Origin of the sequence: Bradyrhizobium sp. BTAi1, from assembly GCF_000015165.1 — a bacterium.
GTDB lineage: Bacteria > Pseudomonadota > Alphaproteobacteria > Rhizobiales > Xanthobacteraceae > Bradyrhizobium > Bradyrhizobium denitrificans.
The window spans coordinates 967,753-1,082,306 of record NC_009485.1 but is presented as its reverse complement, the minus strand read 5'-3'; the positions used below and the strand labels follow the sequence as shown (position 1 = coordinate 1,082,306).

Annotated in this window: 105 protein-coding genes (1 of these 105 running past the window's edge); 48 read left to right on the top strand and 57 right to left on the bottom strand. The window is 63.9% G+C overall.

What is annotated here, in order from left to right; genetic code table 11:
• Positions 1-30: 30 nt before the first annotated feature.
• Complete coding sequence (locus tag BBTA_RS04915) at positions 31-1,452, bottom strand: hypothetical protein (RefSeq protein WP_012041341.1); 1,422 nt, start codon at positions 1,450-1,452, stop codon at positions 31-33.
• Positions 1,453-1,558: 106 nt separating this feature from the next.
• Positions 1,559-2,422 carry a glycosyltransferase gene (locus BBTA_RS04910; protein ID WP_371260201.1) on the bottom strand — a complete coding sequence of 288 codons (864 nt, stop codon included), beginning with the start codon at positions 2,420-2,422 and terminating at the stop codon, positions 1,559-1,561.
• 486 nt (positions 2,423-2,908) lie between these two features.
• Here BBTA_RS04910 and BBTA_RS04905 point away from each other — a divergent pair, with 486 nt between their 5' ends.
• Positions 2,909-4,051: a glycosyltransferase gene (locus BBTA_RS04905; RefSeq protein WP_012041339.1), complete on the top strand. Its 1,143-nt coding sequence runs from the start codon at positions 2,909-2,911 to the stop codon at positions 4,049-4,051.
• Positions 4,052-4,066: 15 nt separating this feature from the next.
• Here BBTA_RS04905 and BBTA_RS04900 read toward each other — a convergent pair whose 3' ends face one another.
• On the bottom strand, positions 4,067-4,777 hold the full coding sequence (locus tag BBTA_RS04900) for a metallophosphoesterase family protein (protein WP_012041338.1): 711 nt from the start codon (positions 4,775-4,777) through the stop codon (positions 4,067-4,069).
• Between the two features lie 377 nt (positions 4,778-5,154).
• On the opposite strand from BBTA_RS04900, the gene BBTA_RS04895 reads away from it, so the two are divergent.
• The 6 genes from BBTA_RS04895 to BBTA_RS04870 all read left to right on the top strand — a co-directional run bounded on the left by BBTA_RS04895 (position 5,155) and on the right by BBTA_RS04870 (position 11,879).
• Positions 5,155-5,781: a hypothetical protein gene (locus tag BBTA_RS04895; protein WP_049795303.1), complete on the top strand. Its 627-nt coding sequence runs from the start codon at positions 5,155-5,157 to the stop codon at positions 5,779-5,781.
• 38 nt (positions 5,782-5,819) lie between these two features.
• Entirely contained in the window at positions 5,820-8,090 is a 2,271-nt protein-coding gene (locus BBTA_RS04890; RefSeq protein ID WP_012041336.1) for a polysaccharide biosynthesis tyrosine autokinase, read from the top strand.
• An 8-nt stretch (positions 8,091-8,098) separates the two neighbouring features.
• The gene (locus BBTA_RS04885; protein WP_049795302.1) at positions 8,099-8,818 is read left to right on the top strand and encodes a hypothetical protein; all 720 of its coding nucleotides are present in this window, start codon (positions 8,099-8,101) and stop codon (positions 8,816-8,818) included.
• Positions 8,819-9,627: 809 nt separating this feature from the next.
• Positions 9,628-10,305 carry a sugar transferase gene (locus BBTA_RS04880; protein WP_041750338.1) on the top strand — a complete coding sequence of 226 codons (678 nt, stop codon included), beginning with the start codon at positions 9,628-9,630 and terminating at the stop codon, positions 10,303-10,305.
• A 280-nt stretch (positions 10,306-10,585) separates the two neighbouring features.
• A complete protein-coding gene (locus tag BBTA_RS04875; protein ID WP_041750337.1) occupies positions 10,586-10,798 on the top strand; it encodes a hypothetical protein in 213 nt (70 codons plus the stop codon).
• 412 nt (positions 10,799-11,210) lie between these two features.
• On the top strand, positions 11,211-11,879 hold the full coding sequence (locus BBTA_RS04870) for a transglutaminase-like cysteine peptidase (protein ID WP_244424346.1): 669 nt from the start codon (positions 11,211-11,213) through the stop codon (positions 11,877-11,879).
• A gap of 67 nt (positions 11,880-11,946) precedes the next feature.
• Here the strand turns inward: BBTA_RS04870 and BBTA_RS04865 are convergent, their stop codons facing one another.
• On the bottom strand, positions 11,947-13,248 hold the full coding sequence (locus BBTA_RS04865) for an O-antigen ligase (RefSeq protein WP_049795301.1): 1,302 nt from the start codon (positions 13,246-13,248) through the stop codon (positions 11,947-11,949).
• A gap of 115 nt (positions 13,249-13,363) precedes the next feature.
• Positions 13,364-14,608 carry a polysaccharide biosynthesis/export family protein gene (locus BBTA_RS04860; RefSeq protein ID WP_244424344.1) on the bottom strand — a complete coding sequence of 415 codons (1,245 nt, stop codon included), beginning with the start codon at positions 14,606-14,608 and terminating at the stop codon, positions 13,364-13,366.
• A 549-nt stretch (positions 14,609-15,157) separates the two neighbouring features.
• Here BBTA_RS04860 and BBTA_RS04855 point away from each other — a divergent pair.
• Together BBTA_RS04855 and BBTA_RS38040 are read left to right on the top strand one after the other, a co-directional pair.
• The gene (locus BBTA_RS04855) at positions 15,158-15,478 is read left to right on the top strand and encodes a hypothetical protein (protein WP_012041329.1); all 321 of its coding nucleotides are present in this window, start codon (positions 15,158-15,160) and stop codon (positions 15,476-15,478) included.
• 334 nt (positions 15,479-15,812) lie between these two features.
• Positions 15,813-16,832 (top strand): glycosyltransferase family 2 protein, encoded by a 1,020-nt coding sequence (locus BBTA_RS38040; protein ID WP_012041328.1) that lies wholly within the window; start codon positions 15,813-15,815, stop codon positions 16,830-16,832.
• A 92-nt stretch (positions 16,833-16,924) separates the two neighbouring features.
• Here the strand turns inward: BBTA_RS38040 and BBTA_RS04845 are convergent, their stop codons facing one another.
• Positions 16,925-17,644 (bottom strand): PEP-CTERM domain protein, encoded by a 720-nt coding sequence (locus tag BBTA_RS04845; protein WP_012041327.1) that lies wholly within the window; start codon positions 17,642-17,644, stop codon positions 16,925-16,927.
• A gap of 510 nt (positions 17,645-18,154) precedes the next feature.
• Between BBTA_RS04845 and BBTA_RS04840 the strand changes: the two genes are divergently transcribed.
• Positions 18,155-19,984: a hypothetical protein gene (locus tag BBTA_RS04840; protein ID WP_244424343.1), complete on the top strand. Its 1,830-nt coding sequence runs from the start codon at positions 18,155-18,157 to the stop codon at positions 19,982-19,984.
• Positions 19,985-20,141: 157 nt separating this feature from the next.
• A complete protein-coding gene (locus tag BBTA_RS04835) occupies positions 20,142-21,395 on the top strand; it encodes a glycosyltransferase family 4 protein (protein ID WP_012041325.1) in 1,254 nt (417 codons plus the stop codon).
• A 79-nt stretch (positions 21,396-21,474) separates the two neighbouring features.
• On the opposite strand, the gene xrt is transcribed toward BBTA_RS04835, so the two are convergent.
• The 3 genes from xrt to BBTA_RS04820 all read right to left on the bottom strand — a co-directional run bounded on the left by xrt (position 21,475) and on the right by BBTA_RS04820 (position 23,650).
• Positions 21,475-22,308, bottom strand: a complete 834-nt coding sequence (gene xrt, locus BBTA_RS04830) for an exosortase (protein WP_168167866.1) — start codon at positions 22,306-22,308, stop codon at positions 21,475-21,477.
• Between the two features lie 175 nt (positions 22,309-22,483).
• The gene (locus BBTA_RS04825) at positions 22,484-22,708 is read right to left on the bottom strand and encodes an XrtV sorting system accessory protein (RefSeq protein WP_012041323.1); all 225 of its coding nucleotides are present in this window, start codon (positions 22,706-22,708) and stop codon (positions 22,484-22,486) included.
• A 63-nt stretch (positions 22,709-22,771) separates the two neighbouring features.
• The gene (locus BBTA_RS04820; RefSeq protein WP_168167865.1) at positions 22,772-23,650 is read right to left on the bottom strand and encodes a hypothetical protein; all 879 of its coding nucleotides are present in this window, start codon (positions 23,648-23,650) and stop codon (positions 22,772-22,774) included.
• A gap of 236 nt (positions 23,651-23,886) precedes the next feature.
• On the opposite strand from BBTA_RS04820, the gene epsI reads away from it, so the two are divergent.
• Entirely contained in the window at positions 23,887-24,579 is a 693-nt protein-coding gene (epsI, locus tag BBTA_RS04815) for an exosortase-associated protein EpsI, V-type (RefSeq protein ID WP_041750336.1), read from the top strand.
• Between the two features lie 9 nt (positions 24,580-24,588).
• Positions 24,589-25,290 carry a serine protease gene (locus BBTA_RS04810; RefSeq protein ID WP_063719751.1) on the top strand — a complete coding sequence of 234 codons (702 nt, stop codon included), beginning with the start codon at positions 24,589-24,591 and terminating at the stop codon, positions 25,288-25,290.
• A gap of 12 nt (positions 25,291-25,302) precedes the next feature.
• On the opposite strand, the gene BBTA_RS04805 is transcribed toward BBTA_RS04810, so the two are convergent.
• Both BBTA_RS04805 and BBTA_RS04800 read right to left on the bottom strand, forming a co-directional pair.
• Positions 25,303-26,193 (bottom strand): CpsD/CapB family tyrosine-protein kinase, encoded by an 891-nt coding sequence (locus BBTA_RS04805; protein ID WP_244424341.1) that lies wholly within the window; start codon positions 26,191-26,193, stop codon positions 25,303-25,305.
• The gene (locus BBTA_RS04800; RefSeq protein WP_244424339.1) at positions 26,148-27,293 is read right to left on the bottom strand and encodes a sugar transporter; all 1,146 of its coding nucleotides are present in this window, start codon (positions 27,291-27,293) and stop codon (positions 26,148-26,150) included. The genes BBTA_RS04805 and BBTA_RS04800 overlap by 46 nt, the downstream gene beginning before the upstream one ends.
• A gap of 360 nt (positions 27,294-27,653) precedes the next feature.
• Here BBTA_RS04800 and BBTA_RS04795 point away from each other — a divergent pair, with 360 nt between their 5' ends.
• The 3 genes from BBTA_RS04795 (at position 27,654) to BBTA_RS04785 (ending at position 30,518) form a co-directional block, all read left to right on the top strand.
• A complete protein-coding gene (locus tag BBTA_RS04795; protein WP_012041317.1) occupies positions 27,654-28,499 on the top strand; it encodes an ExeA family protein in 846 nt (281 codons plus the stop codon).
• Positions 28,500-28,614: 115 nt separating this feature from the next.
• Entirely contained in the window at positions 28,615-29,256 is a 642-nt protein-coding gene (locus BBTA_RS04790; protein ID WP_244424335.1) for a polysaccharide biosynthesis/export family protein, read from the top strand.
• Between the two features lie 2 nt (positions 29,257-29,258).
• Entirely contained in the window at positions 29,259-30,518 is a 1,260-nt protein-coding gene (locus tag BBTA_RS04785; RefSeq protein WP_244424333.1) for a hypothetical protein, read from the top strand.
• A 21-nt stretch (positions 30,519-30,539) separates the two neighbouring features.
• Here BBTA_RS04785 and BBTA_RS04780 read toward each other — a convergent pair whose 3' ends face one another.
• The 3 genes from BBTA_RS04780 to BBTA_RS04770 form a co-directional block, all read right to left on the bottom strand.
• The gene (locus BBTA_RS04780) at positions 30,540-32,918 is read right to left on the bottom strand and encodes a tetratricopeptide repeat protein (RefSeq protein WP_041750332.1); all 2,379 of its coding nucleotides are present in this window, start codon (positions 32,916-32,918) and stop codon (positions 30,540-30,542) included.
• 30 nt (positions 32,919-32,948) lie between these two features.
• Positions 32,949-33,950: a WecB/TagA/CpsF family glycosyltransferase gene (locus BBTA_RS04775; RefSeq protein ID WP_244424455.1), complete on the bottom strand. Its 1,002-nt coding sequence runs from the start codon at positions 33,948-33,950 to the stop codon at positions 32,949-32,951.
• 384 nt (positions 33,951-34,334) lie between these two features.
• Positions 34,335-35,522, bottom strand: coding sequence for a glycosyltransferase family 2 protein (locus tag BBTA_RS04770; RefSeq protein WP_041750331.1), 1,188 nt, complete (start codon positions 35,520-35,522; stop codon positions 34,335-34,337).
• Between the two features lie 267 nt (positions 35,523-35,789).
• On the opposite strand from BBTA_RS04770, the gene BBTA_RS41720 reads away from it, so the two are divergent.
• The 8 genes from BBTA_RS41720 (at position 35,790) to BBTA_RS04730 (ending at position 43,508) form a co-directional block, all read left to right on the top strand.
• Positions 35,790-36,308: a serine acetyltransferase gene (locus BBTA_RS41720; RefSeq protein ID WP_283817415.1), complete on the top strand. Its 519-nt coding sequence runs from the start codon at positions 35,790-35,792 to the stop codon at positions 36,306-36,308.
• Positions 36,305-37,315: a glycosyltransferase family 2 protein gene (locus BBTA_RS04760; protein WP_012041310.1), complete on the top strand. Its 1,011-nt coding sequence runs from the start codon at positions 36,305-36,307 to the stop codon at positions 37,313-37,315. The genes BBTA_RS41720 and BBTA_RS04760 overlap by 4 nt, the downstream gene beginning before the upstream one ends.
• A 21-nt stretch (positions 37,316-37,336) precedes the next feature.
• The gene (locus BBTA_RS04755) at positions 37,337-37,858 is read left to right on the top strand and encodes a serine O-acetyltransferase (RefSeq protein WP_012041309.1); all 522 of its coding nucleotides are present in this window, start codon (positions 37,337-37,339) and stop codon (positions 37,856-37,858) included.
• Positions 37,851-38,837: a glycosyltransferase family 2 protein gene (locus BBTA_RS04750; protein ID WP_012041308.1), complete on the top strand. Its 987-nt coding sequence runs from the start codon at positions 37,851-37,853 to the stop codon at positions 38,835-38,837. The genes BBTA_RS04755 and BBTA_RS04750 overlap by 8 nt, the downstream gene beginning before the upstream one ends.
• A gap of 1 nt (position 38,838) precedes the next feature.
• Positions 38,839-40,065 (top strand): glycosyltransferase, encoded by a 1,227-nt coding sequence (locus tag BBTA_RS04745; RefSeq protein WP_012041307.1) that lies wholly within the window; start codon positions 38,839-38,841, stop codon positions 40,063-40,065.
• A gap of 132 nt (positions 40,066-40,197) precedes the next feature.
• Positions 40,198-41,406, top strand: coding sequence for a glycosyltransferase family 4 protein (locus BBTA_RS04740; protein WP_041750330.1), 1,209 nt, complete (start codon positions 40,198-40,200; stop codon positions 41,404-41,406).
• Between the two features lie 80 nt (positions 41,407-41,486).
• A complete protein-coding gene (locus BBTA_RS04735; protein WP_012041305.1) occupies positions 41,487-42,554 on the top strand; it encodes a glycosyltransferase family 61 protein in 1,068 nt (355 codons plus the stop codon).
• 30 nt (positions 42,555-42,584) lie between these two features.
• Positions 42,585-43,508, top strand: a complete 924-nt coding sequence (locus BBTA_RS04730; RefSeq protein ID WP_012041304.1) for a beta-1,6-N-acetylglucosaminyltransferase — start codon at positions 42,585-42,587, stop codon at positions 43,506-43,508.
• On the opposite strand, the gene BBTA_RS04725 is transcribed toward BBTA_RS04730, so the two are convergent.
• Positions 43,498-44,493 carry a hypothetical protein gene (locus BBTA_RS04725; protein ID WP_012041303.1) on the bottom strand — a complete coding sequence of 332 codons (996 nt, stop codon included), beginning with the start codon at positions 44,491-44,493 and terminating at the stop codon, positions 43,498-43,500. The genes BBTA_RS04730 and BBTA_RS04725 overlap by 11 nt on opposite strands.
• Entirely contained in the window at positions 44,493-45,563 is a 1,071-nt protein-coding gene (locus BBTA_RS04720) for a glycosyltransferase (protein ID WP_168167864.1), read from the bottom strand. Before BBTA_RS04720 ends, BBTA_RS04725 begins: the two co-directional genes overlap by 1 nt.
• A 306-nt stretch (positions 45,564-45,869) precedes the next feature.
• Here BBTA_RS04720 and BBTA_RS04715 point away from each other — a divergent pair, with 306 nt between their 5' ends.
• A complete protein-coding gene (locus BBTA_RS04715) occupies positions 45,870-47,237 on the top strand; it encodes an oligosaccharide flippase family protein (protein WP_012041301.1) in 1,368 nt (455 codons plus the stop codon).
• Between the two features lie 102 nt (positions 47,238-47,339).
• On the opposite strand, the gene BBTA_RS04710 is transcribed toward BBTA_RS04715, so the two are convergent.
• Together BBTA_RS04710 and BBTA_RS04705 are read right to left on the bottom strand one after the other, a co-directional pair.
• Positions 47,340-48,359: a glycosyltransferase family 4 protein gene (locus BBTA_RS04710; protein WP_244424331.1), complete on the bottom strand. Its 1,020-nt coding sequence runs from the start codon at positions 48,357-48,359 to the stop codon at positions 47,340-47,342.
• 139 nt (positions 48,360-48,498) lie between these two features.
• Positions 48,499-49,422, bottom strand: coding sequence for an acyltransferase (locus tag BBTA_RS04705; protein WP_012041299.1), 924 nt, complete (start codon positions 49,420-49,422; stop codon positions 48,499-48,501).
• 147 nt (positions 49,423-49,569) lie between these two features.
• Between BBTA_RS04705 and BBTA_RS04700 the strand changes: the two genes are divergently transcribed.
• Positions 49,570-50,310 (top strand): trans-aconitate 2-methyltransferase, encoded by a 741-nt coding sequence (locus tag BBTA_RS04700; RefSeq protein ID WP_012041298.1) that lies wholly within the window; start codon positions 49,570-49,572, stop codon positions 50,308-50,310.
• A gap of 41 nt (positions 50,311-50,351) precedes the next feature.
• Here BBTA_RS04700 and BBTA_RS04695 read toward each other — a convergent pair whose 3' ends face one another.
• The 3 genes from BBTA_RS04695 to BBTA_RS04685 all read right to left on the bottom strand — a co-directional run bounded on the left by BBTA_RS04695 (position 50,352) and on the right by BBTA_RS04685 (position 55,333).
• Complete coding sequence (locus BBTA_RS04695; RefSeq protein ID WP_012041297.1) at positions 50,352-53,450, bottom strand: hypothetical protein; 3,099 nt, start codon at positions 53,448-53,450, stop codon at positions 50,352-50,354.
• Between the two features lie 56 nt (positions 53,451-53,506).
• Complete coding sequence (locus BBTA_RS04690; protein ID WP_012041296.1) at positions 53,507-55,015, bottom strand: hypothetical protein; 1,509 nt, start codon at positions 55,013-55,015, stop codon at positions 53,507-53,509.
• Positions 55,016-55,093: 78 nt separating this feature from the next.
• On the bottom strand, positions 55,094-55,333 hold the full coding sequence (locus BBTA_RS04685) for a hypothetical protein (RefSeq protein WP_049795298.1): 240 nt from the start codon (positions 55,331-55,333) through the stop codon (positions 55,094-55,096).
• A 215-nt stretch (positions 55,334-55,548) separates the two neighbouring features.
• Between BBTA_RS04685 and BBTA_RS04680 the strand changes: the two genes are divergently transcribed.
• Both BBTA_RS04680 and BBTA_RS04675 read left to right on the top strand, forming a co-directional pair.
• Positions 55,549-56,625, top strand: coding sequence for a glycosyltransferase 61 family protein (locus tag BBTA_RS04680; protein WP_244424329.1), 1,077 nt, complete (start codon positions 55,549-55,551; stop codon positions 56,623-56,625).
• A gap of 109 nt (positions 56,626-56,734) precedes the next feature.
• Positions 56,735-57,019, top strand: coding sequence for a hypothetical protein (locus BBTA_RS04675; protein ID WP_148221394.1), 285 nt, complete (start codon positions 56,735-56,737; stop codon positions 57,017-57,019).
• 41 nt (positions 57,020-57,060) lie between these two features.
• Here the strand turns inward: BBTA_RS04675 and BBTA_RS04670 are convergent, their stop codons facing one another.
• Positions 57,061-57,639, bottom strand: a complete 579-nt coding sequence (locus tag BBTA_RS04670; protein WP_012041292.1) for a hypothetical protein — start codon at positions 57,637-57,639, stop codon at positions 57,061-57,063.
• Positions 57,640-57,873: 234 nt separating this feature from the next.
• Positions 57,874-59,196, bottom strand: a complete 1,323-nt coding sequence (locus BBTA_RS04665) for an acyltransferase (protein ID WP_168167863.1) — start codon at positions 59,194-59,196, stop codon at positions 57,874-57,876.
• 819 nt (positions 59,197-60,015) lie between these two features.
• On the opposite strand from BBTA_RS04665, the gene BBTA_RS04660 reads away from it, so the two are divergent.
• Together BBTA_RS04660 and BBTA_RS04655 are read left to right on the top strand one after the other, a co-directional pair.
• Complete coding sequence (locus BBTA_RS04660; protein ID WP_049795297.1) at positions 60,016-60,726, top strand: alpha/beta hydrolase; 711 nt, start codon at positions 60,016-60,018, stop codon at positions 60,724-60,726.
• A gap of 219 nt (positions 60,727-60,945) precedes the next feature.
• Positions 60,946-61,188: a hypothetical protein gene (locus BBTA_RS04655; protein WP_012041288.1), complete on the top strand. Its 243-nt coding sequence runs from the start codon at positions 60,946-60,948 to the stop codon at positions 61,186-61,188.
• A gap of 201 nt (positions 61,189-61,389) precedes the next feature.
• On the opposite strand, the gene BBTA_RS04650 is transcribed toward BBTA_RS04655, so the two are convergent.
• The 3 genes from BBTA_RS04650 to BBTA_RS04640 form a co-directional block, all read right to left on the bottom strand.
• Positions 61,390-61,611: a hypothetical protein gene (locus BBTA_RS04650; protein ID WP_012041287.1), complete on the bottom strand. Its 222-nt coding sequence runs from the start codon at positions 61,609-61,611 to the stop codon at positions 61,390-61,392.
• A 112-nt stretch (positions 61,612-61,723) separates the two neighbouring features.
• Positions 61,724-62,956 (bottom strand): MFS transporter, encoded by a 1,233-nt coding sequence (locus tag BBTA_RS04645; RefSeq protein WP_012041286.1) that lies wholly within the window; start codon positions 62,954-62,956, stop codon positions 61,724-61,726.
• A gap of 167 nt (positions 62,957-63,123) precedes the next feature.
• Positions 63,124-63,489 (bottom strand): ATP-binding protein, encoded by a 366-nt coding sequence (locus BBTA_RS04640; RefSeq protein ID WP_049795296.1) that lies wholly within the window; start codon positions 63,487-63,489, stop codon positions 63,124-63,126.
• A 302-nt stretch (positions 63,490-63,791) separates the two neighbouring features.
• Here BBTA_RS04640 and BBTA_RS40630 point away from each other — a divergent pair, with 302 nt between their 5' ends.
• Together BBTA_RS40630 and BBTA_RS04635 are read left to right on the top strand one after the other, a co-directional pair.
• A complete protein-coding gene (locus BBTA_RS40630; protein ID WP_168167862.1) occupies positions 63,792-63,947 on the top strand; it encodes a hypothetical protein in 156 nt (51 codons plus the stop codon).
• A gap of 223 nt (positions 63,948-64,170) precedes the next feature.
• Positions 64,171-64,362: a hypothetical protein gene (locus tag BBTA_RS04635; protein ID WP_041750327.1), complete on the top strand. Its 192-nt coding sequence runs from the start codon at positions 64,171-64,173 to the stop codon at positions 64,360-64,362.
• A 109-nt stretch (positions 64,363-64,471) separates the two neighbouring features.
• On the opposite strand, the gene BBTA_RS04630 is transcribed toward BBTA_RS04635, so the two are convergent.
• Positions 64,472-65,161: a substrate-binding domain-containing protein gene (locus BBTA_RS04630; RefSeq protein WP_012041283.1), complete on the bottom strand. Its 690-nt coding sequence runs from the start codon at positions 65,159-65,161 to the stop codon at positions 64,472-64,474.
• A gap of 253 nt (positions 65,162-65,414) precedes the next feature.
• Complete coding sequence (locus BBTA_RS04625) at positions 65,415-67,451, bottom strand: NAD(+) synthase (protein WP_012041282.1); 2,037 nt, start codon at positions 67,449-67,451, stop codon at positions 65,415-65,417.
• A 199-nt stretch (positions 67,452-67,650) separates the two neighbouring features.
• Between BBTA_RS04625 and BBTA_RS04620 the strand changes: the two genes are divergently transcribed.
• Both BBTA_RS04620 and BBTA_RS04615 read left to right on the top strand, forming a co-directional pair.
• On the top strand, positions 67,651-68,502 hold the full coding sequence (locus tag BBTA_RS04620) for an NAD-dependent epimerase/dehydratase family protein (protein ID WP_012041281.1): 852 nt from the start codon (positions 67,651-67,653) through the stop codon (positions 68,500-68,502).
• 121 nt (positions 68,503-68,623) lie between these two features.
• Positions 68,624-69,103 carry a hypothetical protein gene (locus tag BBTA_RS04615; protein WP_012041280.1) on the top strand — a complete coding sequence of 160 codons (480 nt, stop codon included), beginning with the start codon at positions 68,624-68,626 and terminating at the stop codon, positions 69,101-69,103.
• Positions 69,104-69,241: 138 nt separating this feature from the next.
• Here BBTA_RS04615 and BBTA_RS04610 read toward each other — a convergent pair whose 3' ends face one another.
• The 4 genes from BBTA_RS04610 to BBTA_RS04595 form a co-directional block, all read right to left on the bottom strand.
• The gene (locus BBTA_RS04610) at positions 69,242-69,868 is read right to left on the bottom strand and encodes a hypothetical protein (protein WP_012041279.1); all 627 of its coding nucleotides are present in this window, start codon (positions 69,866-69,868) and stop codon (positions 69,242-69,244) included.
• Between the two features lie 181 nt (positions 69,869-70,049).
• Entirely contained in the window at positions 70,050-70,313 is a 264-nt protein-coding gene (locus tag BBTA_RS04605; RefSeq protein WP_012041278.1) for a hypothetical protein, read from the bottom strand.
• Positions 70,314-70,397: 84 nt separating this feature from the next.
• Positions 70,398-71,366: a nitronate monooxygenase family protein gene (locus BBTA_RS04600; protein ID WP_012041277.1), complete on the bottom strand. Its 969-nt coding sequence runs from the start codon at positions 71,364-71,366 to the stop codon at positions 70,398-70,400.
• Positions 71,367-71,425: 59 nt separating this feature from the next.
• The gene (locus tag BBTA_RS04595; RefSeq protein WP_012041276.1) at positions 71,426-72,001 is read right to left on the bottom strand and encodes a hypothetical protein; all 576 of its coding nucleotides are present in this window, start codon (positions 71,999-72,001) and stop codon (positions 71,426-71,428) included.
• A 155-nt stretch (positions 72,002-72,156) separates the two neighbouring features.
• Between BBTA_RS04595 and BBTA_RS04590 the strand changes: the two genes are divergently transcribed.
• Complete coding sequence (locus BBTA_RS04590) at positions 72,157-73,719, top strand: AMP-binding protein (protein ID WP_041751221.1); 1,563 nt, start codon at positions 72,157-72,159, stop codon at positions 73,717-73,719.
• Positions 73,720-73,909: 190 nt separating this feature from the next.
• Here BBTA_RS04590 and BBTA_RS04585 read toward each other — a convergent pair whose 3' ends face one another.
• Both BBTA_RS04585 and BBTA_RS04580 read right to left on the bottom strand, forming a co-directional pair.
• The gene (locus BBTA_RS04585; protein ID WP_049795468.1) at positions 73,910-75,040 is read right to left on the bottom strand and encodes a PcfJ domain-containing protein; all 1,131 of its coding nucleotides are present in this window, start codon (positions 75,038-75,040) and stop codon (positions 73,910-73,912) included.
• A 576-nt stretch (positions 75,041-75,616) separates the two neighbouring features.
• Entirely contained in the window at positions 75,617-76,027 is a 411-nt protein-coding gene (locus BBTA_RS04580) for a DUF1801 domain-containing protein (RefSeq protein ID WP_041750326.1), read from the bottom strand.
• A gap of 220 nt (positions 76,028-76,247) precedes the next feature.
• Here BBTA_RS04580 and BBTA_RS04575 point away from each other — a divergent pair, with 220 nt between their 5' ends.
• Positions 76,248-77,936: a methyl-accepting chemotaxis protein gene (locus BBTA_RS04575; protein WP_012041272.1), complete on the top strand. Its 1,689-nt coding sequence runs from the start codon at positions 76,248-76,250 to the stop codon at positions 77,934-77,936.
• Between the two features lie 187 nt (positions 77,937-78,123).
• Here BBTA_RS04575 and BBTA_RS04570 read toward each other — a convergent pair whose 3' ends face one another.
• Genes BBTA_RS04570 through minC form a run of 4 tightly spaced genes read right to left on the bottom strand, consistent with a single transcriptional unit; the run spans position 78,124 to position 80,715 of the window.
• Positions 78,124-78,915, bottom strand: coding sequence for a thioesterase family protein (locus tag BBTA_RS04570; protein ID WP_012041271.1), 792 nt, complete (start codon positions 78,913-78,915; stop codon positions 78,124-78,126).
• A 3-nt stretch (positions 78,916-78,918) separates the two neighbouring features.
• Complete coding sequence (gene minE, locus BBTA_RS04565) at positions 78,919-79,194, bottom strand: cell division topological specificity factor MinE (protein ID WP_009029981.1); 276 nt, start codon at positions 79,192-79,194, stop codon at positions 78,919-78,921.
• The gene (gene minD / locus BBTA_RS04560; RefSeq protein ID WP_012041270.1) at positions 79,191-80,006 is read right to left on the bottom strand and encodes a septum site-determining protein MinD; all 816 of its coding nucleotides are present in this window, start codon (positions 80,004-80,006) and stop codon (positions 79,191-79,193) included. Before minD ends, minE begins: the two co-directional genes overlap by 4 nt.
• Positions 80,007-80,025: 19 nt before the next feature.
• Positions 80,026-80,715 carry a septum site-determining protein MinC gene (minC, locus tag BBTA_RS04555; RefSeq protein ID WP_371260183.1) on the bottom strand — a complete coding sequence of 230 codons (690 nt, stop codon included), beginning with the start codon at positions 80,713-80,715 and terminating at the stop codon, positions 80,026-80,028.
• Between the two features lie 526 nt (positions 80,716-81,241).
• On the opposite strand from minC, the gene BBTA_RS41215 reads away from it, so the two are divergent.
• The 4 genes from BBTA_RS41215 to BBTA_RS04535 all read left to right on the top strand — a co-directional run bounded on the left by BBTA_RS41215 (position 81,242) and on the right by BBTA_RS04535 (position 87,014).
• Positions 81,242-81,883 (top strand): hypothetical protein, encoded by a 642-nt coding sequence (locus BBTA_RS41215; RefSeq protein ID WP_012041268.1) that lies wholly within the window; start codon positions 81,242-81,244, stop codon positions 81,881-81,883.
• Between the two features lie 49 nt (positions 81,884-81,932).
• Complete coding sequence (locus BBTA_RS04545) at positions 81,933-83,543, top strand: ABC transporter substrate-binding protein (RefSeq protein WP_041750325.1); 1,611 nt, start codon at positions 81,933-81,935, stop codon at positions 83,541-83,543.
• 139 nt (positions 83,544-83,682) lie between these two features.
• Complete coding sequence (locus BBTA_RS04540) at positions 83,683-85,221, top strand: ABC transporter substrate-binding protein (protein ID WP_012041266.1); 1,539 nt, start codon at positions 83,683-83,685, stop codon at positions 85,219-85,221.
• 221 nt (positions 85,222-85,442) lie between these two features.
• Positions 85,443-87,014 (top strand): ABC transporter substrate-binding protein, encoded by a 1,572-nt coding sequence (locus BBTA_RS04535; RefSeq protein ID WP_244424328.1) that lies wholly within the window; start codon positions 85,443-85,445, stop codon positions 87,012-87,014.
• Between the two features lie 72 nt (positions 87,015-87,086).
• On the opposite strand, the gene BBTA_RS04530 is transcribed toward BBTA_RS04535, so the two are convergent.
• The 5 genes from BBTA_RS04530 to BBTA_RS04510 form a co-directional block, all read right to left on the bottom strand.
• The gene (locus BBTA_RS04530) at positions 87,087-88,055 is read right to left on the bottom strand and encodes a nitronate monooxygenase family protein (RefSeq protein ID WP_012041264.1); all 969 of its coding nucleotides are present in this window, start codon (positions 88,053-88,055) and stop codon (positions 87,087-87,089) included.
• Between the two features lie 157 nt (positions 88,056-88,212).
• The gene (locus tag BBTA_RS04525) at positions 88,213-88,866 is read right to left on the bottom strand and encodes a hypothetical protein (protein ID WP_012041263.1); all 654 of its coding nucleotides are present in this window, start codon (positions 88,864-88,866) and stop codon (positions 88,213-88,215) included.
• On the bottom strand, positions 88,866-89,447 hold the full coding sequence (locus BBTA_RS04520) for a YqaA family protein (protein WP_012041262.1): 582 nt from the start codon (positions 89,445-89,447) through the stop codon (positions 88,866-88,868). The genes BBTA_RS04525 and BBTA_RS04520 overlap by 1 nt, the downstream gene beginning before the upstream one ends.
• 89 nt (positions 89,448-89,536) lie before the next feature.
• Positions 89,537-89,938, bottom strand: a complete 402-nt coding sequence (gene hisE, locus BBTA_RS04515) for a phosphoribosyl-ATP diphosphatase (protein ID WP_012041261.1) — start codon at positions 89,936-89,938, stop codon at positions 89,537-89,539.
• 103 nt (positions 89,939-90,041) lie between these two features.
• The gene (locus tag BBTA_RS04510; protein WP_012041260.1) at positions 90,042-90,452 is read right to left on the bottom strand and encodes a hypothetical protein; all 411 of its coding nucleotides are present in this window, start codon (positions 90,450-90,452) and stop codon (positions 90,042-90,044) included.
• A gap of 253 nt (positions 90,453-90,705) precedes the next feature.
• Here BBTA_RS04510 and BBTA_RS04505 point away from each other — a divergent pair, with 253 nt between their 5' ends.
• From BBTA_RS04505 to BBTA_RS04485, 5 genes are all read left to right on the top strand, one after another.
• Positions 90,706-91,755 (top strand): ABC transporter substrate-binding protein, encoded by a 1,050-nt coding sequence (locus BBTA_RS04505; protein WP_012041259.1) that lies wholly within the window; start codon positions 90,706-90,708, stop codon positions 91,753-91,755.
• An 87-nt stretch (positions 91,756-91,842) separates the two neighbouring features.
• On the top strand, positions 91,843-93,633 hold the full coding sequence (locus BBTA_RS04500; RefSeq protein WP_012041258.1) for a glucan ABC transporter ATP-binding protein/ permease: 1,791 nt from the start codon (positions 91,843-91,845) through the stop codon (positions 93,631-93,633).
• A 174-nt stretch (positions 93,634-93,807) separates the two neighbouring features.
• The gene (locus tag BBTA_RS04495) at positions 93,808-95,250 is read left to right on the top strand and encodes a D-alanyl-D-alanine carboxypeptidase family protein (RefSeq protein WP_012041257.1); all 1,443 of its coding nucleotides are present in this window, start codon (positions 93,808-93,810) and stop codon (positions 95,248-95,250) included.
• Between the two features lie 199 nt (positions 95,251-95,449).
• Positions 95,450-97,141, top strand: coding sequence for a long-chain fatty acid--CoA ligase (locus BBTA_RS04490; protein ID WP_012041256.1), 1,692 nt, complete (start codon positions 95,450-95,452; stop codon positions 97,139-97,141).
• A gap of 153 nt (positions 97,142-97,294) precedes the next feature.
• Positions 97,295-97,780, top strand: a complete 486-nt coding sequence (locus tag BBTA_RS04485; protein ID WP_041750324.1) for a peroxiredoxin — start codon at positions 97,295-97,297, stop codon at positions 97,778-97,780.
• A gap of 221 nt (positions 97,781-98,001) precedes the next feature.
• Here BBTA_RS04485 and rnhA read toward each other — a convergent pair whose 3' ends face one another.
• The 3 genes from rnhA to ispH all read right to left on the bottom strand — a co-directional run bounded on the left by rnhA (position 98,002) and on the right by ispH (position 100,571).
• A complete protein-coding gene (gene rnhA / locus BBTA_RS04480) occupies positions 98,002-98,466 on the bottom strand; it encodes a ribonuclease HI (RefSeq protein ID WP_012041254.1) in 465 nt (154 codons plus the stop codon).
• The gene (locus BBTA_RS04475; RefSeq protein ID WP_012041253.1) at positions 98,463-99,443 is read right to left on the bottom strand and encodes a homoserine kinase; all 981 of its coding nucleotides are present in this window, start codon (positions 99,441-99,443) and stop codon (positions 98,463-98,465) included. Before BBTA_RS04475 ends, rnhA begins: the two co-directional genes overlap by 4 nt.
• A 159-nt stretch (positions 99,444-99,602) precedes the next feature.
• Positions 99,603-100,571 (bottom strand): 4-hydroxy-3-methylbut-2-enyl diphosphate reductase, encoded by a 969-nt coding sequence (gene ispH, locus BBTA_RS04470; protein WP_041750323.1) that lies wholly within the window; start codon positions 100,569-100,571, stop codon positions 99,603-99,605.
• Positions 100,572-100,837: 266 nt separating this feature from the next.
• Here ispH and BBTA_RS04465 point away from each other — a divergent pair, with 266 nt between their 5' ends.
• Positions 100,838-101,533, top strand: a complete 696-nt coding sequence (locus BBTA_RS04465; RefSeq protein ID WP_012041251.1) for a DUF1013 domain-containing protein — start codon at positions 100,838-100,840, stop codon at positions 101,531-101,533.
• Between the two features lie 283 nt (positions 101,534-101,816).
• On the opposite strand, the gene BBTA_RS04460 is transcribed toward BBTA_RS04465, so the two are convergent.
• From BBTA_RS04460 to BBTA_RS04445, 4 genes are all read right to left on the bottom strand, one after another.
• Positions 101,817-102,548: an OmpW family protein gene (locus BBTA_RS04460; protein ID WP_012041250.1), complete on the bottom strand. Its 732-nt coding sequence runs from the start codon at positions 102,546-102,548 to the stop codon at positions 101,817-101,819.
• A gap of 182 nt (positions 102,549-102,730) precedes the next feature.
• On the bottom strand, positions 102,731-103,003 hold the full coding sequence (locus BBTA_RS04455; RefSeq protein ID WP_041751219.1) for a hypothetical protein: 273 nt from the start codon (positions 103,001-103,003) through the stop codon (positions 102,731-102,733).
• A 253-nt stretch (positions 103,004-103,256) separates the two neighbouring features.
• A complete protein-coding gene (locus tag BBTA_RS04450; protein WP_012041247.1) occupies positions 103,257-105,161 on the bottom strand; it encodes a propionyl-CoA synthetase in 1,905 nt (634 codons plus the stop codon).
• A 242-nt stretch (positions 105,162-105,403) separates the two neighbouring features.
• Positions 105,404-106,120 carry a tetratricopeptide repeat protein gene (locus BBTA_RS04445; RefSeq protein WP_012041246.1) on the bottom strand — a complete coding sequence of 239 codons (717 nt, stop codon included), beginning with the start codon at positions 106,118-106,120 and terminating at the stop codon, positions 105,404-105,406.
• A gap of 352 nt (positions 106,121-106,472) precedes the next feature.
• Here BBTA_RS04445 and BBTA_RS04440 point away from each other — a divergent pair, with 352 nt between their 5' ends.
• Positions 106,473-107,243 carry a hypothetical protein gene (locus BBTA_RS04440; RefSeq protein ID WP_041750321.1) on the top strand — a complete coding sequence of 257 codons (771 nt, stop codon included), beginning with the start codon at positions 106,473-106,475 and terminating at the stop codon, positions 107,241-107,243.
• Positions 107,244-107,356: 113 nt separating this feature from the next.
• On the opposite strand, the gene BBTA_RS04435 is transcribed toward BBTA_RS04440, so the two are convergent.
• From BBTA_RS04435 to BBTA_RS04415, 5 genes are all read right to left on the bottom strand, one after another.
• Positions 107,357-108,157, bottom strand: coding sequence for an SDR family NAD(P)-dependent oxidoreductase (locus BBTA_RS04435; protein ID WP_012041244.1), 801 nt, complete (start codon positions 108,155-108,157; stop codon positions 107,357-107,359).
• Positions 108,158-108,177: 20 nt separating this feature from the next.
• Complete coding sequence (locus BBTA_RS04430; RefSeq protein ID WP_012041243.1) at positions 108,178-108,552, bottom strand: DUF1850 domain-containing protein; 375 nt, start codon at positions 108,550-108,552, stop codon at positions 108,178-108,180.
• The gene (locus tag BBTA_RS04425; protein WP_012041242.1) at positions 108,549-110,642 is read right to left on the bottom strand and encodes a TRAP transporter permease; all 2,094 of its coding nucleotides are present in this window, start codon (positions 110,640-110,642) and stop codon (positions 108,549-108,551) included. Before BBTA_RS04425 ends, BBTA_RS04430 begins: the two co-directional genes overlap by 4 nt.
• A 152-nt stretch (positions 110,643-110,794) precedes the next feature.
• On the bottom strand, positions 110,795-111,757 hold the full coding sequence (locus BBTA_RS04420; RefSeq protein WP_012041241.1) for a TAXI family TRAP transporter solute-binding subunit: 963 nt from the start codon (positions 111,755-111,757) through the stop codon (positions 110,795-110,797).
• 219 nt (positions 111,758-111,976) lie between these two features.
• The gene (locus BBTA_RS04415; RefSeq protein ID WP_012041240.1) at positions 111,977-112,456 is read right to left on the bottom strand and encodes a hypothetical protein; all 480 of its coding nucleotides are present in this window, start codon (positions 112,454-112,456) and stop codon (positions 111,977-111,979) included.
• Positions 112,457-112,634: 178 nt separating this feature from the next.
• Here BBTA_RS04415 and BBTA_RS04410 point away from each other — a divergent pair, with 178 nt between their 5' ends.
• A complete protein-coding gene (locus BBTA_RS04410) occupies positions 112,635-112,937 on the top strand; it encodes a hypothetical protein (RefSeq protein WP_012041239.1) in 303 nt (100 codons plus the stop codon).
• Between the two features lie 15 nt (positions 112,938-112,952).
• Here the strand turns inward: BBTA_RS04410 and BBTA_RS04405 are convergent, their stop codons facing one another.
• Both BBTA_RS04405 and BBTA_RS04400 read right to left on the bottom strand, forming a co-directional pair.
• Positions 112,953-114,134, bottom strand: a complete 1,182-nt coding sequence (locus BBTA_RS04405; protein WP_012041238.1) for a hypothetical protein — start codon at positions 114,132-114,134, stop codon at positions 112,953-112,955.
• A gap of 25 nt (positions 114,135-114,159) precedes the next feature.
• Positions 114,160-114,554, bottom strand: partial view of a CoA pyrophosphatase gene (locus tag BBTA_RS04400; RefSeq protein ID WP_012041237.1) — the 3' portion only. 235 nt of this gene lie beyond the right edge of the window; 395 of the gene's 630 nt are visible here — the last part of the coding sequence; its start codon lies beyond the right edge, outside the window; it ends in the stop codon at positions 114,160-114,162.

The following is a 114,554-nucleotide window of genomic DNA, read 5'->3' as shown; positions in this document are numbered from 1 at the left end:
GACATCGCTCCTGCGCGCGACCGACACCGCTCATCGCGCCAGCGGAGGCGCGCACTCCGTTGCGGAGAGCCCCTCCAGCGCCGCCGAGCTGTTTCTGGGCGATAGCAGCTTGACCGAGCCAAGCGCTGCAAAGGCCGAAAACGACAGGCCAAGGTCGATGAAGCCACCCGACGTGGACGCCGCGATCAACCACGCCAGACAAGCCGAACGGGCAGCGCTCTGGATATGCGTGATGTGCTCTGGCTCAGGTTCCCGCGCCTGAAACCAGATGGACAGCAGGAAAAGCGCGTAACATGTCGCACCGAGGACACCCAGGCTGGAAATGGCGGCGACGAGAAAGCTGGAGGCACGAACGCTGCCATTGCCGACGCCGAACCCGTAAGTATCGAGAAAGTTCTGAAACGCCTGACTGTTCCAATTCGACCGTTCGACGCCCGAAGACGTTGACATCTTGTTCAAGACGAGCGTGTCCAGGAGATCGGTGACATAGGCGTATACGGGGTCATTCAGACAGATCATGACCACGATCAAAGCCAGAATGAAGGGCAGGCCAAAGATGACGAAGATGACTTCCGGGCGCGACGGCCTCAGCAAAAGCTTATAGGACAGCAGCCCGAACTCCACGAACACATAGATCGCGAGCCCGACATAGGCGGTCGTCGAGGTCGAGAACAGCAGCGCCAGCAGCGACAATGAGCTCAGCAGCAGCGTCATTTTCGGCGCAACGCCGCGCAGCCACAGCGTCGAGGTGAAGGCGAAATATCCCAGCGTGGCATATCCGAAGCTCGAGGCCTCGACGAACGAGCCGACGATCCGCTTGAAACCCGCCAGCTCGCGATCGCTCAGCATCGAATAGGTCGAGTTGCGGATGAACGCCATCAGGTCGCCGGTGTTCGTCGCATAGGTTACGAGGTCGATCACGGCAAAGGCCAGATTGAGCATGACGCACATCAGCCCGGCCCGCGCGAGCGTGTTGCGGCCCCTTTCTGAGCCGCCATAGCCCGCCAGGATCAGGAAGCATGCGCAATTGCCGATGAAATAGATCGATTGCGTCAGATTCGATGTCGTCGGGGCCAGCGGCACCGCGTGGTTCTCGCCCTGGGCGCGAACGACGAAGGTGAACGTCTCGCCATAGAACAGCCGCGGCATGAGGTAAGCGGTCAGGGTGGCGTAGATGGCCGTGAGAAGAAACCAGAAGCCGGGGGTGCCGAACACCACCGCGTGCCGCATGCCGGAGCGCACCTCCCGGTTTCCAAGAAGCTTGATCATCACGAAGCCGAGCAGCAGATGCGCCGGCTGAATCGTCGTGCCGCCCAGCGAATCCAGGATGATCGCGCCGGCAGCGCCGAGGAGCGTCGTGCCGAAGAAGACATAGACAATGAAGCTTTCCTCGACGAACAGGCCGAGCAGTCCAAGCAGAAGCGTGATTGCGCCAATCGGTTCAATCGTCATCGTGACACGTCCACGGGCCTCATCAGGCTCATTGCGCGATGATCATCGGCTCGCTCGTTCCCGAGAGAGCCGCAACCGGCCGTTGCGGCGGGCTTCATCGAGGTTCCTATTCGAGCTCGAGAACGCGCAAGGGTGACATCCGGCCACGCAGAAGATCCCATACCGCCAGGCAGTTTCCCTTGAGGCGCCCTTTCCGGTCAACCCATGGCTCGGGCCAGAAACTCTTGGCCAGGTTGGCAGCCACGTTCCTCCAGATCAGGGGAGCCGCGAAATCGATCGACATCGTGCCCTTGCGGATCAGATAGAGCGGATTGGCAATCTGGGAATAGCCGACGCGAACGCCTGAGGTCCGCCCGCTTTTCGCCCCCAGATGAACCCCGGAGAGAACGCTGGCGTCCACGATGCGGCCATCGCCGGCAAGCTGCCTGGAGAAATCAATGTCCTCCTGCCAGCCATAGAGCGGCAGGGCCTCGTCGAAGGTGAGCGCGCGCAGGCGGATCGGCTGCATCCGAAACGCCATATTGCAGCCATAGGTCCCGAATGTCTCCGACAGCGCTGCAGGCGCCGCGTTCGGCCGGCTCTGGGAGAGAAGTTCGAGCGCCGTATCGACGTCGACTCCCGGACCGTTCGCGCCGTCGCGGATTGGACGGCCGGTGACGGCGACGACATCCGGATGCTGCAGGAAGATGGCTTCGAGCTGCTCAAGGTAGTCGGTCCGCGGAAAGAAATCATCGTCGAAGAAGACAATGATGTCCGCGGCGCCGCTCCGCTCCAGGATCCGATTGCGTTGCGCGGTCAGTCCGCGCTTGCCGGAGAGAACATGCGATTCGAATGGCAGGCTCTGCATGGCGTCCGACGGAAGATCGGCCGGCGATGCCGGACACGCGATCAGCATGTCGGGGAGACGCGTCTGTTGGGTCAGCAATGCGATGGTGCGGCCGACAATCGCGGGTCGCCCTGCGGTGGCGATGCCGACAGCGATGGAAAGTCGTCGCGAACCGGGCAGCTCCGAACGAGATGGCCGCTGACCCCGGCCCTCCGCCGAGACGGACGCATCGGATGCATTCTCATCGCGTGTTGCCGAGTTCACCCGAAGCCTCTGTCAGAGTTCAAGTCCCCTGCTCGAGCGGAACGATCGGAGATCGCATTCGCGCAGCCTGAGCAACACCTGTCGCAGGGACCGCCCGATGCCGAGCAGATATCGATGTTGATATCCGGACAGTTGAGTGCTGGCAAGGCGAGCTCGGGCGTTGGCACTTGGGTAAGGTTACCGCAGGCGTCCCTCTCGGACGCTCATCTGGGCCTCGCAGCGGGCGCGCCGAGCGAGCGACGCGAACGTGGCGCATTGATGCGGCCTGACTCATTAATGTCATCTGCAATTTCGTGACCGCCCCACGCCGTGCCGTGCTAGAAGCCGCGCTTTCCGTGGGTTCTCACTCATGATCAGGGATATCTGATGCGAGTTGCGATCATCCATTATTGGCTCGTCGGGATGCGCGGTGGCGAGAAGGTCATCGAGGCGCTGTGTGACATGTATCCGCAGGCCGACATTTTCACGCACGTCTACGCGCCGGACATGGTTTCCGAGAAGATCCGAGCGCATCGGATCGTGCCCAGTTTCATCAACTCGCTTCCGCGCGCCGCGCGCATGTACAAGAACTATCTTCCCTTGATGCCGCTCGCGCTGGAGCAGCTCGACCTGCGCGGATACGACCTGATCATCAGCAGCGAATCCGGACCGGCGAAGGGCATCATCCCTCCTCCGGGAGCGCTTCACGTCTGCTATTGCCACACGCCGATGCGCTATATCTGGAACATGTATCACGAATATCGCGACGGCGCGGGGGCCCTCACGCGGCTGCTGATGCCACCGTTGTCGCACTATCTTCGGATGTGGGACGTCTCGTCGGCGGCGCGCGTCGACAGCTTCGTCGCAAACTCCACGACTGTCGCCGGACGAATCCGCCGCTATTACGGGGCGGACTCGCACGTCATTCATCCGCCTGTCGACACCGAAGCGTTTTCGCCGCTGCCGGCCGCTGAGCTCGGCGATTTCTACCTCATGGCCGGAGAGTTGGTCGCCTACAAGCGTCCCGATCTCGCGATCCGCGCCTTCAACGAGATGAAGCTCAAGCTCGTTGTGATCGGCGGCGGCGAAATGCTCCAGGAGGTGCGTCGCCTGGCGGGGCCGACCATCACGGTGCTCGGCTCGCAACCCTTCTCCGTCCTGAAGGACCATTATGCGCGCTGTCGCGCGTTGATCTTTCCCGGCGAGGAGGATTTCGGCATGGTGCCGGTCGAGGCAATGGCGAGCGGTCGACCGGTGATCGCCTATGGTCGCGGCGGCGCGACGGAGACCGTGGCCGACGGTCTCTCCAGCGTGTTCTTCCCCGAGCAGTCCGTGGCCTCGATCATTTCGGCCGTCGAGCGGCTGAACGGTCTTGCCCTCGACCCCGCGATCATCGCGGCGCATGCGGCCCAATTCGGCCGCAAACAGTTTTTCCAGAACATGCGTGCCCATATTGAGGGGCTTCTCGGCGCGCGTCTCGCGCCCCGGGCGACCGTCTCGCCACGGCAGGACCGGCGCACGACCGGCTGACCCCGCGACATCGCCTCAGGCGGTTGAGGTCACCGTATCGATCACGGAGAGCGCCGCCCCCTCGACCACAAGGCAGCTCAGCCGACCGGTGGCAAACGCGCCGGTGTCGATATTGACGCGGTTGGTGGTCACCTCGACCGCCTTTGTCGGGGTATGGCCGTGCACGACGACCTTGCCGAAATCATTCGATGCGTCCAGGAATTCGCTCCGGATCCACAACAGATCCTCCTCAGCCTGCTGCGACAACTCGACCCCAGGCCGGACACCGGCATGAACGAAGAAGAAGTCGCCCAGGGCAAAACTCGTCTGCAGGTTGCGAAAGAATTGCATGTGCTCTGTCGCGAGTGCGGCATGGAACGTGGCCTGGATCTCGGGGACCGGACGAGACGGTCCGGCGCTGAGAAATCCCGGCGTCACGCCGTAGGAGACCAAGGTCTCGAAGCCGCCCAGCCTCATCCAGCGATCGAACGCCGCCCGATCGGTCAGACCACGGATGGCGAGGGCCTCATGGTTTCCTTTCAGGAAGATGCATTCCTGCGACCGGCTGAGCTGGGACAGACGGTCGATGGTCTTCCGGGAGGCCGGCCCGCGGTCGATGTAATCCCCGAGAAAGATGAACAGCGGCCGTTCGACCGGCCGGACAGCCAGGTCGCGCTCGACCTGCGCCAGCAGCGCCTCCAGCAGATCGAGCCGCCCGTGAATGTCGCCGAAGGCGTAGACCCTCATTCCTGGCGGGATCTGAGGACGTCGACCGAGAACGGTGAGCTGCTCGGCAGCAGGAAGGGGATACGGCACGGTTCAACTCGTCGCGGCAGAAGGCCTTGCTCTAGCTTGCAGGAGCGGGTTAATTTTGCGGCTGTGGCATCGCCAGGACGGTTTGTAAGCCCTAAGGATCCGTTTCGAGCAGGCGGCAATTTTGGTATATTAGTACCTAGATCGGCTCGGTCGCGAGCCCCCGCGTCATCGATCCGTCTCCTCGTAGCCTCCCGACCTGCCGGTGGAATCAACCATAGCCGCCGATCCAGGTTGATCTACCGGTCTGACTGCTATAGATTGGAACGAGCTTTTTTTCAAATGCAAACAAGTAGTTGGAGAGCGTATCCATGGCTATCAATGGGTTATTGAAAGTGCTTTGCGCTCCCGCTCTCGTTTTTCTTGCGGGTCAGGCCTGGGCAGGGACTTGCGTCAATCCGCCGCTGTCCCCCGAGGCGATCGCGCAGTTCAAGGCAGATCCGAAGGCGATCGTTGCGCCTGACACCGATACGCGGACGGTCGAAAACCTGGTCAGAGATCTCGTCGGCACCGACGCCAAGCTCGCCGCCGACATCATTCAAATTGCGCGCGATACGACGCCGCGCTTCCGCTCCGCGATTGCCGCCGGCATGGCGCAAGGTGCCATCGCCTGCTCCAACGTGGACCAGGAAGCCGCCTTGCTGATCCAGCAGGCTGTGGCGAGCTTCGAGGACAGTGCATTCCAGGCGTCGTTCGCTGCAGTTGCCGGCGACCTGTCCACCGCCGCGGTCGAAGCGGCGGCTGCATCGGCGACAGCTTCGGTGGGAAGCGTCGTGATCGTCACTCCCGGCACTGCGCGCGGACGCACGACCCAGCCGGGCGGTGGAGGCAGCACGGCGATCGCGCAGATCACATCTGTCGGTACCATCATTCGCGCGATCAGCGGCACGAACTCGACCTCCTCGACTGCAGCATCTCCCGTGAGCGCGAAGCGCTGACATCCCAGACCAGCGACTGAGCCAGTCGAGGATTGTAGATGAACGTAGTCGGGCCGTTTTCGCGCTATTCAGACACTCTTGCCAGCAGCAGCACCACCTCCTCTTCTGGATCCCTATCGCTCCTCGACATTCGGGACTTTCTCAGCCGCCAATGGCGGCTGATCTTTCTCGTCACCTTGCTCGCGATCGGTGTGGGCGTTGCCTACCTCGCAGTGGCGCCGAAGCGCTACACCGCCCAGGCGGACATGATCATCGACACCAAGCGGGTGACCTGGAATCAATCCTCGCTGGAAACGGAAAACCGATCGATCGATGATGCCGCAGTCGAGAGCGAGATCGAGACCACCAAGTCGGAGCAGGTCGTCTCGGCCGTCATTCGCAACCTTCGCCTGACGGACGATCCTGAATTCATCGGCGCCGGCGAAAGCCTGAAACAGCGGCTGTTCGGTCTGGCGGGTCTGCCGTCCGGCCCGACAAGCGAGCCGACGAAGGAAGAGCTGCAGCAGCGCGCGATCGCCACCGTCAAGGCCAATCTGCGGATCACGCGACTGGGCCGCAGCTATATCGAGCAGATCGCCTATACGTCGCTCGATCCCGCCAAGGCGGCGAAAATCGCCAATGCCTTCGCAGACGCCTACATCGAAGACCAGATCCAGGCCAAGTTCGAGGCGACCCATCGCGCGAGCGTATGGCTCGAGCAGCGCATCGGTGAGCTGAAGAAGCAGGCCAGCGACGCGTTCCGCGAGGTCCAGGATTTCAAGTCCAAGAACAGCATCATCATCGGCGTCGACGGCAAGCTCGCCAGCGACATCGAGCTGGATCAGCTGAGCGGTGCGCTGGCCAAGGCGCGCGCCGACACCAGCCAGGCCAAGGCCAAGCTCGATCGTATCGAACGCGTGCTGGAGCAGCGTCCCGACCCCAACAAGGAAAGCTTCAACATTCCGGATCCGGTCGTGACCGACGCGCTCAGCAGCCCGGTCATCACCAAGCTGCGCCAGCAATTCCTGGACGACAAGAACAAGGAAGCGGAGTGGAGCGCCCGTTACGGCTCGGAGCATCAGGCGGCCCGGAATCTGCGTGCTGAGATGGCCGGTCTGCAGCGCGCCATCTGGGACGAGGTCTCGCGCATCGCGGAGAGCTACAAGAGCGAGCTTCAGATCGCCAAGAGCCAGGAAGAAGCCATCGACAAGCGAATGCTGGAGGTGTTCCAGCAATCGTCCTCGACGCGGCAGTCGCAAGTCCGCCTTCGCGAGCTCGAGACCGCCGCGAATACCTATCGCGGCATCTATGAGAACTTCCTGTCGCGCTTCACGCAATCGGTGCAGCAGCAGTCATTCCCGTCGACGGAGGCACGGCTGGTGACCTTCGCCACGACGCCCAATACGCCCTCCTCGCCGAAGGCCGCGCTCACGATCGCGCTTGCGATGCTGTGCGGGCTCGGATTGGGCGTGATGGCCGCGGTGGCACGCGAGCAGATGAACCGGCAGATTTATACGCGGGCCCAGGTCGAAAGCCTGCTGCGGACCAATTGCCTCGCGGTTCTTCCGGCGTTCAGCCAGAAGAAGCTGTCGCGATCCAAGCGCGGCACGCGGCAGTCCGGTGCGTTCCGGCAGATCAGCGAAGTGGCCCCCTATTCGGCAACAGCCGAGGCGCTGCGCTACATCAAGGTCGCGATCGACCTCAATCCTGCCGGCGGCAAGGTCATCGGCATCGTGTCGGCATTGCCGGGCGAAGGCAAGACCACCGTTGCGGCCGGATTTGCTGCGTTCGTCGCCAAGAGCGGCGCCAAGACCCTGCTGATCGACGGCGACCTTCGCAATCCGTCCATGACGGCAACGCTGGGATATGAGGACGGACCGGGCCTGCTCGACCTGGTTGCGGGCAAATCCACGCTGCGCGAGCTGATCATCAGCGACATGACGAACAAGTTCGACTTCATCCCGGCCTCGACCCGGATCAAGCCGTCGAACAGCTCGGACATTCTCACCTCGCCCCAGTTCAAGCAGCTGCTGAAGACGGCCAGGAACGATTACGATTATGTCCTGATCGATCTGCCGCCGATTCTGCCCGTGGTCGACGTCAAGGCGGCAGCCCATCTTCTCGATGCCTTCGTCATGGTCATCGAGTGGGGCAGCACGCCATCGGACGACATCGTGAAGGCCGCCGCAGCGTCCTCCGTCGTCGCAGAGCGCCTGCTGGGCGCAGTCCTGAACAAGGCCAACGAAGCCATCATGCGCCGGTTCGAAGGCTATTCCGATCGGCACTACAACTACTACACGAACGAAAAGCCGGCCAGCGAGACGGTCTAAGGTCCGTCATGGTCTCGATGCGCGCGTCCGCACGTGGTGCCCTGAACGTCGTGTTTCTGCTGGCGGGCTTGTCTGGATTGGCCTGGGGTGGTCTCTCGGCCAAGGACTCGGCCATTTCCGACGACTTTGTCGCGGTCGAAGCACGGCTGCTTCGTTTCGAGACCTTCACGCCCGGTGCAGCCAACCGCGCGCTTCAGCTGGCACAGGCGAACCCTGTCAGCGCCTGCGACAGCCACGCGCAGCACACCTTGCTGCTGCTGGAAATCCCCCTGCTCGACGCCGCGCTGCGCGCGGGAGCGGTCAAGGAATTCGACCAGCGCATGGCGGCGATGGAAGAGCGCACCCGGCTGACATTGAGCTGCGCACCGCGCGACTCATTTGCCTGGCTGGTCGCCTTCGGACTTGCACTCGGCCATGGCCATCTGGATGACAGCGCGTTCGCGCTGCTGGCGCAATCCTACCAGACCGGTCCCAACGAGGCCTGGATCGCGGTACGGCGCACCATCCTTGCGTCCCCGGTGATCACGCGGGCTCCTGACGGGGTGAAGGCGGAGATCCTCGACGAGTTCGGAACGCTGGTCCGTCGGGGCTTTGTCGATGTGGTTGCCAAGGCCTATGTGAGCGCGCCAAGCCAGGCTCAGGCGCTGCTGAAATCCCGCATCGACCAGCTCGATTCGCGCGCGCAAACGTCCTTTGCGAAGGCGGTCGAATCGCTTCGTCGCTCCTGAGCGGCCAAGCCTCACCGTCCTCGCGGCGGTCTCCATTCGAACGTCAGGGCGCAGCTGCGGAGATCCGCTCCCCCTTGGCGCAGGCGGCGCGGTCCTCATGCGGCCCAGCAAGGATGCCGCACCAAACCGGGTCAGGCTGAATCTTGAACGTGCGGACCAAAGGTTGTCGTCGCCAGCGACACTCCCTGCCCTTCAAACCAGACCGGCCAGCCTGACGGCGCCAGATCAATAGCTGAGAACGCGAGCGACTCGCAACTAACTCGAACGACCACTGCTGTGATCGAACACCGCGGCCGTTCGTTGCACCTCGCTCGCCGCTGCAGTCAGCGAGAGCGCGGATCGCCTCCCCGTCCCTTCGCCCGGATCGCGCCGATCTCGATCGGCTTTGCAGACGGCGCTGAAAACTCCCGTGAATCTACGGGGCCGGTCCCGGTTTTCGGGATCTGCTTCGGGTCACGCGACCTACATAGTTAAATTTTAACCTTTCTCATCGCTCGGACGACAAAGGTATAAGGTCGCCGGCAGACCGGCGTGCGTGCGTCGCGATGAGAGAGCGGGTTGTTCTGTGTTGCCCATACACCACTGCGGTTCCGATTTTGCAGCAGCTGCTTGCTCAACGACGCGGAGCAAATCATCTTACGTTAAGAAATTCATTATCTTAAACATTTTAGCTTAACGGAAGGTTGCCCCCCGATAATGGTTCAGCCAAATTGTGCAGCGCAGATCGATCTGATAAAAAAATCGTAAAAGAAGAGTAACGAAAGTTATTCAACGAGGGCCTGCGATATTTTGTTTTTCGGAGTACCCATATGAACAGTTTGTCAGATACGCGTTCGGATTTAAGATATTCTGCAGTCGTAGGCTCTCTATCTCCCGTCGGAGTACTGCCCAAACGTATTGTCGATATTGTCCTGGCGCTCGGCGGCATCATTCTTTTGGCGCCGCTGCTTGTGATTTGCTACGTCGCCGTCGTGTTGTCGTCACCCGGCCCGGCGCTCTTCCGTCACAAGCGGGTTGGATTCAACGGACGCAAGTTCGAGTGCTTGAAGTTTCGGACCATGGTGCCGGACGCCGCTGAGCGTCTGCAGGCGCTTCTTGCGTCCGATCCTGCTGCTGCCGCTGAATGGGCGGCCACGCGCAAGCTGCAGAACGACCCGCGCGTGACGGCGATTGGTGCCATCCTGCGCAAGTCGAGCCTCGACGAGCTGCCGCAATTGTTCAACGTGCTCAGGGGTGAAATGAGCATCGTGGGACCGCGGCCGGTGACCGAAGAAGAGCTCGAACGTTACTCGACCTCGGTCGGCGCCTATCTGTCCTGCCGTCCTGGGATCACCGGCCTGTGGCAGGTGAGCGGCCGCAGCACCACGAGCTACGAAAAGCGGGTCGCCTGCGACGCCTATTACGCGCACAATTGGTCGATGGTCCTCGATGCCAAGATCATTGTGGTGACGATCCCGGCTCTCCTTTCCACCGATGGGGCTTGCTGAGCCGCGCGCTCAGCCGGCTCGACAGGCTTGCAGGGCACCCGCCGCGATTGCGACGAAGAACAGCCTGCCAACGGCCTGTTAAATTGTCCCGGGCGGGCAAACCGCCCCTTCCCCGACATCATTGCAACGACATGTCGATCCGGCACGGGCTCTGGATCACCCATGGAGATCGTGCAGTTCTGAGTTCGGGAAGGCACGACCGCTTTACGTTAATTCTTTGAAAACATTGCTCGTTTCTCGCATTGCGCGTACCCCTGCACGAGCCGCGAAGAATGAGCCGATGAGCGATTTCCAATCCGCAGATCACACCAAAGGGCCGCGCGGCCAAAAGGGGACGTCGTTGGCATTGAGGCGGAAAATCTCTATCGCGGTGCTTGTCCTGACCATCCTGACGGCCATGACGCTGTGGCTGGGGCTGCTTGGCTGGGGCGCCATGGAAGTGGTGCTGAGCGCAGTCTCTGCCGTCGAGAGGATCTGGACGTCGGCGTTCTGATCACACGTCGGCAAGTCACTCACCGCAAGAACCTGCTCCGAAGTCCTGCCTGATGACCGCTCGCCGCGACCGAGCGCATCATGCGCCGGAGCAGAGGCCGCGATCTCGCCAATGGGGCACTTGAGCAGATCGCTCCCGCAAGCTTAGTCCTGAACCCGACCCGACCATCCGACCAGCGAGCTCACAGCCTGCGTGGCAGCGGACGCACGATCGTGCGTGGATCGGGCGAACTTCGCCGCGAAGTCAGCGACCAACGCACCTCAAGATGCAGACCCGGAGCACGGCGGTCGCTATCGTCGTTGATAGCCGGCCTGACAATTGCTTGTCATAGACAATTACCTGCCCCGCCCTAGGCAAAAATTTACACCCTTGCGGGACAATGATCACGAACGGCGTACGCGTTGGCTGTCGCATGTTGCTCATTGAGGTGTCGCGCATGGCGCAAATCTACACGGTATTCATGTCGACCCTTCTGGGCGCGATCGTCCTCAGCGGCGATGCCCTGGCGCGTAACCGGGTGTCACACGAGACGGTTCAGCAATCCGCGATCTCCGAGGGAGGGCCGACGCTGGCGCCGTTTCAGCATGTGCGGTTCTGCATCCGTTATCCTTCGGAGTGCAAAGCGGACGCCGAGGGCCGAAGCCGCGTCGACCTCGACCCCAACACATTCGACCTGCTCGTCCGGGTCAATCGCGAGGTCAATGTCGCGATCGCGCCGACCAACAAGAGCTACGACACCAACCTGTCGGATGGCTGGACGATCGCCCCCGGCGCCGGTGACTGCAACGACTATGCAGTGACCAAGCGCCACGAGCTCGTGCAGAACGGCATTCCGCCGAGAGCGCTTCGGCTCTCGGTCGTCCGGACATCGTCCGGGATCGGCCATCTCGTTCTGGTTGTCGCGACGAGCAAGGGCGACCTGGTGCTCGATAATCTCACCGAGACCATCAGGAATTGGGAGAGCACCAACTACGCCTGGATCAAGATCCAATCGACGCGTGACGCGCGGTTCTGGAGCGAGGTCAAGCCGGACGCCTCCACGCTGTCGCGGGCCCATCACGTCCGGATTGCCGGCCGCTAAACATCCGCGTTCGGCCCCCTCACGACCATGTCGATCGTCATGAGATCCCAACCGATCCCATGGCGATCTACACCGCCGGAGCACTTTCTCCATGCTCGGCGGTCGCCCGCGCCAGGCCGGATCCGAGCAGGATCGAGAACGGGATCAGATAGCCGGGGATCTGGAGCGAGAAGTCGATCAGTGAGTGCAGATAGGTGAGCGCGACGACGCCAAGGACCGCGCAGGCCGAGCCTTCGCTGCGATCCTTGGTTCTCTGGGCATAGCGCAGCAGGATGACGACTGATCCGAGCGCCGCGGCGAGAATCATGACCGCGACCGGAAGCCCCATCTCCAATGCGATCTCCAGCAATGTTGAATGCGCGTATTCCCATACGCCCCAGCTGCTCAGATCGTCGCTTCGCACCGACGGAAAGATATCCGCGAACGTCCCGGCGCCGTAGCCGAGAACAGGACGGGCGAGCATCGCGTCGATGGTGGCGCCATAGACCCTGAAGCGGCTGTCGTCGAACAGGCCCTGGCTGCCGATCCGGCCACTCTGCCCGAGCCACACGGCGATGACGCCGAGGACCAGCACTCCGGCCGGGATCCCATAAGAGAGGCGGAAGTCGAACGTCTTCCTGACGAGAAGGAACATGGCCAGGAAGGCGCCGAGACAGGTACAGATCAATCCGCCCCGCGAGCTGGTCAAGAGTTCGGCGAACAGGCACAGCAAGGCGGCCGCGAACAGCAGCAACGCCCTGTAGGCGAAGGTCTCATTCCACGGCATCAGCAGCAGGAAGCGAATCGACGGCGCTTCGATGGCCTTTAGCGAGAGAACCGCCCGGCAGAGCCACAGGATGAAGCCGGCCCCGATGAAGGTCGCGGCCGTGTTGTGATTGATGAAGGTCGCTGTCAGCATGCCGTGATACGCCTCCTTGGGCGCCCACAGCACCAGGTTCGGCGTGACCACGAGCGCCGCGATGCCATAGGCCGCGTAGGCCAGGATGACGTAGCGCGCGACCCGAAACAGCCTATCGGTCCGCCGGCGCGAGACGCCGACGAAAAAGCCGTTCAGGACGCCGGCGACGAAGAGCAGAAAATGCCCGACCGCCTCGCGCGGGATCTGCGCACGCGCAGAAACTCTCGCAGGCAGCTGGAGGCCCAGCAGCTCATTGGCCCTGCCCCAATTGGCATCGGCAAGCCGGTCGGACAGATTCGGGACAATCTGCAGGATGGCGACCCCGGCATAGACGCCACAGCCGACCAGAAAGACCAGGAGCAACCGCGCCTGACGAGGGCCGAGAGGAATGCTCAGCCCGAGAATCACACCGAGGGACAGAACCACCACCCAGATCGCGGTGGCGAGCTGGTCGACCGAACCAAAGAACAACGGGGCAAGCCCAAATGCTCCAAGAGTCAACCAGAGCTGCAACGACCTCGCCATGCCGAAAGCCAATTCGGAAGTTCAACCGATCAGGATTCGGCAGGGCTCGAGCGTGTCAGGGTCACCACCTCGTCTTGACCGCCGTATTCACGTTGGTGACCGCAGCCGCCGTATTTCCGGTCGCGTTCGCCGTGTTGTTGATCAAGGTCAGGAGCTTGTAGTAGTCGACCACCTTCGCGTTGGCGACGTACATCACGTCCTTGGTGCGCATCTGGAAGCCCGAGGCCAGAAGCAGCCCGGACGGATCACGCAGGTTCACGTGATAGATCGTCGGGATACGGTCATAGGAGAAGCGCGCCGTGTCGATGCCCAGCTTCTGCAGCAGCGCCCGCTCCTCATAGCGATAGATGAAGACTTCAGCCGGATCAGACTGGGTATCGCTCAGGCCGCCGGCCTTGCCGATCGCCTGCGCCAGAGTCAGCGTCTCCGTATCGAAGGTGATCTCGGAGTTGAAGCCGAAGACGTTCTGATTGAGCGCGCCCAGCGCGGTGAAGGTCGGCGATTCCCGGGTGACGAAGATCACGTCGTTCGGGCGGATGAAGATGTTCTCGTTGGGGTCATGGACGACCCGGCTGAGCAGCACCTTCACGCGCTTGCCGTCGCGCTGCAGCGTGACATAGCTCTCGATGGCTTCGTACTTCGGACCACCGGCGCGGGCGATCAGAGCCAGAAGCCGCTCACCGACGCTGTTCAGTGCCAGCACGCCGGGCGTGTTGACGTCGCCGAGGACGCTGACGACGCTCGAATGCTGCTGATTGAGGCTGACGACGACCTGCGGCTCGATCGCGCGGTTGCGCAGACGCGCCACGATGGCCTGCTGGATCTCCGGCAGGGTCCGGGCGGCAGCGGGAATCTCGCCGGCGTAGGGCACGTAGATATTGCCCTTCTGGTCAACCGCCTGTGGCGGCAGGTCGACGAAGTTGCCCGGACGCGCGCCGGCCGCGGTCGCCGGGGTGAACAGGCCGCCTGGTGCGGCCTCGAAGATCGAAACGTTCAGGACGTCGCCGACACCCGCGACCTGGACCGGCTTGGGCCGCTTGTCGGGGAAGGCGCCCTGGAAGCTGATAAGATTGGGCTGCGACAGGAAGCCGATCGTATCCGCGCTCACATCCACCAAGGCATAGGGCAGAGCCGCGGTTGAACGCAGGCCGGCCGTCGCCGTGGCCTCGATGGCGTCGCTTTTCGGCCCGGTTCCGGGCAGAACGGCGCATCCCGGCAGGATCATCGCGACCGTGAGCGCGACAGCGGCTCGCGACAGAAACTTGAGACTTCCAAAGGTTGCAGACAGCGCCCGAACGGCGTTCATCGAACCTGCAGAGCAGGACGGCGTGAGCGTGGCAAGTTTGCCGGCCCCGGTCCTGAAGAGTGCCCTCTCGGATGCCATGTTTTCCCGTCGACTCACTGATTCCGGCCCACGCAATTGGCCGGGCCGGTTCCCCACATCGACGGACCCTACAGGGCCGGCGTAGCTGCCGAAAGAGCGCAGTGGCAAAAACGCACCAGTTTTGGGCAGCAAGTTGCAGATGCGCCACAGACCACCTCGCCACGAGTGACGAATTGGCAACCACTCGCAACTAAGAATTCCGTACGCCGGCCTCGACCGAAGGTTGCGCCCGCCGAGACACAATCAGAAGCTGTATTCTCAGTAAAGCCTCCTTTCTGGACGTGCTTCGGCGCCCTCCCACCACCTCTCGCACACGCGGCAGTCGCAGTTAAGGTTTTGCTAGGAAATTCGGTAGAAGCTGGAACGCGATACGCCTCGTTGTGGCCGCACCCGAGGAAACTTGGCGGTAAATGTGCGGTATTTTCAAACCTCCGAATCGTGGTATTGTCAAAATTCGGTTGGGGTACGGCCATGGGATATGCTGCGATTGCACTTGCCACCTTGGGACTTGGGCTTGGCCTCACGTCCAGGGTGTGGGCCCTGCTGCCGATCGTGATGCTGGTGTTCCTGGGAACGGTCACCTTCTCCGTCGAGCAGGGTTCTGGCCTTCTGGAAGCGACGCTGGTCGTCGTCTTCGCCCAGATCATCATCCAATCCTGCTATTTCATCGGGCTGGTCGTCAGGACCACCTTTGGACCCCCGCGCCAGCCGGCCATGAAGCTGTCCAACAAGGCGTCGATGCAGGCATTCGCTGACGTCCGAACACCGCGTCTGCGCCGGCACGTCGCCTGAGCAACCATTTGACGGGTCACACAGATCCACGCCGCGTCACCGCGACTTGGGGGCGCGGGATCGCGGCTTGACGCTAGGACTTTTTCCCGACGCCCTCTATACTCCCGCCTCAATCCTCTCATTCACACAGCTGCCCTTGGGCATTGAGCCGGATTGAAAGCTCCTGTCAGCGCGAATTCGCTTCCTCGATCCGTCCCCTCACGTTCCGTGCTTGAATTGCGGCTTTGGCCAGCAGTGCGCCCGTGAGGATGCGTTGGCACCCCAGCCACGGGCGCCCGTTATCAACAGGGCGGGGCAATTCGCCCGCGTGCTCGCCCCGGAAAACTGATCCGCCATGACCAACATTTCCATCGCCCTCGCGACCTTCAATGGCTCTCAGTTCCTGAACGAACAGCTCTCCAGCTATGTCAGCCAGACGGTGCTCCCCGACGAACTCATCGTCAGCGATGACGGCTCGCAGGACGCGACCCTCGACATCATCGCAGAGTTCGCCAGGACCGCGCCGTTTCCGGTCCGAATCATCTCGGGCGAGCCGCATCTCGGCTTTGCCGATAATTTCTTCCGCGCGGCGCGCGCCTGCTCCGGGCGTTTCATCGCCTTCTCCGACCAGGATGACGTCTGGCGCCCGACGAAACTCGCGCTCGCGCAGCGCCGGCTGCAACAGGACGATTCGTGGGTGGCTCTGCACACGTCGGTCCTGACCGACGTCGCGCTCGCGCCCATGGGCGTGCTGACGCAAGGGATCACGGCATCGCGGGTCTGCGAGCCGCTGGAGCTCGATCCCTATGTCGGTCTCGGTTGGGGAAACACCATGATGTTCGACCGGCGGCTGCTGGAACTCGTCCCACCCGAAGAACGTCCGCGCCAGCCCGAAGCGCCCGACCGTCCGTTGTCGCACGACACCTGGATCTACGCCTTCGGGGCAGCCCTCGGTCGCGTCTCACATATCGAGGAATCCCTCTGCCTGTATCGGCAGCACCAGGGCAACGCGTTCGGCTCCCGCAAGCGTGGACTGGTCGAGCGCATCGGGGCGGCGCTCGAGGCCCCCCTCTCCCGCCATCGATCGCGGGTCGAATTCTATCAAGCCCTGGAAGCCATTTTCGACCGGCTCAGCGCGACCCAGCCAGGGGACATCGCGGAGAGGGCCCGAAGGGCCGCGCATGTCTACCGGCAGCGCTGGCAGCAGCTCCAGACCCGAATCAACATCTACACCGGCGAGACCTTCCAGACCCGCATGGGTCAATTCATCCAGTTCAGCCGAACGGCCACGAGCGACGTGCACGCGCCATCGCCCATGCTGTCGCGATTGAAGGACATGGTCATCGGCGTCTGCGGCATGGGCCGGATTCGTTAGGTCTCCTCAGCACCAGGACGAAGATGCGGGGAGCGGCAAATAAAAAAGCTGCCCCGAAGGGCAGCTTTCAGAACATTCGTTGAGACGTCTGATCACACCAGGCGCAGGGCGACACCGCTGCCGCGCCGGCGATAACCGATCAGGCCGACACTCAGGAAGCCCAGGATCATCATGACCCAAGTCGAGGCCTCAGGAACGCCCTGAGTCATCGTGTTCAGATTGACAGTCGCGTTGTCCACTTCCAGCGAATTCGTACCGCTCGCCAACACGATCTTGTCGAAATAGGAGGTGATGTCGAACGAGAACTCGACAAACCGATTTGCATTGGTCGCCGTCGAGTTCGGGTAAGACGACGCGGTCAACCCGGTCAAAGACGCGATCTGCGCGCCCGAGAAGCTCTCAATCAGGACGTTGTTCTTGTAGAAGGCGATCGAGTTGTAGGTATCAAGAGAACCGATATAGAGGCCGAAATAGGTTCCCAGCGACCCGTTCCCGACCGTGATGGTCTCCGTCGCCCCACCGAAGACGTTCAGGTAATTCGTAGTGTCGGAACCGCCGGGAAAATACGGCGCGGCAAACTGCCCGGCCACCGAACCGTTCTGGATAGTCGCACCTGAAGACGAGAACGTCAGAGCGCCGTTGGTGAAGTTTGCGGAGGACCGGCTGTCGAACGTTTCAACGATCTGATTGGCAGAAACCGGAGCCGTTGTGGAACCGAAGGCCAGCGCGTTCAGCGTAACCGTGGCAGCCTTGGCCTGGACGGAAGCGATGCATGCGGCAGTCAATGCCAGCAGAGCCAATGATTTTCGCATTACGCGACCCCCATATTGAGATTGTGATAAATGAATTCCTAACGCGGCGCATCCTGATTACCGTCTCGGTGGCGCGAAAGCAAGGTTCGATAGCCGCCTTCTCGCCATGACAAGGACACGAACTGTTAGCTGTGCTCATGCAGCAACATCCTGCAATCGCGGGATTTGGCGGTAATTTTGGCTGACGGCCGCGGTTATCAACATCAAGCCGCGCGAATTAACTATTGAATCCGCAAGAAAATTCGGCAGCGATGCGGCTCGGCCTGCGAACAGCTGACGAGGCCAAACGGTATTATAATAGACTTGGCGGAACACTGACCAGTTCAATTGCGGTGAATATTTCCACGTGTTTTATGTCGAGCTACGCCCCTATTGTGGCGACTATCGTTGTCCTGCTGAGTATTTTTTGTCGATATGGCCGTGGATCCCACGCGAACGCCCAGTCACTTTGACCTTCTCACGCAGCCGTTTCGACTCCTGCGCATCGATCCCGCGGCCTCCAAGCGGGCTGTGAGCGAGGCCCTTCATCTTGCTCAAGAGGCCCACACCGCTTCGCCGGGCGAGATCCAGGCTGCGCACGACGCTCTCTCCGACCTCAACACGCGCCTCTTCCACGAACTGACATATCCGCTGAGCTGTTCGCCCACCGAGACGACGGCATTCTATCTTGCGCTCGACAACGATGTTCCGGTCGACGATGCGCTGTCCTTTGCGCAGAGCTTGGCTCCGCTCGATCGCGCCAATCTTCTGGCGCATCTCGCAAGCCATCGACCCGCGCCCGGCGAGCTGCTCACCGATCTGATCTCGGCCCAGGCCGCGATCGACGTCAACGAGGTCTATGCGAATCTCAAGGCCGCGCGTCAGAGCGCGGAGCTTCCGCCTCCGTCGCTCGCCAATGTCCATGATGTGCTGGGGCCTGTTCTCGAACTGCATCTGGCAGCTGCGCTCGACGGCTATGAGACGGTCTGGGACGCCGCGCCGGCGATGCTGGACTGCGCCATCCAAATCCTCTCCGCGAAGGACACCCATCGCTGGACGCGGCTTGACGTGCTGCTCGACAACTACCAGAGCGCGATCGACGGACCGCGCCGGGATGCCGGAGGTTTCATCGAACGGGTCTGCGCGTTGCTGCGTGAGCACCCGAAAGACGTGGCGCTGCAGGAGCGCCTCAGGGAATCCGTTCATCTCTGGACGTCGCTGTGCCGCCCGCTGCTGGCTCGGCAGCTCACATCCGGCCCAGATGTCGACTTCGATACGCCGCTCGGCGCGATCCGTGAACTCATCGCATTCCTCGCGCAGGCCGGCGAATCCAAGGCCGCATTGGCGATCAGCGATGCCAGCAGCGTGATCTTCGCTGCCGTCCCGACCACGATGGACCAGCTGAGCGCCGACGCCCGCCTGCTGTCCCGACTGGCCGAGACGGCCCAGCTCGAAGAGCTGAGTACGGCGATCGAGAGCGCGCAAGCCAATCTCCCGGACATCATCGCAGCGTTGGAAAGCTCCGGCTTCGGCGAGCGGTCTGTCGGGCCCGCACGCGCCCTTTGGAATGCCTTTGTCCAGACCACCAAGATCGCCGAGCCGGCCTCGCGCGAGCTGGGCTGGAAGAGGATGCATCAGTTCACGCTCAGCCTGAGCAACGCGCCGCAAGCGGGCAAAGCGGTGATCGCACTCATCTCCGGATTGATCGTCTATGGCGAGGCGAACGCGGCGCCTCCCGCGCTGCTGAAGGAGATGCGAAACAGCCTGAAGTTCATGCAATCCTTCGTTGGAGCCGTGCCTCCCCAGAGCAGCCGCAAGCCAGCTGCGCCGCCCGCCAAGCCAGTGCCCCGACGCCGTCGTCTGGCCGAGGTTCTTCTCGGACGCATCCGTCGAATGGGCCTGCTTCGAAAGAAAAGCGCGCGCCCCAGCCTCCGCCGACGGCTGTTGCGCCCGTTGGCGCTCGGCGCGGGCGGCCTGGTCGCCATCATGCTCGGAGGAGCCGCTATCAACCTCAGCGCGCATTGGCTCCGCGGCATTTCATCGGATTTCACGTCATCGGCCGCAACCGCCGACCCGCCTCCTTTGGCCCGCCAGACGAAGCCGCCGGTCGGCACCGGGCAACGCCTGGAATTGGACGCGGTCCGCTATTGCCATTTCCAGAAGGAACGGCTGCGGCTGATCAAGCAATGGATCAAGACGCCGGAACAGGCCCGTCATCTGAACCTGCTCGTCGTGGACTACAATTCCCGCTGCTCGGATTTCTTTTATCGCGACGATGACCTGCGGCAGGTTCAGACCGAACTCGAGGCGAACGCGCCGCGTCTCGAGTTCGAAGCCAAGCAACTCATCGCGGGATGGTAATGGCGCCAGCCAGCCGCTAGATTGTCGCGCGATATTGAGGGCGATGATCACGAGACGCGCAGGCGGATCCACGTCCAACACCGCCTCTTTCAACACCGCCCTCTCAACAGCGGCCGCCGCGCCGGAAGCCGATCGATCCACCGCAAAAAGCCAGCTCATGCGCATCGTCATCGTCGCCAGCAATGCATCTCGCCGGTTCGGCGGCGAGGCGTTCATCCCGTTCAACTATTTCAGGCTGCTGCTGGCCCGCGGAGAGGACGTGCATCTCGTCGCCCACGCGCGCAACCGCGAGGAGCTGTCTCACGAATTTCCGCATCACGCAGACCGGCTGCATTTTGCGCCAGATACAGCGTTCCACCGCGCCATGAACCGGCTGAGTCGCCTGCTTCCCAGACGCGTGGCGGACATCACCTGCGGCATGCTCGTGCATCTCAGCACGCAAGTCGCGCAACGCCGCCTGATCCGTGACCTCATGAAACGGGGACGCGTGGATGTCGTTCATGAACCGATCCCGGTGTCGCCGAAGACGCCATCCTTGATGTACGGGCTGGGTACCGCGGTCGTGGTCGGACCGCTCAATGGCGGAATGGAGTATCCGGACGCGTTTCAGAGGGAGCAGGACGTTCTATCTGTCGTTGCACTCAGGTTCGGACGGTTTCTTGCCCGCTTCGCCCATGCGATCTTTCCCGGCAAGCTGCGCGCTGACGTCGTTCTCGTCGCGAATCAGCGCACGCGCCATGCCTTGCCCAAGGGCGTCACAGGCAAGGTCGTCGAACTCGTCGAGAACGGCGTGGACTTTTCGATCTGGCGCCGCGGCGACAAAGCGGACGATAGAGACGAGACAAAGGTGAAGTTCATCTTCGTCGGCCGCCTGGTCGACTGGAAGGCGGTCGACATCGTCATCGAGGCAATGGCGAGACTACCGGATCGCGCCTCGCTAGCCCTGGAGATCGTCGGCGACGGTCCGATGCGCAAAAGCTGGGAGGCCCTCGCCGAAAGCCGGGGCGTCGCGTCACAGATCGCATTTTCCGGCTGGATGCCGCAGGAAGCGTGCGCCGAGCGAATGCGGGCGTCGGACGCGCTGGTGTTACCCAGCCTGTTCGAATGCGGCGGGGCGGTGGTGCTGGAGGCCATGGCCATGGCGCTGCCGGTGATCGCCACGGATTGGGGCGGACCGATCGACTACCTCAACTCCAGCTGCGGCATCTTGGTGAAACCGGACTCCCGCGAAGCGCTGATCAACGGCTTCGCCCATGCCATGAGCACGCTTGCAACATCGGCGCCACTGCGCTGCCGGCTGGGCCAGGCCGGCTACGAACGCGCCCGCGATCACTTCGATTGGGATCGAAAGATCGCGCAGATTCTGGCCGTGTATCGTTCGGCGGCCGCACAGACAGCCCCTGGGAAGTAGCTGCGCTGAAGGTGCGGCTCTGTCACGTAGCTCTGCTGTGGTCGCCTCAGCCGCGCCAGAGCATGACACACGTCATGATCTAAGGCGTGACCAATCGCGTGCTGCGCCGGCCGAACAGCTTCATCAGCAGACTGATCGCGCCGTCGGCCAGGAACATCAGGACCACGGCCACGACGAACAACGCGACGCCGGTCAGATCGTGCAGCGGTCCCTCCATCCTGTCGACGCCGCCGTAATAGGCGATCAGCACCAGCGAGGTGACCCGCAGGAAATTCGCAAACACCGTGATGGGGATGATCAGGAGCAGCAGAGCGATCGCCCTGATCTTCTCGTTCCATCGGAAGGCGTAGACGTAGAAGACGCCCAGCGCCGAGAGAACGAAGATCGAGTTCAGGCCCGAGCACGCATCCTGCACCAGGAGTTGATAGGGGCCGATCAGAATGACGACGCCGTTCTGGGCGATCGGATAGCCGGCACTGTAGAGCAACTGCGTGACAGAGTCCGAGATGAACACCTTGAGCGGGATCGTTGCGGCATCCACCATCCAGCCTGGCGCAGGCGCCGAGAAGATCAGGAAGCCGATCGGGAAGGCCAGGACCCGCAGCAGCCGCCAGCCGGCGAGCAACAACACGAGGCCGGCGATGACAGGGATTTCCGAGGCGACCTCGAGAAACCAGACATCCTGGTTGCGCGCCAGGACCAGGAGGCAAAGCCCAGACAACAGAGCCACCCAGCCGGGCAGCGGAGCCGGACGTAGTTCGGCATTCCAGATCAGGGCGCGTGACCGCCAGGCCAGCCAAGCCGATGCGGCGATGATCAACGGCCCATGCCCCTCCTGCTCGGTCCGCCAGGGTCCCTGGGCCAGAGTGATGAAGGTCGGCGTGTAAGCAATCGCAAATGAAACGGCGATCACTGCGGGCCAAAACCACCGTCGCGAGGCAGGCGCCCAGGACGCCGCACTGGTATCAAAATAGGTCATTACGCCCGAAATCTCTTACCAGAAAGCGTCCAAGGCGTAGCATCGGGCGGAAAGCAGCGCAATGGCAGCGCAGGGAGCATGAATTTCGTGGCCGCGCGACCTTTCGTCCTCAGCCGGCACGGACCGTAAGAAACGCATAGGCCGCGCCAGCTGCGATCAGCAGCAAGGCAGGCAACGGCCAGCCATTGTTGCCCAACTGGTTCGCGCCTGCGAAAGCAACCGCGCTGAGCGCAAACCGCAGCAGGGTGCGCGGCTCCCGGTCCGACCACACGAAGAACGCGATCACCATCGCCAGAAAGCAGAACACAGTCAGAATATCGAAGGGTTCGTTCATGGTCATCACGGCCCAGATCGGCGACAATCCTCAGCTTCTGCGCTGCGGCCCCCGTGTTTCAGATCATTTGGGAGCCTGAATCTTCATGATCTCGGCATAGTCGCCTTCGTATTTGGCCGCCAGCACGGCCTCGACGGACGCCAGGCTCGCCTCCGACCTTGCGAGATCGACCTGCATGGCCTGACGCGCCAGCCGGGCTGCGGCCTCACCCTCGAGCGGCCTGGTCTCGACCGTGTTGACCTTGAAGAACACGCTGTTCGGCTGGCCCCGCAGCAGGAAGATATCATCCGCTTGACGCTGCCTGATGCGATCGAACACATCAGCCGGGATATCGGCGCTGCTCAGGGCTCCCGTGGAGCGCGAATGAGCGATTCCGAGCGCCGTCAGCTTCTGCGCCACCTCGTCGAGCGACTTCATCTCGCGTGTCGCCTCGAACACATCCTGCGAGGCCGCATTGGTCGGCACCACGATCTGCTCGATAGAGGCAACCTGGCGGTTGGCGAATTTCATCGGATTGCTGCTGATATAGGCGTCGACATCGCTTCCCACGATGGCCGAGCTCTTCTTGGCCACTTCGCGTGAAGCCGCCGCCTTGGCAAGAACCGTCTCGCGCGCGCGCAGCAGATCGAGCAGAACGGTCGGCTCACGGTCGAGCTTGGCATCCAGGGCCTGGCGGACGAGATATTTCCGCGACACCAGCTCTCCGAGCACCTGCCGGACCACCGCGGGATCCTTGCGCTTGTCGGCGGGCACCTGAGCGACGCGAAACTCATTGTCGAGCTCCTGCGTGGTGACGACATCCTCGCCGAGACGCGCGACGATCTGGCTCTTCGCCACGTCGGCCTTCTCCTCGGCCTTCTTGCTGCATCCCATCAGAGCGATGCTGCATAATGCGATCGATGCAGCAAGACGACCCGCGCGGCTGAGCCTGACCATGCTCATGAAATAGCTCCAAAACGAAGAAATGCCTTTGTCGAAGTCGCGTAGCTTTGTCGGGTCGTTCTGTCGCATCGCCAGCGGCCTTCGCCGCGCGCTCGACATCTGACCGGAACCGTTCGTATCGCCATCTCCGGCACCGGTCGAGGTCCTCGACCAAACTTGAGAAAATCGGGCTTCTATGGTGATATTCAGCGGCAGTCCGGCTATACGGCCTGCGGGTTCGTATCCGAGGCTCCGCGATGAAAGTCAATCCGGTTCAAGCTCTGCTCGCAGCGCTCGCCATCTTGTGCGCAGCGCTTCTGGCCGAGACGCTGCGGCCGCGGGAGCTGATGGCGAATGCCTCCACCGTGCCCAATCTCGAGCAGGTCATCCCGACCAAGTTCGGCGAATGGACCCTGGTCCCGAATGTCGGCCTGGTCACGCCGGACCCCGGCGGCTTTGTCGAGGACGCGTCGGTCAAGATCTACAGCCAGGAAGTCGGACGCGGCTACATGGATCGCGCCGGCAACATCGTGATGCTGCTGGTGGCTTATGGACCGGTGCAGGATTATCGCCTGAAGGCCCACCTTCCCGAGGTCTGTTACGGCGCTGCCGGCTTTCGTGTCACCGAGAAGAAGCTGAGCTCCGTGTCCTACCGCTCCGAGGCCAGTCCGTTGCCGCTGAGCCGGGTCACGGCCACCAAAGAGGGACGCTTTGAGCCGGTGACCTACTGGATCCGCATCGGCAATGACGTCGTCACCGGCGTTTTCGATCGGCAGCTCGCCCGCATGAAATACGGCCTTATGGGCCTCATTCCCGACGGGGCGCTGTTTCGCGTGTCCACCGTCGGCATCTCCGAAGATGCCGCCTACCGGCTGCAGGCCAAGTTCATTCAGGATCTGATCAAGGCCATCGGCCCGAACAATGAGAAGTTCTTCGTCGGCGCAACCTGAGAACGGGCCATGATATCCGCCCTCTCCTGCGCTGTGAGATGTTTCGGGTGGTGCCTGTTATTCAGCTTCGGCCTGACCGTCGCTGCGACCAGGGCCGCTGACCGCCCAAGCTCGCTCCTGCCGTTTGCGGTGGCGATCAACTCGGCCCAGGAGGTCCGCATCGGCAGCGGGATCTATCTCGGGAAGGGCTGGGTCTTGACGGCCTCGCATGTCGTCGGAAACAGGTGGCAGGTTCCACTGGTGTCGATTGCGGGCAAGCGCCTGCCCGCCAGGATCGTGAAGCAGGAGCCGTTCGAAGCCTCCGACCTGACATTGCTTGCGATCGACGATCGCGATCTGGCGCCGGAGATCCGAACCCTGCGGATCGACCTGTGCAAAACCCCTCCAACACCTGGCGAACGGGTGATCAGCGTCACTCCGGAGCAGGAGGTCGCGACCGAGATCCTGTCGCCGATCTGGCTGCCGCAGGACGCGCGAAAGTTCGATACGTTGATCAAGGATGTCGCGAGCACCGGCAATTCGGGGTCCGGCATCTTCGATGCGGACGCGCAGTGCCTCCTCGGCATCGTGAGCCGGAAGATCTCGCAATCGTTCCAACCGCCGGCGGGCAGTGGTCAGCAGCCCGTGATATTCGACCTTGCGAAGTATTTCGTTCCGGCCGCCAGGATCGCCGAGTTCATTCCGGCCGGCCTGCTCGAGACCTCTCCCTGACGAAACGAAGCCTCAGCTCGCCCCATAATGATAGCCGTAGCCGTAATAGCTTTCGGTTCGTTCTGAGACCTTGTTCACCAGGACACGGACGATCGGAGCCGACTTCAGGTGCTTGTAGCATTCCTTGATGTCTGGCAGCGTGGACGTCCCCACCGCGGTGACCAGCAGAATCGATTCCAGCCAGGGCAGGATCGCGAGCACGTCGTCGCCGATCAGGACGGGCGGCAGATCCAGGATGATCACGTAAGACCTGAAATCCCGCTTCAGGGTCTCGATCAGCGAGGTCATCGCCTGCGACGCCATCCACTCGGCCGAGCCGGAGCGGCAGACTTCACCAGGCAGAACCAGCAACTCATTGTCCTGGATGGAGGTCCGAACCATCGTGCTGCTGAGTCCGGCCCGCACCTGGAGCACGCTCAGGATGCCGTTCTTGGCCTCAATGCCGAGATAATCGGCGACCTTGGGCTTCATCATATCCATGTCGATGAGCAGCACCGATCGCTCCGGCAGGCGGGCGATGCTCATGGCCAGGTTGCATGCGGTCACCGTCTTGCCGCAGCCCGCCGTCGGCGAGGTAATGGCCAGGATCTGCCAGCCCTGGTCATCCATCGCCTGCAGCACCTGGGTTCGCAGCATGTCGTAATAGCGACCGCTTTCCAGCATCGGATCGTGGGCAACGATCCGCTTGGCCTCGAGATGCGCCGCACTGAGCTTGACTTCACGGTAGACGATTTCGGCGCCCGCCGAAGCCTCGGGCGTGAATGGATCAAGCGAAGCGTCTTTCGAACTCAAACGCGCCGACCTGGCTCGCTCGAGCGCCTGCCTTATCGGATCCAAAATCTCTTCTCCAACTGAAGCTATCGAAACAATCCGACGCGTGCTTTGGCGATCATCAGGTCCCAAGGCAGCAGCACAAAGGCAAGCACGGCAACCAAAACCACGAAACCAACGCCTGCGGCGATCAGGAGACGCGTACGCCGCTTGCTTCGCAACACCTCGCCCTTGGTCACGATGTACGGAAGCGCCACGACAAAGTGGCTGTCGAACAGACCATAGATATCGGCGGTGCGCCGAATCGTCTTGTCCAACATCTCCAGCAGCAGGGTCAAGCCGCCGCCGACGCCCAAGCCGAGCAACAGGCTGAGACTGAGGATCTTGCGCCGGTTGGGACGAATCGGCTCCTGGGGAACTGCGGGCTGCTCCAGGACTTCGAATTTTTCCGATTGCTGATTCTTCTCCAGGGCCTCGCCCAGCTGGGCCGCGGCATATTTGGCGCTGGCGTTTTCGAGGTTCTTCTGAATCGCCTCGCGCTGCGACTGCAGCGCGTCCAGGTTCACGCCATTGGAGTTCGACGGAGCCAGCGTCTTCTCGGCAGCCTCGATCTGCCGCTTGAGCGCCTTCATCATCGGATGCTTGTCCGAATAGATCGCGCTCTTCTGCGCATATTCCGCCCGCATCTGCGCCAGCGGATCGATCGCGCCCGCGCTGGGTGTGCCCTGGGTTTCCTTGGCCTGGGCGATCTTCGATTCCAGGGCCGCACTCTCCGCCTGAAGACGCTCGACCTCACGCCCGAGGAACTTGGTGGTATCCGACGCGCGGCTGGTCCGATCGCGGATATCTTCGTTCAGAATTCGGGTGACCAGCTCGTTGGCGACGCCGGCGGCCAGGTTCGGGTTGGAATCCTCATACCCCACGGTGAAGACAATCGTGGGATTCTCGGTGCGCCGGGAAAAAGACAGCGTCTGATTGATGATGGTAATGGAGGTCTTCGCCTTCATCAGGTCGACGAGCTGCGTCGGCGACATCAGGTTCCGCTGCGCTTGGAACAACTGGAACTTGTCGACGATGGCGATGAGATTGTCGCGCGTCATCAGACGCTGCTCGATCACCTGGATACGTTCCTGAGCGGCGCTTGTGACAGTCGGCCGCACCAGCTCGGTCGGGATCAACTGCGACTGAACCAGGATCTTGCCTTCCGACAGGTAAGTCGGCGGCCAGACCAAAGCGACGCCGGCGCCTGCAGAAACGATCACGATCAGCGGCAGCAGAAGATACAGAAACCTGCGCTTGAAGATCTCCCAATAGAATGACGGCCTGAGGAGATTGCTCTGGCGATCGTCACCCGTCTCGGCGTCATCCTCGTAGTTAACCTTCTGAAGCATCGGCAAGCGAATCGGGCCCTACGGGTGAGTGTCCCAGTTGCAAATAACGTACCATTTCTATATGAAAAAGTGGATGACATTTAGACCATTGCGCTGCCGAACCACAATAAGTTTGTTAAGCTGTATTACCGCGAGATCACTTGGCGCCAACAATGGCGAAGAGGGATGATCTGAGACGGCGCAGGCTTTCAAGGAACAGCGATGTACGAGGCGTATTACGGGTTTCGCGAGAAGCCCTTTACGATCCTACCGGACCCCGACCTGATCTATTGGGGCAATATGCATCGCATGGCCTATACCATGCTCGAATTCGGTGTGACGAACAATGCCGGGTTCACCGTGATCACCGGCGGCATCGGCTGCGGCAAGACCACCCTGCTCCGGCACCTGTTGAAGAAGCTCAGCCCCAACGTCACCATGGGACTGATCTCGAATTCACCGCAGGGCCGTCACGAGCTGCTGCAGTGGATCCTGATGTCGTTCAACCAGCCGTTCGACGGTGATTATCCAACGCTCTTCAAGAGGCTGCAGGAATTTCTCTATCGTCAGTACACGGGACGTCGCCGCGCCATTCTGATCATCGATGAGGCCCAGAATCTCGGCCTGGATGCGCTCGAGCATCTGCGGATGCTGTCCAACATCAATGCCGACAAGCACCAGATCCTGCATCTGATCATCGTTGGCCAGCCGCAATTGCGCGATCTTCTGCTCAATCCGCAGCTCCATCAATTCGCCCAGCGGATCTCGTCCGACTTCCATCTGCAGCCGCTGAGCCCCAGCGAGGTCGCAAATTACATCGCGTTCCGGGTGACGGAGGCAGGTTCTGACCGAATCATGTTCACCCTCGACGCTGCAGCGAAGATCGCCGAAGCCAGCGGAGGCGTGCCCCGGACCATCAACATCCTGTGCGACACCGCTCTCGTATACGGATATGCGAACGGCATCGACGTGATTTCCGGCGATATCGTCGAGGACGTTATTGCAGATAAGCAACAGTTCAGCATTTTGCCGCTGCACAAGCCGTCCAAAATCGCTAAGTATAGGTAGTCTCAACGGTTTTCCGAGACACTGGCAACCCACAAACGGCGCTGCAAGGGCTCTTCAGGCTTGCGCCGTGGGGCATCGCTATCCATAGTGGGCGCGGAATTGACACAAAATTGCTTTGCGTCTGCACGGGCAGATTGAACGGACGATGCGTAAACTGATTGCATGGATCGGGATTTTGCTCATGTCGGCGAGCGCGAGCTTCGCCCAGAGCGGCGACGTATCTCCGGTCACGCTCAAGCCGGGCGACACGCTGTCGATCACCGTCCTGCAAGACCCCAAATTCGACCGCACGGTGATCGTCGATCCCAACGGCCAGATTGCCTTTCCGTTGGCGGGCCACATCACGGTGAGCGGGTTGACGCCGCAGCGGCTAGAGCGCGTGCTCAAGAGCCGGCTGCAGCGCAATTACAAGGATGCCGGCGAGTTGGAGGTGACGGTTGCACTCACCAACGCGGCCAAGCCGGACGTGCCCGAAGACGATCTGAAGCCAAAGATCTTCATCACCGGCGAGGTTCTGCGCCCCGGCCCCTATGCGATTCGCCAGGCCACGACGCTGGTGCAGGCGCTGTCGCTCGCAGGCGGCCTGGGACCCTTTGCCGCACGGCGCAGGATCCAGGTTCGCCGCGGCACGGGCGCCAACGAGCAGATCTTCTCGTTCGACTACAAGAGCTACGAGTCGGGCGGGAGCCCTGAATCCAATATTTCGCTCCAGGCCGGCGACGTGATCATCGTGCCGGAACGCGGGTTCCTGGAGTGACCATGTTCGAGGGCGCACGGGTGAAACGGATTACGCCCATCGTTGCGGTCTGCCTGGGGCTGCTGCCGCGCTCGGCTTTGGCCTGGGACTGGTCATTGAGCTCGACGATGAGCGAGACGGTCGAGTTCAACGACAATCTGTTCATGCGCAACATGCTGGCGGGCGGGACCTTCGGCTCCTACACCACCGTAACAGCGAATGCCGTCGCAGTGACCCCGACCTCCCGCCTGACCATCGACAGTGACGTCGGGTATCGGAAATATTGGGGTGGGACCAACGGCATTACGCAGACCGAATCCGACTCGGTCGGCATCAACGCGCATTATGAAGACCGGGGAAAGGTGCCGGGCGACAGGAATTTCCTCGACGGTAACTTTCGGCGCTCCAGCGCTGTGGTCGCGGTTCTCGGCGATCTCGGCCTGCCGACCACCGTTCATGGCGACGTCAACCGGACCGGGGTGAGAGGCGGCATCCAGCGGAGCCTCTCGGCGCTCGACACGGTGTCCTTCGCGGTCGGCTCGACGCTGACGACCTACGATCCCGCCAGCAGCGGGACGCAGTTCACCGATACGAGCGCCGCAGCGAGCTGGAGCCACCGCATCGACCCGATGACCACCGTCTCGGTGTCGTCCCAGGCGCAGTGGCTGAACTACGACTCCACGCCGCGATCGAGCGTCGTGCTGGTGACTACCACGGGCGGTTTCGAATCCTCGTTCTCTCCGGTATTCACCTACGGCGCCAATGCCGGTGCGGTCTACGCGACGGCGGATGCCGGCACGGCTGCCTTCCCGCTCGCTGGCCCCCTCCGACCGACGGTGACCGGCGGGTCCTCGGTGGGCTTCGTCGCCAACGCGCACGCCATCTACCGGATCACCAAGAACACCACGCTGAACGTGCTGGCAGCCCAGACGACGTCGCCTGCAATCACCGGCGCCTTGACCAAGCGAACGACGTTCCGTGCCGGCGTCACGCAAATGATCAATGCGCGTTCGAGCATTTCCGTTGCCGGCGATGTGTCCCGCCAGACCTCATCCGGAGCGACCAATGATTTCGTCTCCGGCAGCGTCTCTTACGCCTACCAGATCGCCCGCGATTGGAATGCGTCGTTCACCTACCGTTATCTTCACCGCACCGCCACGACAGGAAATGCGCTGCTTGATCCGCTGACAGGCCTGCCGCTCACCAATGGCGGAGCCGCCAGCTCCAACAGCCTGATGGTCACGGTCGCCAAGACGACGACCATCATTCCGCTCGATAATTGATCAGACCCCGGCTTCTCGCTCTTATCTGATCGCGGCGCGGATCTTGTCCTTGAGCGGCGTCCCATCCGGCTCCGCGCCGAGCGCAAGCTTGAGCTGCTCATTAGCCTGCGCAGCACGTCCCATCGCGAGATAGCCCTGCGCCAGATGATAGCGCGCTGCCGAGAAGCTCGGCACGCGGGCGATGACACTTTCGAGAAGCTTGACGGCCTCGGCAGTGTTGCCGCGCTTCACCTGTGCCCAGGCATAGGTGTCTTGGAACTGCGGCAGATCCGAGCTCTTGAGCCGCTCGGCCAGCTGCACGGCGCGGTCGAGGCTCGCTTTGTCGGTGCGCTCGTCCAGCAACAGGCTGGCCAGATTGTTGACCGCCAGCAGCGCATTCGGGTCGTCCTTCAGCACGGCCTCGTAAGCCGCGATCGCCCCGTCATTGTCGCCGCGCGCGAGCGACAGGCTCGCTTGGCTCAGCCGAAGGTTCAAATTGTCGGGGTTCTCCTTGAGCCCTTCCTTCAGGATGCTGGCCGCCTCGTTGAAGCTCTTCTCGTTGGCGTAGAGCTCGGAGAGCGAGCGATATGCGGCCTCGTTCTTGGGCTGCTGCGTGATGACCCGCTTGAAGATCGTCTTGGCTTCGTCGGTTCTGCCTTTGGCCGACTGCGTCTGTCCCATCAGCAGGAGGAGTGCCGACTCATCCGGACGGCGCTTGAGCATGTCGGTGAGCAGAGCCTCTGCCTTTTCCGGCCGGCCGGAGCGCAGATAGGCGGCGACCAGCAGCGTGGCCGGGCGAACGGCGTCAGGCGCCGCAGCATGGGCCTCTTCGAGCGAGGCCACGCTCGCCTCGAGTTTGTTCTGGCCGGCCAGAGCCGCAGCCCGCACCTGATCGGCGATTCCGGCGCTGTCCTCCGCGCCACGAATGACATCGGCAACCGCCAGGGCGCCGGTCCAGTTCTTGCGGGCGATGCGAACCTGCGCCAGCGCCTGGAGCAAGGGCAGGCTGCGCGGGTTCCGCGCGATCGACTCCAGCAAGACGGTTTCGGCCTGAGCGAGGTCCGGCACGCCCTGGAGAAAGGCCGCGTAGGGAAGCACGAAAGGCGGTGCGAAGTTCGAGAACTTCGCCGCATCGGCATATTGGCGTGCAGCAAGCTCGGCCTTTCCACTGCGCTCAAAGGCAGCGCCGAACATCAACAGCAACTCGGGCGATTTGGGCTCGTTGTTGAGAGCCTCCCGCAGATCGGCGATGGCTCCATCCACCTGGCCCGCATCGAGTCGCATGGCGGCGCGCAATTTGAGCGCGCCGGTGTTCCGCCGGTCCTTCTCCAACACCTCGGAAACCAGCTTGTTGGCCATCTCCGTATTGCCGCGCCTGATATAGACCTGAGCGAGCCTGTTCTTGGCCGCAAGGGCGCGATCCGGGGCAGCGGTCTTGACGACGGATTCGAGCAGGCTCGTCGCTTGATCCAGATTGCCCTGCAGATAATCGAGATCAGCGAGGGACATCTGATACGGGAAGACATCGCCACCAGCCTTGATGCGGCTTTCCAGCTGCTCCTGCGCCGCCGCCGGACTGCGGAAGCTGGCCAGGAAGCGCACCAGCCGAAGATTGGTGGCGACGTCAGCCGAGCTATCGGCCGCCGCGGTGCGCAGCTCCTTTTCCGCCTCGTCGAGCCTGCGCTGCTCGACATACAGGTTGACGAGCTGCTCACGGAATTCGGGCTTGGAATCGACCAGCTTCTTCAACGTGGCTTCGGTCTGCACAAGATCGCGCTTCCTGCCATAGATGGCCACCTTCAGGGCAAGAACGCGCGTATCGTCTTGTGAGGCAGATGGCAGCTGGCTGATCATCTGCAGGGCTGCATCGACGTCGCCCCGCGCAACCTGCGCGCTGGCGAGCACCATCAGCGCGTCGAAATTGCCGGGCTCAAGGCGAATCGTCTGCTCGGCGTCACGCACCGCCCCAGCCAGATCGCCAGCCTTGAACAGGACTGCCGCGCGCAGGGCGTGATAGTCGGCGCGCCCCTTGTCCTCCGCGGTGGCGGCATCCAGCAGCTTCAGAGCAGCGTCGTTGCCGTTGTTGGCGAACAAGATCTTGGCCAAACGGAGCCGAGCGTCGAAATCTTTCGGATCAAGCTCGACGATGCGGCGAAGCACCTGGAACAGCGCTCCCGTATCCTTGAGCCGCTCATCGATGCCGGCGAGAGCGCGGAGCGCGTCCAGCCTGTTGCTGTTGAATTTGAGGGAGGTCGAGAGCGCAACGCGTGCGTTCAGATCGTCGTTCTTCTCGAGCAGCGCCATGCCGCGTTCATAATAGTCCTGCGACCGCTTCTCAGGCGACCCGCATCCGGCCAGCATCGTGATGAGCGCGGCCGCAACGATGCGACCGAGATACCGCTTGCTACCTACGCAGACCATGGAACAACCCTCTGGCCGAAACAAACGACGTTACTGAAATACCTGAAAGTTGGCCGGCGATGCGACTTGATCGTCGTCCTCTCGCCGCGAGAGACGGGCCTTCGCTACTGCATGGCGCGCGTCGGAGTCCAGCAGAAAACCGAAGCCGTTCAGCCGGAAGGCGCGGCGGATTCGCCATGAGCTGTTCGCGAAGACCAGCCGGCCGTCCTTCTGCAACATCGATTTCCGCACCATCAGGAGCAGGCCCAAAAAGCGCGCGTCGATCGACCGCAGCCGGGCACAATCGATCGTCAGCTCGTTGCTGTGCCCGATCGCCGCGCGGAGCAGCGGCACCGCCTCTTTGACCGTCTCCGCGACGCCGTGGCCGGTCATCTCGATCGCATGTGCGCGATCGCCGATCTGGCGCATCGATACGGTCAGGCCGGATTGGTCTTTTGCCCGCAACCTCCGCAGCACGAGCGCCAGGGCGAGCGGCAGAACGCGGGACACCATCAGGCGCATCAGAACGCCACCATCGTGCAGATAGCGCCGCCAGAGATACGGCTCCTCCTTGATGCGCCACAGCCACTCGAAGCCGGATTTGCGCACGAACAGAGGTGCGCGCTTGAGAAGCCCGGCCTGGAAGTTGATCGCAGCGCCCAGATGGGAGCGGACGGGTATCCGCAAACGATCGTGGTTGGCGAGCAGCCAGGACTGTCCCTTCTGCGCTCCCAGCGAAGCGACCAGAAACCGAGCCCCCGAGGCGTTGACGGAGTCCATGATCGCGTCGCTGCTCATGTCGTCGACCGAGCCGAAGCCTGGAAACAACGATCCGACACAGGACACCGCACTCGACTGGCTGTTCAGCACGCGCCCGGCGGTCTCCGCCACACCCTGCGGGCCACCGAACAAGAACACCTTCACCGATCCCTGCGGCCCAAGCTTCAGCCGGTCGAAAATATCGGATCCCGCGACACGCCCCTTGATCGGAATGCCGATCAGACGCGAGATCCAGACGATCGGCACCCCATCGACGGGACAAAGATCGCTCATCAGCAGCGACTCGCGAAACGCCGCGTCCGTCTGTGCGGTCACGAGGAAGTTCAGATTCGGCGTGGAGATGAGATACGGCTCATCGCCCTGCAGAGCAGCGCCGATGCGATCGGCCACCTCATCGAGCCCGACCGCGTCAATCGGGATTCCCAGAACCCCGTAGACTTCGCGAGTCAGATCGTCCGAGGAGACGGAGCCGTCGAATGGTGATGCTGAAGGCCCGGCCTGCAAAGGAACTGCTTTCTATTGGTTGAAAATATCGTGGGGACCAAACGACAGCGAGCACGGCCGGTCAAGCAAAATACAACACGCAACGCCTTCAAAAAGCCAAAATTGGACCACGTCTCCGTTCAGCAACGCGCACCCGGTTCTGCTTTGCAGAACTCATTCCTGGCCGCGTCCGCGCTTGGTTCTGACCCATTTTTTGTCCGCGGCGAAGGCCCGTGCATATATCCCGGCCTTGGCGGCGAGATAAGGCCCGATCGCGCGAATGCCGCTCGCAGTGATGAGGTCGCGGCCACGCGCATTCCAGGCCAAAAGCAACGCCGCAACGAGCATCGTGATGGTTGCCACGCCAAGGAGGAATGCAGCAGCGCCCGCGCCCAGCAAGGCGGCTGCACCGTTGATCAACGTGGCGACGAGCGTGAGCAGGCCGAGAAGCACGGTGGGCGGCACCGCCGCATCGAGGCTCAGGGCCAACAGATCGCGATTGCGCTGAGCCAGGGCTCTGCCCATGAGCGGGCAGAGCCGCCGGATCAGGATCGCGAGATGACCATGCTCCCAGCGTTGCCGCTGCGACCGAGCGGCCGCTGCCGTGAGGGGAAAGACGCTGCGCACCTGCGCGGCCGGACAGAACAGCGGCGCCTGGCCGGCCGAGGCGAGCAACAGCCCGAGTTCGAGATCCTCGGTCAGATGGCCGGATGCGATGTTGACGCTTGCAAGCGCGCAACGCGGAAAGGCCATGCCGCTTCCCATCAGCTGACAAGGCAGGCCGAGGGCGCGCAGACCGCGCGGGCGCAGATCGTTCTTGATGCGCCACGCGAACTCAGCAATCTGATGATTGACCGCAGCGCCCGGCGGGGCCGACATCCGATACATGCCCTGGATCGGCCGCTGCGTCGCGCTGCAGACGCGAGCGAGTGTGTCGATGGCCCCGTCCTCGACACGGCAATCCGCATCGATGATGATGACAATCTCCGGATCATCGGCGGCCAGGCTGCGAAGGCCAAAGTCGAGTGCAAACCCTTTACCGCGGTGCTGCGCGTCGTTCCGCCGAATGACCTCGGCACCGCTGGCGAGCGCGACCTCCGCGGTGTCGTCGCTGCAATTGTCCGCCACGACGAGCAGGCGATCGCCTGAACCGAGCTGCGACCGGATATCGCCGATGGTCGGAACGATGCCGTGGCTCTCGTTATGAGCAGGGATCAGCACGACGACGCGGGGGCGCGCGCCTTCCCTCGTCGCGGCCCCCTTCCTCTCGAAGTGAGCGGCGACGATTTCAACGAACAGCACGAGAACGGCCCACGCCAGTGCAACGGACAACAGCTGGAATGGAACAAAAACCCAACTCATCCTTCGATCCGAAAAAACATCCGCGAGCCGACCGGGTGATCCCACGCGAAAATCACGGCACCGGCCGCGCTCGCCGCAATCGGCCTGTCGAGCCCGATCACGGCTTGTCGGGACGACGACCAGCCGCTAAGCCAGATCGCTGTTCTTAGAGCATGATCCGGAAAAGTGGAAACCGGTTCTCCAAAACCTCATGCTCAAGCAAAGGGATAGGATCATGATGCGGCTTCCGCCGATCGCAGCATGATCGAGCATAGGAGCTGGGATCACTTGAGCGGCCATGACAGATCCGCCATTGCCGACTGGTCACGCGAGCGGCCGCAGAGATTCTGGGATCCTGGCCGGAAGTTGCTGCTCGCGCTGCGCAGATATCAATATTGGCAGGCGCGCGGCGGGCTGCTCGCAGCGATCTTCTGCAAGTGTCTGGTTCTTCGCCACCGCTTCTGGAGCGTCGTCACCGGGGCCGACATCCCTCTCAATTGCAATATTGGCGGCGGCCTCCTGATCCCCCATCCAAATGGCATCGTGATCCATCCGGGCGCCCAGATCGGCGTAAACTGTTTATTGTTTCAGCAGGTTACGGTTGGCTCGGTGGAAGACGGCCGCGGGCTGCCGAGGATCGGCGATCATGTCGACATCGGTGCCGGGGCCAAGATCCTGGGTCCCGTGAGCATTGGCTCGCATGCCCGGATCGGGGCCAATGCGGTCATCACCAGGGATGTCGACGCCGGTTCCACGGCTTTCGGCGTCAACCAGAGCAAACAATCTCAGGGCGGGCGTGAACCGTGAACGCCGTCTCGAACACCAATTCAATTGCGAGCGAAGCGACGTTGCCGATTTCCGACATTTGCGACGTCAGCGTCGTTCTGGTCAATTACAACACTGAACATCTGTTGGAGCGCGTCTTTGCCGCGCTGTTTGCCGCGCGACAGTCGCTCACGATGCAGACCATCGTCATCGACAATGCCTCGCGAGACAATTCGGTGACGCTGCTTCGGAGCCGATATCCGGACGTCGAGCTGATCGCCAATGCGAGCAATGTCGGCTTCGGACGCGCCAACAATCAGGCCCTGCCGCGCATCCGCGGACGCTACGTCCTGCTGCTCAATACGGATGCCTTCGTTGCCGAGGACACGCTGACGAAGACGTTCGCTTACATGGACGGACATCCCCGGTGCGGCGTCCTCGGCGTTCGCCTCGCTGGCGAGAGCGGGACGCTGCAGCCCTCCTGCCGTTACTTCCCGACGCCGCTGAATGTCTTTGTCGCAGAGAATGGACTGGGACGGCTCTTCCCGACCGTGCAGATGATCGACGATATGAGTTGGGATCATGCCGGGACGCGCGCCTGCGACTGGGTCCCAGGCTGCTTCTATCTGATACGAAAATCGGCTATCGACCAGGTCGGCCTCTTCGATCCGCGGTTTTTCGTCTATTATGAGGAGGTCGATCACTGCCGCCGGATCCGGCAAGCGGGTTGGCAGGTCACCTATTTCGGTGATGCGACGGTCGTTCATATCGGCGGCGAGAGCGCAAAGGCGGATGACCGGCTGACCGCCGCAGGACGGCAGATTGCGCGACTGCAGGTCGAAAGCGAAATGTTGTATTTCCGCAAGCACCATGGGCTGACAGGATTGCTCGCCTCCCTCGCTCTGACCTGCTGCGGGGCCGGGCTGGACCTTCTCAAGGATCTCGTACGTCCCCGCAAGGATCGTCCACGACATGCTCAGCTGCAGAAACTGAAGCTTGCTTTTTCCCTGCTCGGTCCGACCGGCTGGGCGACGAGACCGACGCGGTAGGCGCGCAGAGACGATCCTTGCATGTTCGACAATATCAGACACGACCTGCAGGCCTATGACCACGATTGGGGCGCCCAAGGATTCTGGGCGATGCTGGTCTATCGATTCGGCCGGTGGCGCTACCGGGTCCGTCCTGCCCTGCTGCGCAAATTCTTCTCAGCGCTCTACAAGATGTGCTTCAAGCTGATCCAGATCATCACCGGCATCGAGCTGCCTTGCGAAGCCGAGATCGGCCGCAACTTCGTGATCGATCATTTCGGCGGCATCATTGTCAGCGGCTACACGCGCATCGGCGACAATTGCCGGATCAGGAACGGCGTCACCATCGGCCTCCGCCGCGTCGAGGAGAAAGTCGCGCCTGTGATCGGCGACAACGTCGACATCGGCGCGGGCGCCAAGCTGCTGGGGCCCATTCGCATCGGCAACAACGTCGTCATCGGCGCCAATGCCGTCGTGATCACCGACGTCCCGGACGACTCGATCGCCGTCGGCGTGCCCGCCATCATCAAGCCGCGCCGAACGCAGTCCACCGCAGATGACTGACCCAGCCCCTCGCACGTTCGGCGTCGTCGCGATCGGCCGCAATGAAGGTGAGCGGCTGAAACGCTGCCTGACCTCCATCAATGGCGCCGCCCGGATCGTCTATGTCGATTCGGGCTCGACGGACGGCTCCGTGGCCTGGGCCGAGCAGGCCGGCATCGACGTCGTCGCGCTCGACATGAGCCTGCCGTTCACGGCAGCGCGCGCCCGCAATGCCGGGATGCGGCGATTGCGCCAGCTTGCGCCCGAGATCGATCTCGTTCAGTTCGTCGATGGCGACTGCGAGCTGCAGCAAGACTGGCCGGCCATCGCGATCACCTATCTCGTCGAACATCCGCAGGTCTGCGCCACCTTCGGCCGCCGCCGCGAGCGCTTTCCGGAGCGTTCGATCTACAATCTGATCTGCGACCGCGAATGGGATACGCCAGTGGGCGAGGCCAAAGCCTGCGGCGGCGACGTCATGATGCGGGTCGACGCGCTGGAGGCCGCGGGCGGCTATCGGGACGATCTGATTGCCGGCGAGGAGCCCGAGCTCTGTGTCCGGCTGCGCGCCGGGGGTTGGAAGATCTGGCGCCTTGATCATGACATGACGCTGCACGACGCGGCCATGCATCACTTCTCGCAATGGTGGCGACGGCAGGCCCGCAGCGGCTACGCGTTTGCCCAGGGCGCTCATTTGCACGGCAGAACCGACGAGCGGCACTGGGTTTGGGAATCGCGCAGAGCCTTGCTCTGGGCGATTCTGATTCCGTCAGCCATCCTGGCCGGACTCCTGCTGGCCGGTCCCTTGGCGCTGCTCGTGCTGCTGATCTACCCTGCGCAGGTTCTTCGTCGCAGCCGCAGAATGTCAGGCCGCTGGCGCACCCGCTTGCAACTTGCCTTCTTCGAGCAGCTATCGCGCTTTCCCGAAGCCTGGGGGCAGCTCCTGTTCTTTCGCAACCGGCTCCTGGGCCGTCACGGGCGGCTGATCGAGTACAAGTGACATGCGCATCGCCTATCTGGTGAACCAATATCCGAAGGTCAGCCACAGCTTCATTCGCCGTGAAATCCTCGCCCTGGAGCGCGAGGGCCTGGAAGTCACGCGAATCTCCATTCGCGGCTGGGACAATGACCTGGTCGATGAGGCGGATCTCGCCGAGCGCGCGAGGACACGTTACGTCCTGCAGGAGGGCGCCGTCTCGATCGCGTTGGCCACGGCCTTCGCGGCGGTCACGCGGCCGCGCGCCTTCGCGTGGGCGTTGCTGCTCGCATTGCGCATGGCGCGGCGTGCCGAACGGTCGCTGCCCTATCACCTGATGTATCTGGCCGAGGCCTGCCTGATCCTGCGCTGGCTGCGCCAGGCCGGCGTCGCGCATGTTCATGCCCATTTCGGCACCAACTCCGCGGAGGTGGCGATGCTGGTGCACGCGCTTGGCGGCCCGCCTTTCAGCTTCACGGTGCATGGGCCCGAGGAGTTCGACAAGGCACCGCTGTTGGGGCTTGCGGCGAAGATTCGCCACGCCGCCTTTGTCGTCGCGATCAGCTCATTTGGCCGCAGCCAATTGCTGCGCCTGGTCGAGCACGCGCATTGGGGGAAGATCCAGGTGGTCCGCTGCGGCCTGGAGCAGACCGACTTCGAGACGCACTCCGACATCGACGACAGCCGGACCCTGGTCTGTGTGGGGCGGCTCTGCGAGCAGAAAGGACAGCTGATCCTGATCGAGGCCGCTCGGCGGCTGGCCGAGGCGAATGTCGACTTCACGCTGACGCTCGTGGGCGACGGCGAGCTCCGCCAGGACATCGCCGCACTGATCGACAAGCACGGGCTTGCCGACCGCATCCGCATCACCGGCTGGGCCACCGCGGGGGAGGTGCGTTCACACCTTCTGCGCGGGCGCGCGCTGGTGCTCCCGAGCTTCGCGGAGGGGCTGCCGGTCGTGATCATGGAGGCGATGGCGCTGCGCCGTCCGGTCATCTCGACCTATGTCGCCGGGATTCCCGAGCTTGTCAGGGACCAGGAGCACGGCTGGCTTGTTCCGGCCGGCGATGCTGAAGCGCTCGCTGCGGCGATACGCCGCTGCCTCGACAGCGCCCCGGCAGAGCTCCAGTCCATGGGACGAGCCGCCTACGCCCGCGTCCGCGCGCAGCACCAGATCGAGACCTCGGCGCAGCAGCTCAAACGGCTGTTCGAAGCCGGCGCGAGCGAAGCGCGTTCTTCCCAAACCGGCTGATGCGACGTAACAGGTTCCCGCGCTAACGACGACGATGCGCGTGACGGAGACTGTCGCCGGCAGCAGTGGACAGCTGCCGCGCGGGCATCGATGATCGAGCATGGGGACCGAGATCCTGGCAGATATGGACGCATGAGCTTGCGATTCACAATCGTTCAATATGCCGGAGATTATCGGGAGGCGTTCGAGCGCCTGTCGGCGGGCGGCAAGGAAACCTATTACGCGCAGCGTCATTCCGTGGATTTCGTCGGATCTCTGGCCAGGAGGCTTGAGCAGGTCGCGGTGATTTGCGCCGTCAGCGACACCGCTTACGATGCGGTCCTGGCCAATGGCGTTCGTGCCGTCGGCGCGGGCTTGCGTCCGGGCTTCGATCCGGCCGCGCTGCTGCCATTCGTCGCCAGGACCGAGCCGAACCGCCTGTCGATCAATTCGCCCCTGGCGCCGGTGCTGCGATGGGCCAGGCGGAACCGGATCCGAACGATCGTGCCGCTGGCAGATTCCTTCAACGCGGGCGGTCTGCGCGCTGCCATCCGCCATCGCCTGCTGGCCCGTCAGCTCAATGATCCGCTGATCGAGTGGGTCGGCAATCATGGCATCAGCGCCTGCCTGTCGCTGGCGGGCATCGGTGTGCGGGCCGACAAGATCGTGCCGTGGGACTGGCCCCCGGCACATCGGCCGACCGATTATCCGTCGCGCAACCTGACGGGTGACGGTCCCCGCAAGGTGTTCTATGTCGGCAGCCTGTCGCAGGCGAAGGGCGTCGGCGATCTCCTGGCTGCTACGGCCAGACTTCGCGGCCAGGGCTATCCGGTGTCGCTGACGCTGGCCGGGCGCGATGCCGACGGCAGCATGGCCGCGCGGGCCCGCGCATTGGCGATCGAGGACGCCGTCACCTTCCTGGGCGTCGTCGCCAATGAGGACGTTCCGCAGCTGATGCGGGAGGCCGATCTCGTCGTCATACCGTCGCGGCACGAATATCCGGAAGGACTGCCGCTGACGATCTACGAAGCGCTGTCCGCCCGCACGCCGATCGTCGCTTCGGATCATCCGATGTTTCGCAACGCGCTGACCGACGGCGAGAGTGCGGTGATCTTCCGGGCAGGAGACGTGAACCAATTGGCCGCGGCGATTGTCAAAGTCTTGGACGATCCCGCGCTCTACCAAGCGCTCTCGGCAAGCTCGGAGGACGCGTGGAACCGAATTCAACTGCCGGTCACCATGGGTGCTTTTGTCGCAGCCTGGCTGGAGGATACAGTTCCTGCGCGACAGTGGCTCTCAAGTCACAGCTTGAACTCGGGGCGCTATGGTGCCGCGATCGAGAAAGCTGTGCCGCGGAGTTGAAACATCTCGCCTTGGACAAGCATCGCTTGCTATTGTTCAGCGATTACTCCGTTTCGCCAGCCTTCCAAATGTCTAGTTAGATGATATCGAACGCAAGCCTGCAATTACTGAAGTATCGGCGTCATGCGAAGCGTCTGTTTGCCGGTCCTGGTACGTTGGAAGCCGCAGCCTATCGGCGCGAGATCATTGCTCCCGAAGAGCAGGCGAGTTTCCCTCCATTGCTCTGTCTCGATGGTCAGATCGAGCGGATCACCGGCGCGCCCGCGGAATCGACGCTCGCGCAGGAGCTCGAGACTGCGACGCGATCGAGCGGTGTCCATGCGCCCACCATTGCCTATCATCTGAAGGACGTCGCCCTGGTCGACGGCTCGGTCTATTCCGGCACGATGCGCTTCTTCGTGCGTGAGCTGAAATATGATGGGCAGGCCGAGCCCGTCGAGATCGAGCAGGCAGCCCTCGTCTCGTCCTATTACGGCGTGAAATATTTCGGACATTGGCTGCGTGACGATTGCACGCTGCACCTGCTGGCCGACGATCTCGGTCTGCCTCCGCTGTGCCTGCCGGGGCCGACCGGGCTGCATGTCGAGCACTACAAGGCGCTGTTCAACCAGAGCTGCGCGCCGACGTTCCGGGCGCGGATCAGGCATCTGACGATCTTCAGCGACTATCATCACAACCGCCTGCGGCGCGAGCGCTACGAACGCCTCCGCGCGGTGGTCGGAGCGCGTTTTCCGCACAAGGGCCGTCGCACATTGGTCTACCTGAAGCGCGGCCAGGACGGAGCGCGGCGCTGGATCGAGAACGAAGCCGAGATCATCGACGGTCTCACGCGCAGCGGCTTCGTCGTTCTCGACACGGCGACGACGCCGTTCGACGCGATGCTTGAGGCGCTGGTCGATGCGCGTCTGGTTGTCTCGCTTGAGGGCAGCCATATTGCACATTGTGTCTATGCCATGCCGTCCAGCAGCGGCCTGTTGGTGCTGCAGCCGCCGGACCGGTTTTCGGCCAATCAACGGCAATGGACCGCATGCCTCGGGATCAGGTCGGCCATGGTCGTGGGCATGCGCGGGCAGCAGATCGGCGGCTATTGCTTTGATCTGAGCGAGATCCAACAGACCATCGATCTACTTGATCGGGCGCTGGCGTGACCGCGCCCGGCTTCGACTGAGGGTCTGGCAATGACCGGCCGTCCCGACCTGCAGGGTGACGCCACCGCATTGACGCGGCCGGGCGGCGCAACCCGGCTCGCCTTCTTCATCCTGTGCCACAAGGCGCCGCATCAGGTCATCCGGCTGATCGAGCGCCTGCGCGACGATCGCAATGTCTTCGTGGTTCATGTCGACAAGCGGGCGGCGGTCGAGGTCTATCAGGAGCTCCAGGCGCTGTCCGAGCGGCTGCCCAGCCAGGTGTTTCTCTGCACCGAGCGCCACCGCTGCTATTGGGGCCGGTTCGGCATCGTCGCGGCGACCTTGAGCTGCATGCGCGAGGCGATCACGAGGACCTTGGCGTTCGACCGCGCCTTCCTGCTGTCCGGCCAGGACTATCCGATCAAGTCGCAGAACGAGATACGCGCCCGGCTCGATGCGCATCCGAACGCCGAGTTCATCGAATCCTTTGCCGCCGACGCGCCCAATCGCTGGACCGCGGCGCAGGGCGAGCACAACGCCCTCAACCGCGTGCTCTATTGGACATTGTCGTTCCGCAGCCGGCACATCCAGATCAAATGGCGCCGGCGCTTTCCGCTCGGCTTTCGGCCGCATGGCGGCTCGATGTGGTGGTGCCTGACCAGGGACTGCGTCGCCTATGTCGACAGCTTCGTGCGGCAGAACCCCGCTTATGTCCGCTATTTCAAGACCGTCTTCATTCCCGACGAATCGTTCTTCCAGAGCCTGCTGTCGAACTCGCCGTTCCGCGACCGGATCGTCAGCGACGATCTGCGCTATGCCGATTGGGAGCGTCCGAATCCGCTCTATCCGCGCACGCTGGACATCGACGATGCCGAGCGCCTGCGGGCCTCGCCCAAGCTGTTCGCGCGCAAATTCGACGAGCGCAGCCTGGCGCTGCTCGACCTGATCGACCGCGAGATCGCGCTCAGCCCATGAGCTCGTAATAGCCGAGCCGCCGCAGCCAGCTCCGCCGCGCCTTCAGCATGCGGAACTGCCAGGGCTGCAGCTCCTCGAACGGCAGCAGCGGCGCCGGATGCGTGGCGGTGTCGTTGCGGTCGAGCAGGCCGCGTTGATGGGCCTCCACCAGCCACCATTTCGCCTCGCCGCCGGCGTGAAAGCACTTGATCCCGGAGAACCGCTCCCGCTGCAGCACCGCCGCGCCGGACACGCCGAGGCGGCGCAGCAGGCGCTTATATTGCGTGCGGTGCCAGCAGACCCATTGGCCGGGATCGAGATAGCCGCCGCCGATCTTCATCGCAATCGCGGCCCAGACGATGGACTCGATATGCATGTGGCGCGGCAGGGTCGGCGCCTCGAGCGTCGCGATCAGCCAGTTCAGCCAATCCAGATCGACCGGCTGCCGCCATTGCGCGACGCCGATATCGGTGTGATGCGCCAGCGCCACGCCGGCCGTGATCGCTGATGTCACGACCTCGTCGGGCAGCAGGCAGGACGGCCGCTGCCACATCAGCATCACGCCGCGTGCTGCCGTCGGCTCGAAGCTGAAGCGGTTGGGAAAATACAGATCGGGATCGAGCACGACCATCTCTTCCCCCGCCTCGCTCAGCAGCAGGGGATCGGTGATCTTGCGCCAGCAGGGATGGCCATGGCGGAACCGCCGCAGCGCCGGATGGCGGCCGAACCGCGCCGCCTCGAGATCGGCGAGATCGGCCTCGCCATGAACCGCGATCGCCCGCAATTGCGGCGCGGGACCCGCGCGCAAGCCCTCGAGCTCCTCCCGAAGCTGACGCACATCGTCCGGCCCATCGGTGATCAGCGTCAGCGTGAACGGCTCCACGCTATTGCGCAACAGGCTCCGCAGCGCCAGCCGCGCATAAGGCAGCGACCGCGGCGACAGCACCATGAACAGCCGGCGGGGCGTCTGCGCCCCATCCTCGGGCAATCCCTTGAGGTCGCGCATCAGCCGAATCCCGAGAGCCCGCGCGTCGCCACGGCCTGGAGCGGCGGCTGAAGCTTCAGACTGTCCAGGGCCTGGAGCTCCCGCTTCAAAAGCTCCGGCTCTGGCAGCTGGAGATGCTTGTAGATGTCGCGGATCCGGTACCGCCAATCGTGCCGGCGGCACATCTCGGCGACGTTGCGGGCGCGAGTGTCGGCAATGAAACCCGGATCCTCCAGCAGTTCGGTGATCAACGCGACCGCGCGCGCGGGATCGTCCGGAACTTCGATGGTCGCATTCGGCCAGGGAAACATCTCGTCGGCCATCACGCCGACCGGCCGTTTGCCAACGACCACGCAGCCGGTGCCGAGCGATTCCAGCCAGCGGCTCGTCACGAAACCGGCGTCACGCGGCCGGTTTCCGATCGGGTCCACCATCATGTGAAACGCCAGGGAGATCTTCGCTCGCTGCAGCAGCTTCAGCAGCATCGGCCGCTCGGTATAGACGCCCGGTCCGGTATGGACGCCGAGCGGCGAGTGGAGATACAGCACCTTCGAGCGATCGGTGTGAAATTCGGCCTGGAAGCGCTGATGATAGCTGTCCGGCTGACGGCCGAAGCCGATCACGTCGATGCTGCGCCCCGCATCGGTGTTGGCCCAGCGCAGGCAATCGAAGCCCTGACGCAACACGGAACTGGAGACGCCGAATTTCCGGCGCAGCAGCTCTGCTCCCTCTTCGCTGGTCGAGAACACGTGATCATATTGCCCGGCCCAACGGCCATAGGCCTCCAGGAAATAGGAGTCGATCACATAGCCGACGATCTGCCGAAAGCGCTTCCGTGCATCTGGAAGGGCGCGCACCATGCGCAGATCGCTAGGGTTGCGTGCCACAACGAGCAGCAGATCGCCGGTGCTCGCATCGTCCAACCGCAGAAACGGCCCGAACAGGCGGCTCTTGGTCCGCCCCACGATGGTGCGGATCGAGCGATGCTCGGCACAGAGGATGTGTCCGTCACTGAACCGCGCGAACAGGTCCTCGAATTCGTCGATCGCAACCCAGCCGGCGAACGGCGGTTGACGACGAGAAATCAGCACCGTTCCAGCTTTGTTTCCCGCTCCGCTCACCATGGCAGCTCAATAGCTGCAGCGCCCTGATCAGGTCAATTGTGCTTCTCGATCGCCCGGCGAGATCAGCGCGCGCCGGCCCGGCGAGTACCGCTGCGGCCGCGCGACTGCAGCTCGGGCGATTTGACTTTTAGATTGACCTTGCGAATAAGGACGCTCCCGGCCGCTGCCTGCAGGACAGGTCGCGCGCACGGGTCGAATGCATCCGGTCCCAGGCAGGCGTGACGGCCGCTCGATGTCCCCAGAAGCGTCCCGCGTCCGCGCCAGAGTCTGTTCATGACCCAGCCCTCCCGTTCGCTCAAGCGGCGCATCTTGAACGCCAGCGCATGGACGGTCGCCGGCTATGGCAGCGCGCTGGTGCTCCGGCTTCTCGGCAATCTGATCATCGCCCGGCTCCTGGCGCCCGAGGCATTCGGCATCATGGCGGTGGCCACCTCGATCCAGCTCGTGATCGCATTGACCGGCGACATCGGTCTGCGGCAGGCCGTGATCCGCAGCCCCAACATCCGCGAGCCCCGGTTCCTCCACACCGCATGGACCGTGCAGATCCTGCGCGGCCTGTCGATCTGGATCTTCTGCGTGATCGCAGCGGCGGGCCTGTCAACGCTCGATCGTCTTGGAATCATCACTGAGAACTCCGTCTATGGCAACAAGGTGCTTCCCGCGATCGTCGCCGTGACCTCCTTCTCGATCGTCATCGACAGCCTTCAATCGATGAGAGTGATGACGATGGGACGCGATTTGTCGCTCGCACGGCTGACGATCATCGATCTCGGGCAAATGGTCGTCGGCCTATGCGTGTCCGTCGTACTTGCCTGGTTTACTGGCTCCGTCTGGTGTTTCGTCGCCAGCTCCATTGCGGGCTCAATCGTCAATACGGCAGCGGGCCATCTGTGGTTGAAGGGTGCCCCTGATCGGATCGCCTGGGACCGAGCTGCCTTGAATGAGCTGATGCAGTTCGGGAAATGGGCTTCGATCTCATCCTTTGTCGGCATCATCGCCTCCCAGGGAAATCGGCTGTTACTCGGGATCTGGCTCACGCCGACAAATCTCGGTCTGTTCTCGATCGCATCGAATCTCTCGTCCGTTGTCGACGGCATTGGTGGACGGCTCTTCGGCGCAGTGTCCCTGCCCGCCCTCAGCGAGATCGTGCACGAACAGCCGCATCGCCTGCGTGAAGTGTTCTATCGGATGCGGTGGGGCGCGGACGCGGCCTACGTTGCCAGCGCCGGCTTCCTGTTCGCCTCAGGAAATTCCATCGTCGCACTGCTCTACGATCCGCGCTACGCCGAGGCGGGTCCAATGCTGCAGCTTCTCTCGTTCTATCTGTTGTTCTCGAGGTACGGCATCGTCCAGGACGTCTACATCGCGCTTGGAAAAGCGAACTATCTCACGGCGATCAACATCACGAAATTGATCTCCTTGTTCGTCGTCGTACCGCTGCTCTACTATTTCTATGGACAGACCGGCGCCATCATTGGCGCGGGACTGTATCTGATATCGATTGTGCCGCTGATCTTCTGGCTAAATCGTTCTTATTCGCTGAATAACTTCCGGTTCGAAATCCTGATCTTGGGCCTCTGGCCGATCGGATGGGGCGCGGGACTGCTTGCCAACGTGGCCATAGACATCCTCAAGCCCTGAGACAGGAATCGACATCGCTGCCTTGACGAATCGCAGCCCTGATCACGAACTCGCCGGCTCCTAGCTGGCAAGCTTCCGTCCTCCGGACGGAGAAAGCGGCATTCATTGCGGGCGCCCTGCAACCAATTCATGGAGAAACCCGCCGAATTGGACCGCGACCTGCCCCTCGGTACACGACTTCGCCGCGAATAGACGTCCGTGCTCCGCAAGCCGACCGCAAAATTCTCGATCATCCCAAAGACGCCTGATCGCTGCGGCAAGTGCAGCAGGCGATTTTGGTTCGACTAGAAGAGCATTCTCGCCATCGAACACATAGTCACGCACTCCCCGGGAGTCGGTCACCACCATCGCCTTGCCAAGATGCATCGCGGCGACCAGCGTCACATGACCGCAAGGAACCTGCGCATCATTCAACGGAAGGGCCATAAATCTCGCGTGATAAAGAATGTTCATCGCCTCTCCAAAGCCGATATTGCAATGGACAGACATGTTCTGCGGGACCTTCAATCCGGCGAGGTTCTCCGGCCTCACCACGAGCACGAAACGGACGTCGGGCAATTCGCGCGCCGCTTCGATCAATGTCGGGTAATCGCGCGCGTTACCGCCGATTGCCGCAACGTAGTTGCCTGCCTCTACGGGATCGTCCGGAGAGGCAACGGCAGGCGGCTGAACACTCCAATGCAAGAACTCGAAACGTTCGATGGGAAGATGAAATACCGCTGCATAGACTTCTCTTTCGACCTGGGAGAACACAACGAAGCGTCGCACTCGCGCCAGCGCAAATCTGAACACAACGAGCTTCAACCGCCCAGGCAGAGCAACAAAATTGAAGCTGTGGGCGAGGATGGGAACGTCCACGCCAAGCAGCCGCGCGAACAATGCACACCAGGCGGCCAAGGTTGGCCCATGCGTAACCAGCACCGCCCCCTTGTTTCGGCGTGCGAGTCTGACGGACTTCAGAGCCGCCGAGAGACGCCCCAGATTAACAAAGTTTTGCAGGCCCCTTCCGAAACGAGACTTACAGGCAACAAATTCCCAGGTCAGGTCAGGAAAGTACGGCGCGACCCAGCGCCACGTGGCGCTGTCAATCTCGGAGCAACAAATCACCAATTTTTCTGTCACATGCCTGCCTGGATCAGAGCCAATTGACCTCCGTCACATCTATCTAAGCCGGAACTGTAGAGAACTCAAACGGCCGGCTTAGATCTGCGCACGATACGATCTAGATGCCCGTTTACACTGGGCCAGTTGATAAGCTGCATCATCCGGTTCTTTCTAGCTTGATCGATGAGCGCCGGTAGAGCGGATCGGGGCTCAGCCTTCTAAGGCCCTCAAGTACCGGCCTCTCAAACCAGCGCGCAAGAACGTAAGCGACAGCAAGAGACAACACGACAGCGCCAGCCAATCGCCAGAGCCATGAAGGATCTACTCCAAGCCTTTTGAATACGCCTGACATTGCAAAATAGATGGTGAGATGGACGAGGTAGAGCGGATAGGAAACCGCCCCGAACCATAGGCTCGCGGCAGGTGCGTTGATCGACATAAAGAGCTGTGACCATTTCTGATGAAAAGCAGCAATAGCCATCCCGAGGAAGAAACAAAGGTTCAGCGGACTAGTCAGCGTCTGCAATGGAGGCCGAGACAGGTCCTGCTCCCACCCATAAGTCACAAAATAGTCCAAGATGATTGCAAACCAACAACCAAAGAGTAGCGCCCCAGCTCTTCGGTTCAGAATAGCCACTAAGAAGAGACCGTAGAAAAGAAGTTCGTGCCTCAATGTCCAGGCCACGCTCACATAGAGCTGGCCTCCAGGAAGCAACAAGGCCTCGTGAACGATCCAGCCCAAGCCCATTTCGGCGATACCTGCCCTATTGCCCACGAAAAGGTGCAAGCTCAGATCAATTGTGAATACGAGCCAGTATGTTGGGAAGATCCGAACAACTCGTCGCCATGCATAATTGGCGGCCATGTCCGGCCGACCAAGATCCCGCCCATGGATGTGCAGGATGATGAATCCGCTTAAAACAAAAAAGAAAGCGACTGCAGACGTGCCGAGGGATACGATGAAAGGAAAATATTGCGACGGCACGCCCGCTAGAGATCCGTGGCTGATTACGACCAGGAGCGCAGCCAAACCTCGCGCCAGCTCTAGCCAGCCCATTTTTACGCGAGCGGGAACAGCCATTGGTCAAACCATGAAACAAGTACCGTTAACTTCGGCTTGCAACGATGACGCCTAATTGAAAGTAGAACAGTACAAGCGCTCTCGGTCGAGGGCAAGAGATCTCGCAGTCATGGCCGTTGTAGAGCTGCCTGTTCCCGAGCATTTTGTATGAACGACAGAAAAGCCGTTATAGCCATCAGGACTGTCGCGCGCAGATTGATGCTCACCCTGTTTCCAAGCACGAATCCCGAACGTTACGCACGAGAATTCCTCGGCCAGGAGCCACGTCAGATCTTCTCCGAGATCTATCGCAAGAAGCTGTGGGGCGGGCGATTTTCCATGGGACCTTGCTCTGGGAGCGGCAGCCGCGATCCAACCATGGTCGCGCCATATGTCGAAGCTGTGCGCTGTTTCCTCAGCAAGCTCGGCGGACCTTCCGTCGTCGACGTCGGCTGCGGTGATTTTCACGTCGGCAGCCGGCTTGTGACGTGCGCCGGACGCTATATCGGCTGCGACGTCGTCGACTTCGTCATCGCCGAGAACCAGCGCAGGCATCCCGGCGTCGAATTCGTCGTATGCGATGCGGTCACCGACGACTTGCCGCGGGGCGACGTCGTGCTGGTGAGACAGGTGCTCCAGCATCTCAACAACCGGCAGGTGGCACAGATACTACCGAAGCTCTGCAACTATCGCTACGCGATCATCACCGAGCATATTCCTGGATTTGCCGATTTCATCCCGAATCTGGACAAGGCCGCCGGACCGGATCACCGCGTCAATTTCGGATCTGGCCTGGTCTTGACGGAGCCTCCCTTTAATCTCAGGGCCGACAACATCCGCGTTCTCTGCGAGGTGACTGAGTTTGGCGGCATCATCCAGACGACGCTTTACGAGCGCCCGACACTGTGATCCGTCTTCTGCGGTTCGCGCAACCGGGGAGCGGCACCGCCTCAACCTCCCCTGTTGAACTCGTGGATGGCGTCGTAGCTCGAATAATGCTCGGCGCCGTAGCCGCGCGGGAACAGACCCCATTGCGATCGCTCATAGCCGTATTGCGCACCTGCTGCCTCGCGGCCTGGATGGGCAGCAACCACGTCGGCAAATCCCTGCTTGTAAAGCGCCTTATATTGCGGACTGAATTTGTATCGATAGATCATATCGACGATCTGTGACGCCATTTCAGTGGCGTCGTCCCGACCACTCACCGTGTAGGCCGAGACGTTCCACCCCAGCGACTTGATCCTCGCGGTGAGCCCCGGAACATCGGTGACAGGATCATTGGTGCCATTGTTGATGTTGCCGACCCCGAATTGTGGCCCGCCTTCATAGTGGATCACAGCCATCTTGCGCGACCGGCCGGCATCGAATGATGCGGCGATCTGCTCAAGCTGAGGATAGACCTTCGTCTTGTAATGCTCAAAGGTAATGCCGCCCGCGCCTGGCGAGCTTCGTTTCACGGCCCCATAGATCTGAGCCGACAGGGCGGTATAGGCCGCGTCGACATTGCCGGCGGCATGATCTTTCGCCGCCTGCAGCAGCGGCGCATTTTCAAACGCTGCTCCCTTGATGTAGTTCACGTCGCCCGCAATCCAGGGCGATCCCCAATATGGCGCAACGCCGATGGCATCACAAATATCGATCGGCCGATTTGGCGCTGCGTTGTAGGACGGGGCGGGTCCGCCACCAAGTCCGCCATGCGCGGCATAAATGCGGTTCGCGGCGGCGTCCAGACTACCGCCCTTGAACTGGAACATGTTGGTATTGCCAAGATCCCAGGTCGCCGACTGATTGAAAAGATAAAGCTGAGCTCGCGGTCGTTTTGCCGTCCACGCGGCGATAGTGAGATCACCATACTGCTTCGTTCGCAGTGCGGTGATGCTGTAGTTCGGATTGTTACTCCCGGATGCGAACCCCAGGCAGAAGCCCTTCGCCATCGCCCTTCCCCAGGGTGATTGGCCGAAGTTCCACATCTCGTTGCCAACTTCCGTGCCGAAATTCACGTTCGGCTTGAGATTGTCCCGGAAGTAGTTGGTGACGTCAGTGATGAACTGCGCGTTGGTGTTGATCGGCCAGTTGACCCAACAGCCCGCACCGGTGGCGTTGCACAACTCCACCATGTATTCGAATGGAATGGATTGCAGCATGCCGCCTGGACGCCAGATCCAGCCGTCGAGCAGATAGCTGTAGATGAAGGTCCCGGTGGCACCGCCTTCGCCGAAGGTCGCCGACACGGCGCCGGTGCTGCGCAGCGACAGCGACAGGCCCTCGCCGGCCCAGGTGTCGGCCTGCTGAATGTCCAAGGTGTTGGGCGGCAGTCCGAAGGGGAACGCAGAGATGCCGGCCTGCTTCAATACCGTATCGTTGTTGATGGCCTGATTGAGACTCGCGCATAGCACCTGCAGCGACTTGTCGGTCCCGATCCGGGTCTCGTAAGACAATGTATATGAGCCGCCCGGAAGATCGGCGCGATTGAAGGTCAGCGACAATATCTCCGCATTCGAGACATTTCCGGCGAAGCGCATGCGAATTCGATTCTGACCAGCCGCGAAGGCGTAGGGATCGAGTCGACCGATGCGGCAAAACGTGCCCGCAGGCCCTGACAGGTAGTCGATAGACAGTGCGCCCATGTGAGGGGTAATCGGAAAGAAGCTCAAGTCTCCGGAATTCCAGACCGCGACCTTGCCGGTGAGTATCGGATCGGCAGCGAAAAGGTCCATGAGATTTGCTTTGATGCCGGCGAAACTCGAATCCTGGTAGCGCCTGCGGGATCCGACAACATAGGATGCATCATACGGCTTACCGCCATTGAGCCATGGCGCGGAAAACCTGAACTCGAACTTGCTGCCCGGCGCAGGAATAGTGCCCGACAATCTCAGTATTCGACACTGCGCACCGAATCCGTAAATGTACTTCGCCCCGCGGCCATCGACATTCAACGTCGGATTGATACCTTTATTGGGGAGATCGAGAACTCCCTGAACGACCTCGTTGTCCCGGTACGGTCCCGCACTCGGCCCCGACCGGCTGACACACGTGTAGGCATCTTCGGGGCCCCGCTTGATGCTACCGACCCAATAATCCGGCACGAACCTTCCTCCGGGCCCAGGATAGAACAAGCTCGCCGCCGGGACGCGCCGCGCGAACTCGCTCTCATAGCTGGCCTGTACCCCGGTGAGATCCATGAATCGCAGCCAGGATGGCCGCAAATGTCGCATCTGCTCGATCAGAAGCGGATCGACGAGCGCCCCGGAATCGACCAGCGTCTCGTTCTCGGCCTTGCAGAATACGAGATTGCTGAATCCCGAAAACGTGCCCTGGGCCAGGATGTAGACGGCGATGTTCGTCGCCTGCCAGATCGCTTCACCGCCCGGCCCGCGATAGGGATCGTTCGGATTCCAGGCCGCCGGCTCTCCCGTGAGCGCATTGGCGACCAGATCCACCGTATTCGGATCGACCCGCACGCTTTTCCAGATGCCGGCCGCACTGGCTTGGCCACGACCGGCCAGCGCCTGCACCTTGATCACCGGACTTGCGGAATTGGCGAAGCCCGGCTTGAACGTCAGGCGCACGCGCCGCCCGCCGGCGCCGTTGTCGACGGGCGATGGCGACATGTTGAGAATGTTGGCGCCGAAGGTCAGTACGACCCGCGGATTGGTCTTGTCGAGGATCGTGGTGTTGTAGTTCGTCTCCCCGGTATTGCCGCTGACGCCGACGATGTTCTGGCCACCGCTGCGGATCAGCGCGCCAGGCGAGAACTGCATCGAACCGCGCCCACGAAACTTCCAGACGAAATCGCCGAAGTACCCCTCCGGCATCGACGGGTTGGCACCCATGTTTGTCGCGGGCGTCTTGATAGGATAGCCGTTGGCGTCTTGATTGCCAGGATCGCTGTTAAAGACGAAATGTTTTGCCAAATTGGCATAACCTGCGATCGCGTTGATTACGATGCGACGTCCAGCCTCAGGATCTGCGGCTGAGACAACGGACGGGACCAACTCGGCGAACGCGAGGGCACCCGCCCCGGACAACAACTGACGGCGATCCAGCATGGCGTAACTAATCCCTATCGAAATCGATTACATTCAAATCTGATCTGCCGCCCGGATCAACCGACCGGACGATTGCGAGGACGTACAGGAATATGAGTGCCCCGATCACGGCTCCGATCCGGCAAGTCAGGAAAGGCGACCGGCCCGGTCAGCTCTGCCATCGCAGGCAATTCAGCAGCCGGCGCCGCTTGCGGCTGGCGCTGTCGTACCTTGGCCGCATAGGCCTCGGACGCTCCGAGCAGCGTTCCGACCAGCAGCCACGACCACGGACTGAGCGTCGAGTTCGGCAGCAGTTCGACGACGTTCACGGCGGTCAGCAGCGACAGACCCGCCAACAGCACGGCATCTCGAAATGAGGCGGCCTTGCGCAGTGCGCGGAGAGCGAAGAACACCGGCGCGCTGAACAGCCCGAATTCGGCGATGAAGCCGATCAGCCCGAACTGCCCCAGCGTGATGATCCAGCGACCATCTGTGACACTGGCATCGCCCGCGAGTCCTTCCCACGTCTCCAAGTGGATGCGGTTTCGCCCGAACCGGCCCCACCCGAACACAAGTCGCTCACCGGCGTGCTGAAGCAGTTGCTCTTCCTGGTCGAAGCGGAACTTCAGCGAATAGGCACGATCCTGATTGATGCTCGACGCGACATCGAACAGCATGTTGGTCGGGAACACGCCCGCAATCCGCATGGCCGGATAGGTCAGGGCCAGCGCGACCAGGATCACGGCCAGCTTGGCCTGCAGGCGCGGTTGCGTCCATCGCACCAGGGGCACCAGCACGGCCCCGTAGACGAGGGCGGCGCCGGATTTGCACAGCACCAGGACGACGCCGAGGTAGAAGGTGACGGCGCCTGCCGGCGCGGAGCGCACCACCACCACCTTGGCCCGCCACAGCACGGCCGCCGCGACCGTCACGCTCATCGCGAAGAAGCCAGCGATCAGGCCGTGACCCATGAACACCATCGGCCGGAAGCTGCCGCCTTCGCGGATCTGCTGGATGAAGTCGCTCGGATAGTAGCCGTAGAACCAGAAATGCAGCTGCGGGCTCATGCGGATCTCGAACAGCAGCAGCAGCGAATAGCCGAGCCCCGCAACGACCAGCGCCACGAACACCGCCTGCACATCCTCCATTCGCCGCAGGAACTCGCGGCCGATCAGGAACGGGATCAGCGCGATGAACTGGGCCAAGGCGGCGGACAGGCCGTCATACAGGCCGACGCCGGGAATGACCGAGCGGCCGACATAGATCGGATCGCTGTTCAAGAGCGAGGTCACCACCGGGCTGAACAGGAAGACGAGCATCAAGCCCTCGACCAGGCCGAAGCTGCGCCACAGCCTGACGGCACGGTTCGTTGCCAGCATGCAGCCGGCGAGCGCGCACAGGCTCGGAATCGAGAACTTGTCGAATTGCGGAATCATCGGGATCTTGAAGAACGTCCCGACCGGGAGCAGCAGCTGCGCTCCCAGCATCGTCCACAACGTCGCCTGGACCAGCGGCCGCGTGGCATAGAGCACGATCGCAACGACCGGCCAGGCCAACAGCGCGACATAGGCGAATGAATTCGGCATTGCGACGTTCGCCTGGCCTCGGGAAGGATGATGATCCGGCGGTATCTATGACGTCAGCTCAGACCGGCAGGTTCGGATCTATTTGCGCTGGCAGGACTGCTGACAGAACTGAGCCTGGTTATCGCAGGAGCTGAGGCATGGGCCGCTATAGGAGCTCGGGCAGACCCGCTTGCAAGCCTCGGCCTGGCTGGCGCAATTGACGAGACAGGCATTCGCGCTCTCGGCCACGCGCCAGGGACTCTTCATGGCCGCGTCGGCTGCGGTCGTCACCATGGCTGCGGCCATCGCCACAACGAGACCGATTGCTCTCAACCTCATGTCATCCTCCGACCGAACCAGGCCCCTCAATACCGCATCTTGGCCGGCGCTGGCTACCCGTTGTCGTCAGAGCTCCACATCCCCTGCGTTTCGGACCAAACGGGCGCCGGGCCGCGCGATCGCGAACTCCCGCTCGGCGAGGGATGCGGCTATTCCGATCCGCCGCGCTTTCCTATAGCAGGGAGGCTCGTACTGTTTTCAGACTGCGGTGTCACTTGGCCGTTCCCATTCGTCTTGTTCCTTACGTCAACTATGTCCAGCGCCGCCTTTTCGGCGGCGTCAGATTGGAACATGCTGCCGATCGGCAGGACGTTCTGTGTCCCGAAGAGTCGATTCGGGCACGGCCGGCCATCGTCCTTCCTGGACAGACCGATGCGATCATCGGCACCGCCGACGGGACGACCGTCGCTCTCGAACTCGACGCCGCCGTTGCCGAGCGCCTGAAAGCGAGCCCCACCATCGCCTATCGCATCGCCGATGCCATCCTTGTCGACGGCTCGGTCTATCGCGGCAGCTTCAAGGCCTTCATCGCCGCACGCTCGCATTTCCGCAGCCGCGAGGTTCGACACGTGGACCGAGCCGGACTCGCTTCGTCCCATCTGGCCGGGAGGTATTTCGGCCACTGGCTCGCCGACGACAGCCTGCAATACGAGCTCGCCCAGGAGCGCGGCGAGCCGCTCTGCTTCCCGCTCCCCATCTATTCGGAGCACCGCGACTTCTACGCGGCCCAGCTGCGCCAGACCTATTCACCCACCAGCCGTGCCGTGGTGAGAGACCTCACCCTCTATCAGGACTTCTACTGGGGAATTCATCAGAACAGCCTCCGGCGCTCGCTGACGCGCGCGCTCAGGCAGCGCGCGCAGAACGGCCAGCAGGGAAAACGCGAGCATCTCATCTACCTCAAGCGCGGCAGGACCGGGATGCGCCGCGTGATTCAGAACGAGGACGAGCTTGTCGCACGGCTGGCGCAGAACGGCTTCATCACCATCGACCTGGAGACGATGAGTCTCGCGCAGATCCATGCGGCGCTGTCGCGGGCGAAGATCGTGGTCTCGATCGAGGGCAGCCATGTCAGCCACGGCATCTTCTCGATGCCCGAGGACAGCGGCCTGCTGCTGTTGCAGCCCCCCGACCGTTTCCTGGCCTTTCACCGCGGCTGGACCGAAGCCGCGGGAATCTGGTTCGGCTTCGTCGTCGGGAAGCAGGCCGACGACGGATATCTGTTCGCGCCCTCCGACATCATGCGGACCCTCGACCTCATGCTGGGTCGCATCGAAGCCCGCGCGCTGTAAGGTCTCTTGTCGAAGCGGCGGATTCGCAGGATATTCGTCCACTGCACATTCGGGCACCGCTGCCGGATCATCCGGCCGTTGCGGCAGGACGACTGCACAGGAGACGCATATGGGGTTTCGCTTCACAATGTCCTTGGGGCTTTCAGCCGCAGCCGTGGCGGTTTGCCTGGCGGCGGGTCCGGCGGAAGCGGGGCACCGGCGCACGCTCGTGGCCGCCGAGGTGTCGGGCGTCTGCACCGTGATTCCGCAGCCGCTGCCCTTGATCTATCCCGCGCCGGACTGGCGGCCGTTCTTCCACAAGCACTATTACCGGTTCGGGCCGACGCCGACCTGCGTCTGGTCGGAGGCCGCGGTGGTGCCGGCGGGACAGACCGTCATTTCCGTCCGCTATTGATCGTCACAGGCGATCCGACGGCCTCGGCCGTCGGATCCAGCTCATGATCGGCACGGCCGCCGGCGACCACTGAAATCCCGGTAGCTCTCGGTCTTCGCATCATAGGTGCGGAACGAGGTGCAGCCCGCGGGATCGCCCCGGCTGGCACGCGATCCCGACGGTTCGGCGCGATTCGCCTCGGGCGCATCCTTCTCCCGCACGGCCGGCTGCGCCGGCGCCGCCGCGCCTTCAGCCGCCTTGATTCCGTCGCCTTCGGCCGAGGGCCGCGACTGTGGCTGAACGGCCACACTGCCCGTCGTTTTGACGGCGTCTCCCGCCGCAGCCGTGGCCGCGTCATGAGCAGGTGCCCCCTGCCCCGCCTCCGGCGTGGCGGAGCTCTGCTGGCCCTTCCCGCGATGCAGGTCGATCAGATCCTTGCAGGCGAAGGGAAACACCACATCGCCCGCCGCGGTGATCCCGATCGGCATGCAGCCGCCCGGCGGCGGCTGGTCGGGCCCGGCCTCCGTTGCCGCTGCGGCAGGCGCTGGTTTGGTGGCGCCGGTCGTCTGCGCCATGGCAGCGCCGGCCATCAGCAGGAGCTGGCAGGCGACGCCGACGAAAATCTGCCTGTTGAAAGACAAGTCAGTGCCCCACGCGATACTTCTTTGAGCCGGAATTGGATACGGCAGGTGACGCTTTGAAAATAGAGGATTTGTGGCGAAACTATCGCGACATGCCTTTTTCCAGGAGAACGGAACCGACCAGCGCGACAATCAATAGTTTTGTCCTAGTCATGTAGTTTCCTTTGAGTTGATTCAAGCCTCTGCTGTCCTCGTGTCTGTCGCAGGGCGCATATCGGATCGCAGCCGCCGGCATCAGGGCTGCACGGCGCCTGCCGATTTCTGCACATGCCGCAGTCCGGCGATCCGCCGGATCGCCTGCCTCACCAACGGCTCGCCGAATTGGGCGACCGCCCAGGAAGTCACCACCGCACAGGCGATTGGCGCGACCGGCAACAGCAGCGACGGCAGGACGGGCGCGTGTACCGCCACAGCCGGGAGCAGTGCCCGGATGATGGGATAGTGAACCAGGTACAATGGGTAGCTGATGAAGCCGAAGAACAGGAGAACGCGCGAGGACAGAGCTCGCTGCCACAGTGGGACGGTGACCGCCGTCGCAAACAACAGCACCACGACGCACAAGCCCATGCGTTCGGGAATCGCGAAGCGCGCCGTGGCTGCGGAGATCAATCCCGCGCTGATTGCCAGCGCAAGCATCGGCCACCGTCGGTGCGACCAGTAGAGATAGAACAGCGCACCGCTCGAAAACCAGCCAAAATGAATGAAGCCGATCCAATCGGTGGCGGCCGCGATGCGGCTGCCCAGCGAGCTCAGATCCAGACCGAAGATCAGCCGCAGACCCAGCGAGCAGAGGAATATCGCGAAGATGAGGGCGACGGCGAACGCACGGCCGCCAGCGAAATATGCGAGCCCGAACACGATGTAGAACACGACCTCGACATAGAGAGACCAGAATGATCCTTCCATCGAGGCGATGCTGAGACCCGTCAGCGAGTGGATGAGCGCCGGATTGAGGAAGGTCAGGCCGGGGATGAGATTGATCCAGGTCTTCGGGCTATTCGGTCCGGCACCGATGATATTCTCCAAGCCGAGGATGAAACACGAGCAGATCAGCATCGCAGGAAACAGCCTCAGCCACCGCCGAGCGACGAATGACGCGACATCATTGCAGGCTTCGAGGCTCATCAGGATGACGAAGCCGGATATCAGAAAGAAAAGCTGGACACCCTGCCAGCCCAACCGGAGCGGAATGACTGCGAAACGATCCCCGAATGGCAACGTGTCCGGGAACGCCACATAGCCATGAAACATCACGACGGCGATGATCGCGATGCCTCGCAGCCCGTCCAGATACTCGATCCGATCCCGCCCCACGCCTGAACTCTCCTCACCCTGCTCGGCTTTGGCACGGAGATCACAACCCGCATCTTCGAGCTCGGTCAAGGAGAAAGCAGCAGCGTGTTCGCGCCCGGCTCTTGTGGCGAGTCCTGCGCCGCCGCTTTCGAACCATCGCGTTGAATGGTGCGACGGCTCTCGCACCGGCGTCGCCGCCGACATCCACATGAGCAACTTTCCAGCCAGACGAGACAGCGCGCGTTGCCGCAGACGACCGCGCATCTGCCCTTCTGTCGTTATCATCAGCGCAACTCGCTCCAACTGTCGCGACGTCAAGCTTCAACCAGACCATGCGATCGCTTAGGCCGTGCGGGCGTGATCTCGCGGCGTGATCTGCCCGAGCCATGCTGTCGTCGCGCGCCTCGACATCTGAGAGGCGCAGGGAGAGCCGGACCTCGACTGAGGCCCGTGGCCCGCCTGCGGAAAAAAAATGCAGGCGGCAGGTACCACAGGTCCAGCCGGACGATCCGGCCCTCCCTGCGCGATCGGTTTTAACGGTGTCCTTCGTGCTCTCCTTGGGGACCGGGCTTTGTTGCCCCCATCGCCAGTGCTGCTGCTTCGAGCAGACCAGCACGAGCTTGACCTCAGCATCGGGAGGCCGGGACCACACGACTTCGCCGTCCGCGACGCAAGCGCTCGTCTGGCGCAGCATCCGCGTCCATCGCAGCCCACCTCCACGTATCGTGACGACGCGTACGCCCTCTGCATGAGGCGGGATGGGAGGAGTGAAGCATAGAATTCGGAAAAATGGAAGATCAAAATTTTCGCGGCGGGAGCTTGAAATAGGGCATCTTCCTGGAAACTAAGCGAAATGAGCATTGGCCGATTGCCCGGCGCCCCGGACGAAAGGACCCCCTCATGCTGACGCTTGCAGGCTCATGAGGTCGAAGGACCGATATCGAGGATCATCACGCCGCCTTGCCGGGGGTCAAGCAAGCGTGCTCCGATGACGCTTCGCGGGGCAAGGCTCGCTTGAACGTTCATCGCGACCGAACACACTCACCCGAGCGCGTCTCGCCAGGCTATCAGGATCTTCCAGGCATGCCCCTGCTCTCTCGCGACTTCGATCTGCACACGGCTTCCGAGCGCCTGCGCGTGACGGTCGATCTTCCGGCAGAAGACACGCTGCCGCGTGTGCTGTCGCTGCACGGTGCCGGTCCCTCCAATCGTGCGCGCATGGACTATCTCGCCGCGCATCTGGCCAGGCTGGGCTGGGGAACGGTCCGCTTCGACTTTTCCGGCCACGGCGACAGCTCCGGTACGATGAGCAGATCGAGCATCGACAAGCGCATGCAAGAGGCGCTGGCCGTGGCGACTGAACTGGACAGGACCAAAGCGCCAGTCCTGATCGGGACCAGCATGGGCGGACATCTGGCCGTCAGGCTCAGCGAAGACCTGAGACCGTCGCACCTGATTCTGTTCTGTCCCGCGGCCTATGGCGCAGCCACCGAGACGATCACCTTCGGACCAGCCTTCACCGATGCGCTGAGGCGACCGGGCTCCTATCACAACTCGCTCGCTTATTCAGCGATCAGCCACTATGCGGGCCGCCTCACCATCATCATCGGAGCGGAAGACGAGATCATTCCGGGAGAGGTCATCGATCGATATCTGGCAGCGGCCAAGCGTGCACGAAGCGTCAGGCTCGAACGCCTTGCCGGGGCGCCCCACCAGATCCACGGCTGGGCCGTCAAGACGCCCGGCGCCGAACGCCTCGTGTTGTCGATCGTGGAAGACGAGTTGCAGCGGTGATTTCATCGGATCGATGCAGACCGCCGAAGCCGGAATTCACCACATGCGGACTGCAGTGCCCGTGCAGCTGTCCGTACGTCAGCGCAAGGCTGGATCGCCAGATGCGATCGCCCCGCATTCGTGGAGTTGAGTTCGTCCTTTCGCGTCGCAGCGTTGCTAATCAGGCAAATTGAGCGCAGGCTCCTCCCAAGCGCGAACGTCGCATCAAGGGAGAGACGCATGAAGGAACCGGGCCTCGATGGCCGCCACCGGGACAAGGATGGCGAGATCAGCAGGAAGCACGGCAATACGCTGGTCGGCACCTTGCGCAAGATCTACGGCAAGTCGTTTGCCGCCGGCTATCCGGAGGCGACCAAGCTCAGCGACGTGCTGATGCAACTGAACGAAACCTCACTCAGCCAGTTGCGCCGTGATCACGGCACCGGGCACCTGGACCACAAGCTCAAGGAGGCCTCGAAGTGATCGAAACTTGCTGAAGGCGACTCGTCCGATTGGCGAGGCTGATTAGCCTTCGCACAACTTGTTCGCTCCCTTTATTTCGCGCCCTCTCGCCACGGCGAGCAAGGTTTTTAATCGCTGCGCGCCGATGCGCGGAGCTCTTTCGCGCGTCGGAAAGCCCGTGCATCGGGCACTCCGACGCTGATGCGGATCGACCGAGCCGTCCTACTTCGGCAGGCTGCCCGCCTGGTTGGTCCCCGGGCCGACATTGCCCTGGCTCGACGAGGTGGAATCGCGGCCGGATTTCATGTTGCTGCCGGTGGTCTGCGACGAGGTCGCTGAGGTCGAGGCGTTGTGCTTCTTGTGATGTTTCGCTTGCGCCGCAAGCGGCACGGCGGCGAGGCTGGCCGCAACGAAGGTGGCAATGGCGAGTTGCGTCTTCTTCATGGATCGATCTCCATCGGGGGTGAACTCCACGCACGCCCAACCCGCCTGCGACATTTGCGTTCCAGCCGGCGGATCAAGCGTTGTTGTGAGTTCGAGACGCGCTGCGCATGTCTCATGCCGACGCTCGCGCCGGCATCGGAGGCGCCTGCGGCCTCGTCCTGGCAAACGGCTTGAACATCGTCATGATCAGGACCGCCCCGAGCCCCATCAGCCAGGAGCCGACATAGAGCCATGTGTAGCTGGCGAAGCTGTCATAGATCAGGCCGCCGGCCAGCGGTCCGGTCGCCATGCCCAGGCTACCGGCCATCGCGATCCCGCCCATGACCGTGCCCATCATCGCCTGCGGAAAATTCTCCCGCGCGATCGCGGCATAGAGCGGCATCGTGCCGGCATAGATGAAGCCGAATACGGCCGCGACCGCATAGAATGCCGCGAGATCCTGCGCAAAGACGTAGGCAAGCGCACCGAAGGCTTGCGCCAGCAGGCCGAGGACGAGAATGCGCTTGGCCCCGAACCGATCGCCGAGCAGGCCGAAGGCGATCCGACCGAACAGCCCCGCCAGCCCCTCGACGCTGTAGATCGTCACCGCGGCCATCAGCGGGATTCCGCAGCTCACCGCGTAGCTCACGGTGTGAATGATCGGGCCCGAATGCGTCGCGCAGCAGAAGAAGTTGGTGGCGAGCAGGATGGTGAATTGCGGCGATCGCAGTGCGGTGGGCCGCGTCATCTCAGGGAGCCCTGGGCCGTGCTGCGGCGCCGCGGCTGTGTCGCGCTCGACCTCGGGCGGGCGGCGCACCAGCAGCGACACGGGAATCATGATGGCTGCGACGACGGCGGCGATGCATTGCATGGAGGTGCGCCAATCCCAATGCGAGACCAGCCAGGCCGCGAGCGGCGACATGGTCATCGGCGCCACGCCCATGCCGGCCGAGACCAGCGAGACGGCGAGGCTGCGATGGGTGTCGAACCAGCCGGTCACGGTCGCCATCACAGGCGCGAAGATCGCCGCCGTGGCGCCGCCAACCAGCAGCCCGAACAGCAGCTGGAACATCAGCAGCGACGATGCCAAGCTGGCGAGCGCGAGGCTGGCTGCCAACAGGATCGAGCCGATCAGCACCACCGGACGCGGTCCAACGCGGTCGCAGAGGGTTCCCCATCCGATGCTCGTGACCGCCATGGCCAGGAAGCCAATCGTCATGGCGCTGGACAGCCCGGCCACCGACCACCCGGTGTCCAGGGCAATCGGCTTGAGGAACACCGGCAGCGAGAACATGCCTCCGATTGCAACACAGCCCAGAAGGCCTCCAGCCGCCACGATCACCCAGCGATCATGCAATGCGCTCATCGGTCGCTCCATGTCACTCCATGGAATGAAGACGCAGAGGACAGCAGCGGGACGACATGCGCGACCGGACTTTTTCGCCCGCATGGCGACCCGACGCGCTGCGGCGGCGATCGTTCAAACGCGACCTGCGACCGCTCGGATCGTCGGCGAACACCAGGTCTGACGCATCACTGCAGGAGAGTCGCAGCCGCGACGGCGATCGAAACGATCATGCCGTCCGGCAGCCACCGCCAAGTCACGTGCCCATTGTGCCGGCTCACTGTCGAGCGAACGAGGGAGCTGCCAAAGCCCTCGCTTGCAGGCTCCGAGACGGCGGGGCCCCCGATCTCGTTCCAGGTGATGCTCAGGTCCTCGCCGTCGAGAGACCAGCTGAGCTCGACCCGTCCCGACTCGGCGCTCAGCGCGCCGTACTTGCTGGCATTGGTGGCCAGCTCATGAAAGATCAGCGCCATGCTGCTGATCGCGTGGTCCCCGAGATGAACGTCCGGGCCGCGCATCCCACTTTCATAGGGACGCAACACGGTGGTCAGCACCTGTCGCCGAGTTGCGCCCGCCGCCCGGCCGGTAATGATGATGTCGGAAACTGCGCGGGGAAACATTCGAGCGGACCGGGAACGTCTGGAGCCTAGGATACTTGCAAATCAGACACTTGATCCGGCCCCAGCAGATCCGACGCCGTCCTGGCGCGCAGGAGACCGCGCGGCAGCGAACCGAGAGCAGTAGACGAGCCGCTCATTCTCATGGATACTGAGCGCCAGCTTCAGGACGCGGGACACGAGGTCAGGTCGGTTCGGGGTGCAGATCAGGCGATCGACGTGCTGCCGAATGTGCAGACGTGCTTCTGACCGAAATCGGCATGCGGAGTTCCATGGCGGGTTTCACGGACCGCAGTTTCGTGGACCTCGGCTTCGTGGACGCCGGCTTCACGACGGCTTCGGTTTCGCTGCCGCAGTTTGGCAGCAGGCCGCAGTCAATGAACGCATCACTCTGAGAGGCGTGGTGCCTCAGATCAGCCCCCGTCGGACTGTAATAGGCTTTGTACCACGTGAGGCTCGGACTGTATGAGGCTCGGACTGTACGAGTCCTGACGGTATCAGGCGCGAACGGCCGGGTTGGCTTGCCCACGCGATGCCGTCCGATGCGACACAATTCCGGTGATCACCGCCCACGATCAGGTGGGTCTACCGCATCCAAACCACACACAGGACGATCAGATGCTCAAACGCAAACCAACAACCAAGGCCGTGCTCGAAGCCAACAAGGTGTTCAAGCCTGTCGAACCGAAACCCACGGAATACGCCGCCCAGCAAAAGGCCTTCCAAGACAATCGCGAGCGGCTCCGGTCCGAGCGGCTGGCCCGCGACGCCGCCGAGCATGAGCCTGGCGGCCAGCGCCGCTCGTCCTAACGAGATCACCAGCGGCTCGATTACCTCTCGATTGCCTGGAGCCGACGGCAATGCGCGCCTGACAACGACGCATCGGCTTCGTCAGTGTGCCAAGCCGGCTTCGCTCGCCTCACACCGGGGTCATCCCGTGCTGGCGCTTGGTCTCGGCCGTCTCCTCGGACACCAGATATTCGATGAAGGCCCGCGCCGCGTCGGGATGCACCGCCGCCTTGCAGAGCGCCGCGGCAAACACTGTGCCCGGCTGCAGCGATTCCGGCAGCAGGCCGACGATCTCGATGCCGGGGGCGCCCAGCATCTCGCTGAGCTGCTGAAAGCCGACATCGACCTCGCCATCCGCCAACAGCTTGGCGACGGGAATGCCCGGCTTGGCCTGCACCAGGCGCGAGGCACCCTCGCTCTCCAGACCCCAATCGCGGGCGAGCTTCTGCACATGGGTGCCGCTGGGCCCGGTGGAGATGCCGATCGCCTTGGCGCCCTCCATGGCCTTGCGCACCGCGGCTTCGTCGAGCGGATCCGGCTTCGGCTGACCTGCGCGCACCGCCATCGCCATCGGCGATTCCGCGATCTCGATGATGCTGCCGGGCACGAGATGGCCGTCGGCCTCGAGCTTCTGCAGCGCGTCCGAGGCGAGCACCGCGAAGTCGAACGCCTCGCTGGCGCGAATGCGCTTGGCGGCATCGACGCCGCCGACGGATTCGATCGTGATCATGTCGCCGGTCGCCTCCTCATAGGCGGCCGCGAGCTCGGCGAGGATCTGCCTGGTCGCCATCGAAGAAATGCCGGCGGCGGTGACACTCATGGTTGGCTCCGTTCGGAAAAGGGTGGCGAAAGCAGAACGCGGGGTCTTCACCCGATATGGCAAGCTGCACAGCAGGGCAAGATGGCGCCTGGCTGAGCATGCTCGGCCTATCTCCAGAGCTTCAGGATCAATGGGCCAACGCTCCAAATGTGCCTCAGGCCCTCGCTACGACGTCGATACGCTCCCTCGCCCCGCTCGCGGCAGGGCGAGGTGAAGAGCGAGCGAGCCGCGGGCGACGTCCGCGCGACTCCAATCACTTCGGCACGCTCTCCAGATCCTCCAGCCACGCCGTGGCGTTGCCGTCGGACGGCGCGCGCCAGTCGCCGCGCGGCGACAGCGAGCCACCGGCCACGACCTTCGGGCCATTCGGCATCGCCGACCGCTTGAACTGGCTGAAGGCGAAAAAGCGCTTGAGGAACACTTCCAGCCATTTGCGGATCTCGCCGAGCGCGTAGGCATGACGCTTGTCGGCCGGAAAGCCGGGCGGCCAGGCGCCGTCGCCGACATCCTTCCAGGCGTGATGCGCCATGAACGCGATCTTCGACGGCCGCATGCCGTAGCGCAGCGTGTAGAACAGGTTGAAATCCTGCAGCTCATAGGGGCCGATCGCGGCCTGCGTGCTCTGCGGCGTCTCGCCCTCCTTCACCGGCACCAGCTCCGGCGAGATCTCCGCTGCCAGCACCGCCTCGAGCGTGCGGTCGACATCGGCCGAGAACTGATGCGAGGCGATCACCCAGCGGATCAGATGCTGGATCAGGGTCTTCGGCACCCCGGCATTGACGTTGTAGTGCGACATCTGATCGCCGACGCCATAGGTGCACCAGCCCAGCGCGAGCTCGGACAGATCGCCGGTGCCGAGCACGAGGCCGCCGCGATCATTGGCGAGCCGGAACAGATAATCGGTGCGCAGGCCCGCCTGCACATTCTCGAAGGTGACGTCGTAAACGGCCTCGCCGCGCCCGAACGGATGACCGATGTCCTTCAGCATCTGCGTCGCGGCGGGGCGGATATCGAGTTCGGCGGCGCTGACCTCGAGCGCCTTCATCAGCGCATGCGCGTAGCTCTTGCTCTGAGCGCCGGTGGCAAAGCCCGGCATCGTATAAGCGAGGATGTTGGTTCTGGGCAGGCCGAGCAGATCCATCGCCTTGGCGGCAACGATCAGCGCATGCGTCGAATCGAGGCCGCCGGAGACGCCGATCACGATGCGCTTGGTGCCGGTGGCGCGCAGCCGCTGCGTCAGGCCGGCGACCTGGATGTTGTAGGCCTCGTAGCAGTCCTGATCGAGCCGCGCGGCATCGCTCGGCACGAACGGGAAGCGCTCGATGCTGCGCATGAAGCCGATGTCGTCCTTTGTCGGCTGCAGCTCGAAGCCGATGCGGCGATAATGCTCGCCGCGCGTCTGCGCGCGCGCATTGTCGTCGAACGTGCCCATCAGCGCGCGCTCCTGGCGCAGCAGATCGAGATCGACATCGGCGAAGATGGTCTGGCCGGTCTGGCGGAAGCGCTCGCTCTCGGCCAGCAGCACCCCGTTTTCGAAGATGGATGTCTGGCCGTCCCAGGCGAGATCGGTGGTGGATTCGCCGACGCCGGCGGCCGCGTAGATGTAGGCGGCGAGACAGCGCGCCGAGGTCGAGCGGCACAACAGCGAGCGCGACTCGGCGCGACCGACGGTGATCGGACTGCCGGAGAGATTGGCGAGCACGGTGGCACCGGCGAGCGCGAGCTCGGAGGCCGGCGTCACCGGGATCCACATGTCCTCGCAGACCTCGACGCCGATCACGAGGCCGGCGACATCGGCAGCGGCGAACAACAGGTCGGTGCCGAACGGCGCCATGGTCTCGGCGACCTCGATCATCTCGCCGCGGATGCCGGCGCCGGAGGCGAAGTGCCGGCCTTCGTAGAATTCGCGATAGGTCGGAAGATAGATCTTCGGGACAACGCCGAGCACCTCGCCGCGATGAATCACCACCGCGCAATTGTAGACGCGATGAGAAAAGCGCAGCGGCGCGCCGACGATCAAGACCGGGGTCAAATCGTGCGAGGCTTCGACCAGAGTGAGCAGGCCGCGCTGGACGGCATCGAGCAGCGGGTCCTGCTTGACCAGATCGTCGATGGCATAGCCGGACAGGCAGAGCTCGGGGAAGACCGCGACCGCGGCGCCCTGGTCATGGCAGGCGCGCGCCGCAGCCAGAATCGCGGCGGCATTGGCGGCGGGGTTGGCGACGCTGCTGGCGGTGACGCAAGCGGCGACGCGGGCGAAGCCATGCCGGTAGATCGAATGGAAATTCATCGTGGCAGTCCATCTCCTGTCGCCCGATCATACGACATGGACCATGACGGGAGCCATAACAAGGGCGGCAGGTCAGCACCGCCACGCCTGCAGAAGGCGCGGCCTGGCGGGCTCGCGTCATTTGATTTGCGCCGACCGACCCTGGCCGGGTAATTCGGAGCTCGCCAATCCGGGCGCTTCCACCACGCGATCAAGACGCATGAACCTGTTCGTCATCGGCTTCGGCTACACCGCCCAACGCGTCGTCGATCTGCACGGCAGCGGCTTCTCGCGCATCACCGGCACCGTGCGCAGCGCCGAGAAGCGCGCGCTGCTCGCGGCTGACGACATTCACCTGTTCGACGGCACGCGGCCGGCGGATGCGACCCTGGCCAAGGCGGCGCAGGCCGACATCGTGCTGATCTCGGTGCCGCCGGGCTCCGGCGACGATCCGGCGCTCACGGCCTTTGGCGACGCGATCACCACGGGCCGCGCGCGCCGGGTGATCTATCTCTCCACCGTCGGCGTCTATGGCGACCATCAGGGCGCCTGGATCGACGAGGCGACGCCGCTGGCGCCCGAGCATGACCGGGTGCAGGCGCGGGTGCGCGTGGAGCAGGAGTGGCAGGCGCGGATCGGTGACCGGCTCACGGTGCTCCGGCTCGGCGGCATCTACGGCCCTGGCCGCAACGCGCTGGTCGAGCTGCGCGCCGGCCGCGCTCGCCGCATCGTCAAGCCGGGCCAGGTGTTCAACCGCATCCATGTCGATGACGCGGCGGCCGCGGTCATGGCAGCGGTCCGGTGCGGGAAAGGCGGTGCCTGGAACATCGTCGACGACGAGCCGGCGCCGCCGCAGGACGTCATCGCCTACGCCGCAAAACTGATGGGTGTCGCGCCGCCGCCGGAGCTCGCGTTCGACAGCGCCGAATTGTCGCCGATGGCGCGGAGCTTCTACGCCAGCAATCGGCGCATCCGGAACATCCGCGCCAAGCAGGAGCTCGGCCTGGTGTTCACCTACCCGACCTATCGGGCCGGGCTGGACGCGCTATGGGCCGCCGGCGAAGGACGCTGACGACGAATTTTGGCGGCGCCGGGAAACCTTCGGCTGCGCTGGCGATTGCTTCGAACAGAGATTGTCATGCAAGCCTGACGCGACTGCACGTCGCGCGGCCCTCACGCAAAGGATGTTCGACATGCCGTCCGATCAGCCCATTACTTGGTTGACCTTCTTCACCCTGGCCGCCGCGATCGTTGTCGCGGCCGGCGCATTCCTGGCGTTTTTGCGCTCACGTCACAACCGCGAGATTGCGGCGGTCGCGCTCGAGGGCGACGGCCGCGGCCGCGGGATCGCGCCCTCCGGCGCGTTGCCGGAGCTCGGCGGCCTGTTCGTGCTCGCTGTCGTCGTGGCCGGCCTGCTGGTGGCAGGCTACCAGAGCGGCGGCGCCACGCGCTTTGCCGGTGGCGACAAGCCGACGCCGGTGCCGACCGCCCCGACCAACACCGACCGCGGCACCACAGTGGGCGCCGGCGCCGCGATCACCCCGCCGCAGGCGCCGACGATGACTCAGCCGGCCCGGCCGGGTCCCGATCTACGGACGTCGCCCGCTTCGTCGCCGACCGGCGCCGGCCCCGAAAGCGGCGGCCATCCCGAGGCCAATCCCCCGGCGCGCTGATCGAGAACGCCAGTTCCCAGGAACAACGCCGTTTCCAAAAACAAAGGCCGCGCATTGCGCGGCCTCATTCATTTCAGAACTGATTCGAGCCGGTCACGTGCAAACGCGCGGCCCGAGGATGATCGAAACGCGCTCCGATCAGATCGCGGCGGCGACCTTGTCGAGGCCGATGGTGCGCGCGAGACGCCGCACTTCGTCCTTCTGGTCGTCGCGCAGCTGCCACAGCAGCGGCATCGCCGCCGATTTCAGCTGCTGAACCTCGTCGGAATCAGGATCGATCGCCACGGCACCCGGCTTGGCGGCGCCCTGGCGCGCGGTGTGGATCTTGCGCGCGACCGCGCGCAGCGCGGTCTCCACCGCCGGCCAGTAATATTCTTGGCTCGCCGACAGCCGCAGCCGTTCCTTGATGCCGGCGATCTGGGTATCCGACAGCAGCGAATAGGCCTTCTGCACCTCGGGCTTCAGCGCGGCGGGCGCGGGCTCAGCGGGCTTGGCAACGATCTTGGCTTTCGGCGCCGCCGGCTCGGCGACGGCCGCAGCAGCAGAGGTCTTCGGCATCTCGGCTTCAGCCGGCGCATAGGCAAAGGCCTGCCGCAGCACATCCGCCTTCGGCGCACTCGGCTGCGGTTCCTCGGCCACCGCGAGCTTGACCACGGCGAGACGGTCCGCCTTGGCTTCGCGGTTGGACACCGGGCTCTTGGCGATGACGACCGGCATCATCGCACCGGCCGATGGAACGCTGTCGCGCATCAGGATACTTGCCATGGCCGCAGTTGCGACCAGCACACCCAGCAAAGCGACAAAAGCGATCGACTTCGTCACGCAAATCTCCGTATCCCGGCGGAAACGCCGCACTTTGCCGAAAACTGGGAGTTAATTAAGGCTTTACCATGCCACAGAAACAGATCGACCACCACTCAGCCCTGTGAACATGGCGGATATTTTTTCAGGCCGCCGAATACAGCTCCTGCGCATGCAAATCGTAGGCAGCCTGGATGTCGGCGATGATGTCGGAGGCCTCCCACAAGGCGGCCGGTTCGACGGAATGCAGACTGATGGTCCAGTTCCCGCCGCGCGCCGTCCGCGGCACGCTCATGATGTCGAACTGGACGTTGCGGCACAGCGGATGTCGCTGCAGCGCATGTCCGACGCGGATCCTGATCTCCTCGAGCGTCGCACGCTCTTTGCCCTGCCCCATCTCGATGCCCATCGCACATTCGCCACGTTCGACCTTGGGCGATTGTCGGACCGGATGGTTAATGCCTGCTTAAAGACAAAGAGCGCATTTTCCCTATCAAAATACCTGTTTGCCACCACGATACTCATCAGTCGTGCGATCGATCAGCGCCGCAACTGACAGAATATCGGTGACACCCGAGGTCGAATGGCCCGCGCTCCAGACGTCGCGCCAGCGCTTTGGCCGCGCCGCGCGCGCGTCGATATCGATGTCGTTGCCGATCTCGATCGCGCCACGCGCCGGCAGATTGTCCGGGTCGAGCCCGGCGGCGAGCAGCGAAGGACGAAGCATGCTGGTCGGCAGGCCGGTGACGGCGGAGGTCAGCAGCACGTCATCGGCCGAGCTCTCGACCAACATCGCTTTGTAGCGCGCGTCCGCCATGCTCTCATGCGTGGCGATGAACTTGGTGCCCATGTAAGCGAGATCGCAGCCGAGCATCTCGGCTGCACGCAGCGCCACGCCGTCGCTGATGCCGCCGGCGAGCACGATGGGACCCGCGAAGAAGCGCCGGACGGCGCGCACGAAGGCAAACGGATTGAGCCAGCCGGTCTGGCCACCGGCGCCGGCCGTCAGCAGCACGAGACCATCGGCGCCCGCTTCGACGGCGCGTTCCGCGTGCCGGAGCGAGGCGACATCGGCCAACACCAGCGCGCCGGCATCGTGCAACGGCGCGATCACCGGCGCCGGCGAGCCGACCGAGGTGATCACGAGCTCCGGACGGTGCCGCAGCAGCACCGCCAGATCGTCCTGCAGCCGCATGTTGGACCGATGCACGATCAGGTTCGGGCAGACCGGCGCCGCCGCGACGCCACTGGCATCTGAGCTGCGTGAGGTCCGGCTCTCGATCTCGCGCAGCCAGCCGTCGAGCTCCTCAGGCGTGCGGCAGTTCACGGTCGGGAACGCGCCGATCACGCCATGGACGCAAGCCGCACTCACCAGCGCCACGCCGGACACGAGGAACATCGGTGCGGCAATCAGCGGCAGGCGCAGCCGCGCGCGCAGCTCGGCGATGGGACTCTGTTGCACGGCGTGTCTCCCTGGTCGTCTTTGCTTGGCTCAGGGCATAGCGACGCCGGCGTGCAGGATCAATCGTCGCCGAACAGGCGGAAGCGCGGGGCGTCCATGTCGACGGGTTGCGCAGCATAAGCGCGCGGCATCGAATTCTCGCGCACCGCCTGTTCGACGGCGCGCAGATCCTGCTCGCGGCGCTGGCGACGGCGCTCCGCGACCTGGCGGTGCCGCTCGGCGCGGCGCTGCTCCGCAGCGCGCTTGCGCTCAGCCTCGCGCGCCTTGAGATCCGGGTCCGGCGCCTTCTCAGCCGTCTTCTCCTGCGCCTGGGCCGGTGCATTCTCGGTCGCGGCGTCCTGGGCGGTGACAGCAGGCGCGGACGCCGGCGCTGCGGACGGCTCCGGCACGGGCTCCGCCTGCGCCGGCGTCACCTTGATCGGCGCCGTCGCCGCCGCTTGCGTCGCAGCGAGATAGGAGGTCGCGGTCGGGCTTGGCGATGGCGCCGCGGGCGCGGCGCGTTCGAGCCTGGTCGATTCCAGCGCCGGCGCCTTCGGATTCATTCCCTCGGCGATCACGAGCCCTCCCCCGAGGCCCGCTGCGACGGCGATGGCGACCGTTCCGGCCCCTGCGAAAAAAGCTGTCGAGGTGCGCATGGCCTTGGCTCCTTGTTGTTCGGCCGGGCAACGCGGCGCGCGCGGCGATGTTCCGAGCAGAACCAGGCGCAGCTTGAGAACGCGCTTCTTTCTGCTAGCGTCAGCAACAAGCCATGCGACGCAACAAGGATCGCGGCATCACGGGAGGACAGGCCATGCACCATCAGCTTCATTCGTTTCCGGTCGTTTGCGAGCAGACGCTGCTCACATTGTCGCGCCATCCGTCGCGCATTGCCTTCAGCTGGCCCGGCGGCTCGCTGTCCTATCAGGGGGCGATCGACCTGATCGGGCGCATGCAAAGCGTGTTCATGCGGCTCGGCCTGCGGCCGGGAACATGCGTCGCGTTCCTCACCGCCAACCGCGCCGACACATGGTGCGCCGGCATCGCGGCGCAGCTGTCGCGGCTCGCGATCACCTGGCTGCACCCGCTGGGGTCGTTGGACGATCAGCTGTTCCAGCTCGCCGATTCCGAATCGCAGGTCCTGGTGGTCGACGCCGCAGCCTTCCGCGACCGCGGCGGCGAACTCGCCTCGCGCGCCGACGGCCTCCGCCACGTCTTCACGCTCGGACCGGCAGGCTATGGCGCCGACCTGCTGTCGGCGATCGAGGCCGCGGGCCAGGCCAGCGCGCGCAACTTCGCCACACCCACGGATGTCGCGACGCTGAACTACACCGGCGGCACCACCGGCAAGTCCAAAGGCGCGCTGCGCCATCACCGCGAATATGGCGGCTTCGCCACTGCAATCCTGGCCGATTTCGAGATACCGGAACGCGCCAGCTATCTGGCGGTGGCGCCGATCAGCCATGTCGCGGGCACCAAGGTGCTGCCGACGCTGATGCGCGGCGGCACCGTGCACATGCTGAAGGGGTTCGACCCGGAGGCGGTGTTGAAGACGATCGAACGCGAGCGCATCAACTTCACTTTGTTCGTGCCGACCATGATCTACGTGCTGCTCGACCATCCGGCGCTGAGCCGGACCGATCTCTCCTCGCTCGACCTCGTGCTCTACGGCGCCTCGGCGATGTCGCCGACGCGGCTCGTCGAGGGCATCGAGCGCATCGGCCCGGTGTTCTCGCAGCTCTACGGCCAGACCGAATGCTATCCGGTCTCGGTGCTGCGCAAGGCCGATCATGATCCGAAGCAGCCGGAGCTGTTCCTGTCCTGCGGCTTCCCGATCGCCGCCTGCGATGTCAAGATTCTGAACGACGATGATCAGGAGGTCGCGCAAGGCGAGGCCGGCGAAATCTGCGTGCGCGCGCCGCATGTCATGGCGGAATATTGGAAGCGGCCGGACATCACCGCCGAGACCTTGAAAAACGGCTGGCTGCACACCGGCGACATCGCCCGCCGCGACGAGCGCGGCTACATGTACATCCTCGATCGCAAGAAGGACATGATCGTCTCCGGCGGCTTCAACATCTTTCCGCGTGAGATCGAGGATGTGCTCACCCAGCACAGCGATGTCGCGATGTGCGCCGTGGTCGGCGTGCCCGACGACAAATGGGGCGAGGCCGTCACCGCGATCGTGGTGCCGCGCGCCGGCACGCAGCCGAACGCGACCGAGCTGATCGAGCTGGTGAAGGCGCGCAAGGGCTCGGCCCATGCGCCGAAGCGCATCGAGTTCGTGGCCGAGCTGCCGGTGACCGGCGTCGGCAAGGTCGACAAGAAGGTGCTGCGCGCACGCTATTGGGAAGGACGCGGGCGGATGGTGGGGTGACGCTCTCGCCTCCTCGTCATTACGAGGCGCCCTTGCGCCGAAGCAATCCAGAGCCCAGCATGTCGCCCTGGATTGCTTCGCTTGCGTTCAGCCCGGGGACATGACTGACAGGTGTTCTGGGGCATCGCTGACACCTCAATATGAACTCGATCTGTAGAGCAAAGCGCGACGTCACACGGCCCCCGCCATCTCACAACGCCTCCAGTGCAAACCGGGACGGTGCCAGCGGCAGCCATTTGGGAATGCGGCGCTTGGCGAGCCAATAGGGCCGCCACAAGCCGCGCCACGTGGCGGCGTCGAGCGGCGCCTGCTTCCGGCGGAGCTCGCTGGTCTCGATTCGCGGCAGATCGTGCAGGTGCAGCCAACGCCGCGCCACCCACCACAGCTCGCGCGAGACGGCCGTGTTGCCCGGCGCCTCGAGCTGGACGATGTTCAACAGCGGATCGCCATAACGGATGGCGACCTCCAGCGTCGCGACGCGTTCGCCGCCGCGCCGGACGCTCCACAGCCGCGACCGGTTGAGGGCAATGTCCTCGCCATAGAGCCGGACACAGTTGCGCATGACGGTCCCCTCCTCATTGATATCGGAGACGCCGTTGATCGGCCGAAACTCATAGTCGCCAACACGGCCGGGATGGAGCCACATGTCGCGGATCGGCCGCTGACCGAGATTCAGGTGCAGCACCGCGAACTCCAGCCAGGCGCGGGCGGCCGCGACGGCCGCACCGAGTCTCATATCAGGGGACCATGGCCGTTCGACAAAGCCGTGGCCCGTCGTGGTCGGCTGGCTGCAAAACCAGATCCAGAGGCCGAGCAAATTGATGCGCGCGAGCGTCGCGGCCTGCGGCGCACGAAGATGCTCACGGGCCATCCACACTGCCGCCGGCTCATGCGCCAGCGCCGCCATCCCGGCGACGAGTTGCAACCATCCCGGCATCAGCTTCGGCGAGCGCGGCAGATGGTTGCCGATCTGCCGCCGGAACAGCTCGCCATCGGGCAGCGGATCGATCGGACAGACGAACGCTTCCGGCGGCAGCTTGCGCAGCCAGAGTGGCAGGCCGGCCGCAGCGGCCGCCTCGGCGAGCGGACGTCCCGCGATCACGCAAGCAATCGCCGGCTTCGGATCGAACTGCGTGCGCGGCACCGCCAGCGCGAACAGCAGCGCCGGGAAGCTCAGCGCGAGGTCGGCGAGATGCGGATGGCTCTGCGCCAGCGCGACGACGCGGAATTGAAAACGAGACGAATAGCGCCGCAGCCGGCGTTCACGCAGGTCGGAACGCACCGGCTCCCGGCGGGGAGTCAGCAACAGATGAGATGTCATGACACGACGGTTCAAGCGCAGACCACGAGGGCCGCGGGCATTTCGATGCGATACGAAAGTGTCAAATCGTAACCGGGACAATCATCCCGGTGCCTGCGTCAATGATCGCGCGGCGAGCCCGGGAAGCGAGAGAGTCTGGACATCGTCGCCTCCTGCGTTGAGATTGGGGTAGCGCTCTGTACCTTGTTTTCCTGCACAAATCAACTACGAGGAGCCAACCCGTGGCGTCGGTGCGCAATCGACCGTTTGAAAGGCTCGCCGTCAGCTTTACTCTGCCGTCATCGCGAGGCGCAAAGCGACGACGCGATCCAAGGCTCTCCGGAAAGACGTCGGGCTTGGCCCCGGATTGCTTCGCTGCGCTCGCAAAGACGCGGAGAAGGCGGTGGCTTGCAACTCACACTGTCGTCTCAGAGCCGCCGTAACGCTTCGCCATGGAAGGAGCTACCAATCGTGTCGGTTGCGCCACGTTGGCGGGATGCGAGGGTGCACGCACGTCATTGCGAGCGCAGCGCGCTGCGCTCGCAATGACGGGGTTGCTGATGGCCCACCATGACTGCATCGATCAGGTCGACGCGCCTACCTCTTCCGCTTCGCCATGTTCAGCGCCACCGCGGCGCGGATCAGCGACTTGAACGCGGCGGCGTCGAGCTCATCGGTCTCGTGGATGTCGATCGCACGCCGGGTGTTGCCCTCGAGGCTGGCGTTGAACAATCCCGCGGGGTCGGGCAGCGACGCGCCCTTGGCGAAGGTCAGCTTGATATAAGTCTTATAGCTCTCGCCGGTGCAGATGATGCCGGCGTGCGACCACACGGGAACGCCGCGCCACTTCCACTCCTCGATGATCTCCGGGACGGCCTGCTTGATCAGCTTGCGCACCCGCGCCAGCGTTGCGCCGCGCCAGTCCGCGAGCTCGGCGATGCGCGCGTCGATCAATTCGGCGGCAGATGCGTTGCCTGGTTCGGCCTTCGATGATCCCTTCGATCTCATCTTCGGTCGCCTCCACCTTGTAGCAGCTTCGGTTCCACGCCGTAGTTCTACGGTCGCGATTGCCTGCCTAACTTTAGGGCAAAGTTTAACTCTTCGACCACTAATCACAGCAAGCCCCACATGATGCCTCAACGACGAGCATCCCTCACGCCAGCCGCGCGTGCCGTCCCCCGGGCCCTCCCCGAACGAATCCTCCCGGACTATCAAGCTGGAGTCGCAGATGCCGTCCTTTTCCAACCTCTCCATTCGCAACAAGGTCCTGTTGGCGTTCGGCATTGTGCTGCTCACGGCCATGGGCCTCGGCGGCTTCTCGATCGATCGTCTGTCGACCGTCAACGGTTCGGCCGCCGAGGTCCGCGACAATTGGCTGCCGGCGACCGGCTGGCTCGGAACGATCTCCAAGGCGGTGGAGCAATATCGCGCGCGCGAGGGCGCGCTGCTGCTTGCATCGCCGGCGGTCAAGGATCGGCAGGAGCGGTTGCTCAATGAAAGCCTGCAGTTGTTCGAGCAGACCTGGCGCCTGTATGAGCCGACGGTGACGAGCGCAGAAGAGAAGGCCCTCGTGGCGGGGTTCAAGGGACCGTGGAACTCCTATCTCGAGAGCAGCAGGCAATTGGTCGACATGGCGCGCAAGAACCAGACCGAGGCCGCAACGACGCTCTATATGGGCAAGCTGCGAGACGACTTCACGCACCTGCGCAGCGCCCTCGAAAAGGACCTGGCGTGGAACGTCGCCCAGGGCAAGGCTGAAGCGGACCGGGGCGCGGCCGTTTACGTCTCCTCGCGCATGTGGATCCTGGCGACGATCGCGCTGGCCGCCATGCTCTGCATCGCCATGGGCACCATGATCGTGTCCGGCGTGGCGCGCCCGATCACGGCGATGACGGAGGCGATGCGCAAGCTTGCTGGCGGCGACATGTCGGCTCCCATTCCCGGCGTCGAGCGCAAGGACGAGATCGGTAAGATGGCGAGCACCGTGCTCGTCTTCAAGGACAACGCCGTCGAGACCGAGCGGCTGCGCGCCGAGCAGGCCGAGGCCGAGAGGCTGGCGGCCGAGCGGCGCAAGCGCGACATGCACGATCTCGCCAACAGCTTCGAAGGCGCGATCGGACAGATCATCGAGACCGTCTCCTCTGCCTCGACCGAACTGGAAGCGTCGGCCTCGACGCTGACATCGACCGCCGAGCGCACGCAGCAGCGCACCACGACTGTGGCCGCGGCCTCGGAGCAGGCGACCGCCAACGTGCAGTCGGTGGCATCGGCGACGGAGGAGCTGAGCTCGTCGGTGACCGAGATCAGCCGGCAGGTGCAGGAGTCCGCACGCATGGCCAACGAGGCCGTCGATCAGGCCCGCAAGACCAATGATCGGGTCAGCGAGCTGTCGAAGGCGGCCGCGCGCATCGGCGACGTCGTCGAACTGATCAACACCATCGCCGGTCAGACCAATCTGCTGGCGCTGAACGCCACCATCGAGGCTGCGCGGGCCGGCGAGGCCGGGCGCGGCTTCGCGGTGGTCGCCTCCGAGGTCAAGGCCCTGGCGGAGCAGACCGCGCGGGCAACTGGCGAGATCGGCCAGCAGATCGCGGGCATCCAGAGTGCGACGCAGGAGTCCGTCGGCGCGATCAAGGAGATCAGCGGCACGATCGAGCGGCTGTCCGAGATCTCGTCCACCATCGCTGCGGCGGTCGAAGAACAGGGTGCCGCGACGCAGGAAATCTCGCGCAACATCCAGCAGGCCGCGCAGGGCACGCATGAGGTGTCGTCCAACATCACCGACGTGCAGCGCGGCGCCAGCGAGACCGGCTCGGCCTCCTCGCAGGTGCTGTCGGCCGCGCAGTCGCTGTCGCAGGACAGCAACCGGCTGAAGCTGGAAGTGGGACGATTCTTGAACACGGTGCGGGCGGCGTAGGCGGCGTCCTTCGCCTCTCCCCGCTTGCGGCAAGGTGATCGCATTTGACGAAATGGGACAGTCGCGACACGAACGCCTGCCAAGGAGTTACTCTTCATGCCCGGGCTTGTCCCGGGCATTCACGTCTTTCCGAGGGTGCCGAACGACGTGGATGGCCGGGACAAGCCCGGCCATGGCGACGACGTCCTCACCGCTTCTCGATCACCAGGCTCTGCACCACGCGCCCGAAATAGCCCTTGGCGTCGCCCAGCCGCGCCATCGCCAGCCCGGCGCCGTCCGGGCCGATCCAGCTTTCGGCATCGAGCAGGATCCACTCGCCGACCGGCTCGCGGGCCATGTTGACGGTCAGGTCGGCATTGAGGAACGTGTAGCTGTGGAAGTCGAGCGCGGCTGACGTGCCGTTGCAGAAGTCGCTGGCGACCACGGCGCGCATCGCCTGCGAGACGGCGTGACCTTCGACCAGCGGCCAGTCGACGCGATACCAGATCGCGCCCGGCCCCTTGACGCCGAAACGGCCACGCGCGGCCCGGAGCGTCATGCCGCGCACGAACGGGCTGGTGGAGAAATCGGCGGGCTCCGGCGTGGCCGCGTCAGGACCGGGCAGATCAACCGGCAGCTCGCGGACGTCATCCGGCAGCGGCACCGCGTCCTGCCTGATCTTCAGCACGGTCGCCGTGACCACGACCGTGTCGCCGGCGCGCAGGCGGACGGCGCAGAGCTGGATCTTGCGGCCCTCGCGCAGCACCTCGGTCTCGACCGTGAGCTCGGCGAGCGGCACCGGCCGCATCAAGTCGATGGTGACGCGGGCGATGCGCATCGGCGACTTCGTCGGGATGCGTTCCGCCGCCCACACCGCCAGCGCCGACGGCGCCGACCCGTGCTGCATGGTCGGATCCCAGGGACCCGCGGCATCGGGACTGACCGTCACGCGATTGTCCGCGATGCGGAAGATCGGCCGCATCAGCACGCGCTGTCCCATGCGTCAGCCAGCGCTGGCAAAGGCGCGATCGGCGCCATTGGGCAGTTCGATGTCGACCTCGAGCGTCGAGACATGCTTCCCCCGGTCCATGCGGACGATGACCTTGTCCGGATCGAGTAGCACATGGCGCGAAACCACCGCGAGGATTTCCTCGCGCAGCTGCATCAGCAGATCGGGCTGGCCGCGCAGGCTGCGCTCATGCGCGAGCAGGATCTGCAGCCGCTCGCGCGCGACAGGCGCAGAGGCTGCACGCCCCGTAAAGAGCCGCAGCACGCTCATGCAGCCCTCCGTCCCAGCAGCAGATTCATCAGGCCCTTGCGCTCGCTCGGGATCTGCATCTCGACGGCCTCGCCGAGCAGGCGGCGCATCGCGTCGTGATAGGCGCGCGCCGGCGCGCTGGCCGGGCTGTTGAGCGTGACCGGGCAGCCGACATTGGAGGCGCGCAGCACGTCCTGGCTCTCCGGCACGATGCCGAGCAACGGCGTCGCCAGGATCTCCAGCACGTCATCGATCGACAGCATCTCGCCACGCGCGGCGCGTCCCGCATCATAGCGCGTGATCAGGATGTGCTTCTCGACGCGCTCGCCGGTTTCGGCGCGCACCGTCTTGGAATCCAGCATGCCGATGATGCGGTCGGAATCGCGCACCGACGAAACTTCGGGATTGGTGACGATGATCGCCTCGTCGGCATAGCGCATCGCCAGCATGGCGCCACGCTCGATGCCGGCGGGGCTGTCGCAGATCACCCAGTCGAAGCTCTTGCGCAATTCGGCGATCACGCGACCGACGCCCTCCTCGGTCAGCGCATCCTTGTCCTTGGTCTGCGAGGCCGGCAGCAGCCAGAGATTTTCCAGCCGCTTGTCGCGGATCAGGGCCTGCGGCAGCTTGGCGACGCCGTGCACGACGTTGATGAGATCGAACACGACGCGCCGCTCCGCGCCCATGACGAGATCGAGATTGCGCAGGCCGACGTCGAAATCGACCACGACCACCTTCTCGCCGGCCTGCGCCAGCGCCGCGCCCATGGCTGCCGTCGTGGTGGTCTTGCCGACGCCACCTTTGCCGGACGTCACAACAAGTACTTTCGCCATCTCTCAAACCTCCCGTTACTCAGTTCAAAGCTACGATCTTCATGGAATGACCTTCGAGCCGCGCCTGCGCGGCGCGGCCGCGTAATGCGGCATCGATCTGCTCTGCGGTCTGGTAGTAGCCATCGATCGCGACCAGCTCGGCCTCGATCTTCTGGCAGTAGATCCGCGCGGCGGCATTGCCGTTGATGCCGGCCATCGCGCGGCCGCGCAGCGCGCCGTAGACGTGGATGGAGCCGCCGGCGACGATCTCGGCGCCGGACGACACCGCGCCGAGCACGGTGACGTCGCCGTCGGGAAACACGATCGACTGGCCGGAGCGCACGGGTTGATCGAGCAACAGCGAGGTCGGCTGCTGCAGCGACGGCTTCTCCGGCTCGATTTCCTGCACCGCGCAGTGACGGCCGCCCGACAGCAGCGGCGGCATGCCGAGCGAGAGCCGGCCCTGCTCGACGCCTTCGAGGCCGAGCACACGGATGTTGCGCGATTCGATGCTCTTGATGAGATGCGTGATGGCGAGCGGGCTCAGATCCACGGCGGAGAGATCGAGCACGATCGGCTTGCCGATGAAGAAGCCCGGCGACCCCGCAAGCGTCGCGTCGAGTTCAGCGAGCCAGTCGGCGATCGGGACCACCGGCGAGAACACGAAGGCGACATAGGAGCGCCCGCGCAGACGAATTAAAGGACGTACCGTTTCAGCGCTGGCACTCATGACCATCCGACCCAACCCTTCTTAGTGATTGGTTAACTGTCGGCGCCAGATGGTTAACGGATGGTTAAATCGACGCTAAGCTGCTCAAAAATCGACGGCGCGCTGCCTGACATAGTTCGATGATGATCGAATCAAGGCGCAATCTGGGCGCGAATAGGGCGTGAATCATGGAGCGGTTGCGTCAAGACTAATCATGCCTCAATTTAATCACATCATGATGATAACTTTAACGTACATATAATTCCGATCCTGCGGCTGCAGGCGGGTCCGATCAATTGACACTCGTCAGGGGGCGGGGCATGGGATCGATAGAGGTGCTGAAGGCACGATCAACGTGCCAGGGCGCCTTGCAGGAAAGGACACCATGCGTGCGATCGATGATCGACGCGAAGCGTCTGATTCTGAACAGGGATTCCTTGTGGACTGAAGTGGCCTGGACGCTCCCGCTCTTCGTTTGAACTCGCTCTCATACGACCGTGGCAGAAGCGTATCAGTTTACCGGAATCGAGCGTCAGAGGAGTAGCGTATGAGTTCGTTGAGTGAACAGAATCCGATGAACCCGCAGGACCCGCTGCACTACGCGCCGCGTTGGCTGCGTGAACGCCCGGAAGCTGCGCGTCTATCTCTCGTCGGCGACAACGCCAAGGCAGTGGAGGCGGCCGAGCGTCCCGCTTCGGGACAGCAAGGACCCCTCGATGCTCGCCTGGAGACTGCCGTGTTCGAATCCCTCCGCCAGTCGCTGAATCCGCAGGTGATGCGCGAGCCGCCAGAGATCGAGCGTGAACGCGACCGCCGCTCGGTCGTGTTCAAGATCGCCGGGCGCTTCGCCGCCGCCACCGGCGTCGCCGCTGTCGTCGCGCTGTTCTTCGTCAATATCGTGCCGGTGTGGCGCCAGCCATCCGATGCCAGCTCGTCGTTCGTTGCCGCCGTGCAGTCGATGAAGTCGCTGCCGCCGGTCGCCGCCGATGCGCAGGATGCCAAGGCCGACCAGACCAGCTCTCTGCCGGAGCGCACCGAAGCCCAGGCCCCGGCCCTGACGCAGTTCAAGTCCCTGCTCGCCGCGGACGCTCCGGCACCGACGGCCGACTCGGACACTCCCGAAAAGCCGATGCTGCAGCAGTTCATGCAGTGGAACCAGAAGGCGGGCCAGATGGAGCGGGCGCGCTAACAGCGCTCACTGAACTGATCCGAACTCAAACATATCTGACAAGGCGATTATGATCGACGTCCGACCGCAGAAAGCGGGAGCACGCCGTCTGCTGGCTCATGCCCGCATGGCCGTCGCTGCACTCGCCACCTTCATGGCGAGCAGCGCCTTTGCCGCGCCCGGCGACAATGTCGCGCTGGTCCGCCAGCTCGGCACCCGCGTCGGCCCCGTCATCGGCGCGGCGCTCGCCTGCCGCGACATTGCGCGACCGCGCATTCAGTCGATCATCGAGAAATTCCAGACTGTCATCCGCGAAGCGGCGGCGAGCGAAGCCGATCGCGACGAGCTGACGCGCCTGCTCGATCAGTACGTCGCCGAAGGCCGCGGCCTGGTCACCAGCGGCCGCCTCGACTGCCGCGGCGCGGACCGCCAGCTTGGCGACCTCGAACAGTCGATTGCGGCGCCAGCGCAGGCGCGATCCAACCTGCCCGTCGTGACGATCGGACCGGCAAGCGCGCAGGCCGCGACCACGCCGGCGCAACTGCTGCCGCCCGCAGGCAATGTGCGCGGCGTCAGTCAGAGCGAGATCAAGCTCGGCATGGTCATCCCCACCAGCGGCCCGGTGAAGGAGAGCGGCCGTCAGCTCAAGCTCGGCGTCGAGACGGCGTTCAACCGCGTCAACGAGGCCGGCGGCATCAACGGCCGTATGCTGAAGCTTGTGACCGCGGATGATGGCTACGATCCATCGCGCACGCTCGACGCGATGAGGCAGCTCTACGACCGCGAGCAGGTGTTCGGCTTCATCGGCAATTTCGGCACCGCCACTGCCGCCGTCGCGATTCCCTTCGCGCTGGAGCGGCGCGTGCTGTTCTTCGCGCCCTACACCGGCGCCAATGTGGTGCGCCACGATCCGCCCGACCGCTATGTCTTCAACTACAGGCCGAGCTACGCCGAGGAGACGGACGCGCTGGTCCATTACCTGGTGAAAATTCGCAAGCTCAATCCGCGCCAGATCGTGGTGTTCGCGCAGAACGATGCGTTCGGCGATGCCGGCTTCTCCGGCGTGGCCAAGGCGTTCCGCACCCTCGGCGCCAGCGACAATGCGATCGTGCGGGTCAACTATCCGCGCAACACCGTGGACGTCGACGACGCCATCAATCAGCTGAGGCTGCTGAAGACCCCGGTCAAGGCCGTGGTCATGCTGGCGACGACGCGGGCCGCGGCCAAGTTCATCGAGAAGGCCCGCGGCGTGTTTCCGGGCGCGATCTTCGCCAACATTTCCGCTGTCGGCGGCTCCGCGCTCGCGAGCGAGCTGATGCTGCTCGGTCCGCGCTACACCGACGGCGTGATCGTCTCCCAGACCGTGCCAAGCGTCGGCGGCTATTCGAGCCTCGTCCTGGACTACAAGAACGCACTTGCGAAATACGCCCCCGGCGAGGCCGCCGACTACACCTCGCTCGAAGGCTACATCGCGGCGAACATCCTGATCGAGGGATTGAAGCGCGCCGGCCCAAGCTTCGACACCGAGCAGCTCGTCGACACGCTCGAGACCATGCGCAACATCGATCTCGGGCTCGGCACTCAGCTCAGCTTCGGCCGCGCCGAACACCAGGCCTCGCACAAGATCTGGGGCACGGCCCTGGACGAGACCGGCGCCTATCAGCCGATCGAACTTGACTAGGATACCGCTGGAAAGAGGTCCGCACCAGCAACGACGACAAAAGCGCGACAGAGAAACCCGACATTAATTCGAAATGCCACGGAATAGCAGGTGATGAGGGTTAGCAGCAGCTCATAAGTGCAAGTGGATAGATAGTTCGATGACCGTTCGTTGGTCCGCGTTGATCATCGGGAGCCTGTTCGGGGCTCCCCTCAGCTACGCCTTTGCGGCCGCCCCCGACGTTGTACGGGATCTAGCCGGCCGGGTGGGACCGATTGTCGGGCGGGCCTCGACCTGTCCGGACATCGCGGAGGGCCGCGTCCAGACCATCGTCGAAAAATTCCGCGAAGCCATCCGCCAGGCTTCCAGCAATGACGGCGAACGCGATCAGCTGACACGCGCCTTCAACGGCTACATCGCCGAGGGCCGCAGCCGCGGCGGCCCGTCGGCGGCGAACTGCAGCACCGCCGAACGACAATTGGCCGAGCTGGAGCGGTCATTGATCGAGAGCGGGCCGGCCACGACTGCAGGCTCCCTACCAGTCAACGCACCGACGGCCACCACCGGCGCGGTCATCGCATCGCCGGTCCGCGGCGTCACCGATCGGGAAATCCGGCTGGGAATCGTCATGCCGTTCTCCGGCATCCGCAAGGAGACCGGACGGCAGATGAAGCTCGGCATCGAGACCGCTTTTGCGCGCGCCAACGAGGCCGGCGGTGTCGGCGGCCGGCAGCTTCGCCTCATCGCCGCCGATGACGGCTATGACCCGAACAAAACGCTGGCGGCGATGACGCAGCTCTATGAGAAGGAGCAGGTGTTCGGCTTCATCGGCAATATCGGCACGGCGAACTCGCAGGTGGCGATCCCGTACGCGCTGGAGCGGCGCGCGCTGTACTTCGCCCCGAACAGCGGCGCGGCCGTGGTCCGGCGCGATCCGCCGGACCGCTATGTCTTCAACTATCGCGCCAGCTACGCCGAGGAGACGGCCGCCTTGGTGCGCTATCTGGTGAAGATGAAGCGGATTCCGCCGCGACAGATCGCGGTGTTCCAGCAGCAGGATCCGTTCGGCGACGACGGCTTTGCCGGCGTCGCGAAGGCCTATCGCCAGCTGAACATCGCCGACCCCGTGGCGCGCTTCACCTATCCACGGGCGAGCGTCGACGTCGACGAGGCGGTCAACCAGATCAAGGCCTACAAACCGCAGATCAAGGCGGTGATCATGGTTGCGACCGATCGCGCTGCCGCGAAGTTCATCGAAAAGACACGCGATGCGATCCCTGGCCTCATCTACGCCAACGTATCCGCGGTTGGATCGACGTCGCTTGCAACCGAGCTGAAGCTGCTCGGCCCGCGCTTCACCAATGGCGTCATCGTGACGCAGGGCGTGCCGGCCGTTTCAGGCTATTCGAGCCTCGTGCTCGACTACAAGAATGCGCTGGCCAAATACGCGGCGGGCGAAGCCCCCGACTACACGTCGCTGGAAGGCTATATCGCGGCGACCATCCTGATCCAGGCGTTGAAGCAGACCAATCCGCTGGACACTGAACGACTGGTCGACACGCTCGAATCGATGCGCAGCCTTGATCTCGGCCTCGGCACGCCGCTCGCGTTCGGACGCGCAGAGCACCAGGCGTCACACAAGATCTGGGGCACTACGCTGGACGAAACCGGCACGTACCAGCCGATCGAACTTGAATAGATATGACTGAAAATGACTAAGCATAAAGAACTGGTTGAAAGCGACGCATTAGCAGGTTCTAAAGCATGATCCGAGATAGCCGTGCCGGGTTACCGAAATGGTCATGCTATTGGGAAAGGCTAGTCTGTGCATGGTGGCGGTCATAGTCTCCTCCGTCGTAGACAAAGCGTCAAATTCACCAGGCGAAAGACCTGGATGGGGTCCATAGTGGGATAGTGGCAATGAGCTTTCGTTCTAGCGTGTTCTTGGTTGCGGCATTGCTCGCAACGCCCGCCAGCGCGGCGGGCACCAATGCGGATGTGGTGCGTAATCTTGCGAGCCGGGTCGGGCCGATCGTGGGAGCAGCATCCGCCTGTCAGGCGATCGACCAAGGCCGCGTTCAGGCCATTGTCGACAAGTTTCGCGAGGTGATCCGCGAGGCCTCGACGGGCGGCTCGGATCGGGACGAACTCACTCGCGTGTTCAACGGCTATGTCGCGGATGGCCGCAACCGCGTGGGAGCAGCTCAGACCGACTGCAATGCCGCCGGTCGTCAACTCGCCGAGCTTGAGCGCTCGCTCGGGCAGACCGCGCCGAGCCAGACCGCCACCAGCCTCGCCGGGGTGATCGCTCCGTCTGCAGCCGTCGCCGCGACTGCGCCGACGACGACCCTGCCTCCGGCGTCGACCAGCAACGTTCAGGGCGTCACCGCCAACGAGATCCGCTTCGGCATCGCTGCGCCATTCTCGGGTGCGGCCAAGGAGCTCGGCCGCCAGATGAAGATGGGCATCGAGGCCGCCTTCAACCGCGCCAACGACACGGGTGGAGTCGCCGGCCGCTCGCTGCGGCTGTATTCGGCCGATGACGGCTATGAGCCCTCGCGGACCCTGGACGCGATGAAGCAACTCTACGAAAAGGACAAGGTGTTCGGCTTCATCGGCAATGTCGGCACGCCGACCTCTGCCGTCGCGATGCCCTACGCGCTGCAGCGCCGGGTTCTGTTCTACGGTGCGTTCACGGGCGCCAACATCCTGCGCAACGATCCGCCGGATCGTTACGTGTTCAACTACCGCGCCAGCTACGCGGAAGAGACCGACACCGTCGTCCGTTATCTCGTGAAACTGCGCCGCCTGCAGCCGCGCGACATCGCGGTGTTTGCGCAGCAGGACTCCTATGGTGATGCGGGCTTCTCCGGCGTCGCCAAGGCGTTCCGCTCGCTCGGCCTGGCCGACACCTCGATCGTGCGCTTCAACTACAAGCGCAACACGGTCGACGTCGACGAGGCCGTCAACCAGCTCCGCGCGATGAAGAACCCGCCCAAGGCGATCGTGATGGTCGCGACCTACCGGGCTGCCGCGAAGTTCATCGAGAAGACGCGCGATCTGTACCCGAACATGATCTACACCAACGTGTCGTTCGTGGGGTCGACCGAGCTGTCCGACGAGCTGATGCTGCTCGGTCCGCGCTACGCCAGCGGCGTCATCGTCACCCAGGTGGTGCCCGCAGTGGGCGGCTATTCCAGCGCCGTGCTCGAGTACAAGGGCGCGCTGGAGAAGTACTTCCCGGGCGAAGCGCCGTCCTACGTCTCGTTCGAGGGCTATGTCGCCGCCAACGTGCTGATCCAGGCGCTGCGCAAGGTCGGTCCGCAGCTCGACACCGAGGCGCTGATCGACACGCTGGAGAACCTGCAGAACATCGATCTGGGCCTCGGCGCCAAGCTTGGCTTCGGCCGCGCCGAACACCAGGCCTCGCACAAGATCTGGGGCACGGCGCTCGACGACCGCGGCAAGTTCCAGGCGATCGAGCTGGAATAGCCGTCGGCTCGGACGGATCTTCGAGACAAGGCGCGGCAACCGAGGTTGCCGCGCCTTTTTCATTCTACCAACTTAGAGCGGCGGGTCGATCGCCTCGTCATATTCCTTCTTGAAACGGGCGATCAGCTCGGCGGCCGGGAGGACGTCCTTGATGGCGCCGATGCCCTGGCCCGAGCCCCAGATCTCCTTCCAGGCCTTCGGCTTGGCGCGCTCGCCCGAGGCATCGGTGCCGAAGCTCATCTTCGACGGGTCCGAGGTCGGCAGATTGTCGGGATCAAGCCCGGCGGCGACGATCGACGGCTTCAGGTAGTTGCCATGCACGCCGGTGAACAGGTTCGAATAGACGATATCGTCGGCGCCCGAACTGGTGATCATCTGCTTGTAGCCTTCCACCGCGTTCGCTTCCTTGGTGGCGATGAAGGCGGAGCCGATATAGGCGAAGTCGGCGCCCAGCACACGCGCGGCGCGGATGGCGCGGCCATTGGCAATCGCACCGGACAACGCGATCGGTCCATCGAACCAGCTGCGCGTCTCCGCGACGAAGGCGAACGGCGAGATGGTGCCGGCATGGCCGCCGGCGCCGGCCGCGACCAGGATCAGGCCGTCGGCGCCCTTCTCGATCGCCTTGTGGGCGAAGGTCTGGTTGATCACATCGTGGAAGACGATGCCGCCCCAGCGATGCGCCGCCTGATTGAGCTCCTCGCGCGCGCCGAGCGAGGTGATCATCATCGGCACCTTGTACTTCTCGCACAGCGCCAGATCCTGCTCGAGCCGGTTGTTGGAGCGGTGCACGATCTGATTGACCGCGAACGGCGCCGAGGGACGTTCCGGATGCGCGCGGTCATAGGCGGCGAGCTCCTCGGTGATGCGCGCCAGCCATTCGTCGAGCAGCGCCGCCGGCCGCGCGTTCAGCGCAGGGAATGACCCGACCACGCCGGCCTTGCACTGCGCGATCACCAGGTCGGGCACGGAGATGATGAACAATGGCGAGCCGATCACGGGGATCGACAGGCGCCCCTTGAACAAGGCGGGCATGGACATGGATGGGAATTCCTCGTTGTGAAATACGGAGACGCTCGTGATGGCGAGCATGCCCGACATCATGCCGTGATGGCAATTCGCTCGCAGAGGGACCGGAAAAGCCCGTGGGGGGTCTTGCGTTGAGGCGCTGACAGACCGCGAGACGGCGCGCTGAGGTCTATTGGCACAACGCCGAGGTGACGAACGTATCGGTTCGGCAGTCGCCCGGCTTGCGCTGCCGGCCGGGGATCAGCACCTTGGCCGAGCAGGTCTCTGCGGAATCGGTGTTGAGACTCTTGCCTTCCTTGTGGCCCTTGCTTTGGCAGAGCCGGTCGGCGCCGAGCTTGCAATCCGGCGTGCCGTTGGCGGCCATCGGACAGGCCGCCCGGCCCGAGACCATGCTCGAGGGCTTGGCGAGCCGTGACAGCGCATCGCCGGTCTCTTTCAGGACGCCTGCCGTGCCAGCGTCGCCGTTCGGGACCGCCTGCGGCGCCGGCGGCGCAGCCTGATCGCCGGGAGCGCCGACCTGATCGCTCGCCGAGGCGGGTGGCGTGACGGGCGCATCCGCCGAGGGCTTGAGCGGAATGATCGACATCTTGTCGAACAGCTTGCCGAGCTCTTCGACCAGGCCGGGGTTGGACGGCGGCGGCGCGGGCTCGGCTGAGGGCGTTGGCGACGGCGGAGGCGGCTCGCGCAAACCGGCTGCAGGCGCCGACTGAGCCAAAGCTGACTGAGCCAAAGCCGACGGAGTCCAGGCCAGGGCCGAAAGCGCGATGCCCGGCAGCACAACACCAAGCAGCAGCGTGGCGGCGGCGAGCGGCCCCGATCGCATCAGATCAGTTTGATCGCGACGACAAAGCCCGCGACCAGCACGGCCGCGCCGAGCGCCACCCACAGGCCGAGATGCTTCTCGATGTGCACCCTGATCCATTCGCCATAGCGGTTCAGCAGGATCGCAGCGATGAAGAAGCGGCCGCCACGCGCCACGATCGAGAACAACACAAACAGGAACAGGTTATAGCCCGCGAAGCCTGACGTGATCGTGACGAGCTTGTAGGGGATCGGCGTCAGCCCCTTCAGCAGGATGATGACCGCGCCCCATTCGGCATAAGAGGCACGGAAGGTCTCGACCTTGTCGCCGAGGCCGTAGAGATGGATCAGCCACTGGCCGAGCGAATCGTAGAGGAGTGCGCCGATGGCGTAGCCGACCAAACCGCCCGCCACCGAGGCCGCGGTGCAGACGCCGGCGAACAGCCAGGCGCGCTGCGGCTTGGCCAGCGACATCGGAATCAGCATCACATCCGGCGGTACCGGAAAGAACGAGCTTTCGGCGAAGGCGACCGCAGCCATGATCCAGAGGGCATGCGGCTTGTGCGCGGCGTCGATACACCAATCATAGATACGTCTGAGCATGGTCCGCGATGAAGCAAACCGGGCAGCTTTTGTCTATGGCCGATGTGATGATCCGATCCGCGCCTCGGACCGCCTCTTGCGGACTGGCTCTAATGCCGCTTGCGGATCGTCCGGCCTTCCACCGCGACGATCGGTCGCTCCGGCACCCGTCCCGGCGCCGTCCTGGCAACCTTCACCGGCGATTTCGGCAGCTTCTCGGCGATCCCGAGCAGCCGTTCACGCCGCTCCATCTCTGCCCAGACATCCTCCGGCCGGACGTCGAGTTCGGCCCACAGCACCGTCAGATTGTAGATCAGGTCGGCGCTTTCCCGCACCACGGCCTGGGCGTCGCCGCCGACTGCATCGATCGCGACCTCGATGGCCTCCTCCGCGAGCTTCTTGGCCATTTTGCCGGTGCCCTGCTGCATCAGCTTGGCCGTGCGCGAGCGCGCCGGATCCAGATCCCTGGCCGCCAGCACAGCGCGATAGAGCCGGTCGATCGAATCAGTCATCGCGCCACACTAGTTAAAATCGATGGCCCGTATATTAACGTTTGCCACGAGCATGAAAAAATCCGCCGGCCAGAGCCGGCGGATCGCATCAATCGATCCGACATCACCAATGGGGGTGATGATAATAGCCGCCACCATAGCCACCGTAATAGGGGCCGCCGCCGTAATACTGATAACCCGGCTGGTAGCCGTAATAGGCCGGGCGGCCGTAATAATAGTGGTCCTCGTAATAGGAGCGGCGGTTCTGGGCCGCGGCGATCGCCAGACCCGTGCCGACGATGCCGGCGAAGGCCGCAGCGGCAGCTGCGCCGCCATTGCCACGATAATGCCGCCGGCGCGCGCTGATATCGGTCAGCCCGCCGTCGCTGGCGGTCTTGGCGACGACGCCCTTCTCGCCCGGCGCCGATCCGGCGAAGGCGAGCGTCGGCTGAACGGCCGTCAAAGTGACCGCCGCCACCGTCGCCAGGACGGTAGCACGGCCGAAGCGTGAAACATTTCCGCGCTGTGCGATCATGTGGATTCTCCGTGCGATCGAAATCTCGCAAACCAACTCATTATGTGGGTCCACAGTTCCCCTCTCGAAACCATGAGTCGAAGCCGCAAAACGCCGCAGGGCTTGCTCATGGACCGTTCAGATTCGATCCGACATGATCAGGCGCCGCCGGCCGGAGCGACACGTCACGAAATTGACACATCAGCAGTCCGGCGAAGCGACGTGAATACCGGCGAGACAGTCCGGTGCGGCCTGCGAATACCGGCGTGAGCTGATGCGTATGCGACGACCCGCTTTCCTGCTTACCCTCGCGCTTGTCACGGCGTTTGTCCCTGCATGGCTGTCACAGCAGTACGCCGCGGCCGAGGAGCCCAAGCGGGCGGTCGCCGTCATGTTCGCGCTGGATCGTCCGCTCGATGGCAGCATGGCGCCGCTGGTCCTTGCGGCAAGCCGCGGGCTGTTCAGCACCGTGGGCGTGGCGCTGACGATGACCACGGCCAAAGGCTCGCCCGACGCGATTGCGCGCGTGGCGTCAGGCGACGCCGACATGGCGCTTGCCGACATCAACGAACTGATCCGCTATCGCGACGGCGCCGGCAGCCAGACGGTCAAAGCCGTCTTCGTGCTGTTCAACAAGGCGCCCTATGCGCTGATCGCGCGCAAGAGCCGGGGCATCAACGGGCTCAGCGATATCGAGGGCAAGACGATCGGTGTCGCCGAGGGCGACCTCTCGATCCGGCTCTGGCCGGCGGTCGCGCGGCACAACCATCTCAAGCCCGACAGCGTGAAGCTGTCGCGGGTCGGCGCCGCGGTGCGCGAGCCGATCCTGTCCGCGGGCCAGGTCGATGCCGTCAGCGGCTTCTCGTATCTGTCGGCGATCAATCTGCGCGACCGCGGCGTGCCCGCCGCCGATCTCGCGGTGCTGCGCTTCGCAGACTATGGGTGCGAGGCCTATGGCCACGCGGTGATCGTCAATCCCGGCTTTGCAGCAAGGCAGCCGGAGGCCGTGAAAGGCATGCTGCGGGCGCTGACCGAAGGTCTCCAACTCGCGATCAAGGACCCTGCGGCTGCAGCCGCTGACGTGGTGAGCCGCATGGAGGATGGCTCGCAAGACCTCGAGCTCGAACGGCTGCAGGCCGTGCTCGCCGACAATGTGCTGACATCCGACGTGCGCCGCGACGGCATCGGCGGCATCGACCCCGCCAGGTTCGAGCGCGCCCTCGACCAGCTTGCCGAGGACGGCAAATTTCACAAGCGCCCGCTGCCGGGCGAGATCTTCGACGACCGCTTCCTGCCGCCCACCGACAGCCGCCTGGTCAATTGAGCGCTCGCCGCGATTGCCGATCCCTTGCTAACATCGCGCGCCGCCGGCCGGCGGTGATTCCACCTCTGCTCACGAAGCGCTCCGCCCATGTCCCTGCTCCGCATCTACGCCCGCGTGCTCCACCTGCTTGGCAAGGAGGCGAGGCTCGGCTGGTTTCTGGCGGTCGCCAACCTCGCGCTCGCGGTGGCGCAGTTCGCCGAACCGGTGCTGTTCGGACGCATTGTCGATTCGCTGTCGGGCAGCGCCTCCACCACCACCGCATGGCCGCTGCTCGCAGCCTGGGCCGGCTTCGGCCTGTTCACGATTCTCGCCAGCGCCTGGGTCGCGCTGCAGGCTGACCGGCTCGCCCATCGCCAGCGCCACGCCGTGCTGACGAGCTATTTCGAGCACATCCTGCAGCTGCCGCTGACCTTCCACTCGGGCACGCATTCGGGGCGGCTGATGAAGGTCATGATCAACGGCACCGACGCGCTATGGCATCTATGGCTGTCGTTCTTCCGCGAGCATTTTGCCGCGATCATGTCGGTGATCGTGCTGCTGCCGCTGTCATTGTATCTCAACTGGCGGCTCGCGATCCTGCTGTTCGTGCTCTGCGTCGTCTTCACGGTGCTGACGACGCTGGTCGTGCGCAAGACCTATGGCATGCAGAGCGAGGTCGAGGAGCACTACAGCAACCTGTCGGCCCGCGCCTCCGACGCGCTCGGCAATGTCGCGCTGGTGCAGAGCTTCGTGCGCATCGACGCCGAGGTGCAGGGCCTGCGCAGCGTCGCCGGACAATTGCTGTCGGTGCAGATGCCCGTGCTCGGCTGGTGGGCGCTGGTGACGGTGATCACCCGTGCCTCCACCACCATCACCGTGCTCGCGATCTTCACGCTCGGCATCGCGCTGCATCAGGCCGGGCTGAGCTCGGTGGGCGAAATCGTGATGTTCGTGTCGTTCGCGACCATGCTGATCCAGAAGCTGGAGCAGGTCGTGTCATTCATCAACAACGTGTTCATGGAGGCGCCGCGGCTGGCGGAATTCTTCACCGTGCTCGACGCTGTGCCGGCGGTGCGTGACCGTCCGGACGCGATCGATGTCGGTCGCCTGTCGGGCCTTGTCGAGTTCAACGACGTCTCGTTCTCCTATGACGGCAAGCGCCCGGCGGTCGAGGACCTCACCTTCACCGCGCTGCCCGGCCAGACCATCGCGCTGGTCGGCCCGACAGGCGCCGGCAAATCGACCGCGATCGCGCTGCTGCATCGCGCCTTCGATCCGCAATCCGGCTTCATCAAGATCGACGGCATGGATGTGCGTGGCCTCAAGCTGGCGGCATTGCGCCGGAACATCGGCGTCGTGTTCCAGGAGGCGCTGCTGTTCAACCGCTCGATCCGCGAAAACCTGCTGGTCGGCAAGCCCGACGCGACGGACGAGGAGCTGCGCAGCGCGGCCGCCCGCGCCCAGGCGCTCGACTTCATCGACCGCGCCGAGCAGGGCTTCGATACCAATGCCGGCGAGCGTGGCCGCATGCTCTCGGGCGGCGAGCGCCAGCGGCTGTCGATTGCGCGTGCGCTGTTGAAGGATCCGCCCATCCTGATTCTCGACGAGGCGACCTCGGCGCTCGATGCCGTGACCGAGGCCAAGCTCAACGCGGCGCTCGACGAGGTGATGAAGGACCGCACCACTTTCGTCATCGCGCACCGGCTTTCGACCATTCGCAAGGCGACGCGAATCCTGGTGTTCGAGAACGGACGCGTGATCGAAAGCGGAACGTTCGATGAACTCGTCGCCCAGGGCGGTCACTTCGCGGAACTCGCCAAGGCCCAATTCATGGTGCAAGAAAGCGCACGCTCCGCGCTTGGTGCGAGTGCGAGCGACGGCCCCACCGTCAAGGCCTGATCGCGGGACGCTTTCATCGTGGAATTGAATGGCTCGCCTCTGTTCTGGAGCGTCGAGCCGGTATAGGTTCGCGACCTGCCGCGACCGAAGCGGCGCCGGACACGCTTGAAACCCGAAAGCCCGTTTGCCCACCTCGCAGCGCGAGGCGGGTTCTCAAAGGACCGGACCAGACCAGTGCAGACGCTTCGCCTGTTGTTCCGCTACGCGCCGATCAAGATCATCGCTCTCGCCGCCGCTCTCGTAGTTGCGCCTCGCTTGGCCAACGCAGAGGCGCTGCTGCTCGTCGAAGCCGATACCGGCAAGGTGCTGGAGGCGCAGAACGCGACCTATCCGTGGTATCCGGCTTCCGTCACCAAGCTGATGACAGCCTATGTGACGCTGAAGGCGGTGAAGGAGGGCAAGCTCTCGCTCGACACGCTGGTGACGGTATCGCCCACCGCAGCAGCGCAATCGCCGTCGAAGATGGGATACCGGCCGGGCACGCAGCTTACCGTCGACAACGCGCTGAAGATGATGCTGGTGAAGTCCGCCAACGACATGGCGGTGGTGCTGGCGGAGGGCGTCGGCGGCTCGATCGACGGCTTCTCGGCGATGATGAACGAGACCGCGCAGAAACTCGGCATGACGCAGACGAGCTACGTCAATCCGAACGGCCTGCCGGCCGATGGCCAGATCACCTCGGCCCGCGACCTCGCGATCCTCGCCCGCGCCATCATCCGCGATCTCCCGGAATACGAATATTTCGTGCACATCCCGTCGATCCGCTACGGCCGTCGCGTGGTGCAGAACTTCAACCGGCTGATCGGCCGCTATCCGGGCGCCGACGGCTTCAAGACCGGCTTCATCTGCGCCTCCGGCTACAATCTGGTCGCGTCGGCCACCCGCAACGGCAAGCGCCTGATCGCCGTCGTGCTCGGCGCCTCGTCGGGGCAGATGCGCGGCGTGCGCGCCATCCAGATGCTCGACCGCGGCTTCAACGGCAACCAGCTCGGCTGGCTGAAGGCGCCGCTCGGCAATGTCGAGCAGCTGGTGCCGGTCGATGCCACCCCGCCCAATCTGCGCGACGACATGTGCGGCGGCAAGCGGCACCGGCCCGCAAGCGATGACGACGAGGAGACGGTGGCCGGCGGCGAGGGCGAGACCACGGGCGGGACTCTGCTGGCCGGGCTGCAGGCCCCCGCGCTGAAGCCGTCGGAGATCCTGGCCGCGGCCCCTGCCCCGTCCGAACCGGTTGTGGTCTATACCGGACCGACGCGTACCGGCGCGGCCCTGATCGCAGCCGTCGCGGCCGATGCCGACGCTCAGACCCCGCCCAAGCGCCGCGGCAAGAAGGCGCATGTCGCCGCCGGGAAGGAGGCGAAGTCCGCGACCCGGACCGCCGCCAGGGCCGATTCCAAATCGGATTCCAAGGGTGATACGGGAGCGAAAGCCGGAGCGAAGCGGGATGCAAAAGTGTCCGACGCCAAGCCGGCAGCCGCACACCACGCCGCGTCCAAGCACGAGTCCGGCGCAAAAACGGCGGAAAAGCCTGCCTCGGAGGCGGCATCCAAGCCGGCGAAGCCCAAGGCCGCCGCCAAGCCGAAGAGCGACGGCAAGCCGGCGCCAAAGGACGGCTGATCGCGCGCGGGGCACAGCCGGCCTTGGCCCCGGCCACGATAGCCCCGCTCTCTGCCTCTTTCGTCGATACTTCGGCCGGCTTGCCTTGCCCGGCCGGAGATTAGATATTGGCCGCCAAATGCCCCGGCGCGACCGGGGCGCGGACGCATCACGCGACCAACATCAAGCGACCATAAGAGACGATCAGAGAGGAAGGTTCATGGAGCGCATCTGGCTCAAGCACTACCCGGCCGGCGTTCCCGCCGATATCGATCCCAGCAAATACCAGTCGCTGGTCGAACTGCTGGAAGAGAGCTTCAAGACATTCGCCGACCGCCGCGCCTTCATCTGCATGGACAAGGCGATCAGCTATCGCGAGCTCGACGACATGTCGGTGGCAATGGGCGCCTATCTGCAGGGGCTCGGACTTGCCAAGGGCGCGCGGGTCGCGCTGATGATGCCCAACGTGCTGCAATATCCGATCGCGATCTCAGGCGTGCTGCGGGCCGGCTATGCCGTCGTCAATGTCAACCCGCTGTATACGCCGCGCGAGCTCGAGCATCAGCTCAAGGACTCCGGCGCCGAGGCGATCATCGTGCTGGAGAATTTCGCCCACACGGTGCAGCAGGTGGTCGGCCAGACAAAGGTCAAGCACATCATCATCGCCAGCATGGGCGACCTGCTCGGCTTCAAGGGCGTGATCGTCAATCTCGTCGTCCGCCGGCTGAAGAAGATGGTGCCGGCCTTTTCGCTGCCCGGCGCGGTGCCGTTCAACGATGCGCTCGCCGCCGGCCGCAGCAAGCGGTTTCAGAAGCCCGTGATCGGTCCCGACGACGTCGCCTTCCTGCAATATACCGGCGGCACCACCGGCGTCTCGAAGGGCGCCACATTGCTTCACCGCAACGTGGTCGCCAACGTGCTGCAAAACGACGCCTGGCTGCAGCCGGTGATGGAGCGGCCACCGCATGTCGATCAGCTGCTGATCGTCTGCGCGCTGCCGCTCTATCACATCTTTGCGCTGACCTGCTGCTTCCTGCTCGCGGTGCGCGCCGGCGGCGCCAATCTCCTGATCCCCAATCCGCGCGACATTCCCAGCTTCATCAAGGAGCTGATGAAGTATCAGGTCAACAATTTCCCGGCCGTCAACACGCTCTATAACGGCCTGCTGCATCACCCTGACTTCCGGAAGCTCGACTTCTCCAAGCTCAAGGTCTCCAATGGCGGCGGCATGGCCGTGCAGCGTCCGGTGGCCGAGCAGTGGAAGCAGGTGACGGGCTGCAGCATCGCCGAAGGCTACGGCCTGTCGGAGACCGCGCCGGTCCTGACCTGCAACCTGCCGACCTCGACCGAGTTCACCGGCACGATCGGCCTGCCGCTGCCCTCGACCTGGCTCTCGATCCGTGACGACGACGGCAACGAGGTGCCGCTGGGACAGGCCGGCGAGATCTGTGCGAAGGGTCCGCAGGTGATGGCCGGCTATTGGAATCGTCCTGATGAAACCGCCAAGGTGATGACGGCGGACGGCTTCTTCCGCACCGGCGACATCGGTATCATGGCCGCGGACGGCTCGATCAAGATCGTCGATCGCAAGAAGGACATGATCCTGGTCTCCGGCTTCAACGTCTATCCGAACGAGGTCGAGGAAGTGATCGCGACCCATCCGGGCGTGCTCGAGACCGCGGTGATCGGCCTGCCCGACGAAAAGACTGGAGAGGTCGTCAAGGCGTTCGTCGTCAAGAAGGACCCCGCCCTCACGGCCGAGGACATCGTCAAGCATTGCCACGCGCAATTGACGAACTACAAGGTGCCGAAGCAGATCGAGTTCAGGACGGAGCTGCCGAAGACCAATGTCGGCAAGATCCTGCGCCGCGAGCTGCGTGACGAAAAGAAGAATCCGGCGGCGGCGGCGTGAAGCCGTAGCGCCGGGCCGGCGGCTGTGCGATGACGGATACGTGATCGGGGCGGGCCGTTGCCGTTTCTGGCCCGCCGAATAGTGTAGCGCGCCAAGCGCAAGACACGTCTCCAGACGCGTCACAAGCCACATCCAGGGGAAGGAGTTACTCAAATGACCATTCAGGTAGGCGAAAAGCTGCCACAGGCCCAGTTCCGCGTCATGACCGAGGAAGGCCCGCAGGTCAAAACCACCGACGACATCTTCAAGGGCAAGAAGGTCGCGCTGTTCGCGGTGCCCGGCGCCTATACCGGCACCTGCCACAAGATGCATCTGCCCAGCATCTTCCTCAACGCCTATGCCCTGAAGGGCAAGGGCGTCGACACCATCGCGATCATCTCGGTCAACGACGCCTTCGTGATGAATGCCTGGAAGCGCGACACCGACCAGCGCGACGAGGCCGTGTTCCTGGCCGACGGCAATGCCGACTTCACCAAGGCGATCGGCATGGAGCTCGACGCCTCCGGCCACGGGCTCGGCATTCGCTCCAAGCGCTATTCGATGCTGGTCGAGGACGGCGTGGTCACCAAGCTCAACCTCGAAGCCGCCCCCGGCAAGGTCGAGGTCTCCGGCGGCGACACGCTGCTCGGGCAGCTGTAAGAGCACGGCTATCAGACTGGGGGGCGAGCCGCCCCTCCAACCACGGTCATTCCCCGCGGAGGCGGGGAATCCTGTACGCCGCAGCGTTTCGGTTGAACACGACTGTCAGTGACTACTGGATCGCCCGGTCAAGCCGGGCGATGACAGTTGGGCTTGTCGCGATGACTGATGGGCGTGTCGCAATGAGCTGCTGTGAGCCGATAGCGCCGCCCAACTAACAATCAGCCGCGCACGTTCTTCTGCAGCCTGGCCATCGCCACGCCGTCGCGGGCCAATTGATCGGCGCGCTCGTTCTCGGCGTGGCCGGCGTGGCCCTTGACCCAGTGCCAGTTGACCTTGTGCGGCTTCAGCGCGGCATCGAGCCGCTGCCACAGCTCGGCGTTCTTGACCGGCTTCTTGTCGGCGGTCTTCCAGCCGTTGCGTTTCCAGCCGTGGATCCAGCCGGTAATGCCCTGCCGCACATACTGGCTGTCGGTGTAGAGCTCGACCTGACATGACTTCTTCAGCGCCTCGAGCGCCGAGATCGCGGCCATCAGCTCCATGCGGTTGTTGGTGGTGTGCGGCTCGCCGCCCTTGAGCTCTTTTTCCTTGTCGCCAAAGCGCAGGATCGCGCCCCAGCCGCCGGGCCCGGGATTTCCCGAGCAGGCGCCGTCGGTGTAGATGCTGACGGTGGGAAGCTCGCTCATGCCGTCGCTCCCGAGCCGTCCAGGCCGTAATCGCGCACGCTCGTCACCGCCTGGTGGAAGCGCAGCTTGCGGACATATTCGAGCGGATCCTTCGGCTTCACCAGCGCGCCCGCCGGCACGTTGAGCCAGTCCACCAGCCGCGTCAGCAGGAAGCGGATCGCGGCGCCGCGCGCCAGCAGCGGCAGCGCCGCGAGCTCGGCCTGCGACAGCGGCCGCTCGCGTCCATAGGCATGGAAGAAGGCGCGGGCCTTGGTGACGTTGAGCGAATGATCGGCCTCGAAGCACCACGCGTTCAGGCAGATCGCGACGTCATAGGCGAGGATGTCGTTGCAGGAGAATGGGAAGTCGATCAGGCCCGAGAGCTGGTCGCCGAGGAAGAACACGTTGTCCGGAAACAAATCGGCATGGATGACGCCCTCCGGCAGATCCGTCGGCCAGCTGCGCGCGAGCACGTCGAGCTCGGCCGACAGCAGCGCGGACAGGCCGGCCTGCACGGTGTCGGCGCGGTCGGCGGCCTGGGCGAACAGCGACATCCATCCCGACACCGAGAGCGGATTCTTGCGTACCAGCGGGAAGTCGCGTCCCGCCAGATGCATCCGCGCCAGCGCCGTGCCGACGCCGGCGCAATGCGCGACGTTCGGCTTGCGCGGCCATAGGCCTTCGAGGAAGTTGATGATCGCCGCCGGCCGGCCGGACAGCGTCGAGTAGACGGCGCCGTCGCGGTTGCGCGCCGGCTGCGGACAGCTGACGCCGCGCTCCGCCAGATGCGCCATCAGCCCCAGGAAGTACGGCAGATCGTCCACCGCCACGCGCTTTTCATAGAGCGTGAGGATGAAATAGCCCTTGGTGGTGTGGAGCAGGAAGTTCGAGTTCTCGACGCCTTCGGCGATGCCCTTGTAGGAGAGCAGTTCGCCGATGTCGTAGGTCTTGAGAAAGTCCGCGAGCTCGTCGGCGGCGACGTCGGTATAGACCGCCATACCCTATCCTGATTGTCGAAGTTCGCCCGCACCCGCCTCCCCCGATGCGAACTTCGAGACCAGGGAGGCCCGTTGCGCCCTTCATCGCGCATGCACGCGCCGCGTTCAAGACCGATGCGCCGCGCCGCGGACGGAAAACAACGACCGCCCGCAACGCGCCTATTCGGCCGCCGCTTCCGGCCGCAGCGAGCGCGGCAGCGGGAAGAATTCGTTCTCTTCCGCCGCCGAGACCGTCTCGACATGGAGCACGTAGCGCTCTGCGAAGGCGCCCATGATCTCTTCGACGATCACCTCGGGCGCCGAGGCGCCGGCGGTGATGCCGAGGCTCTTGATGCCTTCGAAGCGCGCCCAGTCGATATCGGAGGCGCGCTGGGCCAGCACCGCAATCGGGCAGCCCTCGCGCTCGGCGACCTCGCGCAGGCGCTGCGAGTTCGACGAGTTCGGCGCGCCGACCACGATCAGGGCGTCGACCACCGGGGCCACCTTCTTGACCGCCAGCTGGCGGTTGGTGGTGGCGTAGCAGATGTCTTCCTTGTGCGGGCCCGAGATGTTCGGGAAACGCCCCTTGAGCACCGACACGATGTCGGCCGTGTCGTCGATCGACAGCGTGGTCTGGGTGACAAAAGCGAGGTTGTTCGGGTCCTTCGGGGTGAAGGTCGCGGCGTCCTCGGCGGTCTCGATCAGGGTCACGGCCCCGGGCGGCAGCTGGCCGACGGTCCCGACCACCTCCGGATGGTGCGAATGGCCGATCAGCAGGATCTCGCGGCCGCGCTTGAAGTGGATCGCCGCCTCGCGGTGGACCTTGGTCACCAGCGGGCAGGTCGCGTCCAGGGAAAAGAAATTGCGCGCCTGGGCCTCGGCCGGAACCGATTTCGGCACGCCATGGGCCGAAAATACCACCGGTGCATTGGTATTGTCGGGGATCTCGGCCAGTTCCTCGACGAAAATGGCGCCCTTGGTCTTCAGGCTGTCGACGACGTATTTATTGTGCACGATCTCGTGGCGGACATAGACCGGGGCGCCATAGATGGCGAGCGCCCGCTCCACGGTGTCGATGGCGCGCACGACGCCGGCGCAGAAGCCGCGCGGCGAGCAAAGCACGATTTTGAGGTCTGGTTTGGCTGCCATGGGCTGATCTTCGGGCCTGATCTGTGCGGCTTGAGCGGCGACCGGATCACCCCAGGGCCGACAGGCGGGGCGGCCGAGACGTCACGGCTTTGCGCTAGAACTTGTTTGGGTAGGACTTGGGACTGCTTTCGAGCGCTGTCAAGGCCGTTTTCGTCAGGCCATTGCGCGCCGCCCCCCGGACGGCTTATATAGGGCCAATTCCCGTCATCGCCGATGACCGCAGGTTTCGCCTCCAGGGCCGGGGCGGAGCACAAAGGAGATTTGCCATGAGCAACGCCCCGCTGATGCCGAAGGCAACTGCCGTGTGGCTGGTCGACAATACCGCTTTGACCTTCGACCAGGTCGCCGATTTTACCAAGATGCACCCGCTGGAGGTGCGCGCGATCGCCGACGGCGACGCGGCCCAGGGCATCAAGGGCATGGACCCGATCTCGACCGGCCAGCTTACCCGCGAAGAGATCGAAAAGGGCGAGCGTGACCCGAATTACCGTCTGAGATTGCAGGAAAGCAAGGTCGTGCTGCCGCCGCAGCCCAAGCGCAAGGGGCCACGCTACACCCCGGTGTCGCGCCGCCATGAGCGCCCGAGCGCGATCCTCTGGCTGGTGCGGAACCATCCCGAGCTCAAGGATGCGCAGATCATGCGGCTGGTCGGCACCACCAAGACCACCATCGCCAGCGTGCGTGACCGCACCCATTGGAATGCGCAGACCCTGACGCCGATGGACCCGGTGACGCTCGGCCTGTGCTCGCAGATCGAGCTCGACTTCGAAGTGCAGCGCGCCGCCAAGGAACGGCCGCTCGACGCCAATTACAGCGGCGCCACCCTGCTGCCGGCCTCCGAAACCACCCGCAAGGACGAATACGAGCCGGAGGGCCGCGATCAGGACGATCTCAACGTCGACGCCGTGTTCGCCAAGCTCAAGACCATCGGCGGCAAGAAGCCCGACGAAGACGAGGAGTAGGACGGCCGCCCACCGTCCCCGGCTCGATCTGCTCTCGATCTCGATCCGGACACCGGTGCGCGGGACGATCCCCGGTGTCGTCCCGGACAAGCCCATCGACCCGCAGCGGCGGTGGGCGCAGATCCGGGATCCATAACCACCGAATTCAATGAGCCCCCCGAACGGGCCGCCTGCCCGTTTCGGACATCACGCGGAGGAGTCCCGGCACCGCGTGCGCAATTCCTCCAAAAAAATGGCGCCGGGAATGCCGGCGCCATGGCAGTCTTGGGAGGAACGCGACAAATCAGAACTTGTAGGTGACGCCGGCGCCGACCAGCCAGGGATCGATGTTGGCGCGGCCAGTGATCGGAATGGCGCCGTTGACGGTGGCCGAGTAGTTCGGCTGCAGCCACAGCTTCTTGACGTCGACGTTCAGGCCCCAATGCTTGTCGAGCATGTAGTCGAAGCCGAACTGGACAGCTGCGCCCCATTGGTTCGAGATATGCAGGTTGGTCACTGCAAGACCATTGAACACCTGGTTCGAAGCGCTCTGGTTGAAGAACACCGTGTAGTTCACGCCGGCGCCGATATAGGGCTTGAAGGCACCGAAATCGGTGAAGTGGTATTGCAGCGTGAGCGTCGGCGGCAGCAGCCAGGCCTTGCCGATATTCAGTCCGTCCAGCGTGCCGGTGCCGCTGATCGAATGACGGGTGACGCCGAGGATCAGCTCGGCCGCGATGTTCTTGGTGAAGAAGTAGCTGATGTCGAGTTCCGGCACGACCTGGTTGGAGATCTTCAGGCCGGAATTCGGCGACGACAGCGCTGGCACGCCGGTGACGTTCACGGTGGAGCCGCCCGCGTCCGGCAGCACGCCGAGGGCGCGGACGCGGATCATCCAGGGATTCCAGGCCTCGACCACCGGCGCCTTGGTGTAGACCGGCGCCGCCTGCAGGTCCGCTGCTTGCGCCGAGCCCATCGCTCCGCAGACCGCCGCCAGCACCAGCAGCGACGACGAAAATTTGAATGTTCTGTTCATCGAGGTCCCCATAGCCACGCTTGAGCTACACTTGCGCGCTCAAAACCGCGCGTTGTGGCCACAGATGTGGCGGGATGACATTCGATTGGATTTGATCTCGATCAATCGGTGCGGTTGCAGCGCCGAAGTCGCACGACTGTTGCACCGATGTCACGCGCCATGAGAGGCGCTTGCAGTCACGCTCAGCGCCGGTCGGGATGATTCAGCATGTATTCGCCGAGATCGCGCTGCCGGCGATCGGCGCGCGCCTCGGCCCGCTGCCGCTGCACGTCGCGGTCCTTGCGGCAGGCGACATATTCGGCCGAGCCGGGCGCAACCTTGCCGCCGGCCTGGCAGACCGCATCGTCGTCGTCATTGCCGAGCGCCACCGCAGCCCCCTGATTGCGGGCGGCACAGCCGGCAAGCGCCAGCGCGGCCATCAACACTAGGGCCAAACGGGCAGAGGTCTGTCGCATCGAACGTTCCATTCTCGTCAATCAGGCGAAGCCGTTGCTTGACGACAATGGACGCCCGGGTCAAGTCCGGGGGCGCGTATGTCGAGGCGCATCCTACGCCAGGCCATACCAGAGCATCGCCGCATGCGGCGTTTCCGGCCATGGCCGGCGCGCCGACACAGCATCGCATGGTTCATGTTCTGGGTACGACTTTGTTCCTCACCCTCAGGAGCCCGCCGGAGGCGGGCGTCTCGATGGGCCGCAAAGAACGACGCTAGACCCGGCTCTTCAGCGCCTCTCCGATCTCCTCGAGCACCTTGGGATCCTCGATCGTGGCCGGCATGCTCCATTGCTCGCCGTCGGCGATCTTCTTGATCGTGCCGCGCAGGATCTTGCCGGAGCGCGTCTTCGGCAGCCGGCCGACGGTGATCGCGAGCTTGAACGCCGCGACCGGGCCGAGCTTGTCGCGCACCAGCGCCACGATCTCCTTTTCGATCTGCGACGGGCTGCGCGAGACGCCGGCCTTGAGCACGATGAAGCCGCAGGGCACCTCGCCCTTGATCGCGTCCTTGATGCCGAGCACGGCGCATTCGGCGACATCGGGATGCGAGGCCAGGATCTCCTCCATGCCGCCGGTCGAAAGCCGGTGGCCGGCGACATTGATGATGTCGTCGGTCCGGCCCATGACGAAGACATAGCCGTCCTCGTCCTTGTAGCCGGCGTCGGAGGTCTTGTAGTAGCCGGGGAACTCGCTGAGATAGGACTCCTTGAAGCGATCCTCCTGCTGCCACAGCGTCGGCAGGCAGCCCGGCGGCATCGGCAGCTTGATCACGATCGAGCCCATGGTGTTGGCGGGCACGGGCTTCGCCGCCTCGTCGACGATGTCAACCTGATAGCCCGGCATCGGCACGGTCGGCGAGCCGTGCTTGACCGGCAGCAGGCCAAGGCCGACCGGATTACCGGCGATGCACCAGCCGGTCTCGGTCTGCCACCAATGATCGATCACCGGCACTTTGAGCTGCTGCTCGGCCCATTCCACCGTCGGCGGGTCGGCGCGCTCGCCGGCCAGAAACAGCGTGCGGAACTGCGACAGATCGTATTTGCGCAGCAAGGTGCCTTCGGGATCCTCCTTGCGGATGGCTCGGAAGGCCGTGGGCGCGGTGAACAGCGCGACCGCCTTGTGGTCGCTGATGACGCGCCAGAATGCGCCGGCATCGGGCGTGCCGACCGGCTTGCCCTCATACATCACCGAGGTCGCGCCATGGATCAGCGGGCCGTAGATGATGTAGCTGTGGCCGACCACCCAGCCGATGTCGGAGCCGCACCACCACACCTCGCCCGGCTTGATGCCGTAGAGATTCTCCATCGACCATTTCAACGCGACCAGGTGCCCGCCATTGTCGCGCACCACGCCTTTCGGCTTGCCGGTCGTGCCGGACGTGTACAGAATGTAGAGGGGATCGGTCGCGAGCACGGGCACGCAAGGCGCGAGCTTGCCATTGGCAAGCGCGGATTTGCGCAGCGCCGCCCAATCATAATCGCGGCCGGGCTTGAGCTCGCAGACATGCTCGGGCCGCTGCAGGATGATGCAGGCCTGCGGCCGCTTGTCCGCAAGCTCGATCGCCTGGTCGAGCAGCGGCTTGTACTGCACGATGCGGCCCGGCTCGATGCCGCAACTCGCCGACAACACGAGCTTCGGGGTGGCGTCATCGATGCGGGTCGCAAGCTCCTTCGCCGCGAAGCCGCCGAACACCACCGAATGCACCGCGCCGATGCGCGCGCAAGCGAGCATCGCGACCATCGCCTCCGGCACCATCGGCATATAGAGGATGACGCGATCGCCCTTGGCCACCCCGAAATCCTGCATGATCGCAGCCAGCGTCTGCACCTCCTTCAGCATCTCGGCATAAGTGAGCCGGGTGACAGAGTTGGTGAGCGGCGAATCATGGATCAGCGCCAACTGCTCGCCGCGACCGGCGGCGACGTGGCGATCGAGCGCGTTATAGCAGGTGTTGACGACGGCGCCGGCAAACCAGCGGCCATAGGCGCCGCTCGAGGGATCGAAGATCTTTTTGGCCGGCTCGATCCAGTCGATCGCGCGGGCGGCCTCGGCCCAGAATCCCTCCGGGTCCCGCACCGACCTGGCATGGACCTCGTAATAGCGGCTCGCAGCGCTCATGACGTTTCCCCAAGATCTGTGTTTATTCCCGACTATTGTCCGGGACAAAGCGACAGTTCAAGCCGTCATGAATTGATCCAGATCAGGAGCCACTGTGGTACCGGCCATTTTCTGGCACGGATCCATGCGCTGTGTCGCGCAGCGTGTCCAAACGGCGCTGCAGGGCTAGACGAAGGTCGTAGCCGGGCTTGCCGAACCGCGCGTTCCGCTCGGCGATGAAATCGCGCTGCTCCGGCCGCTGGTCAATAGCCGTCGACGCCGTTCAATCGTCGCAGGCGATCCTGCATCTCCTTCTTGAGGTCGTAGCCGGGTCGGCCGAAGCCGACATTGCGGCGGGCGATGAATGCGTCCTGCTCTTGCTGCAGGGCCCGTGCCGCGGCCGGCTGCACAGCTTCGCGCATGATCCGTGTCTGCGCGCCGTCGATCTCGCGATCGAGATTGGCAAGCTCGGGATCGGCGCAGATCGCCTTCTCGACCGCACGGCGCGCGGTCGCGCAGTTGAAGCTCGGCCGGCCGGCCACAGCCAGCTGGGCGCCGAGACGCTCGAGCTCGATGGCGAGCGCATGATAGTTGCTGCGGGCGCTGGCATGATCCGGATTGAGTCGCAGCGCGGCGGCGAAGTCAGCCAGGGCTTTCGGACGGTTGCCCTTCTTGCGATACAGCTCGCCACGCGCATTCAGGATGTCGGCGAGCGTCGGATCCAGCTGCAGCGCGACGTCGTAATCGGCGATGGCGCGATCCGGCTCGCCCTTGGTGATGAAGATCGATGCCCTCGCGATCAGCGCGTTGATACGATCGGCCCGAGCCGCCTTGGCATTATCGATCAACGCGCCGCATTCTGTCAGCACCTTGTCGGCGTCATGCGCCTCCGATGCAGCCATGCAGGCACCGGGGTCCACCACCGGCTCCTTGCCGGGTTCGGCCGCGCCGATCGCATGAAGCGGCGAGGTCAGCAGCATTGCCAAGCCGACGAGCGCAACCAGACGCCTCACATCTGCGCGGCAACTAACGGCACATCGCCAGGCGGATCCGGACAGAGCAGCTGCTTTTCTCATCGCATATATCATCCAGACATCGCGGGCGGAGCCTCATTGATCCCGCGGGCTGCTCAACTATACAGACGCCGTTTCGGTACGATAGTCCTTCACGCGTCGCACAGACGGCCTGCGGCCGCATTCCGATTTGCCGCGAACAGGCAACTGACATGCGCCTGATGATTTCGCAAGTTCCTGCGAGGGCGCAGCGGATCAGGCCAGCCCGTCATGACGATCCGCGTTTGAACCTGTCGCGCCGCACGCAGACTCAACCTCCATGACTATCATGACAGACCATTCGCGCGCACGCGGCGCCATCGCGTCCCCTGCGCGCTCTTTTTATTTCAACATGTCCCTGGCCTGCATGGCCACGGCGTTTCTCGGCTTTGCACCGACCTACTGGCTGCCGCTGGCGCGCGGTTCGTTCTCCGGCGCGCCCGTGGTTCACTTCCACGGCTTCCTGTTCTTCACCTGGACCCTGTACTTCACGTTCCAGAGCGGGCTGGCCGCTTCGGGACGCAAGGCATGGCACCGCTCGCTCGGCATTTTCGGCGTGTCGCTCGCCACGGCCATGACGATCTTCGGCTTCCTCGTTGCGGTGGAGGCCATGAAGCGGTCCGCCGCGATCGGACAGGCCAATGAAGGCATCGCCTTTGCCATCGTGCCGCTCAGCGGCATTGCGTTCTTCGCGGTCGTGTTCGCGCTCGCGGTGATGCAGGCGCGGCGGCCGGAAACGCACAAGCGGCTGATGCTGCTCGCGGGCATCTCGCTGCTCGATGCCGCGGTGGCGCGCTGGTTTCTGACCTTCCTGGCACCGCCCGGCCCGCTCGGCCCGCCGCCGGTGTTCGTGACCATCCCGCCAGCCTTCGTTGCCTATCTGCTGCTCGTCGTCGCCATCATCTACGATCGCCGCACATTCGGACGGGTTCATCCGGTCTATGTCTATGGCGGCCTTGCGCTGATCGCGGTGAAGCTCCTGAACTGGCCGATCAGCATGACGTCGACGTGGCATGCGATCGGCGGCAGTATCCTGGCGATGGCGCAGTAGCGCAACCGATCAACCCTCGTCATTGCGAGGAGCCGAAGGCGACGAAGCCATCCAGGGCTCCGCGGATGCCCTGGATGGCCTCGCTTCGCAATGACGGAGGAGCTATCGAAAGATCAGCTCCGGCAGGTCAGTCCGCCGTCGACGACCAGCGTGATCCCCGTGACGTAGCGCGATTCGTCGGAGGCGAGGAACAGGGCGGCGTTGGCGACGTCGAAGGCGTCGCCCATATGCCCCATCGGCACCTGTGCGTCGCGCTTCTTCCACATCTCCTCGACGTCGCCTTTGGCATAGCTCGCGGCGAGGCCGGCGGAATGTTCGACCATCGGCGTCTTCATCAGCCCGGGCAGGATCGCATTCACACGGACATGCCTCGGCGCGAACTCGACCGCGGTGGTGCGCGTCATCTGGTTCATCGCCGCCTTGCTCGCGCCGTAGCTGACATAGGAAATGCCGACCTGCCGGATCGAGGCCACCGAGGAGATGTTGATGATCGAGCCGCCGCCCTGGCCGATCATCACGGGAATGACGTGCTTCATGGCAAAATAAGCGCTCTTGAGATTGACCGCGAAGACGCGGTCCCACTCAGCCTCCTCGACATCGACGACGCTGCCCATCTCGGCGATCCCGACATTGTTGTCGAGCACGTCGATGCGGCCAAAGGCTGCAAGGCAAGCCTTCACCATGGCCTCGACCTCGGCAGCTTTCGACACGTCGGCGGTGAACGCCTCGGCCTGACCGCCTTCGCCTGAAATGATCGACGCCGTCTCCGCCGCCGCGTCTCCGTTGCGGTCGACGCAGAACACTTTCGCGCCCTGCCGCGCGAAGGTCACCGCGGTCGCCTTGCCGTTGCCCCAGCCCGGTCCGATCGAGCCGGCGCCCACCACCATCGCCACCTTGCCCTTGAGCCGATCCATCGCGTTCTCCCGCCTGTTTGTTATTGGTTGCAGGCGCTCATCGTAATGGTCGCGGCGCCGATGTCATGATCGAAGATTTCCGACAGCGTCCGGCACTGCCCCTCGGTGCAGATCCGCCATTCCCCCGCAGCGCCGGAATTGGCGAGCACGATCCGCGACAGCGGCTCGCGATCGACCTGCCACTCAAACCAGCCGTCGACCAGCCGTGCCCCAGGCGGAGGCTCCATGCCGGCGCCGGAGCCCTTGACCCGCGCCTGTACCAGTTGGAGGCCATCGCCGGTGACGCGCCAGTCCTCCTGCCATGCGGTCTTCTCGACCGAATGGGTCCAGGCCAACGTGAAGCCGGCGAGGGCCAGGGCCTTGACGACGCCGGCTGACGCGAGACAGAGACTCAAGCTGAGACCACCACGGCCGCAGGCGGCCGCTGCCGCCACTGCCACGCGACGATCGCCACGGCCAGGACGAAGCCCAGCACGTCGCTATAGGGGAATTCGCCGAGCAGACAGACCGATGCGACGAAGGACAGCAGACGCTCGATCACGGTCATGCGCGTGAACAAAAAGCCGATCGCGACCATGCCGAACAGGCCGATCGAGACCAGGGCCTTGACGCCGGCATAGGCCACCGCGCCGAGAAAGCCGAGTTGCGCCTCCATCGGGTCGCCGGCCTGCAGCATCAGCGCCGGCGAGTAGACGAAGATGAAGGGAATGACGTAGCCGGCCAGCGCGATCCGCATCGCCTCCCAGCCGATCTTGTCCGGGTTCTCCTTGGCGATCGGCGCGGCGGCCAGCGCCGCCAGCGCCACCGGCGGCGAGAGGTCGGCCATGATCCCGTAGTAGAACGCGAACATGTGGCTGGCGATCAGCGGCACGCCGAGCTTGGCGAGCGCGGGCGCCGCCAGCGCCGCGGTGATGATGTAGGTCGGGATGGTCGGAATGCCCGTGCCGAGCAGGATCGACAGCAGCATGGTCATGATCAGCGCCGCGAACAGGCTGGTCTTGCCGAGGCCGATCACCCAGCTGCCGAAGATCGAGCCGACGCCGGTCTGGGTCATCATGCCGATGATGACGCCGACGATGGCGCAGGCCATGCCGACGGTCAGCGCCGACTTGGCGCTTTCGGCGAGCGAGTCGCGGCACGCATGCAAGGTCGCCATGCCGCCGCGCACGAAGCCGGTGATCACGACGAGCGCGACGACCACGGAGGCGACCGGCACGATCTGCAGCCCGTTGCGCGACAGCGCGCCGACCACGAGCGCCAGCCCGATCCAGAACACGTAGCGCAGCACCTGGTTGGAGAAGCCCATCGTGATCGAGGTGCCCAGGATCAGCGCCACCGTCAGCGCCAGTCCCATGGAGCCGGCATAGAGCGGCGTGAAGCCCTCGAACAGCATGTAGACCAGTGCGGCCAGCGGCAGCACGAGATACCAGCGGGCGACCAGCGCCTTCCACGCGCTCGGGATCTCCGACGGCTTCATACCGGTCAGGCCATGCTTGCCGGCCTCCAGATGCACCATCCAGAACGCCGAGGCGAAATACAGGATGGCCGGGATCACGGCGGCCTTGACGATCACCGAATAGTCGACGCCGAGAGTCTCGGCCATGATGAAGGCCACCGCGCCCATCACCGGCGGCATGATCTGGCCGCCCATCGAGGCCGTGGCCTCGACGCCGGCAGCGAAGGCGCGGCGGTAGCCGAACCGGATCATCAGCGGAATCGTGAACTGGCCGACAGTGACGACATTGGCGACGCCGGAGCCGGAGATCGTGCCCATCATGCCCGAGGCGAACACCGCAACCTTGGCCGGACCGCCCCGCGTGCGCCCGAACAGGCCAAGCGAGACGTCGGTGAACAGCTGAATCATACCGGCATGTTCGAGGAACGATCCGAACAGGATGAACAGGAAGATGTAGGTGGCCGAGACGTAGATCGGCACGCCGTAGAAGCCCTCGGTGCCGAACGACAGATGGGTAATGACCTGATCGAAATCATAGCCGCGATGGTTGAGCGGCGCCGGCAGATACTGGCCGAAGAACCAGTACAACAGGCAGGCGCCGCACATCAGCGGCAGTGCCAGACCCATCAGGCGACGGGTGCCCTCGAAAATCAGCACGGCGAGCAAGGTTCCGACCACGAGGTCGGCGCGGGTCGGATCGCCGTCACGCGCGATCAGATCGGCGTAGAAGATCCACTGGTAAAGTCCGCAACTGAAGCCGATGGCGCCGATGGCCCAGCCGGCGATGCGTCCGGCATCGGTCTTGGCGGTGAAATTGCCGATCAGGCCGAAGGTGAGCAGCAGCAGGAAGCCGACATGGACGCCGCGCACCACCTGGCTCGGCAGATAATTGAAGGCGGCGACATAGAGCTGGAACAGTGCGAAAGCGAGGCCGATGCCGTAAGCGAGATAGCCCCAGCGGCCGGGGCCGAATCCCTCCGGAAAGCCGTGTTCGAAATTGTCGAACTCGACCTTCACAGGCGTTTCCATGTTCACGGCTTCGATCGTCATGATCCCCCCAGCGCCCCGTCAGGCGCTGCTGACCATGGCCGCAACCACCTGAACGACAGGACTGCGCGGGATCTGTCCCGCGCCGTCGGATGCGAACGTTCCGGCCAGCAAACCAGGCCGGACGAGCGGCCCTATTTCAGGACGCCCTTTTCCTTGTAGTAGCGAATCGCACCCGGGTGCAGCGGCACCGGGCTGTCTTGCGCCGCCGTCTCGAGTTTGATCTCCTTGCCGGCGGCATGCGCATTGGCAAGTTCGGGAAGCGAGTCGAAGATCAGCTTGGTCATCTGATACGCGAGATCGTCCGACACCGCCGAGCTGGTGACGAGATAGTTGATCACGGCGGCGGTGGGCACGTCCTTGTCCTGGCCGGTATAGGTGTTGGCCGGGATGGTCGCGGCCACGAAGGGCGCGCCGATCTTGTCGACGACCTCCTTCGGCACCGACACGACGGTGATCGGCGACGAGGTCGACAGGTCCTTCAACGAGGCGACGCCGAGGCCGGCCGATTGCAGCGTCGCGCCCAGCTGCCGGTTCTTCATCAGGTCGACCGACTCGGCGAACGGCAGATATTCCACCTTGCCGAGATCCTTGTAGCTCATGCCGGCGGCGGCGAGGATCGCACGCGAATTCAGCTCGGTCCCGGATTTGGGCGCGCCGACCGAGAGGCTCTTGCCCTTCAGGTCAGCCAGCGTCTTGATCCCGGACTCGGCGGTCGCAACGATCTGGATGTAGTTCGGATAGATCGCGCCGAGGGTGCGCAGCTTGTCCAGCTTGGTCTTGAAGCCGGCCTCCTCCTCGCCGTTCCAGGCCGATTTCAGCGAGTCACCGAGCGCGAAAGCGAGCTCGCCGCGGCCCTGCTGCAGCAGGATCAGATTCTCGACCGAGGCCTTGGTGGCCTGCACCTGGGTCTTCACGTTCGGGATCTTGTCGCCATAGATCTTACCGATCGCGACGCCGAGCGGATAATAGACGCCTGACGTGCCGCCGGTCAGGACGTTGATGAAGCTCTGCGCCTGCGCCGCGGGCGCCGCGAGCAGGCAGGCCGCGGCCACGATCAGACCGGTTGCAGTGCCAGAGAATGTCGAGAAACGCATGGGTCCTCCCATTGATTTTGCCGGCAAATTGGACGGATGCAGGCGCCGGGTCAACCCATCCGAAAGACGGCCAGACGGTCCCGAAGGCCCGGCTCGCAGCATCAGGAACCGGCAGACGCAGCTGCCACCTGCCAAGGACCGCGTGAGGGACAGCGCGTCAGGCCATCGGCCGCAGAGGCTCACTGCTCTCGCATGACGGCGACCGGCAGGCCGGGCCGCTCATTGGAAGGTCATGTCGAGGCATTTGGAGATGTCCGAGCCGAGGCCGGACGAGATCGTGATGCAGCCGCGCACCTTCTGCTGGGTCGTGTCCGCCACCCAGATCGAATAGCCGCCATTGCCGAAAAAGGAATTGGTGTTCGCCGGCTCGGTCTCGGTGGCGTCGAAATCGTATTTCGAGTCGGTATCGAATACGCGCGGCTTCTTGGTGCAGCCGCCGTCGGTCTGAACGTTGATGACCTCCTTGTTGTCCCGGGTCAGGGACAGCGACACCTGGCAGCGGAAATATTCCGACGTCTTCCTGTTGAACAGGTAGGCGTAGGACTTGCAGACCGCGGTGTTGAGCTTGCCGGCGGACAGGCCGCGGCTGCAGGCAATGCGCTGGTTGTTGGACAGTTTGAAGTCGTCGGCCCGCGCCGTGGACGCCAACGTCACCAGCGATAGCGCCGCAAACATACCGATCTTCGTGACGAGGCTCATCCGAATCATCCCCAAAGTGTTTCTTGCCCTTTGTTTCTAAACCACGCTGCAGGATAATCGCGAGATCGGCGGATGGAAAATCCGGCACCGTGCAGCCGCGCTTGACCGCTGACGATGTTGACGCCCGAAGAATGTTCGCGATTTGTTCGAGATGATGGTGAATGTGATGGAGAACGACATGAGGAGCGCTGTTGTGAAAAGCCTGATCGCAGCCGGAGCGCTCTGCGCGATGACCAGCGTGACTCGCGCGGCCCCGCCGGAGCCGTGGGAGCTGAGACCGGACATGGGCTACGCCTATGGCAAGGACGGCAAGACGCTGGCCTACAGGATGGGCACGAAGAATGCCGACATGCTGCTGAAAGGCGCCAAGAAGGTGCCAAAGGGCACGCTGTTCTTCGTCGGCCAGAACGGCCAGCTTTATATGCGGACGGCCCCCTATCTCGAAGGCGACGGCAGCTTCTCGTTCGGCGCGGACGATTGAGCCGGCGCGGACGCCTCAGAACGCGGCCGCCAGCTCCTTGGCGCCAGGCAGGCTGCTCAGCGAATCCATCCGCGCATCGGTGACCGCGAGCAGCTTCGCCACCGTGTTGTGGCGTACGGCGACGGGATTGCGCTCATAGCCGCCGCGCTGAAAGAAATTCGCGGTCGGCACCTGATCACGCATGTCGAGCGGCATGGTCACCATGTCGAAGCCGGTGCCGTCGCCGGTCAGGTTCATCATCTCCAGCTCCGCGGCCGAAAGCGGCCGCGTGTAGCCCTTGGCGCGGGCGAACAGCACCGAGGTGAGCAGCTTGTGGGTCTGCAGCATCGGTCCGACATCGATGTCGAGCACCATCGCATGCATCGCCCAGCCCTGCTCGGTATTGCCGATCTTCTCATGCGCCGACCAGTCGTCGGGCACCGAACGCGCGATCGCGACCATCTTCTTCAGCACCGAGAGCTTGTGCTCCAGCGCGGCCCGCGACGGTCCCGAGGTCTGCGCCACCCGTTCGCCGAGCAGGCGGAAGAACAGCGGCCCCTGCTCGGCCAGCAGCTCGACCGTATTGGTCGTGAGCAGCTGGTTGTAGCCGATGGCCGTCGAGATCGCGCGATTGCCTTTGAAGCCGGACTGCGAATCGTGCTTGCCATTGCCGCCGGTCTCGAACGCATAGACTCGCACCGCCTGCTCGCGGGTCAGTCCGGACGCTGCAGCAAATCGCGCATAGGCCCGCTTGAAGTCGACATCATTGGTCGGACGCTGCGGCGACCATTGGAAGTGCTGCTGCGCCGCCTTGAGCAGATCGGCAACGACCGGAATATATTTGCGCTCGCGCGGTTCGCCCTCGGGCTCCGGCTCGGGGTTTACCGGCCGCTTCGGCCCGCTATAGACCGGCGGCTGCTCCAGCACGTAATCGTCGAGCCCGATCGGCTGCCGATCGCGCCGCTTGGCGTTGCGGAGGCGGCGCTTGTCGGCAATCGCCTTCCAATAGGCGCCGGCCTCCTGCTCGAACTCCGCGCGCGCCTGCTGATATTCGGCGAGCTTGCGCCGGTATTCCGCAATCGCGTCGGACGAAGCCATCTGCGCCAGCGCGTCGCGGGACGCGATCGCCGAGCCCGGTTCCCCGGCGAACAAGGGTGGCGCGCCCGCGACGGCGCAGGCAAGAATCAGGGCAAGCTTGCGAATCGGCTGATGCAGCATGCCGCTCTTGTAGCCGAAACCGCGGCTACTTCCAGGCAAACACCGGCTGTTCCAGCTCGTGGACGCGGGTCTCGCGGCCGGCCAGCACCTCGCGGAACTGATAGATCAAGGCGGCCGTCGGCGCGTGAATGAGACCTTCGCGGGCGTGAAAGCGCACCACGCGCCGCGTGCTCTCGGGGATGACGGTGAAATCGAATGCATCATCTGCCAGGATGGTGTCGAGCCCGATCCGGTGGACGGACGCGACCTCATCCGGATTGGGCCGGAGCGTGCGGCCATTCGCCGCCCAAAGGATGACAGGGGTGATCAGATAGCCCGACCGCGTGGGGTAGTCGTCCAGCAGGCCCAGCACCGCCTCGGGCGATGCGATCAGTCCGAGCTCTTCCGCCAGTTCGCGCAAGGCGGCGGCGACCGGCGTCT

Coding starts and splice junctions, on each gene's coding strand:
- BBTA_RS04915 (WP_012041341.1), bottom strand. CDS start 1,452: ATGACGATTGAACCGATTGGCGCAATCACGCTTCTGCTTGGACTGCTC.
- BBTA_RS04905 (WP_012041339.1), top strand. CDS start 2,909: ATGCGAGTTGCGATCATCCATTATTGGCTCGTCGGGATGCGCGGTGGC.
- BBTA_RS04900 (WP_012041338.1), bottom strand. CDS start 4,777: ATGAGGGTCTACGCCTTCGGCGACATTCACGGGCGGCTCGATCTGCTG.
- BBTA_RS04895 (WP_049795303.1), top strand. CDS start 5,155: ATGGCTATCAATGGGTTATTGAAAGTGCTTTGCGCTCCCGCTCTCGTT.
- BBTA_RS04890 (WP_012041336.1), top strand. CDS start 5,820: ATGAACGTAGTCGGGCCGTTTTCGCGCTATTCAGACACTCTTGCCAGC.
- BBTA_RS04885 (WP_049795302.1), top strand. CDS start 8,099: ATGGTCTCGATGCGCGCGTCCGCACGTGGTGCCCTGAACGTCGTGTTT.
- BBTA_RS04880 (WP_041750338.1), top strand. CDS start 9,628: ATGAACAGTTTGTCAGATACGCGTTCGGATTTAAGATATTCTGCAGTC.
- BBTA_RS04875 (WP_041750337.1), top strand. CDS start 10,586: ATGAGCGATTTCCAATCCGCAGATCACACCAAAGGGCCGCGCGGCCAA.
- BBTA_RS04870 (WP_244424346.1), top strand. CDS start 11,211: ATGTTGCTCATTGAGGTGTCGCGCATGGCGCAAATCTACACGGTATTC.
- BBTA_RS04860 (WP_244424344.1), bottom strand. CDS start 14,608: ATGAACGCCGTTCGGGCGCTGTCTGCAACCTTTGGAAGTCTCAAGTTT.
- BBTA_RS04855 (WP_012041329.1), top strand. CDS start 15,158: ATGGGATATGCTGCGATTGCACTTGCCACCTTGGGACTTGGGCTTGGC.
- BBTA_RS38040 (WP_012041328.1), top strand. CDS start 15,813: ATGACCAACATTTCCATCGCCCTCGCGACCTTCAATGGCTCTCAGTTC.
- BBTA_RS04845 (WP_012041327.1), bottom strand. CDS start 17,644: ATGCGAAAATCATTGGCTCTGCTGGCATTGACTGCCGCATGCATCGCT.
- BBTA_RS04835 (WP_012041325.1), top strand. CDS start 20,142: ATGCGCATCGTCATCGTCGCCAGCAATGCATCTCGCCGGTTCGGCGGC.
- BBTA_RS04825 (WP_012041323.1), bottom strand. CDS start 22,708: ATGAACGAACCCTTCGATATTCTGACTGTGTTCTGCTTTCTGGCGATG.
- BBTA_RS04820 (WP_168167865.1), bottom strand. CDS start 23,650: ATGAGCATGGTCAGGCTCAGCCGCGCGGGTCGTCTTGCTGCATCGATC.
- epsI (WP_041750336.1), top strand. CDS start 23,887: ATGAAAGTCAATCCGGTTCAAGCTCTGCTCGCAGCGCTCGCCATCTTG.
- BBTA_RS04810 (WP_063719751.1), top strand. CDS start 24,589: ATGATATCCGCCCTCTCCTGCGCTGTGAGATGTTTCGGGTGGTGCCTG.
- BBTA_RS04795 (WP_012041317.1), top strand. CDS start 27,654: ATGTACGAGGCGTATTACGGGTTTCGCGAGAAGCCCTTTACGATCCTA.
- BBTA_RS04785 (WP_244424333.1), top strand. CDS start 29,259: ATGTTCGAGGGCGCACGGGTGAAACGGATTACGCCCATCGTTGCGGTC.
- BBTA_RS04780 (WP_041750332.1), bottom strand. CDS start 32,918: ATGGTCTGCGTAGGTAGCAAGCGGTATCTCGGTCGCATCGTTGCGGCC.
- BBTA_RS04775 (WP_244424455.1), bottom strand. CDS start 33,950: ATGAGCGATCTTTGTCCCGTCGATGGGGTGCCGATCGTCTGGATCTCG.
- BBTA_RS04770 (WP_041750331.1), bottom strand. CDS start 35,522: ATGAGTTGGGTTTTTGTTCCATTCCAGCTGTTGTCCGTTGCACTGGCG.
- BBTA_RS04755 (WP_012041309.1), top strand. CDS start 37,337: ATGTTCGACAATATCAGACACGACCTGCAGGCCTATGACCACGATTGG.
- BBTA_RS04750 (WP_012041308.1), top strand. CDS start 37,851: ATGACTGACCCAGCCCCTCGCACGTTCGGCGTCGTCGCGATCGGCCGC.
- BBTA_RS04745 (WP_012041307.1), top strand. CDS start 38,839: ATGCGCATCGCCTATCTGGTGAACCAATATCCGAAGGTCAGCCACAGC.
- BBTA_RS04740 (WP_041750330.1), top strand. CDS start 40,198: ATGAGCTTGCGATTCACAATCGTTCAATATGCCGGAGATTATCGGGAG.
- BBTA_RS04735 (WP_012041305.1), top strand. CDS start 41,487: ATGATATCGAACGCAAGCCTGCAATTACTGAAGTATCGGCGTCATGCG.
- BBTA_RS04730 (WP_012041304.1), top strand. CDS start 42,585: ATGACCGGCCGTCCCGACCTGCAGGGTGACGCCACCGCATTGACGCGG.
- BBTA_RS04725 (WP_012041303.1), bottom strand. CDS start 44,493: ATGCGCGACCTCAAGGGATTGCCCGAGGATGGGGCGCAGACGCCCCGC.
- BBTA_RS04715 (WP_012041301.1), top strand. CDS start 45,870: ATGACCCAGCCCTCCCGTTCGCTCAAGCGGCGCATCTTGAACGCCAGC.
- BBTA_RS04705 (WP_012041299.1), bottom strand. CDS start 49,422: ATGGCTGTTCCCGCTCGCGTAAAAATGGGCTGGCTAGAGCTGGCGCGA.
- BBTA_RS04700 (WP_012041298.1), top strand. CDS start 49,570: ATGAACGACAGAAAAGCCGTTATAGCCATCAGGACTGTCGCGCGCAGA.
- BBTA_RS04695 (WP_012041297.1), bottom strand. CDS start 53,450: ATGCTGGATCGCCGTCAGTTGTTGTCCGGGGCGGGTGCCCTCGCGTTC.
- BBTA_RS04690 (WP_012041296.1), bottom strand. CDS start 55,015: ATGCCGAATTCATTCGCCTATGTCGCGCTGTTGGCCTGGCCGGTCGTT.
- BBTA_RS04685 (WP_049795298.1), bottom strand. CDS start 55,333: ATGAGGTTGAGAGCAATCGGTCTCGTTGTGGCGATGGCCGCAGCCATG.
- BBTA_RS04675 (WP_148221394.1), top strand. CDS start 56,735: ATGGGGTTTCGCTTCACAATGTCCTTGGGGCTTTCAGCCGCAGCCGTG.
- BBTA_RS04665 (WP_168167863.1), bottom strand. CDS start 59,196: ATGCGCGGTCGTCTGCGGCAACGCGCGCTGTCTCGTCTGGCTGGAAAG.
- BBTA_RS04660 (WP_049795297.1), top strand. CDS start 60,016: ATGCCCCTGCTCTCTCGCGACTTCGATCTGCACACGGCTTCCGAGCGC.
- BBTA_RS04655 (WP_012041288.1), top strand. CDS start 60,946: ATGAAGGAACCGGGCCTCGATGGCCGCCACCGGGACAAGGATGGCGAG.
- BBTA_RS04650 (WP_012041287.1), bottom strand. CDS start 61,611: ATGAAGAAGACGCAACTCGCCATTGCCACCTTCGTTGCGGCCAGCCTC.
- BBTA_RS04645 (WP_012041286.1), bottom strand. CDS start 62,956: ATGAGCGCATTGCATGATCGCTGGGTGATCGTGGCGGCTGGAGGCCTT.
- BBTA_RS04635 (WP_041750327.1), top strand. CDS start 64,171: ATGCTCAAACGCAAACCAACAACCAAGGCCGTGCTCGAAGCCAACAAG.
- BBTA_RS04630 (WP_012041283.1), bottom strand. CDS start 65,161: ATGAGTGTCACCGCCGCCGGCATTTCTTCGATGGCGACCAGGCAGATC.
- BBTA_RS04625 (WP_012041282.1), bottom strand. CDS start 67,451: ATGAATTTCCATTCGATCTACCGGCATGGCTTCGCCCGCGTCGCCGCT.
- BBTA_RS04620 (WP_012041281.1), top strand. CDS start 67,651: ATGAACCTGTTCGTCATCGGCTTCGGCTACACCGCCCAACGCGTCGTC.
- BBTA_RS04615 (WP_012041280.1), top strand. CDS start 68,624: ATGCCGTCCGATCAGCCCATTACTTGGTTGACCTTCTTCACCCTGGCC.
- BBTA_RS04610 (WP_012041279.1), bottom strand. CDS start 69,868: ATGGCAAGTATCCTGATGCGCGACAGCGTTCCATCGGCCGGTGCGATG.
- BBTA_RS04605 (WP_012041278.1), bottom strand. CDS start 70,313: ATGGGCATCGAGATGGGGCAGGGCAAAGAGCGTGCGACGCTCGAGGAG.
- BBTA_RS04595 (WP_012041276.1), bottom strand. CDS start 72,001: ATGCGCACCTCGACAGCTTTTTTCGCAGGGGCCGGAACGGTCGCCATC.
- BBTA_RS04590 (WP_041751221.1), top strand. CDS start 72,157: ATGCACCATCAGCTTCATTCGTTTCCGGTCGTTTGCGAGCAGACGCTG.
- BBTA_RS04585 (WP_049795468.1), bottom strand. CDS start 75,040: ATGACATCTCATCTGTTGCTGACTCCCCGCCGGGAGCCGGTGCGTTCC.
- BBTA_RS04580 (WP_041750326.1), bottom strand. CDS start 76,027: ATGAGATCGAAGGGATCATCGAAGGCCGAACCAGGCAACGCATCTGCC.
- BBTA_RS04575 (WP_012041272.1), top strand. CDS start 76,248: ATGCCGTCCTTTTCCAACCTCTCCATTCGCAACAAGGTCCTGTTGGCG.
- BBTA_RS04570 (WP_012041271.1), bottom strand. CDS start 78,915: ATGGGACAGCGCGTGCTGATGCGGCCGATCTTCCGCATCGCGGACAAT.
- minE (WP_009029981.1), bottom strand. CDS start 79,194: ATGAGCGTGCTGCGGCTCTTTACGGGGCGTGCAGCCTCTGCGCCTGTC.
- minD (WP_012041270.1), bottom strand. CDS start 80,006: ATGGCGAAAGTACTTGTTGTGACGTCCGGCAAAGGTGGCGTCGGCAAG.
- minC (WP_371260183.1), bottom strand. CDS start 80,715: ATGAGTGCCAGCGCTGAAACGGTACGTCCTTTAATTCGTCTGCGCGGG.
- BBTA_RS41215 (WP_012041268.1), top strand. CDS start 81,242: ATGAGTTCGTTGAGTGAACAGAATCCGATGAACCCGCAGGACCCGCTG.
- BBTA_RS04545 (WP_041750325.1), top strand. CDS start 81,933: ATGATCGACGTCCGACCGCAGAAAGCGGGAGCACGCCGTCTGCTGGCT.
- BBTA_RS04540 (WP_012041266.1), top strand. CDS start 83,683: ATGACCGTTCGTTGGTCCGCGTTGATCATCGGGAGCCTGTTCGGGGCT.
- BBTA_RS04535 (WP_244424328.1), top strand. CDS start 85,443: ATGAGCTTTCGTTCTAGCGTGTTCTTGGTTGCGGCATTGCTCGCAACG.
- BBTA_RS04530 (WP_012041264.1), bottom strand. CDS start 88,055: ATGTCCATGCCCGCCTTGTTCAAGGGGCGCCTGTCGATCCCCGTGATC.
- BBTA_RS04525 (WP_012041263.1), bottom strand. CDS start 88,866: ATGCGATCGGGGCCGCTCGCCGCCGCCACGCTGCTGCTTGGTGTTGTG.
- BBTA_RS04520 (WP_012041262.1), bottom strand. CDS start 89,447: ATGCTCAGACGTATCTATGATTGGTGTATCGACGCCGCGCACAAGCCG.
- hisE (WP_012041261.1), bottom strand. CDS start 89,938: ATGACTGATTCGATCGACCGGCTCTATCGCGCTGTGCTGGCGGCCAGG.
- BBTA_RS04510 (WP_012041260.1), bottom strand. CDS start 90,452: ATGATCGCACAGCGCGGAAATGTTTCACGCTTCGGCCGTGCTACCGTC.
- BBTA_RS04505 (WP_012041259.1), top strand. CDS start 90,706: ATGCGTATGCGACGACCCGCTTTCCTGCTTACCCTCGCGCTTGTCACG.
- BBTA_RS04500 (WP_012041258.1), top strand. CDS start 91,843: ATGTCCCTGCTCCGCATCTACGCCCGCGTGCTCCACCTGCTTGGCAAG.
- BBTA_RS04490 (WP_012041256.1), top strand. CDS start 95,450: ATGGAGCGCATCTGGCTCAAGCACTACCCGGCCGGCGTTCCCGCCGAT.
- BBTA_RS04485 (WP_041750324.1), top strand. CDS start 97,295: ATGACCATTCAGGTAGGCGAAAAGCTGCCACAGGCCCAGTTCCGCGTC.
- rnhA (WP_012041254.1), bottom strand. CDS start 98,466: ATGAGCGAGCTTCCCACCGTCAGCATCTACACCGACGGCGCCTGCTCG.
- BBTA_RS04475 (WP_012041253.1), bottom strand. CDS start 99,443: ATGGCGGTCTATACCGACGTCGCCGCCGACGAGCTCGCGGACTTTCTC.
- ispH (WP_041750323.1), bottom strand. CDS start 100,571: ATGGCAGCCAAACCAGACCTCAAAATCGTGCTTTGCTCGCCGCGCGGC.
- BBTA_RS04465 (WP_012041251.1), top strand. CDS start 100,838: ATGAGCAACGCCCCGCTGATGCCGAAGGCAACTGCCGTGTGGCTGGTC.
- BBTA_RS04460 (WP_012041250.1), bottom strand. CDS start 102,548: ATGAACAGAACATTCAAATTTTCGTCGTCGCTGCTGGTGCTGGCGGCG.
- BBTA_RS04455 (WP_041751219.1), bottom strand. CDS start 103,003: ATGCGACAGACCTCTGCCCGTTTGGCCCTAGTGTTGATGGCCGCGCTG.
- BBTA_RS04450 (WP_012041247.1), bottom strand. CDS start 105,161: ATGAGCGCTGCGAGCCGCTATTACGAGGTCCATGCCAGGTCGGTGCGG.
- BBTA_RS04445 (WP_012041246.1), bottom strand. CDS start 106,120: ATGCTGCTGACCTCGCCGCTTCATGCGATCGGCGCGGCCGAACCCGGC.
- BBTA_RS04440 (WP_041750321.1), top strand. CDS start 106,473: ATGACTATCATGACAGACCATTCGCGCGCACGCGGCGCCATCGCGTCC.
- BBTA_RS04435 (WP_012041244.1), bottom strand. CDS start 108,157: ATGGATCGGCTCAAGGGCAAGGTGGCGATGGTGGTGGGCGCCGGCTCG.
- BBTA_RS04425 (WP_012041242.1), bottom strand. CDS start 110,642: ATGGAAACGCCTGTGAAGGTCGAGTTCGACAATTTCGAACACGGCTTT.
- BBTA_RS04420 (WP_012041241.1), bottom strand. CDS start 111,757: ATGCGTTTCTCGACATTCTCTGGCACTGCAACCGGTCTGATCGTGGCC.
- BBTA_RS04415 (WP_012041240.1), bottom strand. CDS start 112,456: ATGAGCCTCGTCACGAAGATCGGTATGTTTGCGGCGCTATCGCTGGTG.
- BBTA_RS04410 (WP_012041239.1), top strand. CDS start 112,635: ATGAGGAGCGCTGTTGTGAAAAGCCTGATCGCAGCCGGAGCGCTCTGC.
- BBTA_RS04405 (WP_012041238.1), bottom strand. CDS start 114,134: ATGCTGCATCAGCCGATTCGCAAGCTTGCCCTGATTCTTGCCTGCGCC.